This is a genomic window from Streptomyces deserti (assembly GCF_054782695.1).
In genome coordinates, this window is record NZ_BAAGRZ010000032.1 from 1 (window position 1) to 81,714 (window position 81,714).

General features: G+C 68.5%; 62 protein-coding genes and 6 pseudogenes. 31 read left to right on the forward strand and 37 right to left on the reverse strand.

From position 1 onward, the window contains the following. The 3 genes from ACYVMZ_RS33235 to ACYVMZ_RS33245 all read right to left on the reverse strand — a co-directional run. Window positions 1–457, reverse strand: a 457-nt coding sequence (locus tag ACYVMZ_RS33235; RefSeq protein WP_461086378.1) for a P-loop NTPase family protein, incomplete at its 3' end; no start/stop codon positions are given. Window positions 458–645: 188 nt separating this feature from the next. Next, window positions 646–1,215, reverse strand: coding sequence for a helix-turn-helix domain-containing protein (locus ACYVMZ_RS33240; protein WP_461086380.1), 570 nt, complete (start codon window positions 1,213–1,215; stop codon window positions 646–648). Beyond that, complete coding sequence (locus ACYVMZ_RS33245) at window positions 1,212–2,513, reverse strand: helix-turn-helix domain-containing protein (protein WP_461086382.1); 1,302 nt, start codon at window positions 2,511–2,513, stop codon at window positions 1,212–1,214. The genes ACYVMZ_RS33240 and ACYVMZ_RS33245 overlap by 4 nt, the downstream gene beginning before the upstream one ends. A gap of 1,012 nt (window positions 2,514–3,525) precedes the next feature. Here ACYVMZ_RS33245 and ACYVMZ_RS33250 point away from each other — a divergent pair. Together ACYVMZ_RS33250 and ACYVMZ_RS33255 are read left to right on the forward strand one after the other, a co-directional pair. Beyond that, window positions 3,526–4,383: a hypothetical protein gene (locus ACYVMZ_RS33250; RefSeq protein WP_461086384.1), complete on the forward strand. Its 858-nt coding sequence runs from the start codon at window positions 3,526–3,528 to the stop codon at window positions 4,381–4,383. Between the two features lie 52 nt (window positions 4,384–4,435). Further along, window positions 4,436–4,648, forward strand: a complete 213-nt coding sequence (locus ACYVMZ_RS33255) for a hypothetical protein (RefSeq protein WP_461086386.1) — start codon at window positions 4,436–4,438, stop codon at window positions 4,646–4,648. 428 nt (window positions 4,649–5,076) lie between these two features. Here the strand turns inward: ACYVMZ_RS33255 and ACYVMZ_RS33260 are convergent, their stop codons facing one another. The 4 genes from ACYVMZ_RS33260 to ACYVMZ_RS33275 all read right to left on the reverse strand — a co-directional run bounded on the left by ACYVMZ_RS33260 (window position 5,077) and on the right by ACYVMZ_RS33275 (window position 11,865). Continuing rightward, window positions 5,077–5,514 carry a VOC family protein gene (locus ACYVMZ_RS33260; protein ID WP_461086388.1) on the reverse strand — a complete coding sequence of 146 codons (438 nt, stop codon included), beginning with the start codon at window positions 5,512–5,514 and terminating at the stop codon, window positions 5,077–5,079. Between the two features lie 647 nt (window positions 5,515–6,161). Further along, complete coding sequence (locus ACYVMZ_RS33265) at window positions 6,162–8,429, reverse strand: glycoside hydrolase family 3 C-terminal domain-containing protein (protein ID WP_461086390.1); 2,268 nt, start codon at window positions 8,427–8,429, stop codon at window positions 6,162–6,164. Between the two features lie 26 nt (window positions 8,430–8,455). Then, the gene (locus ACYVMZ_RS33270; RefSeq protein WP_461086392.1) at window positions 8,456–11,092 is read right to left on the reverse strand and encodes a family 78 glycoside hydrolase catalytic domain; all 2,637 of its coding nucleotides are present in this window, start codon (window positions 11,090–11,092) and stop codon (window positions 8,456–8,458) included. Beyond that, the gene (locus ACYVMZ_RS33275; protein ID WP_461086394.1) at window positions 11,089–11,865 is read right to left on the reverse strand and encodes an alpha/beta hydrolase; all 777 of its coding nucleotides are present in this window, start codon (window positions 11,863–11,865) and stop codon (window positions 11,089–11,091) included. Before ACYVMZ_RS33275 ends, ACYVMZ_RS33270 begins: the two co-directional genes overlap by 4 nt. A gap of 309 nt (window positions 11,866–12,174) precedes the next feature. Here ACYVMZ_RS33275 and ACYVMZ_RS33280 point away from each other — a divergent pair, with 309 nt between their 5' ends. The 5 genes from ACYVMZ_RS33280 (at window position 12,175) to ACYVMZ_RS33300 (ending at window position 18,541) form a co-directional block, all read left to right on the forward strand. Beyond that, a complete protein-coding gene (locus ACYVMZ_RS33280) occupies window positions 12,175–13,107 on the forward strand; it encodes a LacI family DNA-binding transcriptional regulator (RefSeq protein WP_461086396.1) in 933 nt (310 codons plus the stop codon). A 318-nt stretch (window positions 13,108–13,425) separates the two neighbouring features. Further along, window positions 13,426–14,985, forward strand: a complete 1,560-nt coding sequence (locus ACYVMZ_RS33285; protein ID WP_461086398.1) for an ABC transporter substrate-binding protein — start codon at window positions 13,426–13,428, stop codon at window positions 14,983–14,985. A 9-nt stretch (window positions 14,986–14,994) separates the two neighbouring features. After that, complete coding sequence (locus ACYVMZ_RS33290) at window positions 14,995–15,936, forward strand: ABC transporter permease (RefSeq protein ID WP_461086400.1); 942 nt, start codon at window positions 14,995–14,997, stop codon at window positions 15,934–15,936. After that, window positions 15,933–17,708 (forward strand): dipeptide/oligopeptide/nickel ABC transporter permease/ATP-binding protein, encoded by a 1,776-nt coding sequence (locus ACYVMZ_RS33295; RefSeq protein ID WP_461086402.1) that lies wholly within the window; start codon window positions 15,933–15,935, stop codon window positions 17,706–17,708. The genes ACYVMZ_RS33290 and ACYVMZ_RS33295 overlap by 4 nt, the downstream gene beginning before the upstream one ends. Further along, the gene (locus ACYVMZ_RS33300) at window positions 17,705–18,541 is read left to right on the forward strand and encodes an ABC transporter ATP-binding protein (protein ID WP_461086404.1); all 837 of its coding nucleotides are present in this window, start codon (window positions 17,705–17,707) and stop codon (window positions 18,539–18,541) included. The genes ACYVMZ_RS33295 and ACYVMZ_RS33300 overlap by 4 nt, the downstream gene beginning before the upstream one ends. Before the next feature lie 516 nt (window positions 18,542–19,057). On the opposite strand, the gene ACYVMZ_RS33305 is transcribed toward ACYVMZ_RS33300, so the two are convergent. Beyond that, a complete protein-coding gene (locus tag ACYVMZ_RS33305; RefSeq protein WP_461086406.1) occupies window positions 19,058–20,056 on the reverse strand; it encodes a LacI family DNA-binding transcriptional regulator in 999 nt (332 codons plus the stop codon). A 215-nt stretch (window positions 20,057–20,271) separates the two neighbouring features. Between ACYVMZ_RS33305 and ACYVMZ_RS33310 the strand changes: the two genes are divergently transcribed. Continuing rightward, on the forward strand, window positions 20,272–21,576 hold the full coding sequence (locus tag ACYVMZ_RS33310) for an MFS transporter (protein ID WP_461086408.1): 1,305 nt from the start codon (window positions 20,272–20,274) through the stop codon (window positions 21,574–21,576). A gap of 319 nt (window positions 21,577–21,895) precedes the next feature. After that, window positions 21,896–22,864: an alpha/beta hydrolase gene (locus tag ACYVMZ_RS33315; RefSeq protein ID WP_461086410.1), complete on the forward strand. Its 969-nt coding sequence runs from the start codon at window positions 21,896–21,898 to the stop codon at window positions 22,862–22,864. A 285-nt stretch (window positions 22,865–23,149) separates the two neighbouring features. Here ACYVMZ_RS33315 and ACYVMZ_RS33320 read toward each other — a convergent pair whose 3' ends face one another. Further along, window positions 23,150–24,232, reverse strand: coding sequence for a LacI family DNA-binding transcriptional regulator (locus ACYVMZ_RS33320; protein ID WP_461086412.1), 1,083 nt, complete (start codon window positions 24,230–24,232; stop codon window positions 23,150–23,152). Window positions 24,233–24,546: 314 nt separating this feature from the next. Here ACYVMZ_RS33320 and ACYVMZ_RS33325 point away from each other — a divergent pair, with 314 nt between their 5' ends. From ACYVMZ_RS33325 to ACYVMZ_RS33340, 4 genes are all read left to right on the forward strand, one after another. Beyond that, the gene (locus ACYVMZ_RS33325) at window positions 24,547–25,500 is read left to right on the forward strand and encodes a carbohydrate ABC transporter permease (RefSeq protein WP_461086414.1); all 954 of its coding nucleotides are present in this window, start codon (window positions 24,547–24,549) and stop codon (window positions 25,498–25,500) included. Beyond that, window positions 25,497–26,318 (forward strand): carbohydrate ABC transporter permease, encoded by an 822-nt coding sequence (locus tag ACYVMZ_RS33330; protein WP_461086416.1) that lies wholly within the window; start codon window positions 25,497–25,499, stop codon window positions 26,316–26,318. Before ACYVMZ_RS33325 ends, ACYVMZ_RS33330 begins: the two co-directional genes overlap by 4 nt. A 70-nt stretch (window positions 26,319–26,388) precedes the next feature. After that, window positions 26,389–27,654 carry an extracellular solute-binding protein gene (locus tag ACYVMZ_RS33335; protein ID WP_461086418.1) on the forward strand — a complete coding sequence of 422 codons (1,266 nt, stop codon included), beginning with the start codon at window positions 26,389–26,391 and terminating at the stop codon, window positions 27,652–27,654. Between the two features lie 23 nt (window positions 27,655–27,677). Continuing rightward, the gene (locus tag ACYVMZ_RS33340; RefSeq protein ID WP_461086420.1) at window positions 27,678–30,884 is read left to right on the forward strand and encodes a family 78 glycoside hydrolase catalytic domain; all 3,207 of its coding nucleotides are present in this window, start codon (window positions 27,678–27,680) and stop codon (window positions 30,882–30,884) included. 315 nt (window positions 30,885–31,199) lie between these two features. On the opposite strand, the gene ACYVMZ_RS33345 is transcribed toward ACYVMZ_RS33340, so the two are convergent. Both ACYVMZ_RS33345 and ACYVMZ_RS33350 read right to left on the reverse strand, forming a co-directional pair. Further along, window positions 31,200–31,736, reverse strand: a complete 537-nt coding sequence (locus ACYVMZ_RS33345; protein ID WP_461086422.1) for a hypothetical protein — start codon at window positions 31,734–31,736, stop codon at window positions 31,200–31,202. A gap of 227 nt (window positions 31,737–31,963) precedes the next feature. Then, on the reverse strand, window positions 31,964–33,244 hold the full coding sequence (locus ACYVMZ_RS33350) for a LuxR C-terminal-related transcriptional regulator (RefSeq protein WP_461086424.1): 1,281 nt from the start codon (window positions 33,242–33,244) through the stop codon (window positions 31,964–31,966). Between the two features lie 163 nt (window positions 33,245–33,407). On the opposite strand from ACYVMZ_RS33350, the gene ACYVMZ_RS33355 reads away from it, so the two are divergent. Next, entirely contained in the window at window positions 33,408–34,316 is a 909-nt protein-coding gene (locus ACYVMZ_RS33355) for an NADP-dependent oxidoreductase (protein WP_461086494.1), read from the forward strand. Window positions 34,317–34,411: 95 nt separating this feature from the next. Here ACYVMZ_RS33355 and ACYVMZ_RS33360 read toward each other — a convergent pair whose 3' ends face one another. The 4 genes from ACYVMZ_RS33360 to ACYVMZ_RS33375 form a co-directional block, all read right to left on the reverse strand. Then, complete coding sequence (locus ACYVMZ_RS33360; RefSeq protein WP_461086426.1) at window positions 34,412–34,837, reverse strand: FMN-binding protein; 426 nt, start codon at window positions 34,835–34,837, stop codon at window positions 34,412–34,414. A 36-nt stretch (window positions 34,838–34,873) separates the two neighbouring features. Then, the gene (locus ACYVMZ_RS33365; RefSeq protein ID WP_461086428.1) at window positions 34,874–35,791 is read right to left on the reverse strand and encodes an FAD:protein FMN transferase; all 918 of its coding nucleotides are present in this window, start codon (window positions 35,789–35,791) and stop codon (window positions 34,874–34,876) included. A gap of 66 nt (window positions 35,792–35,857) precedes the next feature. After that, complete coding sequence (locus ACYVMZ_RS33370; RefSeq protein ID WP_461086430.1) at window positions 35,858–36,892, reverse strand: zinc-dependent alcohol dehydrogenase family protein; 1,035 nt, start codon at window positions 36,890–36,892, stop codon at window positions 35,858–35,860. A 65-nt stretch (window positions 36,893–36,957) separates the two neighbouring features. Continuing rightward, window positions 36,958–37,935 carry an aldo/keto reductase gene (locus ACYVMZ_RS33375; protein ID WP_461086432.1) on the reverse strand — a complete coding sequence of 326 codons (978 nt, stop codon included), beginning with the start codon at window positions 37,933–37,935 and terminating at the stop codon, window positions 36,958–36,960. 329 nt (window positions 37,936–38,264) lie between these two features. Here ACYVMZ_RS33375 and ACYVMZ_RS33380 point away from each other — a divergent pair, with 329 nt between their 5' ends. The 6 genes and pseudogenes from ACYVMZ_RS33380 (at window position 38,265) to ACYVMZ_RS33405 (ending at window position 41,845) form a co-directional block, all read left to right on the forward strand. Beyond that, on the forward strand, window positions 38,265–39,149 hold the full coding sequence (locus tag ACYVMZ_RS33380; protein ID WP_461086434.1) for a helix-turn-helix transcriptional regulator: 885 nt from the start codon (window positions 38,265–38,267) through the stop codon (window positions 39,147–39,149). Between the two features lie 60 nt (window positions 39,150–39,209). Continuing rightward, window positions 39,210–39,314, forward strand: a pseudogene (locus ACYVMZ_RS33385) (IS5/IS1182 family transposase); the annotation flags it as partial. A gap of 152 nt (window positions 39,315–39,466) precedes the next feature. Continuing rightward, on the forward strand, window positions 39,467–39,880 hold the full coding sequence (locus ACYVMZ_RS33390) for a (R)-mandelonitrile lyase (protein WP_461086436.1): 414 nt from the start codon (window positions 39,467–39,469) through the stop codon (window positions 39,878–39,880). Next, the gene (locus ACYVMZ_RS33395) at window positions 39,877–39,957 is read left to right on the forward strand and encodes a hypothetical protein (protein ID WP_461086496.1); all 81 of its coding nucleotides are present in this window, start codon (window positions 39,877–39,879) and stop codon (window positions 39,955–39,957) included. Before ACYVMZ_RS33390 ends, ACYVMZ_RS33395 begins: the two co-directional genes overlap by 4 nt. 67 nt (window positions 39,958–40,024) lie before the next feature. Then, window positions 40,025–41,044 carry a zinc-dependent alcohol dehydrogenase family protein gene (locus ACYVMZ_RS33400; RefSeq protein WP_461086438.1) on the forward strand — a complete coding sequence of 340 codons (1,020 nt, stop codon included), beginning with the start codon at window positions 40,025–40,027 and terminating at the stop codon, window positions 41,042–41,044. A gap of 54 nt (window positions 41,045–41,098) precedes the next feature. Continuing rightward, a complete protein-coding gene (locus ACYVMZ_RS33405) occupies window positions 41,099–41,845 on the forward strand; it encodes an NADPH-dependent F420 reductase (RefSeq protein ID WP_461086440.1) in 747 nt (248 codons plus the stop codon). A 381-nt stretch (window positions 41,846–42,226) separates the two neighbouring features. Here the strand turns inward: ACYVMZ_RS33405 and ACYVMZ_RS33410 are convergent. From ACYVMZ_RS33410 to ACYVMZ_RS33425, 4 genes and pseudogenes are all read right to left on the reverse strand, one after another. Beyond that, window positions 42,227–44,902, reverse strand: a pseudogene (locus tag ACYVMZ_RS33410) (S8 family serine peptidase); the annotation flags it as partial. Between the two features lie 236 nt (window positions 44,903–45,138). Then, window positions 45,139–47,988: a family 78 glycoside hydrolase catalytic domain gene (locus ACYVMZ_RS33415; protein WP_461086442.1), complete on the reverse strand. Its 2,850-nt coding sequence runs from the start codon at window positions 47,986–47,988 to the stop codon at window positions 45,139–45,141. Beyond that, the gene (locus ACYVMZ_RS33420; RefSeq protein WP_461086444.1) at window positions 47,985–49,289 is read right to left on the reverse strand and encodes an MFS transporter; all 1,305 of its coding nucleotides are present in this window, start codon (window positions 49,287–49,289) and stop codon (window positions 47,985–47,987) included. The genes ACYVMZ_RS33415 and ACYVMZ_RS33420 overlap by 4 nt, the downstream gene beginning before the upstream one ends. Window positions 49,290–49,458: 169 nt before the next feature. Further along, a complete protein-coding gene (locus ACYVMZ_RS33425) occupies window positions 49,459–50,493 on the reverse strand; it encodes a LacI family DNA-binding transcriptional regulator (RefSeq protein WP_461086498.1) in 1,035 nt (344 codons plus the stop codon). A gap of 313 nt (window positions 50,494–50,806) precedes the next feature. On the opposite strand from ACYVMZ_RS33425, the pseudogene ACYVMZ_RS33430 reads away from it, so the two are divergent. Together ACYVMZ_RS33430 and ACYVMZ_RS33435 are read left to right on the forward strand one after the other, a co-directional pair. Beyond that, window positions 50,807–50,941: pseudogene (locus ACYVMZ_RS33430) on the forward strand (transcriptional regulator); the annotation flags it as partial. Between the two features lie 185 nt (window positions 50,942–51,126). Then, window positions 51,127–51,321 (forward strand): hypothetical protein, encoded by a 195-nt coding sequence (locus tag ACYVMZ_RS33435; RefSeq protein ID WP_461086446.1) that lies wholly within the window; start codon window positions 51,127–51,129, stop codon window positions 51,319–51,321. A 102-nt stretch (window positions 51,322–51,423) separates the two neighbouring features. Here the strand turns inward: ACYVMZ_RS33435 and ACYVMZ_RS33440 are convergent, their stop codons facing one another. The 4 genes from ACYVMZ_RS33440 to ACYVMZ_RS33455 all read right to left on the reverse strand — a co-directional run bounded on the left by ACYVMZ_RS33440 (window position 51,424) and on the right by ACYVMZ_RS33455 (window position 56,724). Continuing rightward, window positions 51,424–53,439 (reverse strand): beta-galactosidase, encoded by a 2,016-nt coding sequence (locus ACYVMZ_RS33440; protein WP_461086448.1) that lies wholly within the window; start codon window positions 53,437–53,439, stop codon window positions 51,424–51,426. 74 nt (window positions 53,440–53,513) lie between these two features. Then, the gene (locus tag ACYVMZ_RS33445) at window positions 53,514–54,401 is read right to left on the reverse strand and encodes a carbohydrate ABC transporter permease (protein ID WP_461086450.1); all 888 of its coding nucleotides are present in this window, start codon (window positions 54,399–54,401) and stop codon (window positions 53,514–53,516) included. Then, entirely contained in the window at window positions 54,398–55,375 is a 978-nt protein-coding gene (locus tag ACYVMZ_RS33450; RefSeq protein WP_461086452.1) for a carbohydrate ABC transporter permease, read from the reverse strand. The genes ACYVMZ_RS33445 and ACYVMZ_RS33450 overlap by 4 nt, the downstream gene beginning before the upstream one ends. Window positions 55,376–55,413: 38 nt before the next feature. Next, entirely contained in the window at window positions 55,414–56,724 is a 1,311-nt protein-coding gene (locus tag ACYVMZ_RS33455) for an ABC transporter substrate-binding protein (protein WP_461086454.1), read from the reverse strand. 497 nt (window positions 56,725–57,221) lie between these two features. On the opposite strand from ACYVMZ_RS33455, the gene ACYVMZ_RS33460 reads away from it, so the two are divergent. From ACYVMZ_RS33460 to ACYVMZ_RS33485, 6 genes are all read left to right on the forward strand, one after another. Next, window positions 57,222–58,259, forward strand: a complete 1,038-nt coding sequence (locus ACYVMZ_RS33460) for a LacI family DNA-binding transcriptional regulator (RefSeq protein ID WP_461086456.1) — start codon at window positions 57,222–57,224, stop codon at window positions 58,257–58,259. 224 nt (window positions 58,260–58,483) lie between these two features. Further along, window positions 58,484–60,541, forward strand: coding sequence for an RICIN domain-containing protein (locus ACYVMZ_RS33465; RefSeq protein ID WP_461086458.1), 2,058 nt, complete (start codon window positions 58,484–58,486; stop codon window positions 60,539–60,541). Between the two features lie 421 nt (window positions 60,542–60,962). Beyond that, window positions 60,963–63,017 carry an RICIN domain-containing protein gene (locus tag ACYVMZ_RS33470; RefSeq protein WP_461086460.1) on the forward strand — a complete coding sequence of 685 codons (2,055 nt, stop codon included), beginning with the start codon at window positions 60,963–60,965 and terminating at the stop codon, window positions 63,015–63,017. 263 nt (window positions 63,018–63,280) lie between these two features. Then, window positions 63,281–65,230, forward strand: a complete 1,950-nt coding sequence (locus ACYVMZ_RS33475) for a glycoside hydrolase family 2 protein (protein WP_461086463.1) — start codon at window positions 63,281–63,283, stop codon at window positions 65,228–65,230. A 275-nt stretch (window positions 65,231–65,505) separates the two neighbouring features. Beyond that, window positions 65,506–65,982 carry a hypothetical protein gene (locus tag ACYVMZ_RS33480; RefSeq protein ID WP_461086465.1) on the forward strand — a complete coding sequence of 159 codons (477 nt, stop codon included), beginning with the start codon at window positions 65,506–65,508 and terminating at the stop codon, window positions 65,980–65,982. A 213-nt stretch (window positions 65,983–66,195) separates the two neighbouring features. Then, complete coding sequence (locus tag ACYVMZ_RS33485; protein WP_461086467.1) at window positions 66,196–66,765, forward strand: hypothetical protein; 570 nt, start codon at window positions 66,196–66,198, stop codon at window positions 66,763–66,765. Window positions 66,766–67,008: 243 nt separating this feature from the next. On the opposite strand, the gene ACYVMZ_RS33490 is transcribed toward ACYVMZ_RS33485, so the two are convergent. The 4 genes from ACYVMZ_RS33490 to ACYVMZ_RS33505 all read right to left on the reverse strand — a co-directional run bounded on the left by ACYVMZ_RS33490 (window position 67,009) and on the right by ACYVMZ_RS33505 (window position 68,538). Further along, the gene (locus tag ACYVMZ_RS33490) at window positions 67,009–67,515 is read right to left on the reverse strand and encodes a TetR family transcriptional regulator (protein ID WP_461086469.1); all 507 of its coding nucleotides are present in this window, start codon (window positions 67,513–67,515) and stop codon (window positions 67,009–67,011) included. Between the two features lie 109 nt (window positions 67,516–67,624). Beyond that, window positions 67,625–67,957, reverse strand: a complete 333-nt coding sequence (locus ACYVMZ_RS33495; protein WP_461086471.1) for a non-heme iron oxygenase ferredoxin subunit — start codon at window positions 67,955–67,957, stop codon at window positions 67,625–67,627. Window positions 67,958–68,120: 163 nt separating this feature from the next. Next, on the reverse strand, window positions 68,121–68,435 hold the full coding sequence (locus ACYVMZ_RS33500; RefSeq protein ID WP_461086473.1) for an epoxide hydrolase N-terminal domain-containing protein: 315 nt from the start codon (window positions 68,433–68,435) through the stop codon (window positions 68,121–68,123). Next, on the reverse strand, window positions 68,347–68,538 hold the full coding sequence (locus ACYVMZ_RS33505) for an epoxide hydrolase N-terminal domain-containing protein (protein WP_461086475.1): 192 nt from the start codon (window positions 68,536–68,538) through the stop codon (window positions 68,347–68,349). Before ACYVMZ_RS33505 ends, ACYVMZ_RS33500 begins: the two co-directional genes overlap by 89 nt. A gap of 310 nt (window positions 68,539–68,848) precedes the next feature. Here ACYVMZ_RS33505 and ACYVMZ_RS33510 point away from each other — a divergent pair. Then, window positions 68,849–69,891, forward strand: a pseudogene (locus ACYVMZ_RS33510) (helix-turn-helix transcriptional regulator). A gap of 119 nt (window positions 69,892–70,010) precedes the next feature. After that, window positions 70,011–70,352: an ABC transporter permease subunit gene (locus tag ACYVMZ_RS33515; protein WP_461086500.1), complete on the forward strand. Its 342-nt coding sequence runs from the start codon at window positions 70,011–70,013 to the stop codon at window positions 70,350–70,352. 381 nt (window positions 70,353–70,733) lie between these two features. Here ACYVMZ_RS33515 and ACYVMZ_RS33520 read toward each other — a convergent pair whose 3' ends face one another. The 7 genes and pseudogenes from ACYVMZ_RS33520 to ACYVMZ_RS33550 all read right to left on the reverse strand — a co-directional run. Continuing rightward, window positions 70,734–71,819 carry an aldo/keto reductase gene (locus ACYVMZ_RS33520; RefSeq protein ID WP_461086477.1) on the reverse strand — a complete coding sequence of 362 codons (1,086 nt, stop codon included), beginning with the start codon at window positions 71,817–71,819 and terminating at the stop codon, window positions 70,734–70,736. 214 nt (window positions 71,820–72,033) lie between these two features. Continuing rightward, window positions 72,034–73,032, reverse strand: coding sequence for a hypothetical protein (locus ACYVMZ_RS33525; RefSeq protein ID WP_461086479.1), 999 nt, complete (start codon window positions 73,030–73,032; stop codon window positions 72,034–72,036). Window positions 73,033–73,181: 149 nt separating this feature from the next. Continuing rightward, on the reverse strand, window positions 73,182–74,042 hold the full coding sequence (locus ACYVMZ_RS33530; RefSeq protein ID WP_461086481.1) for an aldo/keto reductase: 861 nt from the start codon (window positions 74,040–74,042) through the stop codon (window positions 73,182–73,184). Between the two features lie 145 nt (window positions 74,043–74,187). Then, on the reverse strand, window positions 74,188–75,441 hold the full coding sequence (locus tag ACYVMZ_RS33535) for an MFS transporter (protein WP_461086483.1): 1,254 nt from the start codon (window positions 75,439–75,441) through the stop codon (window positions 74,188–74,190). Window positions 75,442–75,789: 348 nt separating this feature from the next. Beyond that, window positions 75,790–76,668, reverse strand: a complete 879-nt coding sequence (locus tag ACYVMZ_RS33540) for a helix-turn-helix transcriptional regulator (RefSeq protein ID WP_461086486.1) — start codon at window positions 76,666–76,668, stop codon at window positions 75,790–75,792. A gap of 27 nt (window positions 76,669–76,695) precedes the next feature. Next, entirely contained in the window at window positions 76,696–77,265 is a 570-nt protein-coding gene (locus tag ACYVMZ_RS33545) for an ATP-dependent DNA ligase (protein WP_461086502.1), read from the reverse strand. A 207-nt stretch (window positions 77,266–77,472) separates the two neighbouring features. Further along, window positions 77,473–78,111: pseudogene (locus ACYVMZ_RS33550) on the reverse strand (IS701 family transposase); the annotation flags it as partial. A gap of 744 nt (window positions 78,112–78,855) precedes the next feature. Between ACYVMZ_RS33550 and ACYVMZ_RS33555 the strand changes: the two are divergent. Beyond that, complete coding sequence (locus ACYVMZ_RS33555) at window positions 78,856–79,515, forward strand: hypothetical protein (RefSeq protein WP_461086488.1); 660 nt, start codon at window positions 78,856–78,858, stop codon at window positions 79,513–79,515. A 174-nt stretch (window positions 79,516–79,689) separates the two neighbouring features. On the opposite strand, the gene ACYVMZ_RS33560 is transcribed toward ACYVMZ_RS33555, so the two are convergent. The 3 genes and pseudogenes from ACYVMZ_RS33560 to ACYVMZ_RS33570 all read right to left on the reverse strand — a co-directional run bounded on the left by ACYVMZ_RS33560 (window position 79,690) and on the right by ACYVMZ_RS33570 (window position 81,509). Further along, window positions 79,690–80,775 (reverse strand): IS630 family transposase, encoded by a 1,086-nt coding sequence (locus ACYVMZ_RS33560; RefSeq protein ID WP_461086490.1) that lies wholly within the window; start codon window positions 80,773–80,775, stop codon window positions 79,690–79,692. Between the two features lie 129 nt (window positions 80,776–80,904). After that, a pseudogene (locus ACYVMZ_RS33565) lies at window positions 80,905–81,126 on the reverse strand (integrase core domain-containing protein); the annotation flags it as partial. Between the two features lie 17 nt (window positions 81,127–81,143). Further along, the gene (locus tag ACYVMZ_RS33570) at window positions 81,144–81,509 is read right to left on the reverse strand and encodes a transposase (protein WP_461086492.1); all 366 of its coding nucleotides are present in this window, start codon (window positions 81,507–81,509) and stop codon (window positions 81,144–81,146) included. Window positions 81,510–81,714 lie beyond the last annotated feature (205 nt).

Here is an 81,714-nt window from a genome sequence, read left to right on the forward strand (position 1 = left end):
CGCGCTCGGCCTCGTCGAAGGTGGCCACGAGCTTGCGGCGCTCGATCTTGGTGGGGGCGACCGGCACGATCAGCCGGTTCGCCTCGGTAACAGCCTCATGGAAGATGCGGGCGCTGCCGCCGCCGGCGTCGACCACGATCGCGCCGAACTCGGCGCGCTTGGCGCGGATGTACTCGGCGATGTCGTCGAACGGGTACCGCTCGACCACCAGGTTCTCCGGGATCTCGAAGCCCTCGGCCTGGGCGACCTTGAACCAGTCCCAGGCGGACTGGCTGGTCGCGTCGGCGTCCAGCAGCAGCGTCGGCAGTCCCAGGACGACCGCGTAGTACAGGGCGATGAACCAGGCGGAGGTGGTCTTGCCGGTGCCGCCCTTGAGCATGCCGACAACGATCACGAAGGCGTCCCAGGCGTGGGCTGTAGCCGCCGCCAGGGTCTTGATACGGGTGTTCTCGTTCACGTGTGTTTGATCTCCTGAAACTGGAAAGTTGCGTTGACTTGGCGGGGGTTGTCGACGGCGTCGACACTTGCTTGTGGGCCTGGGGGCGAGCGGGGGCGCCCTTGCCGCGCAACCGAAGCCGGGATGGTCCATGGGCGGGTCGGTGAGCCGAACGGCACTGCGTGGGTCATCAGCGAGAGCCGCGGTGCTCATGGCCGCTTCCTCGCCTGGTCTGCGGGGCCATGGTGGTGCCGGGGGCGCATGGGAGTGCGGGCCTGGTGCAGGAGCCGGTAGACCGTGGCCACGGAGTAGTTGCAGTCCTCAGCGAGCTCCGGCACGGTGGCGCCAGCCTCGTACCGTGCCCGCAGGGACAGCGCGAGCTTCTGCCGCTCTGCGGCCCGCGCTGCGGCGCGCATCCGCAGCGTCTGCTTCGTGGTGCGCACGGTGCCGCCGGCCTCTATCAGCAGGCGCCGGGCAGCACGCCTCGTCTGTCCCGCAGCTGCAGCGAGCTCAGTGAGGGTCGCGCCGTGCTGCTCGTACAGGGTGCGCAGGTGAGCCGCGAGACGCTGGCGCGCCTGCGGATCCTGGCGCATCCGACGTGTCTGCCACGACGTGCGCATCTCGGTCCCGGCCTCGTGCAGCCGGTTGAGCACCGTGCCGTACGACAGCCCACTGGCGGCGACGAGTTCGTCGACGGTGTCCCCGGACTCGTAGCGGGCGCGCAAGGCCTCTGGCGTGATCGGTACGTCCTCAGGCTGCCTCGATGATTTCCTGCTCATGCAGCGGACTCCCATTCCCTGAGTGCTTCGGTGTGTGCGGCGGCCAGCTCGTCGTACGAGCGCTGGTCGTAGGGGGTGATGAGGATCAATCGCCCGTCGCTGGCGACCCGCCAGGCCGGATCGACCTGGCTCGTCGCCGGGTTGAGGACAACTCCGCCGGGCCCGCGCCACGGCGTGGGAACTTCGTCTGAACGCAGCGCGGGTACCAGCACCTGACGGCCATCGCGGACCACAACGAGGGCCTTGCTGCGGTGCTCCGACAGTCGCTCCAGTGCCTCCCGATACGCCGCTCGTTCGGCGGCGTGGAGGGCCCTTCGGCTGGCAGAGGTGCCTGCGGTTCCGCACCGAGAGGCGATCTGGTCCCAGCCACGCGAGGGCATGACTTGGCGGTCGGTAACAGCCTCCGGGTGGCTGTTACCGAGACCTTCCAGGGCCCGGGGAGCCAACGACCAGACTTCGCCGACATGGTGCACCAGGCCGTGGCGCGCGAGGCGGCGGAGGGCGCGATAGGCGGTGGCCCGAGAGACGGAGGAGGCGATGACGAGTTCGCTGACGGTCTGGTTAGGGCGTGCGTGCAGGGCTCCGATGATCAAGAGGGCCGAGCTGCCCAGACCATGGTGGGCGAAGGCGTCGTGGGCCATGAGGTGGCTGATGACACTGGAGTCGAGGTCAGCCGAGACTGGCGTCTCGGAGGTGGACCACTCCTCAAGTGCCGGGTCGGGGGGGAACTGAGTGGTCAACTGACGAGAAGACGGGGACTGCGGGGAGGCACCAGGGCCGTTGCCGAGGTACCAGGTCGAGCCCTCCTTGCCACGGCCGGCCCGCAGCCGACGCAGCCACCCACCTGGCTTAAGCACGGTCTCGTACGCGCTGCGCAGCGTCTGCCGGGAGATCCCGGCTTCCTCGGCGGCCTGGCGCTCGCTCGCGGCGTGTAGACGGCCGCCAGCGGTCTCGGCGAAGTTGAGATGGGCCAGCAGCACTCGCAAGGCGGTGCGTCCTCGCTTCCCAGGCCACGGCGTGACCTCGATACGGTCGCGAAGAGCCGCGAGATCTTCGTGGGCGTGCTGGCGGGACACGACCTCTTCCGTGCTGTGGACCGTTGCGCAGGCGCTGTCCCAGACTCGACGGACGTACGCGAGGGCGCGCGCCTGCCCAGACCGCATCGCGATGTTCTGTGTATGCCTGCCGCCCTCGTGATCCGGGTGCATGAGCAGGTGCGTCAACTGGTCGACGGTGCCCCCGGCGCGGGCGACGTGACATGCGATGGCCGCGGTGATCCGGTGGCCGTGCTCGGCCATCCCCTGCCGATCTTCGCGATGGACGACCCGTCCGCCGTGATCGAGCTTGCTGTAGCTACCCGCCGCGTACCGGCCGGTGAGGTCTCCGAGAAGAACCAGATCAGCGGCGACCCGGGGGAGGCTAGCGAGCCCCTGCAGGGAGATTTGGGCGCCTGTGACTGCCTCTGGTTGGGAGTTTGCTGGACGTGAAGCCTTTTGGGAGTAGTGCGGAGAGCGTGCGTCGTATGGCATTCTGGGGTCGTCTCGCAAAGACATGGACGCCACCTAGGCCCGCTAAAACCACGGGTGGTGTCCGGAACCGACCTCCAATCGGTGCCAACGAAGCCTCCAGGATGGCCGTCCTGGGGGCTTTCGTATGCCTGGCTCCGATGGAGGCAGGCGTCCCCATCGCGGCTCGACCGGGGTCGAAGCGAAGAGCGTCGAGGTTGGCGTCCTGATCGAGCCGGCCAACTCAGGTCCACTCGGAGCCAAAATCAGAGGGATCGCCTCTGACTGCCTCCGAGCGGCCCGGGTCGAACCGGGGTCGAATCAGAGCGTTTCCCTCTGACTGCCTCCGATCGCCTCTGCAACCCGTCCTAGCAGGTCACAGCCGTTTCGACTGCCATAAGCCCAGGCCAGAGGGGTGCTCCGAAATTACCAGCGGTAATGGGTTCATGACACCATCGCTTGCATAACCGCAGGTCAGGGCGCCACTCTTTGACGCGGACACTGCGACGGGGGCGAATCGGGGTCATCTGGACCCGGCGGCCAACGTCAAACTGGATCATCGTCAGCTGCACCACGGGAGGGCATATCCACCCACAGGCGTTACACCGCCCCTTCTTGCCCGCCTGATGTTGCGCGTTTCAGACACGCATAAGACCCCAGGTATGACGTTCCTTGAGGCGAGAGGAGGTCGACAGGCGTCGCTGTTGATCCGCCTGTCGGCTCGGTGCGCGTGATCGCCGAACTTCGGGCGGAGTTGAGCGGTATCCCTCTCCAAATCTGACGCCTAGTCAGGTAAGTCGGATCCATGACAGAGGATGCGACGCAGACAGATGCAACCCGCAGCCGCACCTATGCGGAACTGGCCGCCGTCGGCCCCTACGGAGCCGACCTCGGACACGCCCTGATCACCATGGTCGAGCCGCACCCCGGCCACGAACGCCAGTACAATCGCTGGTACGAAGACGACCACTTCATTGCCGGCGCGATGGCCATGCCGTGGATGTACGCGGGCCGCCGCTGGGTGGCCACCCGGGACCTGCAGCTTCTGCGCTACCCCCAGACCTCTGCCGTCGCGCAACCGGTGACGGCAGGGTGCTACATATCCGTCTACTGGATGACCGCGGGCCGCTACGCCGACCACATGCGGTGGACCGTCAGCATCAACAAGCGCCTCAACCGTGACCACCGTGTCTTCCAGGACCGTACGCACATTTTCACGGCCTTCCATGACCATGCGGCGACCGTCTACCGCGACGGCGACCACGGCCCGCGTGACATCCACGCCCTCGACTACCCCTACGCCGGGCTCGTCGTCCAGGTCATCGAGGCCAACTCCCTCAGCGGGCGCAGGGAACTACTCGCCTGCTTGCGCCACGACCACCTTCCGACACGGCTGGCTGGGTCGCCCGCGGCCATGGTGACCGTCTTCACGCCGACGCCGTTGCCCCTGGACCGGATGACCTACGTCGAACAGGTCGAGGGGGTCGGGACCCGGCTGACTCTGCTGTGGTTCCTCGAGCACGACCCCCGCGACAGTTGGAGTGACCACTTCGCGGACTTGGATACGGCAATGGCGGCTTCCCGATTGGGAGATGTGCAGTTCGTCGCACCGTTCATACCGACGGTGCCTGGGACAGACCGTTATGTCGACGAGTTGCGGTGAGCCCTCCGGCGACGCGGTCGCCGGAGGGCTCACCCGGTCCTGCTTCCAGGCCGTGATCACCGACGCGGCGCTGCGGCGCCCGATCGGCCAGTTGGGGCTGCGGGATTTCAATGCGGAACGGCTTGATGTCATTCATACGGGCCGCAATAGAGATGACTTAGGACAAGTAGCGTTCCAAGCCGTTGGCGAGATCGTTTACCAGTCCGCCAGTGGCACAGCTCAAGCCGCCGATACGCGAGGAGTAGATGAGAGGGGCGGCAACTGAGCCGAAGGCAGGCCTCCACCGGCTGCCCGGCTTCCATTCCAATGACGCGAGTCTGCCGACGCGCTGCTGGATCCAGGCATCCGACTCTCCAATCGAATGGGAATGTTGGAGATCACCGGTTCTGAGGCACGCATGATCACTTCGCGTATCGCCGTCGGCCACCGGGTGAGGCTGGGGGCTTTGGTGTCGTTAACCTCGGAGGCAGTGAGGTCGGCGCGGTTTTCGGCGAAAGGGTGCTCGTCCGACGTAGTCGCCTCACACTCGACCCGCTGAACGGCGGAGAGGGTTTTGCCGATGATGTCGGAGACGCCAGCCGGCCGCCGGACTCCAGTGCACGGAACGTCACGGCGAACACGGCTGGCTCGATCTCGCTTTCGCGGTCTAGTTGTACCCTCATGTGGCGCGGGTACAACATGGTTGGCAGCCCGTCAGGGACGAGGGGTCTCCGCCTCGTAGCTGGGGATTGTCAGGCTGGCCAGGAAATCGTCGGTATGGGTGACGGTAAGGAACTCCATATAGTGGCCGTCGGGGTCGTGGATGTAGACGCCGCGGCCCCCTGCCAGGTGGTTGATGGCCTGCGGCTTGTTGTGTCGCGGGTCTGCCCAGTAGGGCAGGTTGCGCTCCTGGATTTTGGCGAAGATGGCGTCGAATTCTTCCTCGGTGACGCGGAAGGCATAGTGGCCGGGGACCCACTCCTTGTCCCTGACGAGGTGTTCGGCGTAGTCCAGGGAAATGCCATTGCCGAGGCGTACGATGGCGAACGGACCGAATGCCTTGGGTTCGGGCGCCCCTAAGAGGTCGGCGATGAAGCGTGCGCCCGCAAAACGGTCAGAGCTGTGAACGATGGTGTGGTCGAGTTCAGGCACGAGAAATTCCTTCCGCGAGGCCGTGATGAGTGCAGGTCGGTCAACCAGGGTGACCTGCTTCACTCCGAAGAAGTGACGTGGCGCTAACGGTCAGAGACCGTTGCTAGTGCGTGTTTGCTGTTCCAGTTTCCCATCCGGGGCGCAGACGACGAGCCTTCCCACGGGAGGGTCTTCCTCGTCCTTTTGGAGGGGGTCCTAGGTCGTACGGCGTTTGGGCTGAAGGTATTAGGACCATCGACTGGTCGAATCCTGCCTCTGCGACCGCTGCACTCGCCACCCTCCAGCTAGCCTCTGGGCGACCTGCTGCCGCGCCTGCCGCCGCGCTCGACTCGGTTCGTTGTGCACAGCGCCACCGCCAGCTGATCGTCTTCGCGGACACCCCCGTTGGCGGTGACCGAAATGTACGACACCACCGACGCGGCCATCAGCTGTGAACTCAGGCCTGTAAGCAGCCCAGGGCAGCACGGGAGGTGTCCGGACCGGTCCACCGGGACCGGGCGCTCGTTCCCGGGCCGCTCGATGAGTCTGCGTGGCCGCTGGGCGATGCCGGCAACCCCGGTGGCGAGCCATGAGAGCGGCCCGCTGTGTGTCAGGGCACAGCGGGCCGCGGTCGGTGGCGACCGGTTTGCGAGAGCGGACGACGTGTATCAGACGTCGGGGGCGGAGGGCGCTTCGCTCATCTCCATCAGCTTCTCCAGCAGCTCCTGCGGAAGCTGTCTGGGAAGGAACCCGAGGAACTGGCGCATCGCCATGGACGACAGCAGACGCAGTGCGTCGGCGTTGCCTTCCGAGGCGGCGGTTGCCTCCTCCTCGCTCAGCCCCGACGTCATTGCGGCGGTCAGGGCCGGACCGACGGCCGGGTGGCCGAACCAGTCACCGATGGATGAGTCGAGGGTGAGCGGCTGGATGAGCTTGTCCCCGGGCAGGTCGAGGGTGGCGGTGGCGAGGATGTCGTGCGCGTTGTCGGCGAGCTGCACCTGGTACTGGCCGGGCGCGACGGTCCAGTCGTGGCGGGTGATGTCCCAGTAGGCGAAGGCACGGCGGTCGAGGGCGATCTCGACGGTGGTGGTCTCGCCCGGTGCGAGCGCCACCTTGGTGAAGCCGCGCAGTTCCCGTGCCGGGCTGCTGACCGGTCGCCGGGGCGCGGTCACGTAGATCTGCACCACATGCTTGCCGAACCGGTCACCGGTGTTGGTGACCGTGACGCTGACCGTGGCGGTATCGGGGCCGTCGGCGGTGACGCGGAAGTCGGTCCGGTCGAAGGTGGTGTAGCTCAGGCCGTGGCCGAACGGGTAACGGACGGCGACGTCGGCGGTCTCGTAGTACCGATAGCCGACCATGACGCCCTCGCCGTACCGGACATGGCCCTGCTCACCTGGGAAGTTCAGGAAGGACGGGGTGTCCACCAGCCGGCGCGGGACGGTCTCGGCCAGTCGGCCGGAAGGGTTGACGCGGCCGGTGAGTACGTCGGCGATGGCACCACCGCCGGCCTGGCCGGGCAGCCACGCCTCAACCACCGCGTCCACCTCGTCGTGCCAGCCCTCCATGGTGACCACTCCGCCGTTGAGCAGTACGACGGCGGTCCGGCGGGCGGCCCGCGCCACGGCGCGGACCAGCCCCACCTGGTCCCGCGGCAGCAGGAGGTGCTCCCTGTCGTAACCCTCGGACTCGTCGGCCTCGCGCAGCCCGAGTACCAGTACGGCCGTGTCGGCCTGCGCGGCCAGCGCGACGGCCTCCTCATGCAGCTGCGCGGCATCCAAGCGGCCGGTGGTGTCGTAGCCCTGGGCGAAGTCGACCTGGACGTCGGGCAGCAGAGCCCGCAGTTCGTTCACGGGGCTGTCGACACGTGTGGCGTTGACATGGGAGCTGCCGCCGCCCTGGTAGCGCAGGTCGGCGGCCAACTCGCCGATGACGGCGACCCGGCCGGCCGGAGTCAGCGGCAGTGTCCGGTTCTCGTTCTTCAGCAGTACGAGGCAGTCGGCGGCGGCCTCTCGGGCCAGCCGGTGGTGCGCCTCGAAGTCCACCGGGGGCGGGCTCGCCTCGGCACGGACCCGCCCGGCCAGGGCGCGGAGCCGCGCGACGGCGGTGTCGACCACGGCTTCGTCCAGCTCACCGGAGCGCACCGCGGCGGCGACCTCCGCATCGGTGCCGCGACTGTTGCCGGGCATCTCCAGGTCGGTACCGGCCAGCAGCGCGGCGACGCGATCGCCCACGGCTCCCCAGTCGGAGACCACCAGACCGTCGAAGCCCCATTCTTCCCGCAGCACCTGGGTGAGCAGCCAGCGGTTCTCGGCGGCGTAGGTGCCGTTGATCTTGTTGTAGGAGCACATGACGGTCGCCGGGCGCGCCTGCTTCACGATCCGCTCGAATGCCGGGAAGTAGATCTCCCGCAGGGTGCGCTCGTCCACGTCGGCGCTGACCCGCATCCGGTCGGTCTCCTGGTTGTTGGCCGCGAAGTGCTTGACCGAGGCGCCCACACCCTGGCTCTGTACACCTGCCACGTGTGCTGTGCCCAGTACGCCACTGAGGAGCGGGTCCTCGGAGAAGTACTCGAAGTTGCGGCCGCACAGCGGCGAGCGCTTGATGTTCACGCCGGGGCCGAGGAGTACGTCGACGCCCAGCGCCCTCGCCTCACGCCCGAGTGCCTCTCCCACCCGGCCGACCAGGTCCGGATCCCAACTGGACGCCAGTGCGACCGCGGGCGGAAAGCAGGTCGCCGGCTCGCTCTCGTACAGGCTGAGGTTTTCGGCCTCCTGGCGCTGGCGGCGGACGCCGTGCGGGCCGTCGCTCAGCACGAGCGACGGGATTCGCGCTCCTGCGGAGGGCTTGGTGGACCAGAAGTCCTGGCCCGACAGCAGCGCGGTCTTCTCGTCGAGGCTTGGCTCAGGGGTGCCGTCGTCGTGGCTGGTTGCCATGGTGTGCGTTCCTTGGGTGTGCGGGGCTAGGAGCCGGAGTGAAGGAGCAGGTGGTGGTCCCCGGATCCGAGTCGGCCGACTTCGGTGGTGCAACGCCAGCCTTCGGGCGCGCGGAACCGTCCGGTCATGCCCGGTGGCAGCGTGACGTCCACGGTCAAGGCTGTGCCGCTGATCGACCAGGCGACGGACGCCGTGCCGTACGGGGTGGCGATCGAGGCGCGGGCAGAGGTGAGCGTGCCTCCGGGGCGGGGGGCGATCTCGAGGGTGCGGTAGCCGGGAGCGGTGGGTCGTAGTCCGGCGACGGACTGGTAGAGCCAGGCGGCGACGGCGCCGTAGGCGTAATGGTTGAACGACAGCATCGTGCCGGCCTTCTCGGTGTCGATGGTGCCGTCGGGGCGTATGGCGTCCCATCGTTCCCACATGGTGGTGGCGCCGCGGGCGACCTGGTAGAGCCAGCCCGGACACTCGGTGTTGAGCAGGAGTTGGTAGGCCTCGGCGGTGTGGCCGGTGCTGGTGAGGGCGGGCAGCACGAAGGGTGTGCCGAGGAAGCCGGTGGCGATGCGCCCGCCGTTGGCCCGCACCAGGGCGGCGAGGGACTCGCCCACCGCGGCGCGCTCGGTGGCGGGAGCGATGCCGAATGCGACGGCGAGGGCGCATCCGGTCTGGGTGGTGCGTGCGTGGTGGCCCCACTTCCGCCAGGCGGCCTCGGCGGTGCGCCGGTGCAGGGCCGCGTACCGGTCGGCGTCGTCGGCGTGGCCCAGTTCGCGGGCCGCGTCGGCGAGCAGGCGGGCGCTGTGGGCGACGAAGGCGGTGGCGACGTAGGCGGAGTCGGTGGTGGCGCGGGCCGGGTCCTCCGGTGGGGCGGCGGGGTCGAGCCAGTCGCCGAGTTGCGCGTTGCCGCTCCAGGTCCCGTCGTCGTCCAGATGAGCTGCGGTGAACTCGACCCACGCGCGCATCGCCGCGTAGTGGGTGCCGAGCAGGCTGCGGTGGCCGTAGGCGTCGAAGAGGGCGGCCGGTACGACGGTGGCGGCGTCGCCCCAGCCCGCAGCGGATCCGGCGAACGGCAGCTCGCTGGGCGGCAGTTCGCCGAGATCCACGTCGGGAATCACCATCGGGACCGCGCCGTCCGGGCGTTGCTCGATGGCGAGGTCGGTGAGCCAGCTGTCGAGGAAGGAACGGCTGTCGAACGTGGCGCACGCGGTCGGGGCGAAGGCCATGATGTCGCCGGTCCAGCCGAGCCGTTCGTCGCGCTGCGGGCAGTCCGTCGGTACGGCGAGGAAGTTGCCGCGCTGTGAGCGGACGACATTGCCGTACAGGGCGTTGACGCGCTCGTCGGAGCAGTGGAACTCGCCGATGCGGCGCAGGGCGCTGGACACGACGACCACCTCGACGTCCTCGATCGTGACGCCGGGGGAGGCGTCGATCTCGGCGTACCGGAAGCCGTGGAAGGTGAACTCCGGCTCCAGCTCGGCCATGCCGTCGGTCAGGGTGTACTGGTCGGTGGCACGTGCGCCGCGCAGGATGCTGGTCAGCAGGCGGCCGTCGCCGTCGAGGACCTCGGCGTGCCGGACGGTGATGGTGCTGCCGGCCGGGCCGTCGGCGCGCAGACGGAGCCACCCGGTCACGTTCTCGCCCGCGTCGACGGCGATCGTGCCGTCGGGCAGTGTCCGTTGCTCGGGCTGGATGACCTGTACGACACGGACGGGTGGGTGGGCCCGCTGCGTCAGTCCGGCGGGCAGCGGGAGTATGGCTGTTCGCTCCCAGTCGCGGTCGTCGAAGCCCGGCAGTCGCCAGCCGTGCGGTTCCTGGCGGAGGTCGCGCTCGCAGCCGTCGTACAGGTCCGCCGCGCGCATGTCGCCGTAACCGCCACGCCACTCGTCGTCGGTGGCCACGGTGACGGTGCTGCCGTCGGCCAGGGTGACTTCGAGCTGGGCGAGCAGCGCGATCGTGTCGCCGTAGACGTTGCGGTTCTTGTGCCAGGTGAGGTGGCCTCGGTACCAGCCGTCGCCGACCGCGGCGGAGACGGCGTTGCGGCCCGCAGTGAGCAGGCTGGTGACGTCGTAGGTGGCGTACAGCAGCCGGTTGGGGTAGCTGGTCCAGCCCGGCTCCAGCAGGTCGTCGGCGACGGGACGGCCGTTGATCGCAGTGCTGTGGACGCCCAGCGCGGTGATGAACAACCGGGCGGATACCGGCTCCGCCGGGAGGTCGAACTCCCGGCGGAGCAGCGGCGCCGGGCCGGGGGAGGTACGGCCCCGGTCACTGGGCACATGGACGGGACGGGCCGTCCAGTCCATGGCGCCGAGCAGCGCGGCTTCCACCCGGGCGGGTTCGCTCCACTCCGTCCATCCGAGGTCGGTGCGGACGCGGACGCGCCAGTGACGGACCTCGCGGCTGCGCAGCGGTTCGGCCGGCCACGGGTGATCGACCACCATGTAGGACTCGATCTCCCCGCTGGACACCGCGTCGGCGAAGGACCGGTCGGCCGACACCTGGATCTCGTAGGCGTGCTGCAGGACGCCGGGCCGGTCGCTCGCGAGCGACCAGGACAGGCGGGGGGCGGGACACGAGGTGGCTACGAGACCGGAGTCATCCGCGGTGCACAGGCCGGTGACCGTCGTTGCGGCGTCCGTCGTACGGAGCGGCTCGAAGCTCGACGTAGTCATGACTGGAGGTGCCTCCGCAGGAATCGCAGGGTGGACTGGTGCAACGTGGTGCGGTGCGGGACGGTCCCCCAGGCGTGGTCCGCGCCCTCCACGATCTGGAGTTCCGCGTTGCCGTCGTAGTGGTCCAGATAGCGGCGGCCGTATTCAAGGGGAGCGATGTCGTCCTTGTCGCCGTGCAGGATGTGGACCGGGCCGGTGTAGGCGCCGGACCGCCCGTAGACGTCGAGACCGGCGATGTCCTCGACGAGCGCGAAACTCATCCGGTGTCCGTCGGCATCAAAGTAGCCCTTCTCCCTGATCTCCGCCGCGAGGCTGCGCCCCTTCAGGTAGCCCCGGCCGATCTCGAACGGGGCGACCGCGGCCGGGGACCACAGGCACAGGGCGCGGATGCCCGGTTCCTCGGCGGCGACGATGCCGGCGACCACACCTCCCATGCTCATACCGACCAGGCCGATCCGCTCGGGGTCGACGAAGTCGAAGGCTCGGACCGATCGGTGCACCGCCCGGGTTTCGGTGATCTCGCCGGTGATGGTCACGTCGAAGAAGTCGCCGTCGCTCTCGCCGTGGCCCGAGAGGTCAAAGCGGACGGAGGCGATGCCGTTCGCCTCCAGCAGCCGTGACATCGCGACGAAGTTGGGCAGTTCGAGCCGGTTGGAGCTGAAGCCGTGGACGAACAGCACGGTCGGCCAACGGGTTTCGGCCGGCCCCTCGGGGATGTGCAGCGTCGAGCGCAGCGTCAGACCGTTGTGGTGGAAGTCGTGATGGCGGATCACGCGGCTGCCTTTCGGGTCGTGTCGGGTGCGGGGGATGTTCGGAGCTCGGCATACCGCTCTTGCGCCTCGCCTCGATGAGCACCGTCGACGGTGGGGTTTCTGACGGGGCGGGCCCTCGCCCGGAGCCAGAGTCACGTTGAGCTACTCGCGCCACTTAAACGTGTAGGTATTCTGAGCGGGCAAGCTAGCCGCAGTCGCGGGCTTTGACAAGAGGTCTGTCAGAAGGGGGGACCCATGACCGGGACATCCGGCCGGAGACGCGCGACCAGCGCGGATGTCGCTCGGGAGGCAGGAGTCTCCCGAGCGACGGTGAGCTACGTCCTCAACGACACTCCTCACCAGAAGATCCCCGAGGCCACGCGGCGGCGCGTGTGGGACGCGGCCGCCCGGCTCGGCTACGCGCCATCGGCCGCGGCGCGCTCGCTGCGGACGGGACGCTCGGGCATCGTGCTCGGGCTGCTGCCGGACTGGCCGATCGAGCATGTCCTCGGACGCCTCGTCCAACAGCTGACCAATGCCTTCGCCGAACACGAACTCACCTTTCTCGTGCACTCCTCGGCTCATTCCGCCCGGCCCCTGCGGGAGGTCTGGAAAGCCCTGACGCCCGCGGCCGTGCTGGCACTGGGCGCGTTCCCCGAGGTCGAGGCCGGCGCCATGCGGGCGGCGGGAGTCGAGGTCGTCATGGCGGTGCACGGCTCGGCACCGGAGCCGCACCATCCTCCACTCGTGTCGGAGGAGCCGATCGGAGCGGCGCAGGCCCGCTACCTGGTCACCACGCACCGCCGGCTCGGCTACGCCTACCCGGACCTGGGCAGACTCGGCGTCCTGGCCCGGTCGCGGCTGGACGGGGTGCGCAAGGTGTGCGCCGAACTCGGCATTCCCGACCCGGACGTTCGCACGGTTCCCTTCCATCCGGACGGCGCCGTGGAAGCGGTGAAGGAATGGCTGGGCGCCGACCCGCCGGTGACGGCGATCTGCGCGTTCAATGACGAAGTCGCCCTGGCCGTGCTGCTCGCCCTGCGGTCCCTGGGGCTGCGGGCCCCGCAGGACCTGGCCGTGATCGGCGTCGACGACATTCCCGGCGCGGCGCTGGCCCAGCCGTCGCTCACCACGATCGTCCGTGACACCGACGCCGTCGCGGGGAGCCTGGCCCGCCGCGTCGTCGACGCCCTCGAACGGAAGACGGTCCCGGCCGATCCCATCCAGGATCCGCTCAGCGTTCAGGTCCGGGTATCGGCCTGACCGGCTCCGTCGTCCCAACCTTCCGCGGACCTCTTGCGCAATGAAGGCGACACAGTTAATTTACCGGGCACTGGCTTAAACGTGTAAGCGCTCGCGAGGCCACGAACGCCCCCTTGCCCCATGCGGGACGGGGTGGTCCTGGGGCGGACATCTACCGCCCGCGTACCGATCAGTCGCCATCCCCACACGGCGGATCCTCCTGGAACTCCGCGCATGCAGGCCCGCCGACCAGACCATCCACCTCGCCGGCTCCGTCGCCGGCCGCGTCCCCCTCCCCTCCCGCCGCCTCCCCACCCTCCCCAATCCACGGAGATCTCGATGAAGAGAAGAACCGTCCTCCAGGCCTCGATCGGCGTGGTGACCGCGCTCGCGCTCGCCGCCTGCAGCGCCGGCAACAGCGACACCGGCGGCAACGGCAGCGCCGGCCAGGCGAACCTGACCATCGCTCTGAACTCGGCGCCCAACAGCCTGGACCCCGCCCAGGTCGCTGTGGGTCCCTTCCTGAACTACATGGCCCCGGCCTATGCCTCGCTGCTGAGCCGCAAGGCCGACGGCACCCTGGGGGCCGGGCTGGCCGACAAGTGGGGCTACGTCGGCAAGGGGAACACCAAGTTCCAGCTCAGCCTGCGCAAGGGGGCGAAGTTCGCCGACGGCACGCCGATCACCGCCACCGATGTCGTGAACTCGCTCAAGTACTTCCAGAAGGGCAGCGGACCCGGCGGCGCCTCCTACCGTCCCCTGACCTTCTCGGCGCCGGACAGTTCGACCGTGGTGGTCAGCAGCCCGACGCCGAACCCCGACATGGGGTCGCTGTTCTCGCCCGAGTTCATGGGCGGCGCGATCATCAGCCCGGCGGGGCTGAAGGACCCGAAGAAGCTGGCCTCCGCGACCTTCGGCGCCGGGCCGTACGTCCTCAGCGCCCAGCAGTCGGTCTCCGGCGACCACTACGTCTACGTACCGAACAAGAACTTCTACGAGCAGTCCGCCATCCACTTCAAGAAGATCACCGTCCGGGTGATGCCGAACGTCAACTCGCAGGCGCAGGCCCTGAAGTCCGGGCAGATCGACCTCATGTACGGCACCCCGGACGTGGCACCGACCGTCGCGGGCGTCAAGTCGCTCACCACGATCAAGGCCCCCACGACCTGGGCCGGCCTGTATCTGCTGGACCGTGAAGGCACCGTCGTCGAGGGACTGCGCGATGTTCGGGTCCGGCAGGCGCTGAACTTCGCCATCGACCGGGCCGCAATCACCAAGGCCGTCTACGGCGACTACGGCAGGCCGCTCTCCCAGCCGGCGATGCCCGGCTACGACGGCTACAGCCCCGAAGCCGAGAAGACGTACTCGTACGACCCGGCCAAGGCCAAGCAGCTGCTGAAGGCGGCGGGATACCAGAAGCTGACCATCCCGGTGAACTACGGGTCGTTCGACCCGTTGACGACCAAGATGCTCCAGGCCGTGCAGGACCAGCTCGCCCAGGTGGGTGTGACGCTGAAGCTGAAGGCCGCCGCCAACTTCGGTGGCTGGATCAACGACCTGCTGTCGAAGAAGTACGCGGCAACCGTGCTCTCGCCCGGCCAGGGAGGTGGTGCGAACTTCTACGTGCAGCAGGCGGGGTTCACCAAGACGGGCATCATGAACGTCTTCGGCGTGGGCGACAAGGACGTCGACGCCGCGTTCGCCCGGCTCGCCAAGTCGGACCCCCAGTCCAGCGGGGCGGCGGCGAAGGACCTCACCGATGTGATCGTGCGGAAGGCGCTCGCGCTGCCGGTGTCCGCGACCGACACGATCGCGATGTACAACACCAAGCTGCGCGGCGTGAAGTTCGCGGTGGGCACTGCCCAGTTGACCTCGAACGTCACCTGGGCCTCTCGCTGACGAGGACAGATGTTTCCCATCATTCTCCGCAGGCTGGCGCTGTCCGTCCCGCTGCTGGTGGTCGTCTCGGCGATCACCTCGCTCCTGGAGTCGTTCGTGCCGGGTGACCCGGCCCGAACGGTCCTGGGTGTCAACGCGACGAAGGAGCAGTACGACGCGCTGAGGGCCGCGCTCCATCTGGACAAGCCGTTCGTCGAGCAGTACTGGCTGTACCTGCGCGACGTCCTGCACGGCGACTTCGGAAGCTCGCTGTTCAGCGGCGAGTCCGTGCTGGGGACGATCGGGCAACGCCTGCCGGTCACCCTGACCCTGGTGATCGGGGCCACCGTGGTGTCGACCCTGGTCGGCGTCCTGCTCGGGGTGTACAGCGCCACCCGCGGCCGGTTCAGCCGGCGGCTGATCGACGTGGTGTCCCTGCTGGGCAGCGCCCTGCCCAACTTCTGGCTCGCGCTGATGCTCGTCTCCCTGTTCGCGGTGAAGTTCCCGATCTTCCCGGCCACCGGATACACCCCGTTCGCCCAGTCACCGGGGCAGTGGGCGACCGGCCTCGTGCTGCCCGTGGTCGCTCTCTCGATCGGGGGTGTCGCCCTGATCTCCAAGATCACCCGCGACGCGATGCTGTCCACCCTGGGCCTGGACTACATCAGAACGCTGAGAGCCTCCGGCGTCCGGCCCGGGTCCATCGTCTGGAAGCACGCACTGCGCAGTTGCGGGCTGCCGGTGGCGACCGCGATCGGCCTCACGATGATCGCGTACATCCCCGGCACGATTCTCGTCGAGAACATCTTCACGCTGCCCGGGTTGGGGACGACGGTCGTGGACGCGACCAACCAGCACGATCTGCCGGTCGTGCAGGGCGTCGCCATCACCTTCACGGTGCTGGTGATCCTGATCAACCTGCTCGTCGACGTTCTCTACAGCCTCCTGAACCCGAAGGTGCGTGTGGCATGACCGCTGCAGATCCGCCCGTGAGCGTACCGTCACGGAAGTGGACCAACCCCTTCGCCGGGATCTGGCGCCGTCCTCTCACCGCGGCAGCGCTCGTCGTGGTCCTGGCGGTCACCACCGCCGTGATCCTCGCCCCCCTTCTGGCACCGCACCCACCGTTGGCACAGGACCTGCTCCACGCGCGCAGCGGTCCGTCGGCCGGTCACCCGCTGGGCACCGACGACCTCGGCCGCGACGTGCTGAGCCGCTTGCTCTACGGCGGCCGGCCAGCCCTGCTGGGGGTGGCTGTCGCCGTGAGCGTCTACATGGTCCTGGGCATGTCGCTCGGCATCCTCGCCGGCTATCTGCGCGGCTGGACCGACCGGGTCATCGTGGCCGTCATGGACGTCATGCTCTCCGTTCCCGTGGTCATCCTCATGCTCGCCGTCCTGGCGATCTTCAGTCAGAGCAACGTCGCCGCCATGTTCACGCTCGGCGTGCTCTCCTCCGCGGGCCTCGCGCGGGTCATCCGCAGCTCGTGCATCGCGCTGCGGGAGGAACTGTTCGTGGACGCCGCCAAAGTGTCCGGGCTCAGCTCCGCGCGGATCATGGCACGGCACATCTTCCCCGGCCTGGTGGGGTTGCTGCTGGTCCAGGTGTGCCTCTTCTCGGGCATCGCCCTCATGGTGCAGACCGGCCTCGGGTTCCTCGGCCTGGCCACCCCGGCGCCCGCTCCCAGCTGGGGCGGCATGGTCGGAGAGGCCGCGCAGGTCATGCAGCAGACCCCCTACCTGCTGCTCGTCTCCGGCGGCCTCATCGGCCTCATGTCCGTCGCCTTCGGGCTGCTCGGCGACGGACTGCGCGACCTCGACCAGGACCGGAAGCGAGGGACCGGCGACGGCCGGTCGCGGCGGCCGGTCCCCGTGGCGGTCGCCAAGAACACCGCCAAGGACACCACCAAGGCGTCGGACACACCGCCGGACGCGGAGGTACTCGCCGTGCGCGACTACTCCATCGCCTTCGCCACCGCGCAGGGCCCGCGTACCGTCGTCGACTCCGTCAGCTTCACGGTGAACGCCGGTGAGATCTTCGGTCTCGTGGGCGAATCCGGGAGCGGCAAGACGGTGACGGGCCTGTCGCTGCTCGGCCTGCTCGCCCCGGGCGGCACGGTGACCGGCGGCTCCGCCTGGCTGACCGGGACCCGGATCACCGGTCTGCCGGAGCGGCAACTGCAGCGCATCCGCGGCCGCGAGATCGCCCTGGTGTCCCAGGAACCCATGGTGGCCCTCGACCCCTACTTCACCATCGGCTCCCAGTTGGGCGAGGTCATCCGCCGCACCAGCACCGTGTCGGGCGGGAAGGAGGCCGTCAAGGAACGGATCCGTGAACTGCTGACCAGCGTCCACCTGCGCGATCCGGACGACGTCGCGCGCCGGCACCCGCACGAGCTGTCCGGCGGCATGCTCCAGCGGGTCGCCATCGCCATGGCGCTGGCCGGCTCACCGAAGGTGCTGATCGCCGACGAACCCACCACAGCACTGGACGTCACGGTGCAGGCGGGCATCCTCGACCTGCTCCGGACGCTGCGCGACGAACGCGGTATGGCGATCATCCTGATCACGCACGACCTGGGCGTGGTGGCGGACACCTGCGACCGCGCGATCGTGATGGAGAAGGGCCGGATTGTGGAGGAAGGCTCGGTCGAGGACATCTTCTACCGGCCCCAGCACCCCTACACCAGGAAACTCATCGAAAGCACCCCCAGCATCGTTCGGACCGAGGGCAGGATCGCGTGACCGGAACACCCGTACTCCACATCGACGGCCTCGCGGTCCGCTACCCGTCCCGCGGCTTCCGCAAGCCCCCGACCACGGTCATCGAGAACGTGTCCTTCGAGGTCGGACAGGCCGAGACGGTCGCGCTCGTGGGCGAGTCCGGCTCGGGCAAGACCACCATCGGCAGAGCCGTACTGGGACTGACCCCGGTCAGCGCCGGACGCGTGCTGCTCGACGGGCGGGACATCACCCACCTCACCGGCCGTGCCCGCCGCGCCCTGTCCACCGACCTCCAGGCGATCTTCCAGAACCCGTACGGATCGCTCAACCCGGCGCTGCCCGTGGGCCGGACACTGGCCGAGCCCCTGCTCGCCGGTTCCGCCCGCTCACCTCGCGAAGTCCGCGCCCACATCGCCGATCTGCTCCGCCGCGTCGGCCTGCCCGAGGACGCCGCCGACCGGTACCCGGCCCAGTTCAGCGGCGGCCAGCGCCAGCGCATCGCCATCGCCCGGGCGGTCGCCCGGCAACCCAAGATCATCATCTGCGACGAGCCGACCAGCGCCCTCGACGTCACCACCCAGGCCGCCGCCCTGGACCTCCTCTCCGAACTCCAGCACACCCTCGGCTGCGCGTACCTGTTCATCACCCACGACCTCGCCGTCGTCAAGCAGTTCGCGGAACGCACCCTGGTGCTGCAGCACGGACGCATCGTCGAAGAGGGCCCCAGCGCCGACGTGTGCGACAAGCCGCAGCACGAGTACACCCGGCGACTGGTGGCGGCCGCGCCCGTCCCGGACCCGATCCTGCAACGCCGCCGCCGCCAGCAGCGAACGGAGGTGGAAGCAACCGCTTGACGAGCCGGCCGGCCATGATTGTCGACGCTGCTCAGAAGGACGGCTGCCCAAGCGCCCCCTCCGCACCGGCGTGCGGCAGAAGGCCGACGAAGCCCTCCAGCGATCCGCCGGGACGGCTCGGTCCTACGGCCGTACGGTCGGAAACCCGCTTCGGCGCGATTCCTCGTCAGGGCATCCGCGCTACTTCGGCCCAGGAGCAGGACGGTCCCGGACGTTCGCCGTGCAGTCACGGTGCGTCGGCCAGAAGGGCGGCGAACCATGCGGCGACGTGCTCGCCGTCCGCCGAACCGGCAAGCACCCATGTCACCCGGGCCGGCGATCTGCCGCACCGTTGCGCACTGCGTCGGACACCTCATCTACGGCGCCGCGCTCGGCCTCTTCCTGTCCCGAGCGGTGGCCACCTCCCTCATCGGAGCGGCTCCGACAGGAAACCTCACCATGAGCAGTCCCCCCAGATGCCCGAACTGGCATACTCCGGCCGGGATTGCGCCATCCCCGAAGGCCCCCGCGCACCGCTCAGGCGGATTCCCGGACCCGGATCAGGAGCTCGTCGCGGAGGGGCTCGGTGGGGATCTCCTTTCCGCTGAGAGTGTCCACGACGCGGCGGGCCAGGCCCCGTGCGAGGGCGTCGGTGTTGCGGACGACCGTGGTGAGCGGTGGGTGGGCCAGCGATGCGCCCGGGATGTCGTCGACGCCGATCACGGCCAGATCCTGCGGAGCACGCAGTCCGAGGTGGCTCAGGCCGGCCAGCACAGCGAGGGCGACGTTGTCGTTGAACGCGCAGATTCCCGTCACCGGTGGGTCGGCGTCGAGCCAGGCCTTCACCGCTTCGGCGGCGCCCTGCGCATCGAGGGGTACCGTCCGGACGTCCGGCTCCGGGAGGTCCCATTCGGCGCAGACCTTGCGGACGCCGTCCAGTCGCGGCTGGGCCAGGACATCGAGTCCCGGCAGGTCGGGGTAGGCGTAACCGAGCCGACGGTGGGGTGCGGCGAGGTGCCGTGCCTGCAGTGCGCCGATCGGCTGCTCGGACACCAGAGGAGGCCGGGGCTCACCCCGTACCGACCCGTGCATCGCCATGACCACCTCGATGCCCGCCGCCCGCATCGCCTCGGCCTCCGGTTCGGCGAACTCCTGCAGGGCCAGCACCGCCGCCGGGGTCATGGCTTTCCAGATGTCCCGCAGAGGGCGGGCGGGATGAGCCGACGAGTGCACCACGAAGGTCAACCCGTGCTCGGCGAAGGCGTTGGTCAACTGCTGGATCAGCCGTCCGAGGACATGCTCGATCGGCCAGTCCGGCAGCAGACCAAGGACGATCTCCGAGCGTCCCGTGCGCAGGGCCCGCGCCGCGGCCGAGGGCGCGTAGCCGAGCCGGGCGGCCGCATCCCACACCCGCTGCCGCGTGGCCTCGGGGATCTTCTGATGAGACACGCCGTTGAGGACATAACTCACCGTCGCGCGCGAGACCCCGGCCTCCCGCGCCACATCCGCGCTGGTCACCCGTCTGCCCTCGGACACCCCGGTCACCCGCCGCCCTCAGTCGCACCTCTTGTCAAAGCCCACGGCCGCGGTTAGCTTACCCGCCAGATCACTCAACTGGCACGCGTAAGTGAAACGAGTAGGCGACCCGTCGCTCCCCGCATGGCCCTGTTCGCAGCGGGCCGGACGACTCGCCGCAGCCAGGTCCACCCAGCCTCCCCACCCCCATCGCCGATCCTCGACGAGGAGGACGTATGTCCGGCATCAAGGACACACCGAGAAGCCCTTGGAAGACCGCGGTCCTGGCCGGTATGGCTTCCTATCTGGACGCCGGGGCTCTGGTGACGTCGGGCATGACGATCGGCGGCTACTACGCCGCTCCGCTCCAGCTCAGCACCGGGACCATCGGATCCCTGCTGGGGCTGCAGACCCTGGCGTTCGCGGCCGGTGCGCTGTTCGGCGGCCGGCTGGGCGACCGGTTCGGCCGCCGGAAGATCTTCACCCTCTCCCTCGCCCTCTACGCGGCCGGCGTCCTGCTGCTCCTGGTGGCGGCCGGACCCGCTCTGCTGTACGCCGGTGTCGTGGCGACCGGTCTGGCCATCGGCGCGGATCTGCCCGTCTCGCTCGCCCTCGTCAACGAGGAGGCGCCGCCCGGCAAGAAGGGCACCATGGTGGTCCTCTCCAGCATGCTCTGGCTCGCCGGCATCGTGGCCGTGCTCGGCCTGAGCTCCTTCATGGGAGTGCAGGGCCTGCTCGGCGGCCGGATCCTGTTCGCCCATCTGCTGGTCGTGGCGGTCGTCGTGCTGCTGTTGCGCCTCACCCTCAACGAGTCGGCCGAATGGACAGCCGCCCGCCGGGCCGCCGACACACACACGACGGCCCGCAGCGAGACCATCGAGTTCAGCCGCGTCCGCGATCTCTTCCGGACTCCGACCGTGTACGCCCTGCTCGCGACGGGTCTGTACTACGCCACCTGGAACCTCGGCGCGAACACCCTCGGCCAGTTCGGCACCTTCCTGTGGACCGCTCTGGCCAACGGAGAGGTCGCACAATACTCCCAACTGACCCTGATCGGACTGCCGGTCGGCTTCGTCGCCGGCCTGCTGTTCATGCGGGTGGTCGACAAGCCGGCCCGGCACGTCTGGTTCGCGGTCGGGTCCGCGCTGATCGCCCTCGCCTGGGCGCTGCCCGCGCTGCTGGGGCCGAGCAAGGTCACCCTGGTCGCCGTCATGCTCATCTCGGGTCTCGGCAACTCCTTCGCCGGCGAGTCCGTCTACAAGGTCTGGTCGCAGGAGCTCTTCCCGACCCTGCTGCGGGCCACCGCCCAAGGCGTCACGATGGCCTTCACCCGGGCCGTAGCCGGTCTGGCCGCGCTGGGCACTCCCGCCTTCGCCCTGGGGCACACCCGCCTGATGTTCGGCACGCTGTTCGGCCTGATGCTGGCCGCGGCGGTCATCGGACTCGTCTGGGTGCCCCGCCTGCCCAAAGCCCTCCCGCCCGAACAGCCGACCCCGCCGAACACGCCCGGATCCGAGAGGACCGCAGAGGCAACCGCGTGATCCGTCACCGCCGGAGGGCAACGGCGTCGTCTCGATCTGGTACGGCATCTCGGCCCACGGCGAAGCCGACGGAAACCTGTCCAGCCACCCCTACAGGGCACCGCACCGGACACTGGTCGGCGCCCAAGGCCGGCATCTGCCACGGCGGCAGGACCGCACACCAGGTCCCGCAGGCATCGCGGCGAGCCTGCCTGACGCCGCCGACGGTACGCGCGCACCCTCCCACACCATCCGGGATTCGGGCTTCGCTCCGCCGACCGCACCTCGCCGCACGCGTCCGGTGAACGCCGAGTCCACGCACCAGCCACCAGGAGACCCGATGGTCATGAATCCCCCGCCCTTCGATCCGGAACTTGCCGCACAACTCGAGGCGATCAATGACTGGCTGCCGCCGACGATCACCCCGGACATGATCCCTGCCGGGCGGGAGCTGCACAGCGGCGAGTTGGCGCCTCCGACCAACGCGGAGCTGGCTTCTGACGGCCTCTTCGAGGTCGAGGAGCGGACCGTACCGGGGCCGCCGGGCGCGCCGGAGGTTCCGCTGCTGATCTGCCGGCCCACCGGCATGACCGATCCACGCCCGATCGTCTACAACATCCACGGCGGCGGCATGGTGACGGGAACTTACCGGCTGGGGATTCCGCTCGACTGGGCCGAGGAACTGGGACTGGTCGTGGTGTCCGTGGAGTACCGGCTCGCCCCCGAGCACCCGCACCCGGCCCCGGTGGAGGACTGCTACGCGGGCCTTGTATGGATGGCCGAACACGCCAAGGAGATCGGCGGTGACCCCGACCGCATCATCCTGGCGGGCGGCAGCGCCGGCGGCGGGCTCACTGCGGCGCTGGCGCTGCTGGCCCGCGACCGCAAGGGCCCGCGCGCGATCGGGCAGGTGCTGATGTGCCCGATGCTCGACGACCGCAACGACACCCCGTCCGCCCACCAGATGGCGGGCCTGGGCGTGTGGGACCGTACCTCCAACGAGACCGGCTGGAGCGCCCTGCTGGGTGAGGCGCGCGGCACCGCCGACGTCTCGCCGTACGCCGCGCCCGCCCGCGCGGACGACCTGTCCGGTCTGCCCCCGGCGTTCATCGACGTGGGCTCGGCGGAGACCTTCCGCGACGAGGACGTCGCCTACGCGAGCCGCATCTGGCAGGCGGGTGGCATCGCCGAACTGCACGTGTGGCCGGGCGGCTTCCACGGGTTCGACGGCCTTGTGCCTCACGCTGCCCTCTCCGTGGACGCCCGCGCGGCCCGGCTGCGCTGGTTGCGCCGACTGCTGGGCGAGTGACCGGGGCAGGGGACGTCGCGCGGCGCCGGCGGGCAGCGCCGGGTGGGGGCCAAGGCCAGATGCGCAGCCGTTTGCGGATGCGGCGGCCGGACCGTCTGGCTGCGACCAACCGGAGGCGACTCGCCCGCAGCGCTCCTCCAGGTGAGTTCCAGCAGACCGCGACATACCCCCTCGGACACCGCGGTCGTCCTGTTGTCCAAGCCAAGCGTTCACAGCCGCGGGCGCGCGACCTGCAACGCCTGAGGTATGCCCGGGATACCTCTCTCAGGACGAGGGAAACCGCGTTCAACCCTTCGGCTGAACGTCCGCTGTCGGTCCTGTCGTGTCCCTCTCTTCGCGGCAGGGCGCCGTGGTTCGGCGCGGCACCAGCGTGGGCGAGAGTTTGACCTGGACCGACGGCTTGTCGCGGTCGGCGATCCGCTCGAGGAGGAGGCGGGCGGCGTTCTCGCCGATCTCGCGGCCGGCCTGGTCGACGCTGGTCAGTGAGATCGGACCGAGCGCGGCGAAAGTCGTGTTGTCGTAGCCGGCCACCGAGATGTCGCCGGGCACGGAGACCCCGGCTTCGGCGAATGCTTCCAGCACCCCCATGGCGACGATGTCCGCACCGGCGAAGACGGCCGTGGGCCGGCGGGGGCGCGCGAGCAGTTCCTTGGCGCCTTGGAGGCCGCCCTGCGGTGTGTAGCTGGTGGAGACGACGTCGATCTCCTCGGCGAGCCCGAGGGACCGCATGGCACGCCGGTAGCCTTCGGCGCGCTGTGCGTTGGGCATCTCCTCGATGCGCGTCGGATCGGTTTCGCGATGTTCGATGTGGGCGATGCGACGGTGCCCGAGGCCGGCGAGGTGGCCGACGACCAGGGCAGCGCCTGCCATGTCGTCGTCGTTCACGGTGTCGTACGCCGCGGAGTGCCCATGGCGGCCGACGATCACGGTCGGTACGACGGAGGCCAGATGCTCCAAGTGGGAGCGCGGTGAGACGGGCGCGACCAGGATGATGCCGTCCATGCCCCGGTCGATCATGGCTTCGGTGACCCGGGCCTCCTCCTTCTCCCCGTTGCAGCCGGGCCCCAGGAAGACCTGGTAGTCGGTTTCTTCGAGGCGGCCGGTGATCCCGTCGAGGATCTCAGGGAAGAAGGGGTTGCGGATGTCGGGCAGCATCACGCCGATGGTGTACGTCTGACCGCGCAGGCCCCGCGCGGCCGCGAGGGGCCGGTATCCCAGTTCGTCGATCGCTCGACGCACCTTAGCGCGCATCTCGGGACTGGCTCCGTAGGCGTTGCGCAGCACCTTGGACACCGCGGTGGTGGACACCTGGGCGTGACGCGCGACGTCGACGATGGTGACGCGGCGAGACGGTTCTGACGACGCCATCCGGCATCCTCCGACGCTGTGGGAAACGTTGCACGCAGAGCGTACGGGCGAATGTGCAGCCCAGCAGGCGTCCAGGTCAAGCCCGGCGGGCTGATGCGCCGTAACACTCGCGCATCGCGCAAGGCATCTTGACGTCACCTAGGACCCTCTCTAGGGTCTGGCAGCACCCGTTGGGAAACGTTACCCACAACCTCGCCTCAATCGGGCCACAACACCTCCCAAGAAGCAGAAGCCGGCAGACGTCTCACCGGACCGTGTCGGCCGTGCCCTCATCGGCTGATGTGTTGAATCGTTTCAAGGAAGTAGGTCCGCCCGTGACTCTCGCTCCGAACGACCGGCTTCCGGAGCACGACCACCTTCGGCTCCGGGATCCGGTCCCGGTCGCCCGCGCTCGCCGAGGGCGCACCACCCCGCCGTGGTGGTTCATGGCACCGGCACTGCTGCTGTTCGCCTTCGTCGTCCTGATCCCGAGCGGGCGCGGTGTGTACTACGCCTTCACCGACTGGGACGGCCTGAGCCCGGACTTCTCGTTCGTCGGCCTGGGCAATTTCACCGACATGCTTCGCGACGCCGACGCGAGGCAAGCCGTCTGGCACACCCTGGTGATCGCCGTGTCGATCACCGTCATCCAGAACGCGGTGGGGCTGGTGCTGGCCCTTGGGGTCAACACGGCCATCAAGTCCCGCAACCTGCTCAGGGTGTTCCTCTTCGCCCCGGCCGTGATCACCCCGATCGTCACCGCCTACCTGTGGCGCAACCTGCTCGGCCCGGACGGTGCCGTCAACAGTCTGCTGGCCGCCGTGGGGTTGAGGGACTGGCAGCAGGACTGGCTGGGGAATCCCGACCTCGCGCTGTGGGCCATCGTCGGGGTGATCGTGTGGCAGTTCGCCGGCTATTCGATGGTCATCTTCCTGGCCGGGCTCCAATCGGTGCCCAAGGAGGTTCACGAGGCGGCGGCGATCGACGGTGCCGGTCCCGTGCGGCGCTTCTGGTCGGTGACCCGGCCACTGCTGGCCCCGGCGTTCACCATCAACCTGATGCTGTCGATCATCGGCGGCATCAAACTCTTCGACCAGGTCTACGCGTTGACGGGCGGCGGGCCGGGGCACGCGACCGACACCATCTCGACCCTGATCTACAAGGACGCTTTCACGCTGGGCGAGTTCGGCTACAGCATCGCCCTCGCGGTGGTCCTCACGATCATCGTGGCGGTCGCCTCCACTGGTCAGTACTTCTTCCTGTCCCGGAACGAGAGGGCCGCGTCATGACTCGTTACCGCCCCCGCACCCTCGCGCTGGAACTCGCGATGGTCGCCGCCGCCCTGTTCGTCGGCTTCCCGGTCTACGTCCTGGTCAACCTCGCCGTACGCCCCACCTCCGACACCTCCTCGCCCATCAGCCCGACCACGTCCCCGACCCTGGACAACTTCACCCAGGCCTGGCAACAGGGCTCGCTCGGCGGGGCGCTCGCCAACAGCGTGCTGGTGACCGTGTGCAGCGTCGTCATCGTGCTGGCCGTCTCGTCCCTCGCGGCGTATCCGCTGGCCCGTATCACGGCCCGCTGGTCCCGGGCGACGTACCTGCTCGTGCTCCTCGGCCTGGTGCTTCCCTTCCAGCTCGCTTCTCTGCCGCTGTACCAGACTATGCGCGACCTCGGCCTGCTGGGCAGCCCCTGGGCGCTGGTCCTCTTCTACTCCGGCCTGCAGGTGCCGTTCACCGTCTTCCTCTACGTCGGTTTCCTGCGCGCCCTGCCCCGCGACTTCGAGGACGCTGCCCTGATCGACGGGTGCACGCCACTCCAGGGCTTCCGGTACGTCGTCCTGCCCATGCTCAAACCGATCACCGTCACGGCCCTGGTGCTCAACGCGGTCGCCGTGTGGAACGACTTCTTCACCCCGCTGCTGTACCTCAGCGGCAGCGCCCAGCAGACCATGCCCGTCGCGATCGCCGGCTTCGTCGGTCAGTACGTCACCGACTGGAACCTCATCTTCGCCGCACTGGTGATCAGCATCCTCCCCGTCCTGATCGTCTACTTCCTGCTGCAGCGCAGCATCATCAGCGGTTTCGCGGGAGGGCTGAAGGGATGACACCCGACGCCCACCCCCGCCTCCACCCCCACAGATCACCGAGCCCCGCCGTCTCCTCAAGGGAGTCATCATGAACACACGCACACCCATGGCGCTGGCCGCGGCGGTCACGGCCGCCGCCCTCCTGGCCGCTTGCAGCGGCGGCACGAAGGCCGGCTCCGGCGGCGGGGGCTCGAAGACCCTGACCCTCGCCTCCATCGACCAGGGCTCCGTCGAGGACGTCGTCAAGGCCTTCGAAAAGGCCAACCCGGGCGTCAAGGTCCGCTACACCACCAGCGGCGCCGACCAGTACCAGCAGCAGATCCGCACCCAACTGTCCTCCGGAACGGCACCGGATGTGATGTCGGTCTGGCCGGGCAACGGCAACCCCGGCGCCACCTACGTCCTGGCCAAACCGGGCTACCTGCGTGACCTGTCGGACCAGCCATGGGCCGCCAAGATGCCCGATGCGATCAAGAGTGTGGCGCAGTACGAGGGGAAGACCTACAACGCGGTCTTCGGGCAGAACGGCATCGGCGCGGTCTACAACGAGCAGGCTATGGCCAAGGCCGGACTCACCCCGCCGGACACATGGACGAAGCTGCTTGCCTTCTGCCGGGACGCCAAGGCCAAGGGAACTCCCGCCTTCGCGCTGGGCAACCAGGACAACTGGGTGACCCAGCTCGTGCAGTACGCGCTGGTCGCCACGACCGTCTACGGCCCGGACCGCGACTTCGACAAGAAGATGCAGGCCGACCGGGCCACCTTCGCCAAGTCGCCCTGGACCACCGCGCTGGACAAGTACCTGATGATGGAGAAGACCGGCTGCTTCCAGAAGAACCCCCTGGGCACCAACTACGAGGCCAGCCAGCAACTCGCCGCCTCCGGCAAGACGCTCGGCATCATCCAGGGCAACTGGGTGATCGCCCTCCTCAAGCAGAAGAACTCCCAGGGCACCTTCACGCTCAAGGCGCTCCCGGCCACCGACAACCCCGCCGAGACCCTCATACCCGCCGCCGCGGGCGCCGGCTACGGCGTCAACGCCAAGGCCAAGAACGAGGAACTGGCCCTGAAGTTCGTGAACTTTGTGATGTCGCCCGAGGGTATGAACGTGTTCAACAAGAAGCAGGGCAGCCTGCCCTCCCTCCCGGACACGGGGTATCAGGTCGACCCGACGCTGACCGAGCTGTCGCAGTTCATCGAGCAGGACCGCACCGTGCCGTTCATGGACCAGCTGTGGCCCAACGCCAAGGTGCAGCAGACCATGATCAGCGGCCTCCAGGAGATCTTCAGCGGCCAGTCCACGCCCAAGAAGCTCCTCGCCGAGATGGACACCGACTACAAGGCCGGCTCGTGACCAGTCGATTCGAAGGAGTTCGCATGTCCATGGATCAGGGCGGCACACTGAGCCGTAGACAGGTCGTCGGAGGCGTGGTGGCGTCAGGGGTGGGGGCTCTGCCGATCACCATGGCCTCGCCCGCCGAGGCCGGCGAAGCTCACGGGTGGAAAGTCACCGGCCTTTCGGTTGACGGTCGTACGGGCACCCTGCTCGGTGTCGACGACGCTGCTCCCAGGCTCGGCTGGCGGACGGTGGGTGTGGGCACCGGTTGGACGCAGGCCGCGTACCAGATCCGCGCCGCGCGCGGTGAGCGGGAGCTGCGCGAGGGCCGGTACCTGTGGGACTCGGGCAAGGTCCGCTCGGACGCCCAGAACGACATCGCCTGGGGCGGCCCGCCGCTGGACTCCCGAGAGTGGGTCACCTGGCAGGTCCGGGTCTGGGGAACCGACGGCGAGGCGACACCGTGGAGCCGCCCGGCGGTCTGGGAGATGGGTCTGCTCAAGCGCTCCGACTGGGGTGACGCCGAGTGGATCGAGTACCCCGGCCGCACCCTCGACCAGCCCCTGCCGATCCTCGCGCGCGCCTTCGAGGTCGACGGGCGGCACGGCACGAAGGTCACCAAGGCACGGCTGTACGTGTCCGGCATCGGCTTGCATCACGTCCGGCTCAACGGCCGCGCGGTCACGGACGAGGTGCTGGCACCCGGCAACTCCAACTACCAGCTCTCCACGGAGTACCGCGCCTACGACGTGACCCGTCTCGTCCGCCCCGGCGCCAACACCCTGGGCGTCGAACTCGGCCACGGCACCGCGCTGGTCACCCGCTCCGTCACCAACCCCGCGACCGGCCGCACCGCTCCGTACAGCTGGTGGCAGAGCCAGTCCAAGGGAAGCGGCACCCTGGCCGCCGTGGCACCGGCCGGTGCCACCGACGTCAAGGTGAGCAGTGTGACCGGCTACCACCTCGGCGGCACCATCAACATCGACACCGGCGACGGCGGCGAGCGGCTGGAGTCCCGCACCATCACCGCCATCGGCACCGCAGGCGCCGACGGCACCGGCATCACCTTCGAGCCGCCCCTCAAGGCGGCCCACGCCACCGGCGCGAGCGTCACCGGCTCCGGCAACTCACTCGCCAGTACCGACCCGAGCGCGGGGGCCGCCGTCACTCCCCGTCTGATCGCCCGCCTGGAGCTGACCAAGGCGGACGGCACGACACAGACCATCGTCAGCGACCGCTCGTGGAAGGCGGCGCTCGGCCCGACGACCCTCGCCAACTGGTACTCGGGCTCCGACTACGACGCCCGCCGCGAACAGCCCGCCTGGACCGCGCCCGGAGCCGACCTCGGCGAGAGCGCCAAGCGCCGCGACGGCACCCCCGTCGGCTGGGTGCGCGCCGGCATCACCCCACCCCCCAACCTGACCACCGACCTCGTCTGGCGGGTGGGCGAACCGGTGAAGATCGTCGACAAGCTCAGGCCCGTCAGCGTGACCCAGCCCCAACCGGACGTCTGGGTCTTCGACTTCGGCCAGAACTTCGCCGGCTGGCCCCTGCTCAGGCTCGACGGCACCGTGCCCGCGGGCACGACGATCACGATGCGGCCCGCCGAGTCCCTCAACGCCGACGGCACCGTCCACCAGGCGTCCCTCATGGGCGGCGGCGCCGCCCGCGGCACCGACCTCTTCGCCACCTACACGACGTACGGCGACCCGGATGGCGAGACGTGGCACCCACAATTCCACTACTTCGGCATGCAATGGGTCCAGGTGACCGGCCTGCCGCCGGGCTACACACCCACCGGGGACACCGTCACCGGCCTCCTGCTGCACGCGGACGTCCCGGTGACGGGCGACGTGCGGACCGACAACGACCGGATCAACAGGATCCACCTCATGGCCCGGTACTCGATCATGAGCAACATGATGTCCACGTTCACGGACTGCCCGGGCCGCGAGAAGCTGGCGTACCCCGCGGACTACCTGCAGCCCTTCGCATCCCTGCACCGCAGCTTCGGCTACGACGCCTACCTGCGCACGATGCAGCGCCACCTCGCGGAGGGGCAGTCCAAGGCCGGGGACAACATCGGCAACGTCGCGCTCAAAGCCCCCGTGTACGACTGGGGTTACACCGGCCGGTTCGGCGACGAGATCAACTGGGGCGACGGCATCATCCTGACGCCGTGGCTGCTGTACGAGACGTACGGCGACACGCAGACGATGGCCCGCTACTACCCGCAGATGCAGGCGTTCCTGAACTACATCCGGACCCGCAAGGCCGGTACGGGCGCGAACGCCTACATCGTCGACGCCGCCCTTGCCGACTGGATCGCGGCCGAGAACACCTCCGGCCGCATCACCGGCACCTGGGCGTACTACCAGATCGCCGACCGCATGGCGAGGATGGCCGAGTTGATCGGACGCGACAGCGACGCGAACGAGTATCGCAACCTCGCCTCCGACATCAAACAGGCCTTCAACGACGCCTTCTACAACCGCTCGCTGGGCCGCTACACCAGCGAGGGCGATCAGGGCACCGCCGGTGCGACGCAGGCCGCGCAGGCGCTCGCGCTCGTCGAGGAACTGGTACCCGAGGGCGAGCGTGAGCGGGTCCTCGACGCACTGGTCGAACTGGTCAAGGGGTACCAGCCGTTCGGCGGTGGACCGCACTTCAGCGGCGGCACCATCGGACTCGCACCGATCGTCCGGGCGCTGATGGACAGTGGCCGTGACGACGTGCTGTGGGACGTGCTCCAGGAAGACACCCGGCCGAGCTACGGGTTCTTCATGGCGCCGACCACGGCGAACCCTGGCGGCCTCACCACCATCCCCGAGCACTGGGACATCCGCGCTTCGAAGAACCACATGATCCTGCTGCAGATCGAGGAGTGGTTCCACAGCGGCCTGGCGGGCATCCGGCAGGCGCGGGGCTCCGTCGGCTACCGCAAGCTGGTCATCGACCCGCGCGTGGTCGGCGACCTCACCCACGTGGAAGGCAGCTACCAGACGCCCCAGGGCAAGGTCGCCACCGAGTGGACCCGCAGGAACGGCACCTTCCGCCTCAAGGTCGAGGTGCCGCCGAACACCACGGCCGAGGTCCGCGTGCCGACCGGGGGCGGCCGGCCCCAAACAGTCGCCGGCGGGGCGAAGTTCGAGCGCGTGGACGGGGATCGGGCGGTGTTCAGCGTCCGGTCCGGTACTTACGTTTTCACCGCCCGTGACACGCGCCCCATGACGACCGATACCGCGTAGCCGCGCAGAAGTGAACGGCGCCGGCACACGCGCATGGCAGCTCCACACGAGTGGTTCTCCCTGCTGGTGTGCCGACGCCGTTCAGGCGGATGCCGGCGGCTGCGGCCACGGCGGTCGTGGCAGGCCGCCTCGCCGAGCCGGTCGACCGTCGCCGTCGGGCATTGCTCCCCTCCGCTTTCACGATCAGCGAGACCAAGCTGCGGCAGTCCCAGCCGTCCCCTGTGGTACGTGATCCTGCTACGGGGACCAAGTACGTGCGGCCCGCCTACTGGCAGTAGACGATCTTGCTGTGAGCAGGCAAGTCGATGGTTCTGCTCATGACCCGTCGCCTGGCCCGGTCACGCCCTGCGCGAGCGTGAACCGGCCCGGCGTGGACTCGGCCAGTCGGCCGCGCGCGACCAGGCGTTTCGCCTTCGACCGCAGTGCCTCCACCCGCGCCGGCACGACGTCCATACCGAACCCTGCAGCCATTTCCTGGCAGCTCAACGCGCCTTGATGGAGCCGGTACCGGTCCGCGAGCGCCTTCAGGATGCGCTGGTAGTCCACCGACAGCACCGACCAGGCCAGCCCTTCACGCCACACCGGCACCTGCGACTTCGGCTTCGCCGCGTCCCGGGGCGCCGGCTGTCCGTCCGCATCCCGCGGATCCGGGGTGACCTCCGTGTCGGCGGTGGTGTCGCCGTCCGGGGCCAGCACCGTATCGACCCGTCTGCGGGCGATCGCCCCCTCCTGCCATTCCTGCTCGGCCGCGGCCAGTTCGGCCTGGAAGCGGTCGGCCTCCTCGCGCAGTTCGTCGACTCGACGACGAGCGGTGAACTCGTGCTGTTCCAGCAGCCCGACGACTGACGGCATCCGCGACCTCCCCGGGGAACGGCGACCCAACAGGCCACCACTCCCACGGAACCAGCGACCCTATTTCTGACCAGCGAAGACGCCGTCCCCAGGTTCGGTACGTCAACAGCTGCTTACGAAGCGACCGTGAGATAGGCAGGTCTGCGCCTTCATGGTTTCGGGCTACTTGATGCCGGCTTCCGGCACCCGCTCGTGAGAACGCCATCGCGCTGTTCAGGGCCCGTCGGTTATGCCGCGCCCCATTCATGGGCGAGTGCAGCTGCCTCGCCGCGGGAGCTGACGCCCAGCTTGTCGAAGATCTTCGCGATGTGGAACTTCACTGTCGACTCGCTGATGTGCAGTTCCTGGGCGATGTCCCGGTTGCGTCGCCCGCGGGCGAGTCGGCGCAGCACCTGCAGCTCCCGTGCGCCCAGTCCGGTCAGCGGGTCGTGGCGCGGTGTGTCGGGTGGTGTGAGGGGGATGTGGATGGTCACCGTCGTGCCCCAATCCGGTACCGCGTCGACCTCGAACCGTCCGCCGAGAGGCGTCAGCCGCTCGACGATCCGGCGGGCGTCGAGGGAGCTCCGGGCCAGGGTGCCGGGCCCGTCGTCCCGTACGGTGACCCGCAGATCGGCCGCGCCCGCCTTCCAGCCGACGTGGATCCGGCTCGCCCGACGGCCGTCCGGCCCGGTCCCCTGGTCCTCCAGCGAGGCGTGCACGGTGGCCCGTACCGCCGCCAACGCCGTGTCGGCGACGTCGCCGGGCAGCAACCGGTCCGCGCCCTCCTCCGCGCCGGGCGGGCCGAGGTCCAGCCGCACGTCACGGCCACGCAGGATCCGGCGCAGCGAGTCGGCGAGCCGCACGAAGGCATCCTGGGCCCGCTCCTCCGCCAGCGTCTGGTCGAGCTCCGCCTGCGAACGCACTTCGGCCAGGGCAGTGACGGCGAGGTCGACGGCGCGGGTCCGGGCGCCGGCGTCGTCGAGGTCGCGGTCGCGTAGAACGCCGAGCAGGGCGGTCAGCGCGGCTCTGTGCGCGTCGCCGAGTTCGGAGAGGGCGACGGCGCGTGCGGCTGCCGCGGCACGCGAGACGGCCAACGTCCCGGGGATCGGCTCGGCCCGCAGCCCTTCCCGGTGTGCGGTCAGCAGATCCCACAGTGTCTGAGCGTCCGCCAGCCGCTCCTCCGACAAGGGGGTGTCCTCATCCCGTACGAGGACCAACAAAGCTGCGGGCTCGATGACGCCGCTGGCCAGGACCAGCAGCGACGCGTCGGCGCCCGCCAGCCGCGCCCGTCCCTGCCAGCTCCCTCCGGCCGCCACCAAGGGCCGCAGCGCGGCCACCTCGGCCGTGGTGATGACGGAGCCGGCCTCGCCCGTGGAGTCTCCGTAGACCTGGAACGGCGCGTACGGGCAGTTGGCCGACAGGTCCGCCAGAGCGCGGTGAGGGACAGGCACGGCCAGGGCGGCGGACAAGCGCGGCAGGGCCTCGCTCAGCGGCGCCCGGATCACCTCGAAGGCGGCCATCAGGTCCATGACCACCAGCCTAGCCAGCCCCCGCAGCAGCCCCGCTGTCCTTTCGGTCGGCCAGAACCGTACGAAAGAACAGCGAGAGCGCAGCCCTCCTCACCGAGGATGGAGGCGTTGTCCATGATCCGCCCCCAACGGCGGCGTACTCATATGACGGGAAGTGACAGACATGCAGGCGGTCGTCTACGAGGAGTACGGCGGTTCCGAGGTGCTGCGGCTCGCGGATGTCGAAGAGCCGCACGCCGGCCCCGGACAGGTCCGGCTGAAGGTCATGGCTGTCGGCGTCAACGGCATCGACCACAAGATCCGCCGCGGGTGGCTGCAGCAGCTACACCCCGTGGCCTTCCCCGCCATCCCGGGCATGGAAGCGGCCGGCATCGTCGACGAGGTCGGCGAGGGTGTCATCGGCATCGCGGTGGGCGACGAGGTACTGGGATTCACGGTGACCGGCTGCTACGCCGAGTACGCCCTGGCCACAGACGTCGCCCCCAAGCCGGCCGGCCTCGACTGGCAGTCGGCCGCCGCACTGCCCACCGCCACCGAGACCTCCGACCGCGTACTGGACCTCCTCAAGGTCACCGACGGTGAGACGCTGCTGATCCACGGGGCCGCCGGCGTTGTCGGCTCCGTCGGCGTCCAGCTCGCCGTGGCCCGCGGCGCCACCGTCATCGGTACCGCGTCCGAGGCCAACCACGACTACCTTCGCTCCCTCGGCGCCGTCCCCATCGTTTACGGCGACGGTCTCGCCGAACGGGTTCGTGCCGCCGCTCCGCAGGGCATCGACGCCGTGTTCGACGCGGCGGGGCACGACGCCCTGGAAGCCTCGATCGAGCTGCGCGGCGCCACCACCGACCGCATCGTCACCATCGCCGACATGCGAGCCGCCGAACTGGGCGTCACCTTCGCCGCCGGCACCGGCCGCCCGTTCGGGCCGGCGCTCGCCGACTACGCCCGCCTCGTCGCCGACGGCCGACTGCGCGTTCGTATCGACCGGAGTCTTCCCCTCACCGACGCCGCCAAGGCCCAGGACCTGAGCGAAGCCGGCCACGCACGCGGCAAGCTGATCCTCCACCCGTGACGTCGAGCACCCGATGATGAGCCGAGCCGGGTCCTCTCCGGGGCAGGACGTCCCCGAGCTCGGCTCCGTCGGTGATATCGGCGTACCGGTCCGCGTCACGAGCGGGCTTCGGATTTGATGCGGTCGAGGGCGTCGTTGAAGCCGTCGGGGGTGCTGCTGGATCCGGCGACGCGGTCGAGTTCGATGTCGTCGATCTTCTTGCCGGTGACGATGCCGGGGACGGCTTTGGCGAAGCGTTTCTGGTAGTCGAGGGAGGTGGGATCGGTGGCGTGGGTGGTGACGCGGACGCGGGTGATGGTGTCTTCGTCGAGGGTGACGTTGACGGTGATTCGGGAGGGCTGGCCTCCGTACCAGCCGGTGGCTTGGTAGTCGCCGTCGGTGTATTTCATGGTGGTCGCCGCAGTCGAGGTGGGTGGGGTGGCCCGGGTGTCGCGGCCGGACTGACTGCTGGTGCAGCCGGCGAGGGTGCAGGCCAGGGCGAAGCCGAGGGCGGCAGTGATCGGGCGGGCGAGGGCGGGCATGCCGCTCCCCCTTCCTGGTGTCGGTGGACGCGTCGGTCAGGTGAACAGCTCGCCGTCGAAGCCCGGTGATGGGGCGAGGCGGCCGTTGGTGTGCAGGCGTACGGCGGTGAACTTGTAGACACCGGCGAGGTGTTGGGGGGTGGTGAAGAACAGGGCGGTGGCCAGGGCGTCGGCGGTGGCGGCGTTGTCGGCGACGGCCCAGGTGGCGCGTACGTGCCGGGTGGGGGCGCCGGTGCGGGCGTCGAGGACGTGGTGCAGGCCGTTGCCCCAGGCGCGGCGGTTGGTGGCGGAGGCCGCCAGCGCCTTGTCCTTCAAGCGGGCGATGCCGAGTACGCGGGTGGGGTCGTCGGGGTGCTCCAGTCCGATGCGCAGCGTGCGGGGGCCGTGGTGGCGCAGGTCACCGCCCGCGTCGATCAGGTGCTCGCGGTGTCCGGCGCGGGTGAGCTGGGCGGAGATCAGGTCGATGAGGTGGCCCTTGCCCACTGCGCCGGTGTCGATGAGGACCGGGCCCTGGGTGGTGAGCGTGGTGGCGCCGTGGCGGGTGATGTCGTGGGCCCAGGTGCGCCGCTGGTGGGCGGCCCGCTCGGTTTGGGAGGCGGGAGTGAGGGTGTAGTGGGCGTCGTAGCCGAGGAGTTCGAGGTCGCGGCCGACCAGCGGGTCCACTGCCCCGTCGGTGAGCTCGCCGAGACGGTCATAGAGGTCGAACAGAGTGGTGGCGTGGTCGGGGAAGGTGTAGGTGCCGCCGTGGGGGGCGGTGGCGATGCGGCGGATCAGGGAGTCTGGGCGGAACCGTGACCAGGTGCGATCGTAGGCGTCGATCCGTGCGAGCATCTGGCGGCGCAGTCCGGCGGTGAGGGGGCGGGTGGTGTCGATGGTCCAGTGGGTGCCGATCGCGTCGAAGGCGAACCGCGTGCCCGCGGCGACCGGGCCGGTCTCGGGGCTGCTCTGGTACACGGTTTCCTCCGATGGACGGCGCGGCGGCGCGGGCCGGACGGGTCGGCCCACGCCGCGGGTGGGCGGTCAGAAGCGGATGAGGGGCTTGAGGACGCGGCGGTCGGTCATGTCCTGGTACGCCTGCGGCACCTCATCGAGGGCGATGGTCTGGTCGAAGACGCGGCCCGGCTGGATGGCGCCGGACAGGACGTCGGGCATCAGTTCCTCGATGTAGGCACGCGCCGGGGAGACACCGCCGGTCAGGGTGACGTTCCGCATGATCATGCTGGCGCCGATGGGGCCTTCCTCGTACTGGGGGACGCCGAGGCGGCTGATGGTGCCGCCGTCGGTGATCGCGCCGAACGCGGTGTCCAGGGTCTGGCGGGTGCCGACGGCTTCCACGACGCGGTCGACGCCGCCGCCACCGGTCAGATCGCGGACGCGGGCGATGCCGTCGTCGCCGCGTTCGGCGACGACGTCGGTGGCGCCGAACTCGCGGCCCAGGTCGGTGCGGTCGGCGTGCCGACCCATCAGGATGATCTGCTCGGCGCCGAGCCGCTTGGCGGCGATGACCGCGCACAGACCGACCGCGCCGTCCCCGATGACCAGCACGGAGTCCCCGGGCCGGACGCCTGCGGTGACGGCGCCATGGTGGCCGGTGCCCATCACGTCGGAGAGGGCCAGCAGGGAGGGCAGCAGCTCGGAGTCCGGCTCGACGGGGAGCTTGACGAGGGTGCCGTCGGCCTGCGGCACCCGGACGGCTTCGCCCTGACCGCCGTCCACGCCGTCGTAGCCGTACCGGCCGCCGTGGCGGCAGGACGACTGCAGGCCCTTGGTGCAGTAGTCGCAGGTGTTGTCGCAGTACGTGAACGGGGTGACCACGAGGTCGCCTGCCTTGACGTGGGTGACGTCGGATCCGACCTCCTCGACGACGCCGAGGAATTCATGCCCCATCGGGCGGCCGGTGTCGGTGGCGGGCATGGACTTGTAGGGCCACAGGTCGCTGCCGCACACGCACGAGGCGACGGTGCGCACGATCGCGTCGGTGGGATTGACGATCTCGGGGTCGGGACGGTCCTCGATGCGGACGTCTCCGGCTCCGTACATCACTGCTGCACGCATGGCGGGGTGCTCCTGACTTAGCGGTGGTGCGGAAGAAGAGGGGTGGTGTACCCGGCGCGGGCTGGTCAGCGTTCGAGCATTGCCTTCCCCGCTTCGGTGTGGGTGTCGCCAAGCGCCGGAGGCAAGCTGGAGAGCTTGTTCAACTGCTCGCCGGTCAGGGTGAGCTGGTCGGCGCTGGTGTTCTCCACGACACGGGTGACACGCTTGGTGCCGGGGATGGGGGCGATGTCGTCACCCTGCGCCAGCAGCCAGGCGAGGGCGACCTGAGCAGCGGTGGCGCCGGCGTCGGCGGCGATGGCCTGGACCTCTTCGGCCAGCGCCAGGTTGCGCTGGAAGTTCTCGCCGGTGAAGCGGGGGTTGCCCTTGCGGAAGTCGCCGTCCTCGAAGGCGTTCTCGTCGCGGACCGTGCCGGTGAGGAAGCCGTGGCCGAGCGAGGCAAAGGGCACCAGCCCGATGCCGAGTTCGCGCAGCACGGGCAGGATGCGCTCCTCGATGCCACGGGTCCACAGCGAGTACTCGGACTGCACGGCGGTGACGGGCTGGACGGCGTGGGCGCGGCGGATGGTGTCCGGCCCTGCCTCGGAGAGGCCGAAGTGCCCTACCTTGCCCTGCTCGATGAGTTCCTTGACCGCGCCGGCGGTCTCCTCGATCGGCACGTTCGGGTCGACGCGGTGCTGGTAGTACAGGTCGATGTGGTCGGTGCCGAGCCGCCTGAGGGAGCCTTCGACCGCAGTGCGGATGTTGGCGGGGCTGGAGTCCAGGTGCCAGGCCCCCGCTCCGCCGTGGGCAATCAGGCCGAACTTCGTCGCCAGCACCGCCTGCTCCCGGCGGCCTTTCAGGGCGCGACCGACGAGCTCTTCGTTGGTGTACGGGCCGTAGATCTCGGCGGTGTCGATGAGCGTGACGCCGAGATCGAGGGCCTTGTGGATGGCACGGATCGATTCTGCGTCATCACTTCCGGCGCCGGTCAGACCGTGAGACATGCCCATCGCGCCCAGTCCGATACGGGAGACGTCCAGATCACGCAGCTTGATGTGCTTCATCGCGGGGCCCTTTCCGTAGTGCTCAGCGGGGTGATTCAGGACAAGGAGTCGAGGGTGATCGACTGCGGGTCGAGCCCCCCGCGTACCCCGGTGTCCAGGGCGCTGACCGAGTCGGCCTCCGCAGGGATGTGCGAGAAGTCGAGGACGTCCACGTTCTCCGGGTCCGCGACTCGTCGACGCCCTTGGGGATCACATCGGGGATGTCGTCCACCGTGCTCTTCATCGCGATCCACAGGAAGGCCGAGCTGCGCCACTGAGTGGCCAGCCAGGGTGTGACACGTCCCCCCTACGCACTGCCGCGCAGGTGGCAGCGGTGTAACACTCGGGATATGGCACCCGAGCAGAGCACCGGCTCCGAACTAGGCCGCTTCCTGCGCGCCCGGCGCACCCAGACCAGCCCCGAATCCGCCGGGCTCACCCCCGGCTCCGGCACCCGCCGCACCCCGGGCCTGCGCCGCGAAGAACTCGCCACCCTCGCCGGTGTCAGCATCGACTACTACGCCCGCCTGGAACGCGGCAAGGAAACCCGTCCCAGCCCCGAAGTCGTCGATGCCCTCGCCCGCGCCCTCCACCTCGGTGACGACGAACACCAGCACCTGCGCGAGCTGGCCGCCCGCGCCGCCCGCTACGCCCCCGAACCACCCCCCGCCCCACCGCGCACGGTCCGCCCGCACATCAAGCTCCTCCTGGAGACCATGCGGCCCAACCCCGCCTATGTCGTCTCCCGCAGCCTGGACCTGCTCGCCTGGAACCCCGGCGGCCTCGCCCTGTACGCGGGCATCGACGACTGGCCCGTCAAGCAGCGCAACCTCGCCCGCTACCTGTTCCTCCACCCCGCCGCCCGCACCGTCTTCACCGACTGGGACAACCAGATCCGCGGCTGCGTCGCCCGCCTGCGCGCCCTGGCCGGAACCGACCCCGACGCCCCCGACCTGGCCGCACTGGTCGGCGAACTCGTCCTCAAAAGCCCCGACTTCGCCGGACTGTGGGAACGCTACGAGGTCAAGGGCCGCAAGTACGCCACCAAGAGCTTCCACCACCCCCAGGTCGGCGACATCACCCTCGGCTTCCAGGCCATGCACCTCGAAGGCACCCCCGGACAGCGCCTCGGCGTCTACACCGCCGAACCCGGCACCCCCGACCACGACGCCATGCTCCTCCTCGACATGACAGCAACCCAACCCGCGCCCGACCGGACAACGCGGGAACACTGACGCAGGCGCCTGTGCTCGCACATGGTGCTCTCCTCACCGCTCGTGAGGATTCGGACACCCGAGATGGTGCGGGATCGGGGCAGCAACGGCACCTTGCGGGGCCGGCCATGGTCGCTGCCACCGATCGAGCGGGTCCCGGTGGTTTCGGTGTGCTACCGCACGAACGGGGTCGATGACGGCCCCGGTAGCCGGCGACTGTGGATCATCGGTTGGCGCGGTGCGCTCGGACACCGCACCGCGTAGCACTCATCACGCAGCACTGCTCGTTTGCGCAGCCCTACCGCAGAGCACCCGCACCACATCGAAGGAGGAACACCGTGAAGTTCACCAAGAGCGGCGGCCGAACCGCCCAGGGACCCCAGGAATGGTTTACCGGCGACGTCTACATCGAAGGCGTACGCAACCCTGACGAGCAGTCGGCCATCGGTTGCGCGCACGTCCGGTTCACCCCCGGCGCCCGCACGGCGTGGCACAGCCATCCCAAGGGTCAGACGCTCTATGTCACCGACGGCATCGGTTACGTCGCCAGCCGCGGTGGTGAGATCCGGGAGATCCGCCCTGGCGACGTCGTCTACATCGAGCCCGGCGAGGAGCACTGGCACGGTGCCACAGCCGACCGCTTCATGGCCCATGTCGCCATGCAGGAAGCCGACGACCAAGGTCAGGTCGCGTTCTGGGGCGACCACGTTACCGACGCCGAGTACGGCCAGGCACCACGGTCTTCGACCTGACCGCCGCCGCCGACGCCCACCGAATCCTCGAAGCCGGCCACACCCAGGGCAAGATCGTCCTGCGCGCCGACCGGTAACGCACCACCCGATCTCACGCTCAATCACGCCTGATTGGCACAGAGCACACAGCCTGAAGGAACCCTGATGCGCGCAACCCTCATGTACAGCGCCGGCGACGTCCGCGTCGAGAACGTCCCCGACCCCAGCATCCAGAAGCCCACCGACGCACTCGTGCGCGTCGTGCGTACCTGCGTGTGCGGCAGTGACCTGCACCCCTATCACGACCTCCCGGCCTCGGACCGCAGCACGACCATGGGACACGAGTTCCTCGGCGTCGTCGAGGAGGTCGGCGCCGACGTCCGGGCCCTATCCAACGGGGACCTGGTCGTCGCCTCCTTCTCCTACCAGGACAACACCTGCCCCATCTGCCGCGACGGTGTCCAGACCGCCTGCCCCCACGGCGGGTTCTTCTCCACCGCCCAGGCCGAAGCAGTCCTCGTCCCCCACGCCGACGGGACCCTGGTCAAGCTCCCTGTCGAAGAGGACTCCGACCTCCTGCCCTCCCTGCTCACCCTCGCTGACGTCTACGGCACCGGCTACCACGCCGCGAAGCAGGCCCGCGTCACTGCGGGCGACACGGTCACCGTCATCGGCGACGGGGCGGTCGGCCTGCTCGCCGTCCTGTCCGCCAAGCAGCTCGGAGCCGAGCGGATCATCCTCATGGGCCGTCACACCAGCCGCACCGACCTGGGCCGCGAGTTCGGCGCCACGGACGTCGTCGCTGAACGAGGCGAGGAAGGCATCGCCAAGGTCCGCGAACTGACCGGCGGACACGGCACGCACAAGGTCCTTGAAGCCGTCGGCTACAACGCCTACGACCAGGCCACCGGCGTGGTTCGTCCCGGCGGCGTCATCAGCCGCGTCGGTGTCCCGCAGTACGACGAGGCGCCCACCGGCTTCACCAGCCTCTTCGGCCGTAACATCACCCTCAACGGCGGCCCCGCCCCCGTGCGGGCCTACATCGAGGAACTACTGCCTGCCGTATTGGACGGCACCGTCAACCCCGGCCGTGTCTTCGACCGCACCGTCAACCTCGACCAGATTGCCGACGGCTACCAAGCGATGAATGACCGCACCGCCCTCAAGGTGCTGGTGACTCCGTGAGGGCCGACTCGATCTGCATCGCCAAGCCATCGGCTCCCTGGAGCCCGCGGACCCATGGAGCCCGCACCAGTCATCACCCCTGAAAGCCGCATCATGAAGATCACGGTCATCGGCACCGGAAAGGTCGGGCGGTCCTTCGCGAGTCGGCTGGCCGGCCTTGGCCACGACGTCGTCGTCGGAACTCGCGACGTGGACGAAACGCTCAGCAGGACGCAGGAAAACAGGGCCGGGATGCAGCCCTACAGCGCGTGGCAGCGCGAGCACCCCGCCATCGCACTGGCTCCCCTTGCCGCGGCCGGTGCGCACGGTGAGCTCATCATCAACGCCACCTCTGGAGTGGCCACACTGAGCGCGCTCGACGCGGTGGGCGCGGAGAACCTCGCCGGTAAGCCTCTGATCGACCTCGCCTTGCCCCTCGACGGAGTACCAGGACAGCAGCGGTCGCTGGTCGTGGCCAACACCGACAGCCTCGGCGAGCGGATTCAACGAGCCTTTCCGGACGCCCGGGTGGTCAAGACGCTCAACACCGTCCACGTCGACGTCATGGTCGATCCCGCCCGCGTACCCGGGCAGCACAGCGTCTTCGTTTCTGGAAATGACCCGGAGGCCAAGCGCACCGTCAGCACGCTGCTGACGGAGTTCGGCTGGCAGCCGGACGCGATTCTTGACCTCGGAGATATCCGCACAGCACGCGGGGTGGAGATGTACGTGTCCCTGTACTTCACCCTCGCGGGAGTTCTGGACACCTTCGACTTCAACATCGCCATCGTCCAACGCAAGCGCGGTCTCCGGTCTTCATAGGGGAAGCGGTCCCGGGCGATTAGCTTTCCGGAGGAGCGGAGTAGCGGTGTCCCACCACGAAGGTCTTCGCCGTCTTCTCGGGCAGCATCTCGACCGTATCGCCGGGCATCGAAACCGTCCTCACCGACGTGGCAAAAGGAGTGCCGTCGGCCGTTCCATCAAGCACCATTCGGAGGCAGTGGAGATCTCGGTCAAGTCGACCAAGGGGTGGGTGGTCCTGGACGACAGTCAACAACCGTCCGCAGAAGTGCGGGTGTCCCATGTGTCGGACACCCGCACCGGTCACCTGAGAGGTACTGCCTAGGACGCGGCCCCGCCGATCGTCGGAATGCCGACGCCCACGGTCGCTCCGTGCGTGTCCGCCAGTCGTACACGGCCGACGGACGCACCGTGGACGGTGACGCCGAGGTCGTAGGAGTTGTCGAGGAGTTTCGCGTTGTAAGGGCCCCGGGTCACGATCTCCCAGACGCCAGGGGCCGGGTTTGGGTACTCGATCACGTCCGGCGCCGGGTTCACGTCGTCCTCGAAGGAACGGGGGACGCCGTACGGGTCTATGCCGGAGAAGGAGGAGCTGTTGTCGCCGGTCTGGGTGCGCGTGATCTCCAGGGAGGTGGCGCCCTCGGGCACGGTCACGAAGTAGGCGCGCGTGCTGTTGCGTTGCACCGAGCCCGATACGGAGTAGGTGGGCTCGGCCGGGGTGGAGACGATGACGGTCGTCAGGATCTGCTTGTCGACGCCCGCGGTGGCCGGGTCGTCGGCCTGCAGGATCGCGCTCTTGACGCCCACGGACGTCGGCGCGGCCTGAACCTTGACCGTCACCGGCTGGTTCAGCGGCAATGCGACCACCCGCGGGCGGACGATCGAGAAAGTGCCGCCGGTGTTGTTCTGAAAGCGCAGCGCGTGCGGGACCGGGCCGTCGGGGCCGGACGTACGGGTGAGGGTGACGTCGTACGTCTTCTTCTGGCCGGCCTTCAGTCCGCCTTCGCGGTCGTAGAGGCCGGTGCCGAAGCCCGGTGTTTGAAGCGCCTGATCGAGCAGGGTGTCGACGGGGGCCTTCACGAGGTAGTCATGGGCGGTCGCGCCGGCCTTGACCGCCTTCCAGGCGGCCATGACGTCGATGCGGCCGGCACCCTCCTCGTAGGCCTGCACGCCCTCGATACGGGCGGCGGTCGAGGTGAGCGCCGTGCGCAGCTTCACGGGCGTCAGGTCGATGCCCTGCTTCTTCGCGGCGGACAGCAGCAGTGCGGAGGCTCCCGCGACCTGCGGGGCAGCCATCGACGTGCCCTGGATCATGCCGTAGCCGGGCGGCAGCTGCCAACTGATGCCGGGCACCGGCTGGAAGCCCGGCAGCCAGGTCGGGTAGGCGCTGACCGCGGAGGCGGGCGCGAGGAGGGTCGGGGCGAATCCGCCGTCCTCACGCGGGCCGCGCGCGGAGAAGGGGTACAGCACGAACTTCCTCCCCACGACCGAGCCGTAGTTGGCGGCCGCGGTCTCCTTGGAGTACCACCCGCCGACCGCGATGACCTTGTCGGCGAGGGCGGGAGTGCCGATGGTGTTGACGCCGGGGCCGTCGTTGCCCGCGGCGAGCACGAGTTGGACGCCGTAGGTGTCGATGAGGCGTGTGTACAGCCTGGCGATCGCGTAGTTGCCGTCGTTGAGGGGGATCGGCGGGTCACCGAGGGACATGTTGACGATGTCGACGCCGCGATTGACGACGAGGTCGATCATTCCCTCGGTGATCGCGACGTTGGTGCAGATGTCGCCAGGGACGCAGGCGCGCGACGAGACGATCTGCGCGCCGGGGGCCGCGCCGTTCATACGGCCGCCGAACAGCCCGTTCGCGGCGGCGATGCCGGCCACATGGGTGCCGTGCGCTTCCACGACGATGCCGATGTTGACGAAGTCGGCCTTCTTGCCGACCTGGTCGCCGCCCAGCGGGTCCGTCGGGACGTCCTTGCGGATCTCCACGACGAACGGCATGCGTTCGGCGACGTCGGTGGACGGGTCGTCGGTACCGAGGTACCCGATCTGGTAGCCGTCTTTGTAGGGCTTCATCGGCGTGTCGTCGGTGAAGTCGCCGTTGTCGTTCACGTCGACGGTGACCGTACCGGCCGCCGGGTCGTACAGGACGCCCCAGGCGTCGGTGGTGTCGCCGTCGCGGTTGACATCGCTGTCGGCGGTGCTGCCCGTGGTGGCCGACTCGTGGAACTCGTTGATCCGGTAGGAGCCCTGCGGCGTCTTCCATGACCTGCCGTCATAGGTAAAGGCCGGACCGGATACCGAGTTCGTCATCGGGCGCCACGTGGCATCGCCGTCGACGACCGGGTCGGTCGACGTCACCCAGTCGACGATCTTGCGCTCATCGGTCGTCGTCTTCTGCAGCGCCGGGTGGGCGAGGTCCACGCCGGTGTCGAGGACGCCGATGGTGACGCCGCGACCGTCCGCCGCCGGATTCCTCTTCACGAAGTCGACGGCGCCCGTCTCGAAGGTCGGGGCGTACGGGTTCGCGGCCGGCGTGTTCTTGTCCGGGCCGGGGTAGGTACTCGAACTTGACTTGCTCACCGCGCCCTTCATACGCTGCACGCCGGGCAGCGGAGGTTCCGGTTCGATCTTCTGCCGCAGGTCGATGGCCTGCACGGAGGAGAGCTTCGCGGCGGTCGCGACGGCCGTATCCGCCCTGGAGGTGGGCACGGTGGCCCGGACGTATCCGAGCTTGTCGTAAGTGCGGCCCACAGAACCGCCCTTGACCGCGTCGAGTGCCTCGGCGACCCGTTCGGTCTGGCCGGGGGCGGTAGCGATCATCATCGTGACGGTCTTGTCGCCACGGGCCTTCGCGTCGACGAGGAGGCGGGCGTCGCTCGAACCCAGCTTGCTGTGCGCGGAGTTGAGGGTGGAATCGGTGTCTGTAGGGGCGGCGACCGAGGTGGCCGAGTCCGCCGAGAAGGCGAGAGGTATCGGCGCGGCTGCGGAGAGCGCCGCCGCCAGGCCCGCGGCAACTGCTGTGCGGGCCACGCGTCTTGCGCCCGCCGTCGGGGCGCGGTGGGGGGTGCGAGGCATGGGGCATCCCTGGTGCTGAAGGAATGGGGAGCGGCGAAGTAAATCGATCCAATGAGATCGCCGCCGATTCGAGAGATGATCCCGAATGATCGTTTAGCTTCGCGCAATGGACAGCCGCGTGCGGTGCTTTCCTGTGCAGAAGTAGTGAATTTCCTGTGTGCCAGGGCGAGTTGGCGAGTCGACCCGCGCGCACGCATCGGCACATCGCCCCCCGGATGCCGCCGGGGGGCGAGGGTTCAGTCGCGGTTGTCGCTGGCGCGGATGTTGTGCGCCGGACCTGCTCCGCTGTCGGGCAGGGCGGCGAGGGCCTTTTCTACTGCTGCCAGGACCTCCAGGGGTGTCTTGTCCAGAGGTTCACGAAGCGCTCGGCCGGGCCTCCAGCGGGTGGTGCGACGGAAGGCGTCGGCGCGCGAGGCGTCGATGCCGCGGATCGCGTCGAGCACTGCCTGATATGCCTGTTGATCGTCGATGATCGTGGCGAGGCTGCTGCCGAGGTTCAGTACGCCCCGGGAGTGAGAAGGCCGCGGGTGTTCCTCGGTCCACGTGTGGCTGCCGCTGCCGACCGAGTGGCGGGCTCCGGAGGGCAGTTCCACGACGCCGCTCGTGTTCGGCGGTATCTCCGCGTGGAAGTGCACCCTGGCGCCCTCGCGTCGCCAACCGGCGCGGGCTCGTCCGTAGGGCGTCTCGTGCCATGCCGATGCATCGTCGAGGTCGTCGAGCAGGGTGGGGGCGATGCGGATGACGCGGTAGGCCGGTTCCAGCGGCTCAAGTCCGGCGACACGTCGGTGGAGCCAGTCGGCCACGGCGCCCAGGGCGTAGTGGTTGAACGACGTCATCTGGCCGGGGTTGATCGAGCCGTCGTCGAGCATCGAGTCCCAGCGCTCCCAGACCGTGGTCGCACCCATGGTCACGGGATACAGCCAGGAGGGGCATTCGGTCTGGGTGAGCAGCCTGGACGCCGCGTACGTGTGGCCGGTGACGGTCAGTGCCTCGCAGATGATCGGCGTGCCGACGAAGCCGGTGGCGATGCGGTAGCCGACCGCGCGGACGAGATCTTTGAGACGGTCACCCAGCGCCTGGCGCCGACCGTCCTCGGCCAGGCCGAAGACGATGGTCAGGGCGTAGGCGGTCGGCGCGTCGGACATCATGCGTCCGCGCGGTGTGACGTACGCGCTGCGGAAGGCGTCAGCGATGCGTGCGGCCAGGTCCGCGTAACGGCGGGCGTCGGCCTCCCGGCCGAGCAGAGCAGCCGCCCTGGCCGTCAGATCCGTCGAACGGAAGAAGTAGGCGGTGGCCACGATGCCGGCATCGGTCTTGGCGTCCCCCGGGCGCTCCGGCGGCGCGTCCGGGTCCAGCCAGTCACCGAACTGAAGCCCTTCCTCCCACAACAGAGTTCCGCATGTCCTGGATCGCACCACGTCGACCCATGCGGCCATGCCCTCGAAGCAGCGCTTGAGGACGTCCCGGTCGGCAAAGCGCTCCCAGAGGACGGTCGGCACCACCGTGATGGCGTCCCCCCAGGCCGCGACCGGCTGGAACAGCCCCGGCACTTGGGGAATCACGGCTGGGACGACCATCGGCACCACCCCGTCCGCGGCCCGCTGCTCCAGCAGGACGTCGTCCAGCCAGGAGCGCAGGAAGGCATCGCAGTCGTACAGGAAGGTTGCGGTCGGGGCGAAGACCTGGATGTCTCCCGTCCAGCCAAGGCGTTCGTCGCGTTGCGGGCAGTCGGTGGGAACGGAGAGGAAGTTGCCGCGCATGCCCCAGACGACGTTGTCGTGGAAACGCTGGAGGAGTGTGTGCGAGGTGGTGAATCCGCCCCGGCTCGGCATGTCGGTGTGGATGACGGCGGCCGACACGTCGTCGGCGCTGAACGGGCCCGGCCAGTCGTCCACCTGGACGTAACGGAAGCCGTGAAAGGTCCACTTGGGCTCCCACACCTCTTCCTCCGCGCCGCTGAGCACGTAGCGGTCGGTGGCGGCGGCGTTACGCAGGGGCCGGGTGCCGAGTTCTCCGTGCTCCAGCACTTCCGCGTGCCGAAGCGTCACGGTGTGCCCTCGCTCCCCCCGGACCCGTATGCGGACACGACCGACGAGGTTCTGCCCGAAGTCGAGAATCGTTTTACCGCTCGGTGTGGTCAGGACGCGCTCGACCGGCAGACGCTCGATGACCCGGACCGGTGGCAGGGCACGCATCGTCGGCGTGACGTCCGGTACCGCGATCGACTCGACCGGAGCCCAGGCCGACGCGTCGAACGACGGTGTCGACCATCCGGGTATCTCCGACCGGGCGTCATAGGTCTCGCCCTGGTAGAGGCTCGCTGACAGCACCGGCCCCCGCGTCCAGCTCCACTCCTCGTCCGTGACGACCGTGTCCACGGAGCCGTCCTCGTACTCCAGCGTGAGCTGGGCGGCGGCAGCGGGAGGACCCTCGTAGAAGCGGCGCGCGGCATCCCGGAAGCCGTACCGCTCGGTGTACCAGCCGCCGGTGAGGATGATGCCCAGAGCGTTCCGGCCAGGGCGGATGTGTTCGGTGACGTCCACGACGTCGAAGTGGAGGCGCCACTGGTAGCTCGTCCAGCCGGGCTTGAGTTCCGCATCGTCGACGGCGGCTCCGTTGACGTGGATGTCGTGGGCGCCGAACGCCGTGGAGCGCAGCAGAGCGCGGCGCACGGTGCTCCGTACGTCGAAGGTGCGCCGCATCAGGTGTGGCGCCTCGGTACCTGAGCCGATGAAGCGGGCCTGCCAGCCGTCGGCCGGAAGGAAGCCGGCCGTGACCTGGGTGCCGGCGCTCCACTGAGAAGCCGAGCCGTCAGTGCCGTGGACCCTGACACGAAGGACGGCGGTCTCTCCGGGACGCAGCGGCTCGAACGGCCAGTCCACGAGGACCGAATCCGCTCCGCCGACCGAGGCGGTGGAGGTCGCACCGTCGCGGGTGATCGAGATGTCGGCCGCCTTCTGGATCCACGACGGCAGCTCGGTCGTGGTCTTCCAGGACAGCGGGGGTCGGGGGTCCGGCACGAAGGCCTCGTCGGTCCACCCGACGCGTACGGCGTGGACGTGCACGGTGGGTTCCTCAGCGGTCATCGGGCGTCTCCCGCGGCGGAGGCGGACAGGGTGCCCGGGGTGGCGTGGGGCTCCCGCGCCGTGCGGGAGCGACGGATGATCAGCGTGCCGATGGCTCCCGAGACGAGTGCGAAGAGGGTGAGCAGGTAGAAGAGGCCCGACGGGCTCCAGTCGATCAGCGCCGGGGTGACCAGGGCGAAACCAGCGGCGGCGAAGCGGGCCACGGCCATCGTGGCGCCCTGGACCGTCGCGCGTGCGTTGACCGGGAACGACTCCTGGGTCCAGACCTTGTACAGCGCTTCGCCGATGAAGGGGAACGCGATGTTGTACAGGACGAGCGCGGCGATCATCGCGGGCAGAATGCTGCCGCCGGTGACGGCGATCAGCAGTTGGCACGCGGTGAACACCGCGACACCGGCGGCGAAGAAGCGGCTGCGCCATTTGGTGTCGGCGATCCGGGTGAACACGATCGTGCCGGCCAGCCCGATGAGCGTGGTGAAGAAGGAGAGGCCGGTCGCCGTGCTCTGGGAGGTGCCCCCGACGGTGACGAGGAAGTAGGTCTTGAAGGAGCCGAAGGTGTTCGCGACCAGAGTGAAGAACAGATAGAACAGCGCGGTCGTGGTGATCATGACGGCGAAGGTGCGGTCGCGGAACAGCCTGCGCAGAGGCAGTGCCTGGGAGGGGTCGACTCCTGTCGTGGTGTGCCGGTCCTCGGCTTCCGCCTCCAGCTCCCGGAACGCCGGGTAGAAGGCGCGGAAGGCGAAGGTCACGACAGCGAGCACGGACAGGATCACGAAGATCAGGCGGATGCCGAGCGTGTCGAGTCCGGACACGGCGAAGCCCAGCAGGGTGGTAGCGACCACGCCCGCGGTCCACATCACGTGGGTGAAGGCCACCAGCCTTCCCTGGGCGCCGTCGGGCGCCCGCTCGGACAGCACGGCGATCGACGTGGGCAGGTCCGCTCCGGCGGCGATGCCGATCACGACGACTCCGGTGACCAGCACAGCGGCGTTGGGGGCGCACGCCACGGTCAGCGCGGCCGCGGCGTACAGGAGGATGGTGAAGGAGAAGACCCGCCCGCGGCCGACGAGGTCGGCGAGCCGCCCGCCGGTCAGTGCTCCGACGGCGATGAACAGGGTCAGCGCCGACCCAAGCACCCCGACGGTCCAGACACTCAGACCGAAGCTCTCCTTCCACAGAGCCAGTCCGAGTCCCACCGAGATGATCGCTCCCGAGTCCAGGAAAGATGCCATGCCGGCGGCTACGGCCAGCATCCAGTGCCTGCGGTCGAGCAGCGGCGACGTCTTCGTCGGCTCCGCCATGAGGTTCTCCGTTCTTCGCCTGTGGCCCTGATGGGACAGGTCGGTAATACGATTTACCATCGAGCAGACATGGGAGCACAACGACGTGTGAAACGGTCAAGGGGTCGGCAGGGAAAAAGGTAAATCGATTCAATCGCGGGCCTAGGCGTCCCCTGCGGAACCTGCGGTGTCAGGTTCCGGTGGTGGAGTCACGGACCACGAGTTCGGGCGCGAACTCGATCTGAGGTGCCACGGCCCTGGCCTCCGTGCCCTCGGGGGCGCGCAGCGCGGCGATCTCCTCGAACAGCAGCTGCGCGGCGGCCGTTCCCAGCCGAGCGTGCGGCGTGCGCACGGTGCTCAGGGAAACGATGGTCGACTGGGCGAACTCGATGTCGTCGTAGCCCACCACCGCGATGTCCTCGGGCACGCGGATGCGCCGGCCGGCCACGAAGGACTGGATGATGCCGATGGCGAGCAGGTCGTTGGCGCAGAAGAGGGCATCGGGCCGGTCGGCTGCAGCGCGGAGGGCGAGGCGGTCGGCGCAGGCGATCCCGGCCTCCACCGATCGTTCGGGTACGGAGATGAGCTCCAGCGTGGCATCCGGCACCTGCTCGATCACCGACAACGCCCCTCGCTGCCGGTCGGCGATCTGCTGGAGGTCCAGGGAGGAGGCGACGAACCCGATCTTCCGGCGGCCGAGTTCGACGAGGTGCCGGACCGCGAGTCGGGCGCCGGCGACGTGATCGATCGACACCGACGCCTGGGACGGGGAGACCCCGTGTCGAGCGCTCAGAACGCTGGCGATACCGCGTTGGCGCAGACGCGCCAGCTCGTCCTCGACGTCACCGACGGGCGAGATGATGATCCCCGCCACCCGCTGCTGCTCGAAGAGCTGCAAATACTCGCGCTCGCGCTGCCGCGATCCCACGTCATTGGCCATCAGTAGAAACATGCCCTCGGCGGAGACGCGCTGCTCGATGGCGGTGGCGATCTGCGGGGTGGTGGCGCTCGCGAGTTCGAACGCTATGTAGCCGATCACCGGGCTCGCCCCGGTGCGCAGCATGCGCGCCGCGTCGCTGGGCACGAACCCAAGCGTTTCCACCGCCTGCCGGATCCGCTCCCTGGTGGCGTCCGAGAGCTTGCGGGGCTTGTGGAAGTAGTTCGACACCGTGGACTGGGACACCTGCGCGAACTCGGCGACGTCCCGAATCGTGACCTTGTTCAGCGGTTCTCCCGGCTCTGCTCATGCCCTGTGGCGACCTGTGCGGTCATCGTAGTCCGGGTCGCGTCGGCGTCTCGATAGCCGTTCGACGGAGGGAAGGGCCCCGATGCGGCGCAGCGTGCGCTGGGTGGCCGGCACGGCCGGGTCAGGCGTCTCCGAGGAAGTCGTCAATGCGGTGGCCCGCGCGCTGCACATTGACGACGACGAGCGCACCTACCTGTTCGACCTGGCCAGAGCCACCCAGCCCAGCCCCGCCACCAGGCCCCGCCGCAAGTCCGTCGATGTCCCGCCCCGCGTGCAGTGGCTTCTCGACTCCATGGCCCGGCCCTCGGCATTCGCCGCCAATGGCCGCCTGGACTTCGTGGCCACCAACGCACTCGCCCGCGCCCTGTTCCTCCCCTGTTCCACAGCCGCACCCGTGGGCGAACACGGCCGCCCCAACTTCGCCCGGTACTCCTTCCTCGACGACGGCTCGCACGACTACGTCGACGACTGGGACGGCGCCGCCAACAACCACCGTCGCCCTGCTGCGTGCCGAAGCCGGCCGCTACCCCCAACAACAAGCTGCTGCGTGAGCTCATCGGTGAACTGTCCACCGTCAGCACCGAGTTCCACACCTGATGGGCCGCCCACAACGTGCGCAGCCACCACGGCGGCGTCAAACGTTTCCACCACTCCGACGCCGGCTCTCTGGGGCTCATCTACCAGCCACTCGACCTGCCCATGTCCGTCCGTGAGGCGCACTCCCTGACCACCATCCTCACCGCCCACCCGGCACCCCCGACGAGGCTCGGCTCAAGCTCCTCGCCGGCTGAACGGCGACCCGGCTGAGGATGCGGACGGACGGACCTGGCCTTCGCCTCCGAGGTCACCGACAGAGGCCTGAACGCCCCGTGTGAACGCCTGCGGGCCGGCCTCGAAGACGCGCCTCCGTCAGTGCGGCTCACGTACGACTGCGGCGCCTCCGGCGGGGACGGTGACCGAGCCGCAGACCGGCTTGCCCGTGAGAAGTTCGACGCCGTCTGCGGGAATCTCGGCGCCCTGGCCGGCGTGGTCGATCAGGAACAGGTAGTCGGCGTCCGTGCCACGGCGCCGGACGACCTCGATCCCTGCGGGTGCCTCGCACTCCGGCCGCGCACCCGTCTCCTGGCGGATGCGCTCCATGAGGGCGGCCAGGGTTTCGGGCTCCGGCCGGGTGGCCACGTACCAGGCGGTTCCGCCGCCGTACGTGTGACGGGTGACGGCCGGCACGCCGGCGAGCGGGCCGTCTGCGTATGTGGCGACGGCCTTGGCACCGGTGAGGCGGATGCGTTCCGTCCAGAGGTCGGCCCTCGCGTCCTGCGGAATCTCGCCCGTGAGGCCCACCGACTGGCCGGGCAGCAGCGGAAACAGCTCGTCACCGTGCACGCCTAGGACCTCCCGGAAGGCGCCGGGGTAACCGCCCAGGCGGACATGGCAGTTCTCGTCGACCGCGCCGCTGTGGAAACCCACGGCCAGGGTTCCTCCGCGCTCGACGAATCCCGTCAGGTTGGCCGCGCTCGTGTCGTCGACCAGATAGAGGCTGGGCGCGAGGAGGAGCTTGTAGCGGTCGAGACCCGGGTCGTCGGGGCGCACGAAGTCCACGGCGACGCCTGCCCGCCACAGGGGTCTGTACCAGTCGCGCACCAGATCCTGGTAGCGCAGCTCGGCACTTGGCTGCGAGGGGAGTTCCAAGGCCCAGCGGGAATCCCAGTCCCAGATGATGGCGACCTGTGCGGGGCTGGTACTGCCGCGCACTTCGGCGAGGGACTGCAGGTCGGAACCGAGCAGCACGACGTCCTGCCAGATGCGACTGTCGGTGCCCGCGTGGGGCAGCATCGCCGAGTGCCACTGCTCGGCGCCCGCCTTCGCGGCCCGCCACTGGAAGAAGGCGATGCCGTCGGCGCCGTGCGCGACATGGGCGAGGGCGTTGCGGCGCATCTCGCCGGGCCGCTTGGCCCGGTTCACAGGCTGCCAGTTGACGGCTCCCGTGGAGTGCTCCATGAGCAGCCACGGGCCACCGGCCATCGAACGCACCAGGTCGCCGCAGAGCGCGACGTCGATCTCCGACTCGGGATCGGTGGAGCGCAGGTAGTGGTCGTTGGAGACGATGTCCAGCTCAGGGGCCCAGCGCCAGTAGTCGAGTGCCTCGATGCTGAAGTTCACCATGAAGTTGGTGGTGGCCGGAATGCCCGGCGCGGCACGGCGGAGCACGTCGCGTTCGGCGGTGAATAGCGACAGCACTTCCTCCGAGCAGAAGCGGCGCCAGTCAAGCTGGTGGGTCGGGTTGGGGGCGGCTCCGGTGACGCGGGGCGGCAGGACCTCCTCCCAGGCGTAGTACCACTGGCTCCAGAAGGTCGTGCCCCAGGCGTGGTTGAGCGCGTGCAGGTCGTCGCCGTACTTCGCGCGCAGCCAGCGCCGGAAGGCGGCCGCGCTCTCGTCGCAGTAGCACTCCACGTTGTGGCAGCCGTACTCGTTGTGCACGTGCCACATCACGATCGCCGGGTGGTCGGCGTAACGCCGCCCGATCTCACCCGCGATGCGCAGCGCCGCGGTGCGGTAGGCGGGACTGGACGGGCAGAACGTCTGGCGGCTGCCGTACGACAGCCTCCTGCCGTCCTTGTCGACGGGCAGCGCCTCGGGGTGGGCGCGGAAGAACCACGCCGGGGGCGCCGCCGTCGGGGTGGCGAGGTCGGCCGCGATGCCGTGCTCGTGGAGCAGATCGAGGATCTTGTCCATGCGGGGGAAGTCGTACTCGCCCTCGGCGGGTTCGAGCAGCGCCCAGGAGAAGATGCCGACGCTGACCATGGTCACCCCGGCCTCACGCATCAGGCGCATGTCCTCGGCCCAGACCTCCTCCGGCCACTGCTCGGGGTTGTAGTCGCCGCCGTAGGCGATGCCGGGCAGGCGGAGGCGGCGTTCAGTACTCACTGGTGGTGCTCCGGGGAGGTAGCAGGAACAGATGACTTGGGGAGCGTCAGCCCCAGTTGTGACTTGCGGGACTGTCAGCCCTTGTTGGCGCCGAGGGTGAGGCCGCTGACGAATTGGCGCTGGAGCAGGAAGTACACGACCAGGACCGGGACGGCGGTGATCAGGGCGCCGGCGGCGATCAGGTTGGGGTCGGTGAAGTACTGGCCGGTAAGGTTGTTCAGTGCCGAGGTGATCGGCATGTTCTCGCCGGTGGAGATCAGCACCAGGGCCCAGAAGAAGTCGTTGTAGATCCAGATCGAGAGCAGGGTCGCCAGGGCGGCCATGGCGGGTTTGCACAGGGGCAGGGTGATCTGCCAGTACAGCCGCCATACGGAGGCGCCGTCGACGAGGGCGGCCTCGGTCAGCTCGTGGGGGAGCATCTTCATGTAGTTGGCCAGCACGAAGGCGCAGAACCCGGACTGGAACGCCACGTGGATCAGCACCAGGCCGAGGGCGGAGTCGTAGAGCTTGCCGCTCATGGTGATGCCAGGCAGGTCGACGAGCAGGTAGAGCCGGTACAGGGGGGTAATGATGACCTGCTGGGGCAGGAGGTTGCCGGCGGTGAAGACGAGCAGCAGGAACAGGTTGATGCGGAAGTCGAAGCGGCTGACGTAGAAGGCGACCATCGACGACAGGAACAGCGTCAGCAGCACCGCCGGCACCGCGATCAGCATGGTGTTGCCGAAGTAGTGCATCATGTCCGACTGCGTGAAGGCGTTCGTGAAGTTCTCGAACGTAAGCGTGTCGGGCCAGGACACATAGCCCTTCTCGCTCGTCTCGCCGTACGGCCGCAGGGCCGCGTAGACCGCCCACAGCAGAGGGGCGAGCCAGGCCAGGGCGCATCCGGCGAGGAAGAGGTGGAGCAGGATCCGGGCGGGGCGGACGGGGGTGCGCTGCTTGCCCAGCGCGCTCACGGTGCTCATGCGCGCCGCTCCTTCCGGAAGGTGGCCACCAGGTACGGGATGATCACGGCGAGGGAGATCAGCAGCAGGACGACGGCGATGGCGGAGCCGTATCCGATGCGGCTGGACTCACCGATGATGTTGTTGGTGACCAGGATCGACAGCAGCTCGGTGCCTTCTGCTCCCTTGTTGAAGACGAAGACGAGGTCGAAGGCGCGCAGGGCCTCGATGATGGTGACGACCAGGACGATGGTGTTGGTGGGCCGCAGGGTGGGGAAGATGACGTTCTTGAACGTCTGCCACTCATTGGCGCCGTCCAGGGCGGAGGCTTCGCGCAGGGCGGGGTCGACGCCCTTCAGTCCGGCCAGGTAGAGGATCATCATGTAGCCGGTGTGGCGCCAGGACGCGGCGATCAGGATCGCCCAGAGGTTGAGGTCGGGGTCGCCGATCCAGTCGATGTACTTGCCGGGCTGGTTGGCCCCGATGAGGCTGTTGATCAGGCCGGTGTCGGGGTTGTAGACGAGCTGCCAGACGAAACCGATGACGGCCATGGACAGCACGACGGGGAGGAAGAACGCGGTCTGGTAGACGCGGCTGAAGCGGATCTTCTTGTCCAGCTGCACGGCCAGGAACAGGCCCAGCGGGGTGGGTATCAGGATCAGGACGACGAACCAGATGACGTTGTGCTCGACGGCCGGCCAGAACGGCGGGTTGTTGGTGAACAGTTCACGGAAGTTGTCCAGCCCGACCCACTGGATGGCGTCGAAGCCGATGCCGTCCCAGGTGGTGAACGCCAGGGCGATGGAGGCCAGCGCGGTGACCCAGACCAGGGCCACGTGCAAGATCGTCGGCAGCCCGGCCATCAGGCCGAGCGTGAGCCGGTCACGGCGGGTCAGCAGGCGCTTGTGGCCGGTCTGGACCCGCTTGTCGGACGTCACGCCCGAAGGCGGCACGGCGGCCGCCTCCGGGGACTTCGTGGTCGTATCGGAGCTCATGGTTTCGGTACTCATCCGCTTCAGGAGGAGGGTCGGTCTCAGCCGGACGCGAAGATCGTCTTCTTCTGGCGCTCGACCGACGACAGGATGCCGTCGATGCCCTTGGGGTCGCGGATGAACTTCTGCAGCGCGGGCTGCATCACCGTGGAGGTGAAGTCAGGCCGGCTGTCACGGTCCATGAACTGGGTGAGATGCTTCGCCTGCGCAATCATCTCGTAGCCCTTCTTCTGAAGGACGCTGTAGCCGGAGGTGTCGGCCTTCGTGGAGGCGGCGACAAGGCTCGGGTCGGCCTTCAGGTAGATCTCCTCGGCCTGCGGCGTGCCCAGGAACTCGAGCAGCTTGACCGATCCGGAGTGGTTCTTGGGCTTCCTGCTGAGCATGATGCCGTCGGTCGGGGCCTCCACGGTGTCCTGCCCGAACTGCGGGTCGATCTCAGGGAAGGCGAAGAAGTCGAGGTCGTCCAGGTCTGCCTTGTTGGTGAACTGCTGGGCCACGAACATGCCGAGCATATACATGCCGGCCTTCTTCGCCACCAGCGTCTGGGCGGCGTCCTGCCAGGTACGGCCGACCGCGCCCTCCTGGTGGTAGGGCAGGACCTCGGCCCAGGTATCGAAGACCTTGCGGACCTTGGCGTCGGTCCAGGAGGCCTTGCCCGCCATCAGCTCGACGTGGAAGTCGTAGCCGTTGAGACGGAAGTTGATCTGGTCGAAATTGCCCATCGCCGGCCAGGCGTCCTTGTCGCCGAACGCGATCGGGACCAGCCCGTCCTTCTTCATCTGCTTGCACAGGGCGACGAACTCGTCCCACTTGGTGGGGACCTCGTAGCCGTGCTGCTGGAAGACGCTCTTGCGGTAGAAGATCGCCCATGGGGACGTGGTCAGCGGCACCAAGTAGTACTTGCCGTCCTGACCCTTGCTCAGGTCGTGCATGGCACTGGGGAAGTTGCCCCCGATCGTCTTCCACACGTCGTCGATCGGGGAGGCCAGACCCTTGGCCGCGAAGAACTTCATCCGGTACCCGGCGAACCACTGGAACACGTCGTCCGGCGTGCCCTGGAGGTAGGAGTTGATCTGCTCCTGGAACGTGTTGTGGTCCTTGGTGTTGATGTCGACCGCGATCCCGGACTGCTTCGTGAAGGCCGCGTAGACGTCGACGTAAGCCTTCTTCGGGACGGCGTCGGACGCGTTGGAGCCGACGGTGACGGTCTTGGTGTCCGCCGAGGAGGAACTACCGGTGCAGGCACTCAGCAGGGGAATACCGGCACCCAGTGCCACGGCTCCGCCGAGTCCGCAGAGCACGGTGCGGCGGCTGGTTGCAGGCATGGACTGACCGAGGAATGAATGGTGCATTTCGGCTCCTGACAGGGCTGGCGGTACCCAGAAATGGCACGTCAACAGGAAGGGAGTATGGCGGAGAGAGGGTCGCCGAGCGACCATAAACAAACACGATCAAACAATCTCGATCGGCGGACGCCAGGAAGCGTGAACGCTCCGTGGGCTCACTGTCAAGACTTCGCGCTCAGCGAGACGTGACGGCCGGAACCGGCGAGAGGTCGCACCGTCGGCAACCGGGCCAGGCTGACGGGGCCGCGCGTCACGCCGCTTTGCGCCGGGCAATTGCGGCCTGACCAGCATTGATACATCGCCGCTACGGATTCTTGGGCCCGCTGGACGACCTCCTCCGCGCAGCCTCCGGCCTCGGCGACCACCCACAGCGGAGGGCAGGCAACGTAACCCAAACTCTTGACGAGCGGCCGGTGGGTGCGTAGACATTGACCGCGCGATCAGACCGCGTGGTCATGTCACTGACCTAGCTCGCTGTAGGCACACGGTCGTTGGGAGACTCCATGACAGCAGGGGTGGAGCGCGTTGCGGGCTCCTCCGCGCCGCGCAGTGCGGACGTGGCCACGCTGGCCGGCGTCTCGCGCAAGACGGTCTCTCGAGTCCTCAACAACGAGCCGTACGTCTCCGACGAGGCCCGCCGACGTGTCCTCGCGGCCGCCGAGGAACTCGGCTACCGGCTGAACCACGCAGCCAGGGCGCTGGCCTCCGGACGCACCCGTTCCATTGGCGTGGTCGCTCTGGGGACCGCCGGGTACGGAACCGCCTCCCTGCTCGTGGGCATTGAGCAGGCCGTACGGGACGCCGGTTACGCGCTTCGCGTGGTCAACACACCGGACGGCGCCCCGGAAAGCATCGCCGGCGCCGTGGAGTCACTCCTCGAACAGGGAGTGGACGGGGTCGTCGTCTCGGAACCCATTGTCGAAGGAGAAGTCCCGCTCGGTGTCGACGTGCCGGTCCTCTTCCTGGGAGCACCACCCGCCTTCACCGCCGCCCGGACACTGACCGTCGGCGTGGGCGCCCATCAGCTGGCGCGCGCGGCCACCGAACACCTGCTGGACCTGGGACATTCGACCGTCCATCACCTCGCCGGACCGCGGCGGTGGTACGCCACCAAGGACCGCATCGAGGGATGGCAGGCGGCGCTGGCGGCACGAGGCGCGCACGAACCGCCCGTGCTGAACGGTGACTGGTCTGCGGCCTCCGGGTACGCCGCCGGTCGTGAGCTGGCCTCGGACAGATCGGTGACCGCGCTGTTCGTGGCGGGTGACGAGATGGCCATCGGCCTGATCCATGCCCTGCGGGAAGCCGGGCGCCGGGTACCGGAGGACGTCAGCGTCGTCGGTTTCGACGGCAACCCGGTCTTCGCCTACGTGTCTCCTCCTCTGACCACGGTCCGTCAGCCCTTCGAGGCCGCTTCACGGGAAGGAATCCGGCTTCTCCTCCACGCCATCGAGAAGCCGGATTCCGAACTGCCGCCCGCGAGTGACCCACCCGTCGAACTCGTCATCCGCGGCTCGACCGCGCCTCCCCCTTCACTCTGACCCACCCCCATGCCACTGCTCCGGCGAAGGCCAACCCGCCGGGGTGCCCCCACCTCCGCCATTACGCGCTTGTCCCGCCGCGCCCCCTGCGCTCGCGTGCCGCGCCCGGCAGCATCGCCCGGCCCTTGCCCGGGCGGACGCGCCCAACGAACTCCGCCGCGCCACTCCGGACCCCTACCGCGGCGGCGAACACCCCCCTTTCCGTCCCCGCTTGGGAGCCGCACATGTCCCCCGCACAGCCAGGCGCCAGAACCGGTGCCGCTCCACACCGCCGTCCTACCACTCTCCCGTTCCTGCTCCTCGCCCTGATCGTCGCTGCGGCGACGCTGGTCCTGCCCGCCGCGGGCAGGGCAGACGCCATCTCCCGCCCCGCCCAGACCCTGTACACCCCGCCGCCGGACGCGCCCGCCCCCGGCTCGCTCTATGCGCGGGGGCTGCGGCTGCAGCACAACGGCTCGGCCAACGGCACCCTCCTCGCCACCTTCGAGCAGTACACCAACGGCACCCCGGTCTTCCCCATCTACCGCAGCACCGACAACGGCACCTCCTGGACGAAGATCTCCGAGGTCGCCGACACCCAGAACGGCTGGGGCATGCGCTGGCAGCCCGAGCTGTTCGAACTCCCCAAGGCCATGGGCGGCTTCCCCGCCGGCACCATCCTGGCCGCAGGTGACTCCGTCCCCGCCGACCGTGGCGGCAGCAAGATCGACCTGTACGCCAGCACCGACCGCGGGCAGAGCTGGAGCTTCGTCACCAACATCGCCACCGGCGGCCGCGCGATCTCCAGCAACGGCTACACCCCCGTGTGGGAGCCGTTCTTCCTGGTCTCCGGCGACAAGCTCATCGTCTACTACTCCGACCAGCGAGACACCGACCACGGCCAGAAGATCGTCCACCAGGTCTCCACGGACGTCCGCAACTGGGGCCCGGTCGTCGACGACGTCGCCATGCCCACCTACAGCCACCGCCCGGGCATGCCGACCGTCGCGAAGCTGCCGAACGGCAACCACGTGATGACGTACGAGTACTGCGGTGCGCCCGAGGGCGGCTGCACCGTGTACTACAAGGTCGCCTCCGGCCCCGAGTCGTTCGGTTCCGTCCCCGGCCGGGTACTGCGGTCGACCGACGGCGTTTCCCCCAACGGGTCGCCCTACATCACCTGGCTGCCCACCGGGGGCCCGAACGGCACCCTCGTCGCGGGCGGCGACACCGCGGACGACCTGTTCGTCAACACCGCCAACGGCGCCCCCGACGCCTGGCACCGTGTCCGCTCCGGCCTCACCCGCGGCTACAGCCGTGGTCTGCTTCCCCTGGCCGACGGGCACAGCCTGATGGTGCTGAACGGCGGCCGCGTGGGAGTGAGCACTCTGAACCCCGTCAGGATCAGCGTCATCGACCTGGGCGGCGGAATCTCGGACGGCGCCACGTACACCGTCTCCAACGCGAACAGCGACCTGAAGCTCACCATCGCGGGCGGCTCCACCACCAACGGCACCTACGCCACCCAGCAGAACACCACCAACGCCACCGACCAGCAGTGGCGCTTCGAGCGCCGGCCCTCCGGCTACTTCAAGATCCGCAACCTCGCTACCAACAAGGTCCTCGGCATCGAGAACCAGTCCACCGCCGACGGCGCCAGGGCCCTGCAATGGGACGACAACGGCACCCTCGACCATGAATGGGCCGTCGCCCCCCACCCCGCCGACGGCTACACCATCACCAACCGCGTCACCGGCAAGCTGCTCGAAATACCGGGCGCCTCCACCACCGCCGGCATCACCGCCGCCCAGTGGAGCAGCACCGACTGCGCCTGCCAGCGCTGGAACCTCACCCAGACCGCCCTGCCGCCCCTCGGCACCGGCCAGTACGTCCTCGTGAACAAGAACAGCGGCAAGTACCTCGACATCCCCGGCGCCTCCACCGCCACGGACACCGCGGCCAACCAGTGGCGCAACTCCGCCTGCACCTGCCAGCTGTTCACCTTCCAGTCCGCCGGCAACGGGGCCTGGACCATCAAGAACGTCGGCAGCAGCCTCAACCTGGACATCCGCAACTCCGCCGGCACGGCAGGCGCGGCCGTCGTCCAGAACACCGCTTCCAGCGCCGACTCCCAGAAGTGGACCCTCACCGACGCGGGCGACGGCTACTACCGACTCCGGAACGTGAACAGCACCCTCGTCGCCGGCATCGCCCAGTCCTCCACCGCCGACGGCGCAGCCATCGTCCAGTGGAACAGCCTCAACGTCGACGACCAGCTCTGGAAGATCGTCCGCATCAACTGACCCCCACAGACACCTCATCCCACCAACGCCACACCATGTACGCCGCGGGTCGTGCGCTGGCCTCGGACAGCTCACGACCCGCGGACGCTACGTCTCTCCTCCCTGACCACCGTCCGCCCGAACCACCACCGGCGAGTGACCCACCCGTCCAACTCGTCGTCCGCGGCTCGACCGCGCTTCCGCCTCCATCGGGCGGGCGGAATCGCGCACAAACCTGACGCACCCCCCGACGCCAGGGGCATCCAGATGTGCCGTCCCTGTGCTTGTCGCGCCGCTTCCTCCATCGCTCGCGTGCCGCGCCCGGCACCATCACCCGGTCGATCGCCGGGCGCCACGCCCAACGAACTCCGCCGCTTCCCGGCTCTGCCCAGGGGCGACGGGCACCGAAACAACCCTTCCCTTTCTCTCTTGGGAGCCGCACATGTCCCCCGCACAGCCAGGTGCAAGACCCGGCACCGCTTCACGTTCCCGTCCCACCAGATTCCTGTTCCTGCTGCTCGCCCTGATCGCCTCGGTGGCGACGCTGGTCCTGCCTGCCGCGGGCAAGGCAGAGGCCATCTCCCGCCCCTCGCAAACGATGTACACGCCGCCGCCGGACGCGCCCGCCCCCGGCTCGCTCTATGCGCGGGGGCTGCGCCTGCAGCACAACGGCTCGGCCAACGGCACCCTCCTCGCCACCTTCGAGCAGTACACCAACGGCACCCCGGTCTTCCCGATCTACCGCAGCACCGACAACGGGACCTCCTGGACGAAGATCTCCGAGGTCGCCGACACCCAGAACGGCTGGGGCATGCGCTGGCAGCCCGAGCTGTTCGAACTCCCCAAGGCCATGGGCGGCTTCCCCGCCGGCACCATCCTGGCCGCAGGTGACTCCGTCCCCGCCGACCGTGGCGGCAGCAAGATCGACCTGTACGCCAGCACCGACCGCGGGCAGAGCTGGAGCTTCGTCACCAACATCGCCACCGGCGGCCGCGCGATCTCCAGCAACGGCTACACCCCCGTGTGGGAGCCGTTCTTCCTGGTCTCCGGCGACAAGCTCATCGTCTACTACTCCGACCAGCGAGACACCGACCACGGCCAGAAGATCGTCCACCAGGTCTCCACGGACGTCCGCAACTGGGGCCCGGTCGTCGACGACGTCGCCATGCCCACCTACAGCCACCGCCCGGGCATGCCGACCGTCGCGAAGCTGCCGAACGGCAAGTACGTCATGACGTACGAGTACGGCGGGGCGCCCGAGAAGAACTTCGCCACCTACTACAAGATCTCTTCCGACCCGGAGGCCTTCGATTCCGTCCCTGGTCAGGTACTGAGGTCGACCGACGGCTACGTCCCCTGCTGCACCCCGTACATCGTCTGGCTGCCGACCGGCGGCCCCAACGGGACTCTGGCGGTCGGCGCGGAAAGCACCGCCGACCTGTTCCTCAACACCCAGAACGGTGACCCGAACGCCTGGACCCGCATCCAGTCCAACGCCTCCCGCGGCTACAGCCGCGGCCTGCTCCCCCTGGCCGACGGACACAGCCTGATGGTGCTCAGCGGGGGCCGCAACAGCACAGCCATCAATCCCGTCACCTACAGCACGATCGACCTGGGTGGCGGGGTCTCCGACGGCGCCACCTACACCGTCTCCAACGCGGGCAGCGACCTGAAGCTCACCATCACGGGCGGCTCCACCACCAACGGCACCACCGCGACCCAGCAGAACACGACCAACGCCACCGACCAGCAGTGGCGCTTCGCGCGGCAGTCCTCCGGGTACTTCAAGATCTTTAATGTCGCCAGCGGCAAGGTCCTCGGCATCGAGAACCAGTCCACCGCCAACGGCGCCAGGATCCTCCAGTGGGACGACAACGGCACCCTCGACCACGAATGGGCCGTCGCCCCCCACCCCGCCGACGGCTACACCATCACCAACCGCGTCACCGGCAAGCTGCTCGAAATACCCGGCGCCTCCACCACGGCCGGCACCACCGCCGTCCAGTGGAGCAACACCGACTGCGCCTGCCAGCGCTGGAACCTCACCCAGACCGCCCTGCCGCCGCTGGGCACCGGCCAGTACGTCCTGGTGAACAAGAACAGCGGCAAGTACCTCGACATCCCCGGCGCCTCCACAGCCACCGGCACCGCGGCCAACCAGTGGCGCAACTCCGCATGCACCTGCCAGCTGTTCACCTTCCAGTCCGCCGGCAACGGAGCCTGGACCATCAAGAACGCCAACAGCAACCTCAACCTCGACATCAGCAACTCCTCCACCACCGCGGGAGCGGCCATCGTCCAGAACACCCCCTCCAGCGCCGACTCCCAGAAGTGGACCCTCACCGACGCCGGCGACGGCTACTACCGACTCCGGAACGTGAACAGCACCCTCGTCGCCGGCATCGCCCAGTCCTCCACCGCCGACGGCGCACCCGTCGTCCAGTGGAACAGCCTCAACGTCGACGACCAGCTCTGGAAGATCGTCCGCATCAACTGATCCAACGAAAGGCAGGGTGACCGGCATCCCGCCGGCCGGGCTCGACGACCAAGCCCACGAGCCCGGCCATCCCTGTTCCGTACCGCGTTCACTGCCCGCAGCCGTGTCGCAACGACTCACCGTCCGCACCCTCATGTACGAGAGCCACACCTCGTGCGACTACGGCGCCGCTATCTGTGGTGTGCCGTCGGCCCGCCGCGGTCGTCGGTGTCAACCCGCCAAGAACAGCCTTCTACTCCACGTCTACGGAAGTGAGTTCTGAGATGACAGGTTTCCCTACTCGCCGACAGGTGCTGACAGCGACGGCTGTAGGAGTGCCGGCCTCGTTAGCGGGAATTCCGCTTGCCGGTGCCGCGTCCGCTGCTTTGACGTACACGGCGCCGAATCCACGTGTCTGGATACACATCAACGATGGGTGGCGATTCATCAGACAAGACGTCACAGGTGCGCAAGCGCCCGGATTCGATGACTCCGGATGGACGCCGGTCAACACGCCCCACACCTGGAACGCCGTCGACGGTGCCGACGGCGGCAACAACTACTACCGCGGGGTGGGCTGGTACCGCCGCCACTACACCGTGCCGTCCACCATGGCCGGCAAGAGGCTGTACCTGCAGTTCGCCGGGGTCAACCAGGTCGCCGACGTCTGGGTCAACGGCACCTATCTCGGGCAGCACAAAGGCGGATACGCCCGGTTCAGGTTCGACGTCACCGGTGTGCTCGTCCCGGGCGGGGACAACGTGATCGCGGTGAAGGTGACCAACGCCCGCGACACCGGCATCGCGCCGGTGAGCGCCGACTACACCTTCGAGGGCGGCCTCTACCGCAATGTGAGCCTGTGGGCCATCGACAACCTTCACGTGCGGATGACGGACTACGCGGGTCCCGGCGTCTACCTGCGGCAGAGCAATGTGACCACGGCGTCGGCCACGGTGACCGTGACCACGAAGCTGTGGAACGACAACAGCACCGCCAGGTCGGTGGTGGTCCGCACCGTCATCGCCGACGGCAGCGGGAACGTCGTCGCGGACACCAGCACCGCTGCGCGCTCCCTTGCCGCGGCCACCGGCGCGGACATCAGTCAGACCGTCTCTGTCAACAGCCCACGCCTGTGGAACGGCCCGGCAGATCCATACCTGTACAACGCCAGCGTCGAGATCCACGACGTCACCGCGGGGGCGGACAGGATCGCGGATGTGGTGACCGAACGCCTGGGCCTGCGCTCCCTCGCCGTCGATGCCTACACCGGCTTCCACCTCAACGGCAGCCACCTCCACCTGCACGGCGTCAACCTCCACCAGGAGCGGGCCGGCAAGGGCTGGGCGGTAAACGACGCCGATCACACACAGGACTTCGACCTCATCCAGGAGCTCGGCGCCAACACCATCCGGGTGGCGCATTACCAGCACGACCAGAAGGACTACAACCTCGCTGACGAACGCGGGCTGATCGTCTGGGCGGAGATCCCGCTGGTCAACTCCGTCACCGACTCGACCGCCTTCACCGCCAGCACCCAGAACCAACTGCGCGAGCTGATCCGGCAGAACTACAACCACCCGTCGATCGCCTTCTGGGGCATCGGCAACGAGCTCACCGACTACAACGGCACCGCCACGAACACACTGCTCGCGTCACTGGCCCGCATCATCGAAACCGAGGACCCGGACCGGCTCTCCACCTACGCGGTGCGCAGCGAGGACCCCGACAGCGCGCAGGCAGGGCTGCACACGCAGGTCACGGGCTTCAACAAGTACCTCGGCTGGTACTACGGCTCCAAGGACGGTGAGCTCGGTGCATGGGCCGACAACCTGCACGCGAACTCCCCGTCCCGCAGGATCGCCATCTCGGAGTACGGCGCCGGCGCCAACACCACCCAGCACGCCCTTAACCCGCCCAGGCCCGAACCGCGTGGCTCCTGGCACCCCGAGGAGTACCAGTCGCTGTTCCACGAAGCGTACTGGAAGCAACTCGCCACCCGTCCGTACATCTGGGGCACGTTCGTCTGGGCCATGTTCGACTTCGCCTCCGACGGCCGCAACGAAGGAGGCCGGCCCGGAATCAACGACAAGGGCCTGGTCACCCGCGACCGGAAGATCCGCAAGGACGCCTTCTACTGGTACAAGGCCAACCATCAACGGCTCCACATACACCGACAGCGTCAACTGGACTCTCAGCTGAGCACCTCAACCTCGGTAGCACCTGCCGTTCAATAACCGTTCCGCGCCCTGATCATCCGGACCCTGGCACGGCCGTAGCGTTACCGCGCGGGTTGGCCGCGACGTCGCCGCCCTCGGCGCGGTCGCCCGAAGCGACATGGGGCCGCCCCGTCAACCGCTCACGCCACCGCTCACCTTGGAGCAGGTGGGACTGCCCACCAGCGGGCGGCGCCAGTTTCCCGCAATCGTCGTGGGTCTTAATACATTCTTCCGAGGCGGGTTGAGACAAGAGACCGATTCCCGCCGGTCTGGACGACCATAGTGTGAGTCGTATGAGCGATACAGCGCCCAAGACTTCTCACGAGCGCGCGCTGGACGTTGTCCGGGGCTACACGGACCGCAACGCCGTCGCGGTCGAAGAGGCGCTGTCCGGTCTGGACGCAGGCAGCTGGATAGAGGTGTACGCCATCCTGAGTGGGCTGTTGCGCTCCACCATCAGCATCATGGAGTTGAGCGGCAAGCGGTGGCAGGTGGGCGAACTGGTTCGGCATACCGACGAGGTCGCTGCCGTAGCCCCGCCCCACCACGAGATCGCCATTGCCGAGGCAACGCGGGCATGGGCCCGCGGGGACGAGTCGGCGATGCGCGCGTTGTCGGGCCAGGACCTCCCGGGGGCCGTGCACATGACGGCCGTGGGTGTCGCCGTTCTGGGCCTGGCGCTGTGGGGCAGGCTCGGGTTCCTCGCTGTTCTCGAGGAGTTCCACGAGACCGCCACCGCGCTCGTGAACGATCGATTTTCCGGTGGCTGACCGGTCGAACCGAGGCATCCGGACATCAGACTCTCGTCGGCTTCGTCGTCGATGCCACCTGCCTGCGAAGCCGGCGAGAACCCGTTGTCTCCTGCCGTGGGGCAGTTCCCTTCACAGAAGCGGAGTGTTTCGCTTGTCCAGAGCCGCACTGAGCCGGTTCGTCCCCGGTGAGTTCCTCAGGGACTCACCGACTCCGGACGGTCAGGCCACGCCATGAACTTCCGGACTCCGCTGTCCGCGCTGTTCCCGGGAACCTCAGGCCGGCTCCTCACCGCCCTCGTCGATCATCACACCGCCGACGCCGCCAGACCGCTGACGCTCGACGAGCTGTCCAAAGCCGCCGCAGTGACCCCCAGCCAGTTGGAAGCGGCGCTCTTTCGCCTCGGTCTGCCCGGCCTCATCGCCCCCAGGCGCAAAGGAGAAGCCGTACGTCTTATGACAGGCCACATCGCCTGGGGCGCTCTGCATCAGCTCACCGACCTGCGGGACCGCGTCATCGACACGGTCCGCGAACAGGCGCAAGCCCACCTCCACCCAGTACCGGACTACCTCGCGCTGAACGGCGCCGTAATCGACGGAACTGCCTCACATCCTGCGGACGTCCTGGAGCTGATCGTCGTTGCTCCGGCAACTGCCCCGGCCGACTGGCACCATGGCGTCGCCGCCCTCGTCACCCGCTTGTCCCGTGATCTGGGTAACGTCGTCGTCCTCCGCAGTGCCCATGACACCCAAGAAGCGGAGTTGATGGGCGGGAGGAGCGCCGTGCGCGTCTTCCCGCCGTGATGATGGCCGTAGTGAGAGGTGATCAGGTGCAGGCAAGCTGGATGCACACCGAAGACGGTCCATGCCACCACCGACGCCGTCGGCACAGGAGGCCCGTCCCGGTCCCGCTGCCTCCTCGCGGCCATGAGACGCCAACGGTCGGACTCATGACTGCTTTGCCGAACTCCTTGCCGCCTGAGCCCTGAGAGTGAGCGGACTCGACCTGTCATCCGGTCACGGGCGCCGTCTCAGCCGATGCCTCGGTCATGGCGCGGAGCTCCGGCATTCCCGTCCGTCCGCTCCAGCCACCCCCCGCACCAGGTCCACCCAGGTGGCCTGCAGACGAGCGGTGGCGACCTGGCCCTCATTGCGCAGGTAATCCATAGTCTCGAAGTTCGTCCAAGCGAGCATGGCGTGGGCGAGCATGTCGTGATCGCCCTCAACTCCCGCTTCCCGCAAGAGGGACGCGACGTGGTCATGGAAGGCCCGGCCGACGTTCGAACCATGGCGCCGTTCAAGGGGAACCTGGCGTGCCAGAGCGGCACCCAGGTCCGCCTCGTCGGCGATGCGCGCGATCAAGGCACAACCGAACGCCGCCAGCCGCTCACTCGCCGGTGCTCCCGGCCCCAACGGCGGCGCCCCGGAGGTGTATGCCTCATGGAATTCGGCCTCGGCGTCATCCAACAGAGCCAACAGGAGCCCGGTGCGGTCGCCGAACCGGCGAAAGAGCGTGCCCTTGCCCACACCGGCCGCCTGCGCGACCTCGTGCATCGTCGCTCCGCTCCCCGTTCGGCAACCAGCTCCGCGGCCGCCTCCAGCAACCGGGCACGGTTGCGGGCGGCATCGGCCCGCTCCCCGGGGACATCGTCCGACGCCTGCCTCACCGTTCACCCCGCGGCGCCACGAGCGCGTACACGCATCCGTCCTCGATCCGCACCGGATACACAGGCACGGGACGTGTCGCCGGCGGGTCGAGGGGCTGTCCGGTACGCAGGTCGAACCGGGAGCCATGCAGCCAGCACTCGACCGTGCACCCGTCCACCTCCCCCTCGGACAGCGAGACGGCACTGTGCGAGCACACATCGTGGATCGCGAACACCTGCTTCTCGGCCAGGACGAGGGAAACGGGGACACCCTCCACCTCGAACCGTCGGGGCACGCCCTCCTCCAACACATCGAACTCGCAAAGATGCATGTAGCCGCTGCTGGACATCGCTCTCCTCGGGTGATCCACGACACCTGGGCCGGGTATCCGCTCCCCGGGGGCGCGTCGGGCAAGCCGCGCCCGCCATGAGCGTCACGCGTGTGATCGTGGCTGATCGCCAACGCTAGCGACGGAGCTCGCGACCGGAACCCGACCCCAGCCCGAACCGAACTCAGCACATGGACCTAGGTGTCGAGGGACGCTTCCTCCCAGCGGGTCCGCAGACGGCCAGGTCCGTAGAGCCAGGCCATGGCCGACTCTGCGACCCACCGGATGCGGCCCGAGCCCGGGTCGTGTGACTGTCCGCGACGTCCGGCTTCGCGGAGCGGACGTGCAGGAAGTGTACGTTCTGCCCGTCGATCTCCGTGGTGTACTGCGGGAAGGAGTTGAGCCGCCGCTCATGGACCCGCCAGTCGTGGGAGTGGCGCCAGTATTCGACCAGTTCCTTGGCGTAGTCGAGGGGGGACGCCGTAGCTCCAGCCGACACCGGGCAGCTCGTCCGGCCAGCGGGTGGTGAGGTCGAGCCGGGCGTAAAGACCGTCCAGCTGGGACTGCGGGATTTCGATGCGGAAGGGCCCGATGTCGTTCACGTGGGCGACTCTAGAAGCGGCTTAGGACAACTGAGGTCCTATGTTCCCAAGCGCTTGGCAGGCATCCGAAAAGGGGTGGCCTCCCCCAGGATCAAGAACCCGATGGCCTTCCGGTCGGCCGGGCGGATCACCGGGTCCCGCCCAGGCCGGTGACCTCGACGACCTCCTCCGGGGAGGGCTTGACGTAGAGGCGGACGTTCTCCGCCTTCCTACGCCGGGACGTCGCCATGAGCATCGACAGCAAGGCGCTCTCCTCCCCGAGGGGCAGGTAGGACAGAATCGCTCCTGAGCATGTGGGAGTCTGGCGGACATGCTGGAGACTTCCGCGCGGCTGCTCAAACTGTTGTCGCTGCTCCAGAACCAGCGTGACTGGTCCGGCGCCCGGCTGGCCGAACAACTGGGTGTGACAACCCGCACGGTCCGCAGGGATGTCGAGCGCCTGCGTGACCTGGGCTACCCGGTCGAGGCCATCCAGGGCGTGGCGGGCTACCGGCTCGGGGCCGGCGCGTCCCTGCCTCCGCTGCTGCTCGATGACGACGAGGCGGTCGCCGTGGTCGTCGGCCTGCGCACGGCGGCGGGCGGCTCGGTCGAGGGGATCGAGGAGACCTCTCTGCGTGCGCTGGCCAAGCTCGAGCAGGTACTGCAGTCCCGCCTGCGGCACCGCGTCAACACCCTGCACCAGGCGACCGTACGGGTCGGCGCGGCAGGCCCCGCGGTTAGCCCGGACACGCTGATGGCGATCGCAGAGGCATGCCGCCGCCACGAACGCCTGCGCTTCGACTACTCCAGCCCCCGCACCGGCCGTTCGGTCCGCAACGTCGAGCCGTACAGCTTGGTCAGCTTCGTCCGCCGCTGGTACCTCGTCGCGTGGGACACCGATCGCGGCGACTGGCGTACGTTCAGAGTGGACCGCCTGGGGCCCCGCACGCCCACCGGCCCCCGGTTCACGCCCAGGCAACCGCCCCACGGCGACATCGCCGCCTACGTCTCGCACCAGTTGTCCTCGCAAGCATGGCCCTACCAGGCCACCGTCACCCTGCACAAACCTGCCGACGCCGTCGCCGACCGGATCGCGCCGGGCACGGGCGTCATCGAGGCCGTCGACGATCGCACCTGCCTCCTGCACATCGGCGCCGACATCCCTCCACCCTGGTCTCGATGATCACCTCGGTCGATGCCGACTTCACCCTTGTCAAGGGCCCACCCGAGCTCAAAGACGCCCTCCGTGCCCACGCCACCCGCTGCCTCCGCGCACTTCAACCGCCCGCGGCCGGCGACCAAGCCCTCCAGGACGAGATCACCCATCTCAAACGCCTCATCCACCAGATGGAACATGGCAGCTCGTCCCCGTAGCGGGTGCCACGAATGAGCGGTGAAAAGGGCACCAAGGTCGACTGTCGTCGGCGTTAGCCGATCGGCGGTGAACCCATGAGGTCGAGCCGCGCAACGACGGGTCCTCACCCGCCGAGATCATTCGCGTCGGCATCCTCTCATTGCTGCGAGGTCAGAGCGAAGCGGCTGCGGCCATCGGGCTCAGCCGCCCGGCCGCGATGCGGATCGTCATCCTGCCGCAGGCGGTCCGGCCCACGCTTCCCGCTCTGATCAGCCAGCTCGTCGTCCTGCTGAAGGAGACCTTGCTCGGGTTCATCGTGGGCTACACCGAACTGCTGCGCAACGGCCGGATCGCGGTGGAATACCTGGGCGGCGAATACGCCATACCCATCTACACCGAAATCGCCCTGGTCTACCTGGCGGTCAACTTGTCCCTGCCCTGGGCCGCACGCCTCCTCGACCGGCGACTTGCGGCGTCGTAGGACGAATGGAAGCACCTGGTCCTGTTCAAGCAGGCCCCAGTCTGAAACACCGGTTATGGACAGGCTTTAGCGCTGTCGGTTGTCCGCTGTGGTGTCCGTAAGCACGGCGTCGTGATGTGTGGGCAGCCGAGGCGCCTCTCAGACGTGAGCGGTCTTCCAGAACCCCTGTCGGTAACGGGCTGGGGACCGGGGACTCGGCCAGGGGCTGCAGTAGTCAGGTTGTGAGCAGGTGAGCGGCTGCGCTGGGTTCAGTTGTGGGACGACTCGGGCGTCCCAGGGGCCAGTCCTTTCTGATCAGTCAGGCGAGCGAGTACGACGTGGCTCTAAGCCGGTACTTGGGGCTTACGCCAAGCAGCGCTTACGCGGACCTGTCCTGTGCGGCTATGCGTGACCGAGAGGTGCGTCGCTTCCGCCGTCGATGAGGTTCGCCTGGGGCTTGCTGCCGTGGAAGTCGCGGGAGCGCTGTGCCGTGCCGAAGCCGCCGTAGGGGTAGCCGCCGTGTTGGGGTGCGCTGACGGTGTTGAGAGCCTCGGTGGTTTCGGCGTCGAGGTGGAGTTCGGCCGCGCCGAGATTCTCGGTGAGGTGGGCGAGGGTGCGGGCGCCGACGATGGGAGCGGCGACGGCGGGCTGGTCGGCCGCCCAGGCCAGGGCGACCTGGCTGGGCGTGTTGCCGGTCTTGCGGGCAATGCGGACGACCGTGTCGATGGTGTGCCAGTTGCGGTCGGAGGCGGCGTACTCGGCGGAGACCCACTGGTAGAGCTCGTCGTCGGAGCCGGCGCGGGTGTCAGGGGCGGGGGTGGTGCCGCGCTGGTACTTGCCGGTTAGGAAGCCGCCGGCGAGGGGGGACCAGGGCAGCAGGGAGACGTTGTTGTGCAATGCGGCGGGGATGACCTCGTACTCGCTTTCCCGGGAGAGCAGGCTGTACTGCTGCTGGAGGGTCACGGGAGCGTGAGTGCCAATCTGCTGCGCGGTGGAGAGGGTGAGCTGGAGCTGCCACCCGGTGAAGTTGGACAGTCCCACGTAGTTGATCTTCCCCGAGTGGACGGCGTCGTCGAGGAAGGACAGCGTCTCCTCGATCGGCGTCAGGGGGTCCCAGGCGTGGATCTGGTACAGGTCGACGTGGTCGCGTCCGAGGCGGCGCAGGGAGGCGTCCAGGGAGCGGCGCAGCTGCCGGCGGGTGGAGCCGAGACCGTTGACGTCGGTGCCGGTGCCGTAGCGGCCCTTGGTGGCCAGCACGACGCGGTCGGTGACGTCCGTAGGGCGGCTGGCGAACCAGCGGCCGATGATCTCTTCGCTGCTTCCGCCGCCGTAGACGTTGGAGGTGTCGACCAGGTTGCCGCCGGCGTCCACGAACGCGTCCAAGAGCACGAACGCCTCGTCTTCAGAGGTCTGGACGCCGAAGTACATCGTGCCGAACGCGATGCGGGAGACGGCGATTCCGGTGTTTCCGAGCTTGCGGTACTCCATGGTGCTCCTTGGCGTTGTGCGGCTCGCGCCGCGGTGGGGGTGGCGGGAGAGTTGCGGTGGGCTCGGGACGACCTGGACGGTTCGTGGCATCAGTCGAAGACAGTCTTCGACTTCTGCGGCTGTGGGCGGTTTACTGCCCTGGAGCCAGCCGGATGCCTCTGCGTCCACGTCGACGTGAGCCCGCTCGGCCGGGCGCAGGACTGTACGGGCCCGCTCAGTGGTGATGAGGGGGCGCGTGGAGTGGGTCGAGGTTGATGGTTGCGCGCTGCAGTTTCGCGTCGTGGGGTGCGTTGAATCCGGCGTTGGCGATGTAGAGCTGGTTGCCGCGTACGGCGGTGGTGGTGGGTGAGGCGAGGCCGTCGCCGACCGTCAGAGCGGTCTGGGTGGTCCTGTTCGGATGCACGACGCTGACCCGGTCGGTCGGGTCGTTCTGCGCGGCGAAGACGGTGTCGGAGCGGTTGTTGAGGAAAGAGAAGTCGTCGACATCAGGCAGGTTGTCAGCGACAGTGTGGATGGGGCCGGGCGTTCCGTGGGCGGTGACCGGGACCCTCAGCAGCGTGCCCTTATTGAAGTTGCTCACCCATACGGCGCCCTTGTGGAAGCGGATGCCGTTGACGCCCAGCTTCAGGGACGCCATGGGATCGGGTGCGAGCGCCGGGCCGGTCAGCCAGACCCTCGCCGGCCCGCCGGAGACCGGCATGGCCCACACCCTGCCGTTCAGGCTGTCGGCGGCATACAGGGTGCGGTTGGACGGATCGATGGCCAGGCCGTTGGGCAGACCGTCGGCGGGCAGGGCGGCCAGACGCTGGGGGCGGCCGTGCGGGGGCAGTTTCCAGGTACCGCTGCGGGAGGCATCGTCGGAGGCCACGTTGTAGTAGACGGTGCCGTCGCTGCCGCGGGTGTTGCCGGTGATCTGATCGCCCAGGTGCCCGCCGACGAGGGTGGTGCGGTGCCCGGACGAGGTGATCCGTATCAGCTTCGGCGGCTTGTGCGCGGGCGCGCCCAGCAGGGACACGGTCAGCGAGCCGTCCGGGTTGACGGTGATGTTCTCGGGAGAGTCGCCGGAGGCGAAGTCGAACGCGGCCGCGGTCTTCACGTTGGTTATGACGGGCTGCGTGCGGTCTTCTCCGGTGGCGGCGGGCGCGGACGGGGCCAAGACGAGAACGGCCGCCAGAGCGGGGATTGCTGCGACGCGGGCGAAGCGAATGCGCATGAGGGTGCTTCCTGTGCAAGCGGCTGGAGGACGACAGAGCGGTGCCCCATGTCTCCGGGCCGGGCGCTTCCCTGGCCGACCACCTGGTGGCCAGGGAAGCGACTGCGGATGTGTGCGATACCGCTGCGATCATCGACCGCGGCGCGGCGTCAGGTGTCGAACCGCATCCCGCCCAGCCACGTGACCTTTTCGGGGTCGTGGTGGTCGAAGATGTGGCTGCGGCCCGTGTCCAGGCTGGCGATGCGTGCCATCTCGTCGGCGGTGAGCTGGAAGTCGAAGACGTCGAGGTTCTCTGCCATGCGTTCGGGTCGCACCGACTTCGGGATCACGACAACCTCGCGCTGGACGAGCCAGCGAAGCGCGACCTGGGCGACGGACTTGTCGTGGACGCGGGCGATCTCGACGAGCACGGAGCTGTCGAAGAAGCCCTGACCGCCTTCGGCGAGGGGTCCCCAGGACTCGTGCTGGACGCCGTGCTGACGCATCAGCTTCTGGTCGTCGGTGCGCTGGAAGAAGACGTGCGTCTCGATCTGGTTGACCGCTGGGACGACTTCGTTGTGGGTGACGAGGTCGGCGAGCCGGTCGGGGTAGAAATTGCTGACCCCGATCGCCCGGGCGCGGCCGTCCCGATTGAATTCCTCCATGGCCCGCCACGATCCGTAGTAGTCACCGAAGGGCTGATGGATCAGATAGAGGTCGAGGTAGTCAAGACCGAGACGGTCCAGCGAGCGGTCGAAGGCGCGCTTGGCGCTCTCCTCGCCGTAGTCCTGGACCCACAGCTTTGTGGTGACGAACAGTTCTTCGCGCGGGATACCACTGGCGGCGATGGCCCGGCCCACGGCCCGCTCGTTCTCGTACGCGGCGGCAGTATCGAACAGGCGGTAGCCGGCTTCCAGCGCGGCCTCCACCACCCGCTGAGTCTGGTCTTCGGGGATCTGGAAGACGCCGAAACCGAGGATCGGCATCTGCACGCCGTTGTTGAGGGAAACCTGGGGAACCTTGGTGGTCATGTCTGAGACCTTCCTTCTCTCGCTGTAAGGGCCGTCGGCGCCATCTGATCAGCGGCGCTTGATGCCGTCCGGGGCGGCAGGTACGGGTCTGTCGGCTCGAGATGTCGGCGGCCGCATGCCTGGGCGCGCCCTGCCTGTGCGGTGTTCAGCTCCGCACTGATTCCGCCTTACGGCGGGAGGCGGCCAGCAGGCCCAGAGGCAGCAGGGCCGCCAGGGCGAAGGCGAAGCCTGCCAGCGACGGGCCCTTCAGGCCCAGGCTGGAGGTCAGGGCGACGCCGCCGAGCCACGAACCCGCAGCGATCCCGACCTGGAACGCGGACGTGGCCAGGGCCATGGGCAGGGACCGGCCGGCTCCGGCAATACGGACGACCTCGCCGACCACGACGGGGTTGTTGGCGAAGCCGGCTGTGCCGAGCAGCACGACCAGGACCACGGCCGCGACGCTGTTGGTCGCCCACAGGGTGATGGCGCCCAAAAGCACGGTCGTAAGGGCGGTGGCCGGGAGGAGCGTGCCGTAGGGCCGCCGGTCACCAAGGCGTCCGCCGACGGTAGTACCGGCCAGGGCGCCGACACCGAAGCCCAGCAGCGCCAGCGGCACCGCCGCGGCCGCGAGGTGGGCCCGGTCGGTCAGCAGCGGGGCGACGTAGCTGTAGGCGGCCATGATGCTGGCCTGAATGAGCGCGATGGCCAGGTAGACCAGCCACAGGCGCGGATGCTTGAGCGCGGCCGTCTCGGCGCGCAGGGAGCTGTCGGCACGCGAGGTGTCGGCGGGCAGCTGGCGGGCCACTACAGCGGCGGCGGCCACGGCCAGAGCGGTCAGCATCCAGAAGGGGGCCTGCCAGCCGCCCAGCTGGCCGGCTGCCGTACCCAGCGGGACACCGATGATGTTGGCCAGAGTGATGCCGCCGACCATCACACCCATCGCGCGGGTGCTGGCGGCCGGTCCTGCGGCGGCGGTCGCCACCACCGCGCCCACGGCCCAGAAGGTGCCGTTGCCCAACGCGGCAGCGAACCGGCCCACCAGCGCGAGCCCCAGGCTGGAGCTGAGCGCACCGACGACGTGACCCGCGGCGAAGACCAGCAGCGCGGCGATCAGAGCCGACCGGCGCGGCAGGCGCTGGGTCGCTATGGACATCACCGGCGCGCCGATCATCATGCCGACGGCGAAGGCGGTGATCAGCGTCCCGGCGCTGGAGACGCTGACATCCAGGGTGCCGGAGATCTCCGGCAGCAGGCCGGAAACGACGAACTCGCTGGTGCCCATGATGAAGGCGATGGCACCCAGCAGCCACACCACCGGCGGCAACTTGACCGTCCCGGCAGGCACCGCCGTGCCACCGTCACCTGCGAGCGGTGCGGCGGACGAGGCGTCCGGCTTCGTGGGTGAGGGGGAACTCACTGACGATCCTTTCAAGAGAGCTGGCGCGGGCCCCGGTCATCCGAAGGCGTGCCAGCAAAGCGGCATGCGCGCCGAGTGTGTGCGGGCGGGGGCCTTCAGGCCCGTCGCAATCCACGAAACCAGCAGCTGAGCCCGGCAGGCAGTCACGCTTGTGAGGGGTAACAGCAGGGACCCCCTCGTGCCGAGAACGTAAGTATGTACACGGCGAATCGGGGTAAACAGCCCCGACACAGGACGGGGTGTTGATGGCCGGAGCCGACGGGACGCCGGGTGTAACGGGCATGAGGTGCACCCGGCCGACCGGCATGAAGGCGCGGTGGACCGGGGAGAAAGGAGGGCCGGCTGGGGTCAGCGCTCGGTGTCGGCCTGAGAAGCGGCCGCGTCCCAATTCTGACTCGCTGCCCAGCTTGCCAGGAGCTTCAGGGTGTCGGCAGCCGGGGTGCCGGGATCGGCGCTGTAGACGGTGATGGACAGCCCCTGCCCGCCGGGCAGGTCCAGACTCTCGTGAACCAGCTCCATCTCGCCCACCGCCGGGTGATGGAACCGCTTGGTGCCCTCGGTGAAGACGTGCACGTCGTGCGCGCCCCACAGGGTGCGGAAGGCGTCGCTGCGGGTGGACAGCTCACCGATCAGGTTCGACAACTCACGGTCATAAGGGTTCTTGGCGACCTCGACCCGCAGCACCCCGACTCCGTCGCGGGCCACGCGCTCCCAGTCCGGGTAGAGCCGGGTGCCGCGGGGGTCGAGGAAGACGAACCGGCAAGTGTTGGCCGGCTCCTGCTCGAACACCTCGCCGAGCAAAGCGCGGGCGAGCGGATTGGCCGCCAGGATGTCCATGCGGTTGTTGCGCACGTAGGCCGGCTGGTCGTGCAGGCCCTCGATGATGCGCAACACGCTGGGCCGCACGGTGACCTTCTTCGGACGGCGCCGGGCCCGGGCCGGCGATGTGCTCGCCGCACGGGCCAGGGCGTAAAGGTGGTCCCGCTCGGTGTCATCCAGCCGCAGGGCCTGAGCAAGGGCGTCCAGGACACTGTCGGAGACCCCGCTGAGATCACCGCGCTCCATACGCGTGTAGTACTCCACACTCACCCCGGCGAGCATCGCGACCTCGCCCCGGCGCAGCCCGGGCACCCGACGGTGCCCGTACACCGGCAGCCCCGCCTGCTCCGGGGTGATCCTGCCGCGGCGGGACTTAAGGAATGCACTGACTTCGGCCCGATTGTCCATGGATCCCAGCGTAGGAAGGCGAGGCGATCAGTGGGGGACCCTGCCAGTACCCCTCACAGCACAGACCCCCACCCACGCGTCGGCGTACTCGTGAAGCGAGGCGCCCGGAAGCGGGGCGCTGGATCCTTCCCTGAGGCAGGGAACTTGCTGATGCGACACTCTTCCGCGCTTGCCGGGCAGGTACGGCTGCTCGCTGCCCTTGATCACCACGCCTTCGATACCAACCGTTCCCCAGGCTGGGTCCAGCCAGTCCAGCGCCGTTGCCCGGTCGTTGGTGGCGGGGCACAGGGTGAACGGGGCGGCAAGCACCTGGCGGGCACAGACGTCTTCCAGGATGGCGCGCCGTTCTCGGTAGGGCCGGGCGAGGAGCTCGGTGCCGGCGATCTCCAGGGCATCGAAAACGATCAGGTAGGCGGGGCGTTCGGCTGCGGCCTGCACGGCGCTGTGTCCTCGGCGGCGGGCGCGGCGTTGCAGCTCGCCGAAGCACAGCCGCCCCTCGTGCGGCACGACGAGTTCACCGTCCAGCACGAGTGCCTCGCTCAGCCCAGCCGCCGCGTCGGCGATGTCGGGGAAGGCGCCGGTGAGGTTTGGGTGCAGAGCCGGTCGTCGCCCTCGCCGCCAGTGCTAGTACTCCAGCCGGACTTCTGTATTTGTCGTGGTCAACGGCCTGGAGGTGGGGAGTGTAGCGGGGGTTGGGCATGCGGGGGACGGCCTTGGGCCGACTGTCCCACCAACGTGTGCCCACGCCGCATGTAAGACAGCGTCGGGCACGTGCTTGGTGGCGGCGTCGCCATCGGGACCAGTTCACCGCGTGGTCGCGGTGTGCAGGATGGCGGCGGGGTTGAGCTGCCAGCAGACGACGGATTTCGGATGGTGTGAGGTCCGCGAGGTCGGGCGTGTCGGTCTCGACACCCCCTTTCCGCGTTCCTGCACAGCCATCACGGCGAGGAATGCGTGGGCGAGCATGGCGAGCGTGATGTGCCGGTACCAGCCCACGTAGCGGCGGACCTCGTACTGGTCCAGGCCGCATTCGTTCTTCGCGCTCTGGAAGCACTCCTCGATCTTCCAGCGGCATCCGGCGACTCGGACCAGGTCGGCGACGCTGGCGTCCAGCGGAGCGCAGGCGAGGTAGTAGGCAATCTCATCGGGCTTGCTGATGCTGCGGCGGGCCAGCATCCACCGCTGCCGGGTCGGCTCGTCGACGTCGGACTCGTCCACGGCGGGCAGACGGGCGGCGGCCCAGTCGTAGAGCCGTTGGCCTTTGGCTCCTGGCCCAGCCGACAGACGCTGCCATGCCTCCGGCGGGGCCTGGGCGATGAGATGGTCAATGCGCAGGCCTTTCACCTGCTGCGACTTGGGGACGGCAACAACGTAGGAGAGCTCGGTGTCTTCCAGGAAGCGCCGGAAGTGCGAGTCCTGTCCGTAGGCGGAATCCGCGGTCACCACCAGACCACCCGCGACGAACCCGACGAGGCCGACCTCCTGCCCCTCAGCAGCCACGAACTCCTGCGCCTGCTGCGAGCCTTGATTTTTCCGCCGCCCAGACGAGACCACGACCACCTGCTGTGGTGGTCCACCTGGTGCCGCCGCCACCAACACCGCGCCCGCCTCTGCCACCGCCGCTGGCACGCGCACGCCGACACCACACCATGATCAGAAAGCTCAGCAACGGCTATCTATAGCTGCCGTATCAGATCTGACGTCATGCCAGAATCCCTGCGCTGAAAGAAAGTTACCCTACCGTCGGGTATCAACGGCGGTGCTGTTCGCATTGCGCATTGAGTTCATTGCGTTCCCGAACAGAGGGGGTTGACTTCGCGCTTGCCTTCCAACATATTGATCACGCCATCGCAGGCAGAGCACCTTTTTCAAGCCCCTAGTCAGGCCCGACCAGCCTTGCTTGCTCACCCACCTGAAGGCGCCGCCGGGAAACTTGCCCTGTGTACAGAGCGGACGACCACCCACTCTCCGTTCCGTTCCCGAACAGTCTTTGAGAAACGACTGCCCGCGTATCCGCAGAACGCCTTCCGGCCTTCATTTCCTGCGCAGCCTTTCCAACCCGGAGAGCTATCCGCTCGCGTTGGAATCATTGAGGGCCGAACGGCGCCCCTTAACCCCCTGGAATCGTGCCGTCTCAGAGGCATGCTTCCTCGGTGCCTCTCTCGAAACTCACCGAAAGGACGATAAATGCGCAAGAGAAAACTGGGATCCCGCTTGGCGGGAGTGGTGGCCTTCCTCGCCTCCATGATGATGTTCGCGACGCCGGCGCACGCGGCGGACTGGACCTGCTGGGATCAGTCGTACACCGACGGTGCGCAGGTCGTTCCCTACAATACGGGGAAGTACAAGACCCGTGCAGTGACGCGGCAGCAGGCAAGGAACACCTGGGACGACTGGATCTGGCGAGGACCCATCAAGATTTGTCCCGCCGCCGGGAGAGAGTGCAAGTACAGCCACGAACGTACAGAGTCAACCACCTCCGGCTGGTCCATCGGCGGCGGCTTCGACCTCGGAAACGCCAGCTCTCCGAGCAAGAAGTGGTACAACGTGGTCGCAAGCCTGGTCGGTGGATACGGCAGGAGCACCACCGTCACGACCAACTTCAATTGGGAGGTCACCGTCGGGCCACGTGACAAGGTCCAACCGGTCCAGGTGGTCGTCCGCCGTTGGACTCAGGGTGACTGGGTCGGTGGATTTGTCAGAACGGGCGGATCGTGCTCGACCGGCCCCCGTGGGGGATACGGAACGCGCTATGAGTGGAACCCCAACGTCAGGTTCGGCAACTGGGCCGTGAACGTACGACAGTGGGAGTTCGGCTCGTATGCGATCAACGACCGGATCCTCTGACCAGCAGCTCCCGGTGAAACCGACGACAGAGTGACAGTGACCCACCGCGGCGCCGGGCAGAGTCGGCGCCGCGTGTCGGCGGTCTCTGACCTGGGTTCTGGAGCACTTTCCATGCCAGACCCACGGAGGGTCACCACGCCCGCCATCATGAACGGCCTCACGCCGCGAGGAGGACTAGTGATCTGGTTCGGAGATGCGTGAGCAGTAGCGGCAGATCCGGTCGAGGATCTGGTTGGCCGTCTTGGTCCATTTGAAGGGCCTGGCCTGGTCGTTCCAGACCTTGATCCAGTGTTCGAGTGCGGCCTTGAGGTCGTCGAGGGAGCAGAACACTCCGCGCTCCAGGCAGCGCCGCTCCAACTCGGCGAACCACCGCTCGACCTGATTGATCCACGACGAGTACGTGGGTGTGAAGTGCAGCTGGAAGCGGGGGTGCGCGAGTAGCCACTTGTGCACCACGGGCGCCTTGTGGGCGGAGAGGTTGTCGCAGATCACGTGGACTGCCAGGCCCTTGTCGGTCTGGCGGTCGATCTCGTCGAGAAAGTCGCGGAAGTCCACGGCCCGGTGCTGCGCGGACAGCTTCGTGATCACCTTGCCGGTCGCGGTGTTCAGGGCGGCGAACAGGTCGACGGTGCCGTGCCGGACGTAGTCGAAACTGCGCCGCTCGGGGGTGCCCGGAATCATGGGCAGCACCGGCGCGGTCCGCTCCAGGGCCTGGATCTGCGGCTTCTCATCCACCGCGAACACCACCGCGTTCGTCGGCGGGGCCAGGTAGAGGCCGACGACGTCTCGGATCTTGTCGATCAGGAACGGGTCCGGGGAGACCTTGAACGTCTCGGTCCGCCACGGCTGCAGGCCAAAGGCGTGCCAAATCCGCAGCACACTCGCCGGGGAGATCCCCACGACCTTGGCCAACTCACGCTTCGACCAGTGTGTTCCACCCTCGGGTGTCTCCTCCAGGGTGCGGACCACCACCTCTTCCACCTGGGCGTCGGTGATGGTCCGCGGCACCCCGGGCCGGGGCTCGTCGGCGAGTCCGTCCAGCCGGTCACGCAGGAACCTCGTACGCCACTTGGCGACAGTGCCCCGGTTCATTCCCAGCCGGGCTGCGACCGCCAGGTTCGGCCCGCCCTCCGCACACGCCAGCACGATCCTCGCCCGCAGGGCCAGCCCCTGCGCGGTCGTGCGGCGATTGACCCAGTTGTCTAACACCTGCCGCTCGGTCTCGCTCAGGACCAGCGGCTCCAGCCTGCTGTCACCCACAATCCACAGCAGAGTGAAGCCAACCGGCATCCGTCAGCCAAACCCATGAAGTGGTACGGAAAGCGACTCACGTGGTGCCGAGCGAACTCACAACCAGATCACTGAACCGTTCCGAGTTTGATCGAGACTCTAGGTTGTGGCTGTGACCTGGGGTTTCGTGGTTTCGCGGTAGTACTTGGTCTCGTATTCGGCGGGTGGGATGTGCCCTATTTCACCGTGGAGCCGACGGTGGCAGTACCAGTCGACCCATTCGGCGGTGGCGAGTTCGACCTGGGAAAGCGTCTTCCAGGGCCGATGGGGTTTGATCAACTCGGTCTTGAACAGGCCGATCGTGGACTCCATGAGGGCATTGACGCTCCTATAGTTCGTCAAGCCGTTGCGGCAGGTTCTGTTCGGGACTTGACCATTTGGTAGATCTCCCGGGCGAAATACCGCTTGAGGCAGCGGATGATCTCTTTCTTCGTCTTGCCCTCGCTCGTGCGCCGGGCCACGTAGTCGATGGTCGGCTGATGGAAGCGCATGCGGACGATGACGACGCGGTAGAGCGCGGAGTTCAGCTGCCGGTGGCCTCCGCGGTTGAGCCGGTGGCGGTCAGTCTTGCCGGACGAGGCCGGGACCGGGCAGACCCCGGCGAGTTTGGCGAACGCGGCCTGCGAGCGGATGCGTTCGGGGTTGTCTCCGACCACGACCAGGACTTCGGCGGCGGTGTCCGCGCCGATCCCGAAGGCGTCCACGAGTTCGGGGGCCTGCCGTGTGGTGAGCTCGCCCAGCAGCCGGTCGTGGTCCTTGATCTCCTCGTCTAGGTCCAGCCAGCGGCGGGCCAGCGAGCGCAGGGACCGTTTAGAGGGCGTTTGATCTAGGCGTATTGCCCTGTATGCCCTATTAGGTTCCTCGCCAGGTTGGCGTGGTCTCGTCCGTTATGCGCTTGGCGAGGTTGTC

Coding starts and splice junctions, on each gene's coding strand:
- ACYVMZ_RS33240 (WP_461086380.1), bottom strand. CDS start 1,215: ATGAGCAGGAAATCATCGAGGCAGCCTGAGGACGTACCGATCACGCCA.
- ACYVMZ_RS33245 (WP_461086382.1), bottom strand. CDS start 2,513: ATGGCCGAGCACGGCCACCGGATCACCGCGGCCATCGCATGTCACGTC.
- ACYVMZ_RS33250 (WP_461086384.1), top strand. CDS start 3,526: ATGACAGAGGATGCGACGCAGACAGATGCAACCCGCAGCCGCACCTAT.
- ACYVMZ_RS33265 (WP_461086390.1), bottom strand. CDS start 8,429: ATGGCAACCAGCCACGACGACGGCACCCCTGAGCCAAGCCTCGACGAG.
- ACYVMZ_RS33270 (WP_461086392.1), bottom strand. CDS start 11,092: ATGACTACGTCGAGCTTCGAGCCGCTCCGTACGACGGACGCCGCAACG.
- ACYVMZ_RS33285 (WP_461086398.1), top strand. CDS start 13,426: ATGAAGAGAAGAACCGTCCTCCAGGCCTCGATCGGCGTGGTGACCGCG.
- ACYVMZ_RS33290 (WP_461086400.1), top strand. CDS start 14,995: ATGTTTCCCATCATTCTCCGCAGGCTGGCGCTGTCCGTCCCGCTGCTG.
- ACYVMZ_RS33295 (WP_461086402.1), top strand. CDS start 15,933: ATGACCGCTGCAGATCCGCCCGTGAGCGTACCGTCACGGAAGTGGACC.
- ACYVMZ_RS33310 (WP_461086408.1), top strand. CDS start 20,272: ATGTCCGGCATCAAGGACACACCGAGAAGCCCTTGGAAGACCGCGGTC.
- ACYVMZ_RS33315 (WP_461086410.1), top strand. CDS start 21,896: ATGGTCATGAATCCCCCGCCCTTCGATCCGGAACTTGCCGCACAACTC.
- ACYVMZ_RS33320 (WP_461086412.1), bottom strand. CDS start 24,232: ATGGCGTCGTCAGAACCGTCTCGCCGCGTCACCATCGTCGACGTCGCG.
- ACYVMZ_RS33330 (WP_461086416.1), top strand. CDS start 25,497: ATGACTCGTTACCGCCCCCGCACCCTCGCGCTGGAACTCGCGATGGTC.
- ACYVMZ_RS33335 (WP_461086418.1), top strand. CDS start 26,389: ATGAACACACGCACACCCATGGCGCTGGCCGCGGCGGTCACGGCCGCC.
- ACYVMZ_RS33340 (WP_461086420.1), top strand. CDS start 27,678: ATGTCCATGGATCAGGGCGGCACACTGAGCCGTAGACAGGTCGTCGGA.
- ACYVMZ_RS33345 (WP_461086422.1), bottom strand. CDS start 31,736: ATGCCGTCAGTCGTCGGGCTGCTGGAACAGCACGAGTTCACCGCTCGT.
- ACYVMZ_RS33350 (WP_461086424.1), bottom strand. CDS start 33,244: ATGGACCTGATGGCCGCCTTCGAGGTGATCCGGGCGCCGCTGAGCGAG.
- ACYVMZ_RS33355 (WP_461086494.1), top strand. CDS start 33,408: ATGCAGGCGGTCGTCTACGAGGAGTACGGCGGTTCCGAGGTGCTGCGG.
- ACYVMZ_RS33360 (WP_461086426.1), bottom strand. CDS start 34,837: ATGCCCGCCCTCGCCCGCCCGATCACTGCCGCCCTCGGCTTCGCCCTG.
- ACYVMZ_RS33370 (WP_461086430.1), bottom strand. CDS start 36,892: ATGCGTGCAGCAGTGATGTACGGAGCCGGAGACGTCCGCATCGAGGAC.
- ACYVMZ_RS33375 (WP_461086432.1), bottom strand. CDS start 37,935: ATGAAGCACATCAAGCTGCGTGATCTGGACGTCTCCCGTATCGGACTG.
- ACYVMZ_RS33380 (WP_461086434.1), top strand. CDS start 38,265: ATGGCACCCGAGCAGAGCACCGGCTCCGAACTAGGCCGCTTCCTGCGC.
- ACYVMZ_RS33400 (WP_461086438.1), top strand. CDS start 40,025: ATGCGCGCAACCCTCATGTACAGCGCCGGCGACGTCCGCGTCGAGAAC.
- ACYVMZ_RS33405 (WP_461086440.1), top strand. CDS start 41,099: ATGGAGCCCGCACCAGTCATCACCCCTGAAAGCCGCATCATGAAGATC.
- ACYVMZ_RS33415 (WP_461086442.1), bottom strand. CDS start 47,988: ATGACCGCTGAGGAACCCACCGTGCACGTCCACGCCGTACGCGTCGGG.
- ACYVMZ_RS33420 (WP_461086444.1), bottom strand. CDS start 49,289: ATGGCGGAGCCGACGAAGACGTCGCCGCTGCTCGACCGCAGGCACTGG.
- ACYVMZ_RS33445 (WP_461086450.1), bottom strand. CDS start 54,401: ATGAGCACCGTGAGCGCGCTGGGCAAGCAGCGCACCCCCGTCCGCCCC.
- ACYVMZ_RS33450 (WP_461086452.1), bottom strand. CDS start 55,375: ATGAGCTCCGATACGACCACGAAGTCCCCGGAGGCGGCCGCCGTGCCG.
- ACYVMZ_RS33455 (WP_461086454.1), bottom strand. CDS start 56,724: ATGCACCATTCATTCCTCGGTCAGTCCATGCCTGCAACCAGCCGCCGC.
- ACYVMZ_RS33460 (WP_461086456.1), top strand. CDS start 57,222: ATGACAGCAGGGGTGGAGCGCGTTGCGGGCTCCTCCGCGCCGCGCAGT.
- ACYVMZ_RS33465 (WP_461086458.1), top strand. CDS start 58,484: ATGTCCCCCGCACAGCCAGGCGCCAGAACCGGTGCCGCTCCACACCGC.
- ACYVMZ_RS33470 (WP_461086460.1), top strand. CDS start 60,963: ATGTCCCCCGCACAGCCAGGTGCAAGACCCGGCACCGCTTCACGTTCC.
- ACYVMZ_RS33475 (WP_461086463.1), top strand. CDS start 63,281: ATGACAGGTTTCCCTACTCGCCGACAGGTGCTGACAGCGACGGCTGTA.
- ACYVMZ_RS33480 (WP_461086465.1), top strand. CDS start 65,506: ATGAGCGATACAGCGCCCAAGACTTCTCACGAGCGCGCGCTGGACGTT.
- ACYVMZ_RS33485 (WP_461086467.1), top strand. CDS start 66,196: ATGAACTTCCGGACTCCGCTGTCCGCGCTGTTCCCGGGAACCTCAGGC.
- ACYVMZ_RS33490 (WP_461086469.1), bottom strand. CDS start 67,515: ATGCACGAGGTCGCGCAGGCGGCCGGTGTGGGCAAGGGCACGCTCTTT.
- ACYVMZ_RS33495 (WP_461086471.1), bottom strand. CDS start 67,957: ATGTCCAGCAGCGGCTACATGCATCTTTGCGAGTTCGATGTGTTGGAG.
- ACYVMZ_RS33520 (WP_461086477.1), bottom strand. CDS start 71,819: ATGGAGTACCGCAAGCTCGGAAACACCGGAATCGCCGTCTCCCGCATC.
- ACYVMZ_RS33525 (WP_461086479.1), bottom strand. CDS start 73,032: ATGCGCATTCGCTTCGCCCGCGTCGCAGCAATCCCCGCTCTGGCGGCC.
- ACYVMZ_RS33530 (WP_461086481.1), bottom strand. CDS start 74,042: ATGACCACCAAGGTTCCCCAGGTTTCCCTCAACAACGGCGTGCAGATG.
- ACYVMZ_RS33540 (WP_461086486.1), bottom strand. CDS start 76,668: ATGGACAATCGGGCCGAAGTCAGTGCATTCCTTAAGTCCCGCCGCGGC.
- ACYVMZ_RS33555 (WP_461086488.1), top strand. CDS start 78,856: ATGCGCAAGAGAAAACTGGGATCCCGCTTGGCGGGAGTGGTGGCCTTC.